This window comes from Alishewanella longhuensis (assembly GCF_014653435.1).
Lineage (GTDB): Bacteria > Pseudomonadota > Gammaproteobacteria > Enterobacterales > Alteromonadaceae > Alishewanella > Alishewanella longhuensis.
In genome coordinates, this window is record NZ_BNAO01000001.1 from 498,403 (window position 1) to 613,745 (window position 115,343).

The following is a 115,343-nucleotide window of genomic DNA, read 5'->3' on the forward strand; positions in this document are numbered from 1 at the left end:
TAACTGCTTAGCCCATGTCGACGGTCTAACTGGCGCAATGAACCGGCGGGCGTTAGACCGGGATCTAAACAACGCAAATGAACAAGTCAACAAGGGTGTTGATCAACTGTATCTGATTTTACTTGATGTTGATTTCTTCAAATTATACAACGACAACCAAGGTCACCTGGCAGGTGACCGTGTGCTAAAGCACATTGTCGCAACCATGCAGACAGTGACTGATGTCGATATATACCGTTATGGCGGTGAAGAGATTGCCGTATTATGCAACTCGCATGGTAACGATATTAGCTGTGCTGAACTTGCCGAGCATTTGAGAAGTAGCATTCAGGCGCTGGCGATTCCTCATCCAGATTCACCTTTTGGGGTTGTAACCGTTAGTGCTGGGGTTGCCTACCATAGTCGAGGTAAAGATAGCGACACTTTGATCTTCGACGCGGACAAGGCATTGTATCTGGCTAAAAGCCAAGGGCGCAACTGCGCACACCTAAACACTTAATAAGGCTTAGCGCTGCCCTTCACTCTTATGGCGCAGCCTAAAAAAATGCCAGTCAGCTTAACTGACTGGCCTATCGCCCCTGTTATAAGACTCTGCTCTGCCTATCAGAACGAAGCTCTTAAGCCCAGATAATAATAGCGGCCAGTCACATCATAAGCTTCTGACGCTGTATTGATACCGGTGCTACCATAGTTGGTGCCCTGCGCCAGGATAGGTGCTTTTTGATCAAACAAATTATTCACCCCCAGATACAGATTAATGTTGGCGTTGAGCTGATAACCCAGCTGCAGATCATGATACATTTTGGCGCTGATAGTATTCAGCTCATCTGGGATCCGACCACCAGTACCAAAATCTACATTACGCTGATCTTGCCCTGTCAGTGAATCTTCCACTTTGTGCCAATAGCGCATCCGCCAGTACAGGTTAAAGTCATCCAGTTTGTAACCAAGGTTAATATTAAAACGGTGTTTCGGATACAGCACTTCACCAGCATAACTATCCAGCTTGCCTGACTCGATACTGGTGATATCGAATTTATTCAAATGGCTGTAAATAAAGTCGGCCGTTAACAATCCGATTGGTAAATCGGTAGCGTAACGCAGTTCAACATCCACCCCCTGAATATCAATCTGGTTTTCGTTGCCAGCCCCAGAATCTACCCCACTTAAGGCACCGGTTTCTGGATCACGGCGTGCCTGGCCGGCACAAGTAGCATCAAAGCCCGAAGTCACAGTGTAACAACGACTAAGTACCAGTGAGCGTGAGGTGGTGGTAATGGCATCATCAATTGAGATGCTGTACCAATCCACCGTCATCGACAAGCCGTCCATCAGCTCTGCCACAGCCCCGATACTGTATGTCTTCGCCGTTTCTTCCCTTACATTAGGATTACCACCGATAAAGCCCCCTGTTTGCTGTTTTTCCAGCTGTGTCAGCAAAAAACCGGTAGCCGGATTCGCCGCAGCCCGGGCAAAAATGGCCGGTACAGACAGACAGTTTTGGGCAATTGTGCCGCTATCACCCACTTTGACGCCATCACAAACATCAGTCACTGTTGCAAATGTCTCTGTTTGGCCGCCGAACAAATCTGACACATTTGGCGCACGTACCGCCTGAGCCGCTGATGCCCGCAGTTTCAGACCACTGCTGGGCGAATATTCTGTGCCCAGGTTCCAGGTGAAGACATTGCCAACAGAGGAGTAATTGCCTGTGCGAATGGCGGTATCGATGACCCAGTTATCCAATACCGGGAAACGGGCCTCCAGAAAGGCATCACGCACACTAAATTTGCCATCGGTGGGTAGCTGACGGTTGGATGAGGTGGCACCAATTTGCGCCAGATCACTGGCTTCTTGTTTACCTGACTCTTCGCGAAACTCTAAGCCCGCCGCCAGACCGATAACCCCACCTGGTAACTCAAATGGCAGCTCGCCGGTAATGGCGGTACCTAGCACCAGTTGCTCCACCACGCCTATAGTTTTCGACGGTGCCCTTAAATAATCTACCGCTGCTGGTGAGACTGTATTTGCCCCAAAAATATTAAAGGGCACGCAGCCTTGCAGGCGGGCGGTTTCATCGCGGCACTGCACCTTGCCATCTAACTGTATTAAATCCATGGCCAGACGCGCCCGGTCCATGTTCAATTCACCGTAGCCAAATTGGTTTTGTGTGGTTTGGCCCCATGTTAAGTAACTATTTAGCGACCAGTTATCGTTGATGTACCAGTCCAGTCCTGTGGCTAAGCGGCTGGTGCTGCGGTTGGCTTCGTTGCCCCGATCACCAAACTCTGTCATACGCCGGCCAATGGTGTTGAGCTGATTTAAGTTGGTAATGTTGTTACTCAGCAATACCTGTTGCAGTGCATCCGGAATTACCAAAGACCCTTCCACCAGATGGCCGCCGGTACCGCCACGGGTTTTCAGCCAGATATCCAACAAATTCAGGGGCGTTGGCTCGTAAGCCGAAGATGACTCGACCTGCATCCAATTAAACTCAGAGAAGAAGTTCAGGCTTGGATTGATTTCATGGTTTAGCTGCCCTGCGATGTACTTACGTTTCAGCGGGATCAGCAACTGTCGACGTGACCCTCGGTCATAGCCATCGGTTGCTGCCACATAAGGGCTACCATCACCTTTAAAGTTACCTACGCCGGGGATTTGCACCAGACCTGCCGGGTTATAGCCAGAGAGAACCGGCACCCAGCTACCATTTACCGATGCCAGATCGGTGGTTTGCTCTGGCCGCTCTGGGCCGCCAATGCCGGCATCATCATGAAAACCAAATGACATCCAGGCATTACCGCCATTCCAGCTTTGGCCAACCGTCAAATCAATATCTTGCCGCCGGCGGTCATTTTGATCCGACACTGCCGATTGCAGCCGCAACTCAGCCCCATCGATATTTTTTTTGGTGATAATGTTAATCACCCCGGCCACAGCATCAGAGCCATAGACCGCCGAAGACGCGCTTTTTAATATTTCAATCCGGTCTACCACCGCAGCAGGAATAGCATTGAGATCGACGGCATAGCCAACCGATGGCGCAGTGCCCGATACAAAACGACGGCCGTTCACTAACACCAGGGTGCGGGCTGAGCCAGCATTGCGCAGTGAGGTGGTATTTAAGCCCGCTGAATTGAGACTAAAGGTCACATTAGATTGATCCGCCGCAGCAATGGCGACCGGGGATTTGTGTAGCACATCAGCCAGGTTGGTCGCACCGGTTAGCATAATTTCGTCGGCAGTTATCACCGTTACCGGCACTGAACTTTCAAATTCTGTGCGTTTAATACGTGAACCTGTAATTTCAATGCGCTCAACCTTGGCCGCGGCGTCTTCTTCTGCCAAGCCTGGTGCTGCCACCAGGCTCAGACTTGCCGCAACAGAGCTTAGCATTACCCGGCGAACAGCCAGCGTGACTTTATTATATTTTTTCATGTTGTTCTCCCATTTGTCCAAACATAGACTTGTCCATGCGGGGTGCTATTGTCGCACCTGGAGCTGACGCTAAACCCGAGGGGGAGCAGACACTAGTTCAATACCACCAGTGGATGCCAGAATGTGACCGGCGGCAGAAATTGCGTTATGAAAACAGACAGGCTTGCCCGCTTGCTGGGCAAAGAAAAAAGGCAGCCTTGCGGCTGCCTGGGGTCAAGATACTGACCACGTAGCAAAATATGACTTAAGGTTAAACCTTAAAACTGATTCATAGTATAGTGCTTACCACCGGCTTTTGTAGTGGTCTAATAAAACCGGACACCATTTTAGGTGGTAAGGTTACCACGTTAGAAGAGGTGTTAAATGGCAAAACAACGTCGTACGTTTTCAACAGAATTTAAACGTGATGCTGCGGGTCTGGTGCTTGACCAGGGCTACAGCATTGCAGAAGCAGTTAAGTCCCTTGGTGTTGGTGAGAGTGCACTCCGCCGCTGGGTAGAGCAGCTTGAGCAAGAGCGCGGTGGAGTCACACCGAAGTGCAAAGCCCTGACGCCGGAGCAGCAGCGAATTCAGGAACTGGAGGCCAGAGTGAACAGGTTGGAGCGGGAGAAGGCCATACTAAAAAAGGCTACCGCTCTCTTAATGTCAGACGAGTTCGAACGTACACGCTGATAGACCAGTTAAGAGAACATGAAGCGGTAGAAGTGGTCTGTGAGGTGTTTGATGTGCCAGCCAGCAGCTATTACGAACATAAGCAGCTCAGTAAGCAAATTAACGTCAAGCGGTTAGAGCAGCGCAGTAAAATCAAAGAGTTGTTTAAAGACAGCCGTTATTCAGCCGGTAGTAGAACTTTGCTTGGGATGATGCGGGAGCTGGGTTATGAGATCGGTCGCTTTAAAGTCATGAGCCTGATGCGGGAGGCAAAGCTCATCAGTAAGCAGCCGGGGCCACATCGTTACAAAACGGCTCAGGTTGAACGGCCTGATATTCCTAACCATCTGGACAGGGAGTTTGATGTCAGCGCCCTTGATAGCGTGTGGTGTGGTGATATTACCTACATCTGGGCAGAAGGCCGGTGGCACTATTTAGCTGTGGTTTTGGATTTGTACCGTCGTCGTGTTGTTAGCTGGGCGTTATCGGCCAGGCCTGATGCAGAGCTGGCGATTAAAGCACTGGATATGGTGTATGAGCAGCGTGGCAGGCCACAAGGTGTGATGTTCCATTCGGATCAGGGCAGCCAGTACGCCAGCCGCTTATTCCGCCAACGGCTGTGGCGTTATCGCATGACGCAAAGCATGAACCGCCGGGGTAATTGTTGGGATAATGCCCCAATGGAGCGACTGTTCAGAAGCTTAAAATCTGAGTGGGTGCCAGTAACGGGTTATATGAGCAAAGCAGAAGCACAGCGTGATATCAGTTTTTACCTGATGGATTATTACAACTGGCGCAGGCCACATCAGTTCAATAATGGTGTGCCACCGGCAAAAGCTGAGGATCTATCTAATTTACTGTCCGGAATTAGTTGACCACTACAGTTCAACTAATTGCTGAAGCAAGCGGATTTGTGGATTACTGGGTTCAATGGGCTTTATCTTTTCTGGATAGCGCAGCATCAACTCCAACGCCAGCTCGGCATCTTGTGGATCATCTTTGGCACCACTTGGCGAGAATGCTTGGCGATAGCGAGCCAGTGACAGAGCATGAACAGGAAAAACGGTGACAAATGGATACTTCTGAAGGGCGTACACCACAGGCCCTTTTTTTAACTCAAGCGCGACTGCTATCTTTCCTTTTACCTTTTTGTGCAAATCGTTGAGCCAGGTATCAAGTGCTTCCGGGGTATGTTCAATTACATGGAATGAGCGTTCACCATTTTTGAGCTGAACACACACATCGTGCTTTTTATCGGCCCAATCCAACCCTATATGGGCAGAAAATTGATTTATCGTAGTCATAACTAACTCTTTTTCATTGAGGACTGGTATGCATTCCACGCTCTTCGAAAGAAATATAACCAGCAGTATTTGTGTATGCCCTGAGTATTCGTTTGCGAGCAGTGGAGCACTTACTGACTCGAAAGAAAAGCGGCGATCGTCGAATGATACTCGCTCAATATTCGTAGTCAGTAAGCGCATACCCTGAACCACTTCTAAGTATAATATTCAGGGCGTGAAAGACTATATCTCACTCAAAGCGCCTTAACCTTGGGTTTTAGGCCCCAGTAACTTATAACAAAGCTGCCCCAGCGTTTGCAGGGCGCGCTCTAGTCTGGCATCGGGTGTGGCGGCGCAGTTTAAGCGAATAAAGTTGCTGTAATTGGCACTTCCGCTTTTGGCCGTTGGGGAGAAAATAACCCCGGGTGCTATGCTAATATGCTCAGCCAGCGCAAGCTGCGCCAACTGCGACCCGTCTAACCCCTTGGGGAGTTCTATCCAAAGTACAAAACCACCTTGAGGTTGACTCACCCGGGTGCCTGTTGGAAATAACCGGCCAATACTGCTGCTAATACGTTGTATCGCTGCTTGATATTGTGGCCTTACTTGTTTTAAGTGGCGCTCGTACTGCCCGCTTTGCAACAGTTTAGCGACCGCAAGTTGCGGCAAAGCAGCGGTACTGATATTGCTGATAAATTTCAGATATTCCAGTTTGGCAGTATGTTTGGGGGCTATTACCCAGCCGATACGTAAATCGGGCGATAGGGTTTTGGAAAACGTGCTGCAATAAAAAATATTCTCGGTTGGGCAAAGGGCTAAACAACTGCTGGGTCTTTGGCCCGCAAAACCCAGATCACCATAGGTATCGTCTTCGATAAGTGGGATACCTCTGCTGCTAAGTAAGTGCACAATACGCTTTTTATTGCTATCAGGCATTAAACAACCCAAAGGGTTACTGTAATTGGCAATAAGTACACAAGCTTTTATCGGCCATCGGTTAACTGCCTCTGCTAGTGCGGCAGGGTCCAGGCCGGTTTTTGCATCGGTAGGCAGAGCCAGCGCTTTTAAACCAGCGGCTTCAAGCGCCTGCAATAAGCCATAAAAAGCAGGAGACTCTATAACTACAATATCGCCAGGCTGCGTTATGGCTTTTAGGCTGAGCATCAGTGCCTCTTGGCAGCCATTAGTAATGATCACATCCTCTGGCGATACAACAGCCCCATGCAAAGCCATGCGTTTAGCAATTTCGTGGCGCAATTCGGGTGTGCCCCGGCTGGCCTCGTAGCGCATCAGGCGGGTAGGTTCGGTTTTAATAACCTGTTGCAATGCCTTTTGCAGCGCATGTTGCGGCAAATAGCTTGTTGCAGGTACAGCGGCACCAAGGCGAATATAAGCCGGATCAGCAGCGGCTTTAGATAACGACAAGGCGATCTGCTGGCTACAAACCGCGCTTGGTACGGCAGTTGGCAGCACAGGAGTACTACTTAATGGCGGTGGTAAAGAGCGGGCTTTTACAAAATAACCACGTCGATTATTTGCGTGTAAGTAACCGCATGCTTCTAAATGACGATAGCTTGCCACCACCGTAGAAATACTTAATGCCCGGCGTTGTGCTAATTCGCGTACACCGGGCAGGCGTTCTCCAGATGCGTATTGCCCTTGCTCTATTTGTTGTTGCAGTTCGGTAGCCAATTGTTGATAAAGAAAACGCACCTTAGCTCCTAGCCGTTTAGAGAGTTTGTATCGTTTGCCATAGCGGTGGCAATACCGACAGCGCCAGCAATAAGCCCATCAGTTGGTTAAACCGGCGTCGATGCTCTGCTGCTGTTAGCAGCCGCTTCAGTGCTGCGCCAAACAGTAACCAGCTACCGGTACAAGGTAAACCTACCAATAAAAATACTACAGCAATTAGAGCGATTTGTTGCCAGTATAATCCCTGCAAACTGGTAAAGGCGGCAATAGCGCCGGTAATCATTACCCAAGCCTTGGCATTTACCCACTGAAACAGTAATGCTTGCATAAAACTAAGGGGCTTACTATTACCCGTGGTAATTTGTGCAGGTTCGGCGCTGGCAATTTTCCAGGCCAGATACAATAAATAGAAAGAACCTAGTAGCTTAATGACCTGGTGGAGTAGCGGGTGTTGTTGCAGGATCAGGCCTGCACCTAAGCCCACCGCCAGTAACATCACTAAAAAGCCAAGTTGAATCCCTGCCAGATGCGGCAGGCTTTTTTGCACACCGTAATTTACGCCCGAAGACATAATCATAATATTGTTTGGCCCCGGGGTAATACTGGTGGCAAAAGCAAAAAACACTAAGGCCCAAAATAATTCCATGCTGCATGCTCCTCGCTATTACTGTTCTGCCTTCACAGTAACGGGCGTGAACCATAAAAAATATGCACAGTACAGCACGAAATAAGCAGTACAGATATGCTCAATAAAATTAAAAGCGATACAGCGGGAAGAATAGCTGCGCTATGGGTATGACGGGCTGCTGCTCAGAATGCGTTGCTGATAATCAGGTAGGCATTCTGAGTAGTGAGTTATCTGCAAACCGTGTAGCTTGCGATTAAAAGCAGAATGGGCTGCTTAAACCAAGCTGTGCACTACCTTGCTGCCATGGCTTAAATTATCGTGCAGTGGGCAGCGCTGGCAGACTTCATCCAAAAACTGGGCTTTTTGCTCGTCGCTTAGGTCGGCGTCTATTTTGGCGCTAATACGAATTTCGGTAAAACCTACCCGATCTTCGCTGGGTTTACCCATTAAGCCTGCTGGGTTGTAATCGCCTTCTACGGTTATTTGCATACTGTGCAGGGCAATTTTTTGCTGAAAAGCCACAATGCGACCAATGGTGCCAATACAGCCGCCTACAGCGAATAGCAACATTTGCAGTGGCGTGGGGCCAGTACCGGTGCCTTTGGCAGAAGTGGGTTGATCGATAGATACGGTATGGCCGTCAATATTGGCTTGAATAGCAAAGCCATCTGCCATAGTAGCGTTTACACTCACGGTTTTTAGGTTGCTCATGGTTTTGCACTCCTTTAATTAGGGTGCACTAATCTAACTTGAAGTTTGCTAGCTAGAAGTGCGTTAGATCAAAGCTAACGCAGTTTTAACGTTTATTACAGAGTATAAGCTAGTTTGCCAGTAGGCCGCGCTAAACCGTTGTTATTGGCAGCCTGCTGGCAAGGCTTCTGATGGCGTGGTTTAGAAGAATGTTGACCAGGAAATAAAGGCGGAAAAACCACGATCACGGTCGGTTAATGGGCTATCACTGATACTGTTATCATACCAATGATGTTCTACGCCTAGCCGCGTCATGCCGCCAAAGAGTGGGTTGCTTAATGAAAAACCGGCGTTGTAGTTAAATGCCGAGCCGGCCCGGTATGCCATGCGGTTGGCGCTGGCTTCGCTTTGGCGTACGCCATAGTAATAATCGACGAGCTTACTGTCGGAATAGCTAATGCCGACTTTGGGTTCTAGCTGCACTGGGCCAAAACGCCAGCCGTAGCCTACTGACAATTTAGACTCCTGACCTTTGGAATTACCGAGTAAATCAACCAACGTGTCCGCCTCAATAACCCAGTTCTGCTGGCGGAATTGCACACCTAAACCACCATCGAGTGAGTTTTTACGTTTTGCCATACCAATAAATACATCGCTGTCGGAATCGTCGAAGCCAGCAAAGCGCGGTGCCAGTTTGGCATTTAGCGTGAGGTTGTTGTGCTGCAGCAATTGATAGCTAACAAAGGGGCCATACACAGAGAGTTTTTCACCGCGATAGCCAATTAATGGCAGCGGGATAGTGCGGCGTTTGTAGCCACGGTAAATTTCCTGATTTACACCAACACCTACGCCATACAAATAGCCTTGCGGCGGCTGTTGTGCCTTTGCTAGGGGGCTGAACAACGCCGCAGAGCTGCACATTAGGGTGAGTGTAGCAGTAATAAAACCTTTTAAATTCAACATACGCTTTCCTTACAGTTACTGTTTTAGCGACTTGATATGGCTTCTAATACTGATTGTCGCCAAGCTAAGATCATAAGGCCGCGATGTTGTGAAACTGGTTATGCAGCCCAGAGCACCTTGTGCCAATGGGCATACTGTTTTGCTGGGTTTTGCTCACTGCTTATATAAATATTTACACTTAGGGGCACTTTTGGCCTGCCCGAAATCAGGTTATTAGATTATGCTGAAATTACAATAATAAAACGAAGGATTGAAGTATGCGCGAACTGATTGAAAAAGCAACAAACCTGCCGTCAGTACCTAAAGTATTACAAGAATTAATGGCAGGTTTTGAGAGTAATACAGTTAATGGCGAGCGCCTTGCTACCTTATTGGCCAATGATCAAGCTATTACCGCCAAGGTATTACGCTTGGCCAATTCTGCCAAATATGGTGGTAACCGTAAAGTGGGTTCGGTAAAAGATGCGGTGTTGGTATTGGGCACCGATACTTTACGCACTCTGGTGCTCTCGGTAAGTTTGTCGGGTACTTTTAAACCCCTTCCCAAGTTTGACTTAAATGCCTATTGGCGCTATTCGTTTAGAATGGCTAACCGCTGTAAGTATATGGCTAAAATGTTAAAAGTAGACGCTGAAGTGGCTTATACCTGTGGTTTGTTGCACGGTATTGGCGAGTACCTGATCCATATAGTTAAGCCAGAGCAAGCCATTTTGATTGATCAGGAAGTGGCAATGGGTAACCGCCGTCGCGAAACTGAGATTAAGCATTTAGGCTTTGATTTTACCCAAGCGGGTGCTGAACTAGCGCGCTTTTGGCGCTTTCCTGAACCCATTGCCTTGGCAATAGAGCACCAATATACGCCGGTTTATGGTGGCAAATTAGATCCCTATGCCTCTTTAATTATGTTTGGTCGTTATTTGCTAGAGCATGAAAACGATGTAAAAGCCGAGCGGTATGAGTTATTCCCTGCTAAGTTGGCACACGCTTTACATTTAAAACTGGAAGATACTTACAAACATATTACGCAAATGCCAGATTTGGATGCAGGGATCGACGACTTATTAAGTTAGTGTCCGGCTTTTCTGCTTTGATTATTTACAATCCCCGGCCCAAACCGGGGATTGTTTTTTTTAATGGCTAGCACCTAACATAAGTATATATCGCAATCTTGTGGAGAGTTTTATGGATAATCGTATGGTTTATTTTGACCAACAGCAACGCCTTAGCCTGCAAAGCGGCATAGCTTTACCGGCGGCGCAATCGCTTCTGCAGTTGGCGGGCCAGCAGGCAGTGGCTAGTACTTTAATTGCCATACCTAAGCCTGCTAGCCTGTTGGCCGAGCTTGAGCGAGCCTATAGCCAAGGCTATGAACAGCACGCCTCTACCGAGTTTGAACTGCAAGGTATTGCGGTTGCCGGTAGTGGTGATCCTTTATTGCATTTGGATTTGCTGGCCGAGGTAATACCGGCTTTTAAAGCCCAGCGGCATGGTGTGCCAGTAACGCTGGTCACTTATGGTTTAGTGGCACCGGCAGAGGCTGAGGTGCTTTGTCAGCAATTATTGGCGCTGGAAGTTGAAAAACTCGAAGTGTATTTGCCCGCCGCTAACCCGCCAGCGTATCAACAAGCGGTGCAGCCCAAGCAGTTGGGCTTTGCGGAAGTGTGCCAGTTTATTCATACAGCGGCAGAGGCGGGTTTACCAGTAAGTTGTTTTGCTTATGCGCCCGTGAAACAGGTCAGCGAGTTGCGGGGACTGGCGAAAGAGCTGGGCGCACGCGAGTTTCTGCTGATTGGTAGTTGAACAATGGTTTAGTTGCCAGTTAGCCTTAATCGGCAACTGGCAGCTAGTAACATAGTGTGTGGGTTAAATACCGCTAACCCAATCCGGTAAAAACTCGATAGCCCATAGCTCTAACACTTTATCAAAACCGCTAAAAATCATCAGTGCAATTAACAACAGGGCATAACCAAGTAGTTTGCGGCCAAATTTACCTGAGGTGCGCAACTTGGACAATTTTACTCCAGCAGCATAACCAACGGCTACTAGTGGCAGGGCAGTACCCAGGCCGAAAGCCAGCATCACACTAAACGACATAAGCATACTTTGCCCGGTAGATGCTAACGCAATAGCTGCACCTAAGGTTGGTCCTACGCAGGGTAACCATACTAGCCCTAGCGAGCCGCCCACCACAAACTGAAAAGCTGGGTGATCAGTGTTTTCGGTAACTTGCCCACCTGAGGGTAGGTGGCTGGTTAAGCGTGAAAGCAACATCGAAAACTGCTGATTTAGCCAATCGACACTTAGAACCAAACCCATAGCTAACATAAAGTACGCCGCAAAGGTGCGCATAATCTCTGGCCCTAAACTCGCACTAAGTAATAGGTACGTTAGCAGAGATCCGCCAAGAGCAAAGGTTAAGGCCAAACCTGCAGCTAAAAACCATACTCCGGTGCGCGACGCGCGCATTGCCGAAGCGGTAACGGCAGGGATCATCGGCAGCACACAGGGAGAAAGCAGGCTTAGTAAGCCTGCTAACAGTGCTAAAGGGATAGCAGTAAACTCCATAATTAATCAGCTTTCTTATCGTGTTCAGCTATTGCTGCGAAAACGTCTTTTTCTTTGGTTTGTGCTACCGTTAACCATAGTTGTTCTTCACCACGGTATAACACTAAGGTAGATTGCCGCGGTGCTTTAAAATAGGTTACCCACTCCTTTTGGTTATCAAAATCGACTTCTAGCACCAGTAGTTCACTTTGCGGATTTGCTGCTAAATAGTCGTTTAGTACTGCATGCTGTTTACGGCAAGTAGGGCACCACGGCGCAAACACATCAATCAGAATAAGTTTGCCGTCCGCTTGGGCCTGGCGAAACACATCTTCAGTAAAGGGTTGTTTATGCTTGGTTAAATGCTCAGCGGAAGCAGTTGCTGGATTGAAAAAGAAGATAGCACTAAGAATAGCCAAAACAGCCAGTGTTGTAGTTAGGATTGTTTTCATTTGAACCTCGTTAGTTAATAAAGCGAGGTCAGTGTAAGGTGAGGGGCTGAGCAGGGCATCAGCCAGAACAACGGTGTAATCAACCAAAACACCGGTTGGCACCTCAGAATAAACTTAGGTGTTTCGGTCGATTAGGCCGGTGTTTTAGTCAGGTTAGAAATACGCTCCGTCCGCTATATTGAAAGCGTACTATCAACCCAGAGGTCTAAAACATGAAGCAAACATCACTTACCAAAATGCTACTCGCAGGCATTGCAATAGCAAGCATCACTGGTGTCGTGCATGCTGCGCCCAACAGTCAGCTAACTCTTGCTGAGGGGGCGCCGGAGTCCGCGCGGCAAGATTTTAAAAAATGGACGGCTGGTGAGCGTGTCATAGGGCGTAGAGATAAATGTTATGGCATTGCACTTGCAGGTCAAAATGATTGTCGCGCTGGTGCGGGCACAAGTTGCGAGGGCTCCTCCACTATCGATTTTCAGGGTAATGCTTGGACTTTCACGCCACGTGGTCTGTGCGAGCATTTGATTACACCACATGGGCCGGGAGCTAAAACTGAACTGGCGCGGAATAATCCCTAATGACAGACTTTAATGCGTGTGCCATTACCTCTATGTCACTGGGTTGCGGCATTAGTCTGAAAATGCTGCATTACCCAGCAGTATTAGAGTTGATGGACGAGGCATTATGGTTTGAAGTTCATACCGAAAACTATTGTGGTATCGGCGGTACGAAAATCGCTGCGCTGCGCGATGTTGCTGAGCGTTACCCAGTTAGCTTTCACGGTGTTGGCGCCTCGCTTGGGGGGCCTTCTCCGCTTTGCCAAACTCATCTGTCTCAGGTTAAACGGCTGGTTAAACAATTTAATCCTGCTCTTGTATCAGAGCATGCGGTTTGGTCGCGTCTGGAACAAAGCTACTTTGCCGATTTGTTACCTCTACCTAGATGTAGTCAGATTTTTCGAAATCTGGCCTCAGGTATTCAACAATATCAGGAGTGTATTCAGCGCCCAATCCTGATTGAAAATCCGACACATTATCTGAGTATGCGGCATGAGATGACAGAACCTGATTGGTTAATCGAATTGTGCAGGTTTACAGGCTGCGGTGTGTTGCTGGATATTACCAATTTATTTCTAAGCGAAGTTAACTGCGGAATTAATGCCAGGGCTTACATTGATGCCATGCCCGCTTCGTTAATCGGCGAGCTGCACATCGCTGGTTACTCGGTTGATCCGATTGAGGGTAACGCTTTGCTGATTGATAGCCATGATCATGCCCCGCAGCCAGAAGTATTACAATTGCTGGCTTACGCATTGCGGCGCTTCGGTACTAGACCGGTGTTATTGGAGTGGGACGACAAAATCCCAACCTTAACTGAGCTGTTAGTACAGCGGAGAAAAATTGCAGCGCTTGTTAAGAGCGAAACACAAGAGAATCGTGCTGATGCGTGATTACTACACAGCCTTTGCGGATTTTTTGCAGCAGCAGAATGCTGCTGTATTGCAGCCCTGGTTGGCCTGTGCACCCGAGCAGGTTAGGCGGTTGCTGGTTTATCGTAACAGCAGCCTTAAGTCGTGTACGCAAGCACTGATAGCCAACTTCCCCATCAGCTGCACTTTACTCACGCAAGATGTCTTTCTGCCACTGGCAAGAGCCTTTGTGCTGCGGTGTCGACCAGTTAACACGGGTTTAGCCTGGTACGGGCAAGATTTCGCTGATTGGCTTGCTAGCAACCAAATAGTCCAATCTTATCCGTGGCTGCCTGATCTGGCAAAGCTGGAACGTGCCTGGCTAAATAGTTTACTGGCTGTCGATGCAGAGCCGATAACCCCGGAACAACTGATCTCAAAAGCAGATGCAGGAGTCTCGCTTGAAACCCTACACCTTGGTTTGCATCCCTCCGCCCAGCTACTTCAGGTTGAACACGATGTATGGCCTGTATTGTTGGCCGCGCGAGAACATCCACAACAAGTCCAACAAGTTGGAGTGTATGCAGCGAGGTTGAATTTACTGCTTTGGCGAGATCCTTCTTTTAACATCAGATGCCAGCTGGTTTATCCAGCTGAGTATGTCTTTTTGACAGCGCTGTTACAGCATGGCACTTCGCTAGATTTGGCATGCAGCGCAGCAACCCGCGTTGATAAAAACTTGGACATTAGCCATTGGTTTGCTTTTTTGCTTGGCTCTGATCTTTTAATTCCAGCTAATTCAGAGGAATAGTATATGAGTTGGTACATGAATGTGCAAAGCAGGTATCTAACAATCTCTGGCTTGATACAGCGTTGGTTGGAGCCGCTGGTATTACTCTCGGCTCGTCTATTGATTGCGAAAGTGTTTTTATACTCTGGGCTGTCGAAATGGCAAGGCTTTCTGCAGTTCGACAGTAATAAGTATGATCTTTTTTTATATGAGTTTTTTTGTCCGGAAACGATCCGGCCAGGAGCCTTGGTACTCTGTGATTCGGAAACTATGGAATATGCCCAGGGGGCTTTTGGCCAGCAGTTGGCGGAGCTATTGGCATTCTCTGCAGGGATCTTGGAGGTTTTTTTGCCGATATTGCTGGTTATCGGGCTACTCAGTCGTATTAGTGCGCTTGGTTTATTAACGATGACGTTGTTCATCCAATTAGCGGTATACCCCGATTGGGCGCATTTCTGGAATCCGGCTGCATGGTGGCTTGTCGTGCTAATGCTCCTAATGGTGCGTGGACCTGGATCATTATCTATAGACCGGCTTTTGAGATTGGAGCGTTAGTTAATCTTTAGGAGTGTATTAGTCGGAAGTCACCAGGTGAAGTGCCGTGTTGTTGTTTAAAGAAGCGGATAAAGGCGGTGGCGGATTGATAACCGACTTGTTCGGCGATGCGATCTAAGCTTTGTTCGGTATGAATCAGTAAGTAACAGCTTTTTTGCAGCCGCAATTGGTCTAACAACGATTTCGCCGTCATTCCCATGATTTTATTGCAGCGCTCGGCAAAAGCACTTTTTGATAAATAGGCCAGCTCAGCCATATTATCCACAGTCCAATTGGCTTCTGGTTTATCCATCACGGCCAATACTACGCGTCTTAATGCCGTATCTTGCAATGCTGCCAGCAGCCCTTGGCTGATGTGTTCATCGGTAAGTACCTGGCGGAGTAAGTGCAATACAACGACATCACTTAAACGACTGATCGCGGCTTGGTAGCCCGGCTGACGCAGAATGGTTTCTTCCTGGATAAGTGCGACAAGGGGCGCTAAACGGCTCGATTGTCGATCTGCAGGTAAGTGAATATAGTCGGGCATAATTTGTAATACGTTCGCGGTTAATGGGGACTGAATGGCAATGTCGTAGCACACTAAGCCGCGTTCAATATGTTCAGGAACGCAGAAGTTTTGCAATTTAACCGGCGTGCTTTGCGCAGTAACCGGTTGGTCGCTAAGCCAATGGCGAAGGCCATGGCTAAAAAAGATCGCATCACCGGCACGCAGTTGTATCTGCTCGGAAAGGCGTCCAGGGATTGCCATCCATAAACTGCCTTGCGTCACAATATGTAGAGCAGCCTTATCAGATTTATCACTTAGCAAATTCCAATTATCGCAAAAGCCTGATTCAAAGTGCAGCGCCGATCCAAATGCCAGCTGAGCCAACAGCTGATCTAATGCTTCCGGTGTTTCGGTTGATAAGGGCGTTGTTTTGGTCATTGTGCGTTGTTGCCTGTCTTCCTACACTGCATCAACTAGTTAGTCTAAGGTTTGTGCAAGGTTTTGCAAAGCTAAAATATCAAAGGTGTGTAATGACTCAAATTCTGCTGGCCCGCCCCCATCCTTTTATTGTGTCTGAAATGGTGCCATTTCTGCAGCAAAATAAAATACAAGCGCAAAAGCTGGAACAGCTCTCCGAGTTGGATACTAAGCTTAATCAAAGCAAAGCTGCAGTTATTTCGTTGGCCCTTTCATCGCCACTAGCTGCTACAGCAGAAGAGGTGTTAGCGGCAATAAAGCAGCGCGCACCCAGGATGCCACTTGTATTTGCCAGTATGCTTCCACTAGAGCGTGTGCAAAAGCAGCTGCTGCAAATACTACAGCCGTACTTTAACTCACCTGTGCTTTTAGCGGTGGATACCAGAGTAGGTGTTGCTGAGCCTACTTCAACTAATACAGTGCTTTACTTTAGTAAAGCTGATTTAGCTGATATGCAAAAGCGTAATACCTTTGCGAAGTTACTGCATGGGCATGCACGCTAGCTGATTAATACAAGCGAGGAACCATATTATGCTTAACTGGTTTCAACGGCAGAAGTATATTGTGCCAACTACAGTTGATGCTAACCAACTGAGTAAGGAGTTATTAGCAAGTTTAATGGTAATGGCCTGGTTTGTTGAAGCTAAAGACCCTTATACCGGCGGGCATTTATGGCGGGTGTCGCGATACGCTAACTTATTGGCGCTAGCAGGTGGCTTACCTGAAGTCGATGTAGCAAGAATTACCCTTGGCGCTTTCTTGCATGATTTAGGCAAGGTTGCGGTGCCAGACGCTATATTGGGGAAAACGACTAAATTGACTGAAGAGGAATTTGCGGTAATTAAAACCCATCCAGAGGCTGGAGGGCGTTTATTGGCTGGGCATCCGTTGGGCCACTTGGTGTTGCCTGCTGTTGAATTGCACCACGAGCGTCCTGACGGGAAAGGTTACCCCTATGGTTTAACCGCCGGCATGATTCCGATAGATGCGGCTATTGTTGGTATTTGTGATGCCTTTGATGCCATGACAAGTTTACGACCATATCGTAAACCGCTGCCCTTAGCTGAGGTTGTTGCTATTTTAGCGGAGGGCGCAGGAAGTCAGTTTAATCCATTTTGGGTTGGTCGCTTTATTGAGCTGGTAGAGCAAGATCACTTTGCGAATATTATGGGGCATACCGATGATGGTATTCCGCTGCATACCTGCCCGCATTGTGGTCCTACTGTGCAGCAACAACGGCATCAACATGCTGGTGATTTGCTGGCATGTGGTCTGTGCCATAGTGAGATGCAGTTAGTGGAAAAGCAGGAGCAGCTTACCGTAACCGTAACGGGTAAGAAAGCTGCGGCACATTTATTACAACCACAGGCTGACAATAGGTTAATTAAAGCGGTGATTGAAGCCTCGTTAGCGCAAATTCCTATTTCTCAACTCGTAAGGTTTACTGCTCATGCGTGATCTGTTCCGTGCTTTAGCTAGACTGCAAATTATTTTAGCTGCAATAAAGGTGTCGTTAGTAGTGGGCACACTACTGAATATCATTAACCAATATGAAGCCATATTTGCAGAGCAGCCATGGCGCTGGGGATTGGCATTAATGAATTATCTAGTGCCTTATGCGGTGTCGTCCTATAGCGGTGCACTACAACTAATCAAAAGGACTGATCGATGCTAAAGCCTATCCTCGCAGAAAACCGTCGGCAATTAGCCTTTATTGATACTATCTTGCGGCAGATAAATGCTGCGGATTACCAACGTGAGTTTACTTTTGCAGGTGCGCCAAGTATTGGTAAGCATATTCGGCATGTGCTTGGGCATTATGCGCAATTACAACAGGCTATAAGTACCGGGGAAGTGGATTATCGGCAGCGGGAGCGAGACAGGTTGGTTCAAGCTAATCCCTTGGCGGCACTGGGCTTGTTGCAGCAGCAGCTGGATTGGCTGGATAGCTTGGCGCAGCAAATTATTGATCCTAATTTGCGCTATCAATGTGCTGAAGGTGAAGGGACAACAAGTTTATTACGTGAGCTGGATTTTGTTGCCAGTCACGCAGTGCATCACCTGGCGTTATTGAAAATTTTGTTGCAGCAGCTTGGTTATAACTTGCCAGACACGGCAGGTGTTCATAGTTCTACCTTAGCGTATCTCAAGCCATGTGCACCTTAAGTTGGCAGTATCAAGCGGACGGCTTGCACTTATTGTTTAACCGTGACGAGCAATTAACTCGACCTATTGCGTTAATGCCAGAAGTTGTTACTGACAATGGGGTTACTGCAATTATGCCGATAGATCCGCAAGGCAGCGGTACGTGGCTGGCAGTCAATGAACGGGGGCAAGTGTGGTGTCTGTTAAATGATTATGCGGCGGCGACCAGCACAATAGCAGTTTCTGCTATTAGCCGTGGTTTACTGGTTAAGCAATTGGCACATTGTCGCAATCGCCAACAGCAAGATGCGTTACTGCAGCAGGATAAACTGCAGGGTTATGCTCCCTTTAACTTGTTGTTATTTACTAATTTGCAAGAACCAGAGCAATGGTATTGGGATGGTCAGCAGTTAAAACAGTATTTTGCAGTGCGTTCGCCAGTTTCCAGTTCTGGTCGTTGGCCCAAGCTAATACCTGCTTTAAGGCGCTGGTATTGGCGTATTAAGGTATCTGACTCAACCACTGCAGAGCAATTATTACATTTGCAGCGTACTGCTAAACCATTAAATAGCTTTATGGGCATTGCTATGCAGCGGGCAACCACGCAAACCGTTAGTACCAGCTATTTGCATTTGCATAGGCATGGTGTCACCTTTAAATACTGGGATGGGCATCCCCGCGAGCAGGGAAAACAAGCGAATAGCGAAACCGCTTTATCCTGGTCGCAACCATGTGAATCAAGCTACAGTGGTTTTCAACCGCTGCTTTTACCAGCTGTACTGGCAAAAACGTTACCCCAAGTGGCTGCCAAGCTGCCAAGATGGCAAATGCGATGTGTGCAGCATTGTTTGGCCGAGCGGCGACTCAACAGCGCATTGCAGCAGCTGAGCTTGCTGCCGGATCAGCATTTTTGTGACGGTGCTTTGCAATATCTAGGGATAACGCCGCAGGTTATTGCCTGTCGTTGGCCTGCTGCGCAAAGCCGCCCCGTGTTTATTTGTAATCACCCAACAGGGGGGCTAGATGGTTTGTTGCTGATCGCGTTGTTGCAAAAGCGTTATCCAGATCTGCAAGTAATTGCCAATAATGTGTTACTGGCTGTAGCACCCTTGGCACCTTTTCTGGTACCGGTGCCAGTTTTTGCGAAATCAGCAACGGCTATTCCACTGTTGGTTGAGGCTTTTGCCTCTGAGCAGCCACTATTAATTTTCCCAGCCGGTAGAACCGGGCGGTTAAATGCTCAGCAGCAAGTTGATGACGGGGTCTGGGCCAGATTAGCGGTAAGCCTTAGCCGCCGCTCTCAGCGTGCACTTACCTTGCTGCATATTGATAGCCGAAACTCTCGGCTTTTTTATGCTCTGGCTGCACTTAGAAAATGGCTGCGCATAGATGTAAACCTGGAAATGTTGTTACTTAGCCGTGAAATGCTTAATCCAGCAATAAAACAGCCGAAAATTTTTGTCGATATTCCTATGCATCAGATAGAGCTGGAAGCACTGGCCGATACTGATTGGCAACGTGCACAACGTTTAAAACAACGCGGCATGCAGTTGCCTGCCATTTATAAGGAGCAGCAAGATGCAGCAGGCTACACCTCTTGCGGTCGAAGTACCCGCTGAATTAATTCAGGCGGAGTTACAGCAGTTAAAGCCGCTGGCTAATTTCCGGGGACTACAAATTTTTAGCGCCGATGCACATGATATTCCACATACTATGCAGCAAATTGGTCTGATCCGTGAGGCAGTTTTTCGGCAAGCCGGTGCGGGGCGTAATTTGCCACGTGATCTAGACGAACTTGATTATGCTGAACCGGCTTATCAGCAACTGGTTGTATGGGACCCGCAGCGTTTGCAGCTAGTAGCATTGTATCGTTATCAATTAGGCTGGCTCGCTGCACGGTATGGCCAGCAAATTTTGCGTACTAGCCAACTATTTCGTTACAGCAAGGCTTTTACCGAGCAAGTATTGCCCTATGGCATAGAGCTGGGGCGCTCGGTGGTTAATCCTGCTGCTAAAGCCAGCAGCTTAGGATTTTTTGCGCTATGGCTTGGATTGGGTGCCTTGTTGGTGCGTCATCCACAGCTGCAATATTTTTTTGGCAACGTAACGCTTTACCCGCAACTTGGCCAGGCTGCCATGCAGTTGATTGTACAGTTTTGTCAGCAGCTTTATTCGCCCCCTTCGCCGATGTTGCAAGCCAAGCCTGAACTTAGCTATAAAGCAACGGTGTTAACGATTGATGAGACAGTTCGGCAAGCCAGTGCTGCACAACGCGTTAAACATTTACAGGAAAGGCTTAAACCTTTGGCATGCCGTATTCCACCTGTGCTGCAGTCTTATCTCAGTGTGGGCAATGCTATCTGGTTTGATGATGCTGCACTGGATCACGACTTTGGCGGTGCTTATGAACAAAGTATCATAGTGCCATTGGCAGCCTTAAGTATTAGCTTTCGACAACGTTTTCTTGATTGTCATCTTTAATGGAGATTTCTTTATGCAACACTTCCCAATACTTGAACTTTCATCCGCACCGGCTGATAGCCAACCTTTACTCGAAGCCTCACTAAAAAATAGTGGTCGTATTCCTAACTTATTTGCCGTAATGGCCGCAGCCCCCGGTTTATTAGCAGGGTATCAGGAGTTGCATCAGTTGGTGATGCAAAATAGTTTTAACGCCACCGAAAAAACGGTGGTTTGGCAAACCATTAATCAGGAGCATGGGTGCCATTACTGTGTGCCTGCGCACTCGGCTATAGCGGCTATGCTGAAAGTCGACCCTGCCATTGACCAGGCGCTACGACAACAGCAAGCATTACCTGAGCCACTGAATGCCCTGCGTCATTTCACATTATTAATGGTACGTCAGCGAGGTCAGGTAAGTGAAGATGATGTGGAAACTTTTCTGGCGGCTGGTTATCAACCCAGGCAGGTACTGGAGATTATCCAAATGCTGGCACAAAAGGTGATGAGCAATTATACCAATCATCTGGCGAAAACGCCGTTGGATGACATGTTTAAAGTATTTGTTTGATCGATATGGTCCAATGTTGAGATTTAAGCCGATACAGTTTAGCAGCCAGCTTTTGCTGTCTGCTAAACCCACAACTAACAGCTACAAGTCATAGCCATTTTATAGCTTGTATAAATTAGCCATCAGCTACCTACTTTGCACAACGTAAGAGTGCTGATTAATCAAAAGTAAAGTTTGATTTAGCGCAAGCGTTCTTCAAATAAAAACAGCGATTAAATTTATGTTGTTGTTTTTTATTTATTTTATTCTTTTTCTCTTGGTGGCAATTAACCCTTTTGGGTATTGACTGTGTTGGTTGCTCACTATATAACCATGTTTAAATTGTGGTTTATCCGCCAATTATACAAATACCATGCAGGGAGCCGCATGCAAAAAAATATGCCTGTTACCGGACAAGAACAAGCTGTGCCTGAGCAGGCTAATATCTTGTCTACTACCGATTTACAAGGCCGCATCAAATACGTGAATGATAGCTTTGTGCAGATTAGTGGTTTTAGCAAAGCAGAATTATTAGCGCAGAATCATAATATTGTGCGGCATCCTGATATGCCGCCGGAAGTGTTTCGGCAGTTCTGGCAGCGGCTAAAAAAGGGTAGCCCTTGGATGGGCATTGTGAAAAACCGCTGCAAAAATGGCGATCATTATTGGGTAAACGCCTACGTCACGCCGATTAGCCATCAGGGAAAAATAACAGAATACCAATCGGTGCGCCGCAAAGCTGAGCCGGTACAAGTTGCCAGAGCAGAGCAACTTTATCAGGCGATAGCGCAAAAAAAATCTTTGCGCCAATTAAAGCCAGGTTGGTCGTTTTCCTCTAAGTTGTTGCTGTTAACCATACTGCCAGTATTGAGTGGTGTGCTACTTGGACATTGGATAGCCTTACCTTATGCAAGCTTGTTATTGCCATTAATCGGATTACTGTTAGCCGTCATGTTAAGTAGGCAGTTGCTGAAACCATTGCAACAGCTTTGCCGACAAAGTCGCAGTATTAGCCAAGATGCGGTTGCGCGTTATGTTTATACCGGGCGTAATGATGATATCGGTCAGTTAATGTTGGCATTCCGCTGCCTGGAAGCCGAAACGGCTGGAGTGGTTGGGCGGGTGGCTGATTCGGCGAACTCATTGGCTGCTGGTATTGGCCAGTTAACCGGCTCGGTAAGTGCTTCAAGGCAGGAAATTCATGCCCAGTTTGCTGAAACCGAGCAGATAGCCGCGGCTATTAATCAGTTAGCTACTAGCGTTCAGGATGTAGCTGGCAGCGCCCGCTCTTCGTCAGAGGCTGCGGATAGTGCCTATAATCAGGCGCAAAGTGGCAAGGGGGTCGTTGATGTCAGTTTGCTGGCAGCTAAACAGTTGCAACAAGAGCTGACCGCGGCGCAACAAGACGTGCTTAAAGTTGCCGCGAGTAGCGAAGATATTCTGCAAATTTTAGATATTATTGGTGCCATCGCTGAGCAAACGAACTTACTGGCATTAAATGCTGCTATTGAAGCAGCTAGGGCCGGAGAAGCCGGGCGTGGTTTTGCTGTTGTTGCCGATGAAGTAAGGTCTTTGGCAACCCGCACGCAAGCCGCTACGGGCAATATTCAACAAAAAATTTCTCGTTTACAGCAAGATACCACTGCTGCTGTTGCTGCCTTAACACAAAGTAATGCGGGGGCCGAACGTTGTGCCACTACCAGTGCTCATACTGCACAGGTTCTGGAGCAAGTGTTAGCGGCAGTAAAGAGTATTACTGAACAAAATCAGCAAATTGCGGCGGCGGTTGAACAGCAAAGCCAGGTTGCGGAAGAGGTTAGTAAAAATATTACCAGTATTCGTGATTTAGCCGAGCGTAGCTTACTAAGCGCCGATATGACAGTGTCAGCAAGCGATGAGATGCATGGTATTACTCAGGGCTTTGATGCGCTAACCAGGCAGTTTTGGTCCAGGCAGCAGGTTAGGGTGTAGTTATGCTAGTTGAATGTCAGCACGATCTAAAACAACTGCTTAATTTGTTTTCGGCTAATGTACCGGGGTTCTTCTTTCAATTGCTTCGGGCAGCCTCAGGGCAATACAAGCTATTACTGGTTTCTGACAACGCCGAGCAGGCACTGGGTATACCGATTTGCTCTTTGTCTGAACAGGCTAAATTGGCGTTGTCGCGGGTGCATGCTGACGATCAGGCCGCGCTGCAGCAAAGCTTAGCGTACTCGGCTCAGCACATCTCTCCCTGGAGTCTGCAATTTCGGTACTTACACCCTGCTGGTGGCCAACGTTGGTTTGAAGGGCATGCTACGCCCACACAACATGAAGAGCACAGTTTGTTATGGCATGGCTATATCAATGATATTACGCCGATCAAATTGAATGAATTGGCCTTGGCCGAGTATGCCAGTCAGCATCGCGAGATTGTTGATAATATCCTTGATGCTATTATCACTATTGATGAGCATGGCATTATAGAAACCTTTAGTAAGGCCGCCAGTCGCATTTTTGGCTATCAAGCTGCAGAAGTTATTGGTGAGAATGTTGCGCTATTAATGCCAGAGCCATATAGCAGTACTCATAATCACTATATGCAAAACTATCGCCAAACGGGTGAAGCCAAAATTATTGGGAAAAGTCGGGAAACTCAGGGGCTACGCAAGGATGGGCGCCTGTTTAATATGGAGCTGCGGATTGCCCGCATCCAACAAGCTGATCGTTATAAATTTATTGGTATGGTGCGCGATTTATCAGAGCGTAAGCGTACCGAAGTATTAATTGAAAAGCTGGCCTTTTATGATCCCCTTACGCAATTACCCAACAGACGCTTGCTAAAACAACGTTTAACCGCCGCTTTGCAAGAGTGTAAGCTGCAAAAAGGGCTGGGGGCTTTGTTGTATATAGATTTAGATAATTTTAAGCACTTAAATGATTCTTTAGGGCATGGCATCGGCGATCAGTTGCTGCGCCAGGTTGCCAGCCGTTTGCAGCAAAGTGTGCGCCAGCAAGATACGGTGGCAAGGCTAGGTGGTGACGAGTTTATTATTTTACTACTCAACCTGTCATCTGAGCAGCAAACGGCGGTGCAACAAGCTGAAACCGTTGCTGAAAAGGTGCGGGTGGCGCTCAATACGCCTTTTACGCTGGAACAGCTGAGTTATGTAAGCAGCCCGAGTATCGGCATTACGCTGTTTTCTGATGATAATAATTCTATAGACGAGTTATTGCAGCAGGCAGATTTAGCCATGTATCAAGCCAAAGCTGCTGGTAAAAATCAAACGCATTTGTTTGACGTGGCCATGCAGATAAAGGCATCGGCTCGAACTCAATTAGAGAGTGAGTTGCGTCAGGCCATTACTAAACAACAATTGCAATTGTACTTTCAGGGGCTGCATGATCAACATGGTCATTTAGTTGGCGCCGAAGTCTTGCTACGCTGGTTTCATCCTGAGCTTGGCTCTGTAAGCCCTGCGGTCTTTATCCCTATCGCAGAAGAGAGTGGTCTTATTTTTGAGATCGGTAGTTGGGTAATAGAGCAAGCCTGCCAGCAATTAGCGCAGTGGCTTGAGCGAGCTCCTGACTTGCAGTTAAAATTGTCTATTAATATCAGTGCACGGCAATTCCATCAGGACGGTTTTTTACCGCAGGTGCTACGCACGCTAGAGCGTTTTAACAAAGTCCGTCAGGCACTGCAATTTGAATTAACCGAAAGCATCTTGGTCTCCCGGGTTGAGGAGGTGGTAACCAAGATGAATGTCCTAAGAAATTATGGCATTGCTTTTGCGCTAGATGATTTTGGTACGGGCTACTCGTCACTCAGTTATTTAAAGCGCTTGCCTTTAGCCTTGCTGAAAATAGATAGAAGTTTTATTGATGACATCTTGCATGATCCAAACGATGCCGCTATCGCCAGTACCGTTATAGCGCTGTCAAAAGCGCTGGGGTTAGATGTGATTGCCGAAGGAGTAGAAACCCTGGCCCAGCGCAATGCCCTGGCCGAGCTGGGTTGCTATTTCTACCAGGGTTATTACTTTAGCAAGCCATTACCTGCCAGCGAGTTTATGCAGCTACACTGTCCCGAGCTGGCGCATTAACCTAAGCGGTGCGTTAAATTACGCTTTTAATACTGCAATATTACGCCCGGCTTTTTTCGCGGCGTACAAGGCTTCATCGGCTCTTTTTAGGAGTTGCATAGGAGTTTCGCCTTTTTGTTTGATGCAGCAACCCAGGCTGATTGTAACGTTAACAGTTTTCTCAGCCGCACCGCTACCGCGCTGGGTTTTACCGGTATCGGCTTGGTTGGGGCGATCGGGTTTACGTATCACTAGCGGATATTCGGCCACGGCTAACCTGACTTCTTCGAGCTTTTCTTGCAGTAGCTCAGGATTATTATGGCTAAAAACCAACGTAAACTCTTCGCCACCGTAGCGGTAAGCCTTTAACCCCTTAATGCTATTCAATATACTACCTAATAGTTTTAGTACCTGATCACCCACATCATGGCCATAGGTATCGTTAAACTTTTTGAAGTGATCAACATCCAGCATACATACCGCACTCTTGCGTCCTAAACGATTTAAATGCGATAGCAAAGCCCGCCGCTGTGGTAGTTGCGTTAACTCATCAATATAAGCCAAATGCAGCATTTGAAAGGCGAGCGTGAGTAAGATAGCTAGAGTCGCCGCGACTATACTCCAGCCTGCAAATTCGGGTTTATAACTTACCTCCATGCCAATTATAGTGGCCAGCCATATTGCAAACTGCCCCCACTGTGCCGGATTGCGCATTTTGACATTAATAATAATGAGCCAGATCCCAGCGATAATTAGTAAAAACCATGCATGTAACCAGGTTAAACCTTGGCATCCTGGCAAGTGTTGCAATACTACTGAGGGTAATTGGGCTTTTGCTAACCAGACATTAAGCGGTAAAGCCACGCCCAAAAATAACAATGCCGGACCACTGAGTAACAGCAATATGCCGGCTGGCTTGCTCAGCAATGGTTTGGGGATTACTGCCAGCAGTAACATAGTGACGGCGGTTAACAGCGGAAGTACGGCAAGCTGAGTAATCTGTCCCTCTGCCATATTGCCCGTTACCGCACTATTAGCGGCACTGCTGAATTGCAGAGCCGCAAAATAGCTTGCTAAAAGCGCTAACCAATACAGCCAATCGGTTTGCCGCATTAATGCCGCTAATAAAGCTATGGTGGCCAATGCCAGATAGGCTGTTTCAGGAAAGGGGAGTATATAAAATACCGGTAGGTCGGGATAAAAGCACACTGCAATGAGAAGAAGTAACAGCGGAGATAGAATAATAAGTGGCACAATTACCTCGGTGTGGCTGCAAGTGAGTTTGAAATGGCTTGCCAGAGCGCAGAATAGTGTAACAGTAACGAGCAGGCAAGTGTTTGCCAATCCCCGCCGTTTATCGCCAACCACGTTAAACACCCTAATGCATTACTAAAGCAGGGCTGCTAAGATGCTCTGGTAATCTTACTAAGCCGGTTTGGTATGGACAGCAGTGAATCTAATACGTAAATACCTTTTAGATCGTAAACTCGCTTTGCGAATCATGCTTTCGCTAAGTTATCTATCAATGGCATTTGCCTTACTTACTGGCTGCGCCATGGTGTCGGTATCCAGTGTAGATAGCCGCGATTATGTAAAGCAGCGCCGTGGTGACGTATTAACTACCGGAGAGTTTAGTCAGTATAGTTTGGCAGTACTGCAAATCTTAGGGCAAGAACGCAGCGCTTGCGAAAAACGTGCAGCCGAGTGTGCCGAAATGCTGCATACCGCACTAGGGTTAACCATGCCACAGCGGTTGTCAGCTATGTCAGAGCTTTGGATGTATCAAGCGCTTTCTTTGGGTAAGCAACCGTTGCAAGGTGCTGAAGAAGAGGTAAATGCTTACCTAATGAGTGCGCGTTATGCTTATGCTTATTTATTTTTTTCCGGTGTAGCGCCGTCCCAACGAGTGTTCGAAGATCGGCAAACGCAGGTAAGAGATTACTATAATTTTGCAGTGCAGCAGGTAGCCGTTTTGTTATTTGAGCATCAAAACAAAGTAAAGCAACAAAGCGGTCGTTATCAAATTGGCCATTGGCAAATTGACACTGAGTTCCAGCATAGTCGTTATCATCCGCAGCGCTTACCAGAGCAGCTACTCCCTGCTGCAGCGCTCTCTTTTAAAGGGATCCGTAATCAGTTTCGCCGTGATGGCTTAGGTGCTGAGTTGGTTGCTGTAGCCGATACCTCAGTGAAGGCAGAAAACGTTTTTAGTATGTTACCGACGCCCATCGTCACGGCGTTATTGGCTTTTAATGGCAATACCCTGTCTCAGTTACTGAGCAGTGATAGTGTGACGCTGGCGCTATTAGATCCTTTGCAGCACGCGTCTTTTCAAACTAATGTTGCTCAGGTGCCACTGGCTGCCAATTTTACCGCCAGTTATGGTTTATGGTTGGCCCGTTCAGACTTTTCCCGTCAAGCGTTTCGTAATTTGATGGGGTCAGCCAGTGCTTTGCAAAGCCCACATATTTTTATGCTGCAGCCTTATGATCCTAATCGCAAAATTATTTTAATGTTGCACGGTATTGCCAGTAGCCCCGAGGCTTGGGTTAATACGGCCAATGAGGTATTGGGTGATGCGGCGCTGCGTGAGCGTTATCAACTTTGGCAACTTTACTATCCCACCAACTTACCCTTGATTATTAATTTACAAAGTATTCGGGAAACCGTATTAACAACCTTGCAAACGGTTGATCCAACAGGGGGTGCTGCGGCGTCGGATGATATGGTCATTATCGGTCATAGCATGGGGGGCTTATTAGCACGTTTGTTAGTATCGGAGGATGACGGGGCCTTTTTAGACAGACTTAGCGAGTTGTTGCAGTTGGATCCTCAGCGTAAAAGGCGTTTAGCAAGTCGCTTTAGTGCTGAGCTGACGATTACCCCTCTGCCAGGAGTCACCCGGGCGGTGTTTATTGCCGCACCGCATCGTGGTACCAGTGTGGCGGATTACCGGCTGGCACGCTGGTTAGCCGGTCTTATTACCTTACCGGTAAAAGTGATTGAAAAGGTGCAGCAGTTTGCTGAAGTGATACTAGAGCCTGAGCAGCAAATTGAAGCACCCAAAGTCAGGTTTACTAGTATTGATAACCTAAGTGAGCACGATAGCTTTATTCGGGCGGCAGTAGTTTTGCCGCTACACAGTAAGGTGCGCTACCACTCAATTATTGCAGTGGAAAAACCCGCCTTGCCAATAGAGCAGCAGTCTGATGGGGTTGTACCTTACTTGAGCGCACATTTAGCGGGTGCTGAGTCTGAAATGGTTATCCGATCTGGTCATAGCGTCCAGGAAACCTCGGCCGCTATTCTTGAAATCCGACGCATTCTTTATCAACACCTGACAGAGTTGCCTTAGCCTACGCTACTAAGCAACAACTTGCTTTTTATCACAAGTGGCGATATAAGTGCTGTAAATATAGAAAGTCCGTAGGCTAATGCCCGCGGGCTTTCTTTTTTTCAGCAGCAAACTTTTTAGGAGTAGCGTATGAGTTCGCAACCGGCAATTATCGTTTCGAGTCTGGATATGGATAGGATAGAGGCATTAATTGAAAAAATGCCGCGTCTCACCCCGGAGGTGGAACAGCTGGAAAACGAGCTGGATCGCGCCACGATAGTGGCGCCAGAAGCCATACCGGCAAATGTTGTCACGATGAACTCGACGGTACGCTTTAAGTTTATTGGCGATGATAAAGTGTTTGAGAAAACCTTGGTTTATCCACATGATCTAAAACATGACGAACAGGTCTCTATTTTTGCGCCAGTAGGTAGTGCGTTATTGGGGTTAGCTGTTGGCCAATCACTAAATTGGCCCATGCCTAATAGCCAAAGCCGCACTGTAGAAATTTTAGAGGTGCTGTATCAACCAGAGCGCGCTGGCGAGTATTTACGCTAAGCTCTGTAGCAGAAAAGTGGCCAGATGTACGCTACTGCTTGCGACAGATCAAGGCAGTAGCGGCTAGAGACTTTTATACTGGTAGCCTTAAGTGATGCAGTGCAGGCAAGGGTACCAGATGCAAAGATTTGAATGGGATGCGGCCTTAGTGGCTAAATACAATATTAATGGGCCGCGTTATACCTCTTACCCTACCGCGTTAGCTTTGCAGACTAACTTTGAACAGGCGGCTATTGCCAGCGCAATACGAGGCGCCGGGCCAGAGCTGAGCCTGTATTTACACATCCCGTTTTGCCATAAGCTTTGTTACTACTGTGGTTGCAATAAAATTGTGACCCGCCATCAGCATAAAGCCGATCAGTATTTAGAAGCATTAGCGCACGAAATGGCTTTTTACCAGCCACAGGTAAGCAATAAAGTGATTAATCTTCTGCACTTGGGTGGCGGTACTCCGACTTTTTTAACGGAAGCACAATTAAGTCATTTGATGGTGTTACTGCGGCAGCATTTTACTATTTTGCCGGATGCTGAGATTAGTATTGAAATTGATCCCCGTAGTTGCAGTGACAATAAACTTCGCCATTTAAAGCAACTAGGCTTTAACCGGGTTAGCTTTGGGGTGCAGGATCTGGATGAGAAAGTGCAGATTGCGATCAACCGGGTACAGGATACTGACTTAATCCGACATCAGGTAAAACTTTGTCGCGAGCTGGGTTTTAGCTCGGTCAATTTAGATTTAATTTATGGTTTGCCTTATCAACAACAGGACAGTTTTGCCGAAACGGTGGCTGAAATTATCCGGCTGGATCCTGATCGTATTTCGTTATTTAGCTATGCCCATTTACCTGAGCGGTTTGCAGCTCAGCGCAAAATCCCCGATAGCAGCTTGCCGCAGGGGCCGGAAAAACTTGCCTTAATGCAGTTGGCTATTAGCCAATTTGTGGCAGCGGGTTACCAGTTTATTGGTATGGACCATTTTGCCAAAGCTGATGATACCCTGGCCAAAGCGCAGCAAGCTGGCAAATTGCAACGTAATTTTCAGGGATATACCACCGCTGGACAGGACGCGCTGCTGGGCTTAGGGGTATCCAGTATTAGCCAGATTAATGGCGTCTTGTGGCAAAACAGCAAAGCACTACCGGCCTATTATGCTGCTTTGCTTGAGGGGAAATTGCCGGTAGAGCGGGGTGTTACTTTAACGCAGGATGATAGATTACGTGCGGCCCTGATAAGCCAACTTATTTGCCATTTCACTTTAGATATCACAACCTTTAGTGCGCAATGGCAGCTCCCCCATTTTTGGGATTATTTTGATACTGCCTTACAACAGCTACAGCCCTTTATGGAAGACGGCCTGGTGGAAGTGTATGCTGGGCGACTCCAAGTTACTGAACTGGGACGACTTTGGGTGCGCAGCATCTGTGCTTGCTTTGATGCCTACTTACTGCAAGGACAACAGCGTTACTCCAAGGTGGTGTAGTACTTTAGTACTATTCTCCGGTTGGCGGCTCTTCTTTATGCAAACGACAATCTGGCTTAAACCCAGAGGCCTTCTGACGCCTTCCTTTATCTTTGTAAAACACTTGTATTCTTCAAGCAAACTGAGGGGGCTGAGTATATACTATAATTTTTAATAGCGGTTTCAGCACGGCTTGTCTTTTACTGCCATAGTCATATGCTCTGAACAAGGATTGATAAGGCTATATGTTACTAAAAAACTTTAATGTTTTGGTATTAGATGACGTTATCCTAATGTGTGATTTCCTCTATGGTGTGGCCAATAAGGTTGCAGGATGTAAGGCATTTAAGGCGTTGGATGCCAAAACTGCCAGCGAAGTTTTGGAACACGAAAATATCGATTTATTAATAACTGATATCGAGTTGAAAGGCCCAAGCGGTTTGGAGTTGCTCTCAAAAGTCCGCTCTGGGCTTTTTGCTAATACAGCTCATGATATTCCCATCATCATTTTCTCAGGCAATGCTTATCGTGAGTTGATTCAACAATGTATTTTATTTGATGTGAATGATTTTTTGGCAAAGCCGTTAACCGCCGACCAATTAAGCAAGAAAATTCAGCATCATTTGCGACATGAAAAGCTTATCCAGCCCGCTGCGCACTATCTGGAAATGAAACAACGTATAGAGACACCTGCTGTTCAAGGTGATGAGGAAGAGGAGCGTCGCTTTCGAGTTGCGATAGTCAGAGAGCTGGCCCAAAAAGCAGAGCAGGAAGAAGCGGAGTTAGATGAGAATGGTCAACAGTTAGAGAAACGTGATTTTTTGTATTGGCCTGAAGATGCGACAACTGGCTACTATCAGCTAGATCGACGTTTGCGGAATTTGGCTTATAACTTGAGTTGTTTTCACAATGTATTTATCAACAATTGCAAACCGGTAGCTATTGAAGCTGAGCGTAAAAGAGCATGTGCCGCAGCAGATTATTTATTGCATATTGTAAAGTCGATGCGACAGCGCGAACAGCGGCCGGAATTTTGGAGCATGCTGCAGATACGCCTGGATAAACTGAGCGCGTTAATGGCAGAGCTCGCTGTGATTAATGTAAAACATCATAATAACATTTTGGCGCTTTTGAAGAAATTCGCTTATTGGTGGATGCAAACCTGCAATAAGCCCTTAATTCAGCGGACGGATGGCAGTGATGATAAATCTTCCAGATGATGCCACTATTCTTGACTTGGACGTGCTGACCGCGATGTATGGTGACAGTAGTGAAGAGACGATAGTGTTTGCGCTAACGGGGTTTTATCTGGCGGCTTCCGGCTACATGCAAGATATTCAACAGGCGATGAAAGCGAGTAATCTGACTGCTTTAGCGATTGCAGCGCATAGTTTAAAAGGTATCTGTGGTTTAGTGGGGGCGAAACCCATGGCGGGACTCAGTAATCAGTTAGAGCACGCGGCACGTAGCGGTGATACTGAACAATTACAGAAAGCATTGCTAATGCTGCCAGAGAGCTGGCAGCTACTACAACAGCAGTTAAAGTTAGTATTAAAGCAATAAGGAGAGTCCATGCCGGAAGTACTTTTTGTCGATGATGAGCCTTTTGTGTTGGATGCTTATCGGCGTATGCTAAGAAACAGTATTTTCCGATGTCATACGTTGGCAAAAAGTCAGGATGTGTTGGCGTATTTGCAGCAGCACAATATTGATATTGTGGTAGCTGATCAACAAATGCCACACCTTTCCGGCATTGCTCTGCTTGAAACGCTGCAAGATAAGTATCCAAATATTAAGCGAGTATTGATAAGCGGTAATCTTAACTTAGTTCAGCAAGCTCCTGGCACCTTGCTCGATACTGTATTAGAAAAGCCTTGTAGCCAAGCTACATTGATTGCCAATCTGGAGTTATTGGTCAACACTGCATGAGTGTCACTATGTTTAGTAAAGTACCAGGTAATTTTCGCTTAATGATTGGCTTTAGTTTATTTTATAGCAGCTTAGCTTTGTTGCTATTTGGTACTCTGTTGGTCATTTTTAACCAGTTGTTGTTTCGTGACCCAGGCCATTTACGGGTAATATTTCCTATTTCTGGTATTTTGTTATTTACCGCTGCGGTGTTTACGCTTATTGCCGCATTGAACAAGCGTGGCAGCTGGTTGTGGTGTTCTCTGGCAGTTTTATCGTTAACTCTATTCTTTTATTCGCCATTTATTACATGGTTTCTTCCAAACGCTAACATTGAATTCTTACCAGGCTTGCAGCTCTTTTGCTGGTGTTTGTTTATTGTGGGTCAGTTAACTGGCTTTAAAGTACGTAAACTTGGCATCCAACGTATAAGACGTATGCGAAGTATCAGTAATCTTTGTTTTGGGTTGCTGCTGGTGCTGGTTGTTTTTGTCATCTTGGAAGATACTGGAACCCTTTATGGCTATAAGTTAGGTGGGGCACCTTCCGTAGCGCTTAACACTGCAATTTTCCTTCTTTTCTGCGCTTTAGCGGGTTTAACCGCACCCTTTGCCTCTACTTTTCGCTTAGCTGAGCACAAAAGCAGCCCTGGCAGCTGGCTGGCCTTGTTCCTTAGTATTGCAACCATGATGCTTTGGCTTAATTTTATGCATCAATTATCGATTACGAATAAAAAGGTTGTGGCGGAGACGACGGAAAAGTTTCAGCAACAACTTGATCAGATCATTAATGAGCAGCGGGGCTTGATGTATCGTTTAGCAGATAGATTAGCGAGCTCACCGCAGTCTGATTTTGCTCATTCTTTAAAGTTAGAGTTTAGCAGTTATTTAAGAGACTTTACTTACCTGGACTATCTGGCAGTCGTGAATGCATCTGAGCAGATACAATACTCGATAAGCAAATCTGAACCTGAAAGCCACTGGTTTGATGATTATGCAATGGCTTTAACGCGCATAGACACACAAAACGACATCGTAATTGAACCCTATTTATCGTTTTTCTATGATAGTGAGGTTGATCATACTTTTATCCGAGCGTTGTTGCCTAGACCTAACGCGTCCAATCTTATAGAAATTATTGCGGGCATCGATTTTCAAAATATTATGAATGCGCTCGTTCCAGTTATTGTGCCACCAGGCTATGCGATAACCTTAGCGTATCAGGATAAATCCAGCTTTTTCATCGATCAGCGTCAATCAGACCTTGAATATTTTGGACTGGCAGAATTTACTGTGTCGTTGTTTGGTGAACAACATTGGCGCTTGCAATTGCATCGGGATCTAAAGAGTGCATTAAACTTAACTAGGCAGATCTCCGAAGTTTTGCTACTCGCAGGTTGGTTAGCCGCTATGTTGGCGTTACTGAGTCAGCAGTACCAACGACAGATATTACACCAGCAACGACGTTTACTTTCCTCGAACCAGCGTTTACGGCTTAATTTGGAGGCGAAGCGTAAACTACAGTCACAGCATCAACAAATTATGGATAATACGGGCGATATTATCTGCATGATTGACCGAAATTGCCGCTTTCTTGAGGTTAGCCAATCATGCGAGTGGGTGCTTGGATATAAAGCTGCCGAGTTACTTGGTGGTGCCTTTATGGATTTTGTGCATCCCGATGACAGATTGCTCACTGAGCAAGAAGCAGAGAATGTTTTCCAGGGACACTTTACCCAGTATTTTCGGAACAGATATGTACATAAGGATGGTCACATTGTTTATCTGATGTGGTCGTCACGCTATGACGCTGGGTTAGGTATCATGTATGCGATAGCAAGGGACATCACTGAGCTGGTGAAAGCAGAGCATTATCAACAGATGCAACAGCGTATTCTACTGTCGATTTCGAATGAGCGGCCATTGGCCGAAATTTTAGAGCAAGTTAGTTTTCTAGCAGAGCAGCAGCAACCTTTAGTGAAAGCAAGCGTAATGCTCAAGGTCGGTCAGCATTTAAACTTGATATCTGCTCCGTCATTTAGCCCTAGATACCATTCTGCTTTTGCAGCATTACCTATCGCTGATAATACTGGCTCCTGTGGGACTGCTGCCTTTCAAAAAAGTTTGGTCGTGGTGAATGACATTGCTACGGACTCTAAATGGCGGGCTGGTGCACCGATAGCCTTGGCGGAAGGGGTACAAGCTTGCTGGTCTATGCCGATGATTTCCTTAAAAGATGAAGTATTGGGCACCTTTGCCTTGTACTGTATTGAAGCTCGGGCACCCAACAAGGACGAATTAGAATTACTCGTGAGTTGTTGTCGTTTTGCTGCTTTAGCCATTGCCCGTGCGCAGCAAAAGCGCTTACTAACTGAAAGTGAACAGCGTTTTCGCTCGTTATATCAATTTAGTCCTGATCCAATTTATGTGCTGAGTGAAAGCGGTTATTTTACAGATATTAACGAGGCTGGTTGCCAACTGCTTCAACGGCAATTGGCAGAGTTACGTAATACGCATTTTAATCGGGTGATTTTGCCTGAACAGTTACCCGCAGTATCAGCCTATTTTACCAAAGCCCTGGCGGGTGAGGCCGTCAGCTTCGAAACCAGTATCCTCAACTATAGTGCTCAGCAGTTAGAGCTGCAGATCACCATAGTGCCTACCTGGATCGATGGTCGGATTGCCGGTGTTATTGGCATGGCGAAAAATATTACTCTGCGTTTGCAAATCGAAAAGCAATTGAGATTATTTAAACGAGCGGTTGATGCCAGTGCTAGTGGGGTAGTGATTGTTGACATTACCGGACCGGACATGCCTGTATGCTATGTAAACCATGCTTTTGAAAAGTTAACCGGATTCAGCAGCGACGAAGTGCTTGGGCTTAACTGTCGCTTCTTGCAAGGCGCAGAACGTGACGAACTTGCCATTCATCAAATTCGTTTGGCCATCAGTGCCCGCCAGGAATGCAGTGTGGTGCTAAGAAACTATCGCAAAGATAGTAGTGCTTTTTGGAATCATTTATTTTTAGCACCTGTGCCAGATGAGCTGGGAAACATTACCCACTATGTTGGCATTCAAACAGATATTACGGCCCAGCGAAATTACGAACAGGAATTGGCCAAAAATGCGTCTTATGATCTGCTTACCGGGTTGCCAAACCGCAGCTTGTTTCGGGATCGCCTGACACAAAGCTGCACCATCAGTGCCAGACACCACGAAAAAGTAGCTGTACTCTTTATCGACTTGGATGGCTTTAAGTTAATTAATGATAGCTTGGGGCATTTGGTTGGTGACGAAGTTCTGCGACAAATTAGTAACCGGGTAAAGCGACAGTTGCGCCCTGGTGATACTCTTGCCCGGATGGGGGGCGATGAATTTGTATTAATGGTACCGGATTTGTCAGATATTGGCCTGCTAGACAATATGGCAAAGCAAATTTTGCAGATAGTGTCCGAACCCATGCAGGTAGAAGAGCATGAGTTGCAGGTAACGGCGAGTATTGGCATTAGCCTGATGGACCAGGTTCTTAATGAGCCGATGCAGTTAGTGCAGCAAGCTGATTTAGCAATGTACCGAGCAAAACAGCTGGGTAGAAATAATTATCAGTGGTACCACGCTGAGATGGAAACGTCGTTAAATAAACGAATTAATTTACGCACCATGTTAAAAAAAGCCGTAGCAAAACAAGAGTTTGTATTGTACTACCAGCCACAGGTTGAGGCGGGTAGCGGGCGTTTAACCGGTTTGGAAGCGTTACTGCGCTGGCCACATCCCGAGCTTGGCATGATTGGCCCTGATGAATTTATTCCAGTGGCTGAGGAAACGGGGTTGATTATTGAAATTGGTCAATGGGTAATTGAACAGGCCGCGGCGTTTAACTACTCGTTGCAGCAACTTGGCTTACCCCCGCTGATTATGGCAGTCAACTTATCTTCCTTACAATTTCAACGTTCTGGCTTTGTTGCCCAGTTAGAACAAACGCTACAGCAAAGTCAGTTGGAGCCACGTTGGTTTGAACTAGAGTTAACCGAATCGCTGTTATTGGAAAATATCGACTTGGTAGTGAATAAATTGCAGAGACTTAAAAAGCTGGGGATCAGTATTGCCATAGATGATTTTGGTACTGGTTACTCAAGTTTAAATTACTTAAAACGCTTACCCATTGATAAACTAAAAATTGATCGCAGCTTTATTAAAGACTTAGTTACAGATCAGCGAGATGCTGCAATCAGCCGGGCCATTATTGCCATGGCGCACCAACTTGGCATCAAGGTGATCGCGGAAGGAGTCGAAACTGAAGCGCAGGCAAGCTTTTTGGCAAAGAGTTTATGTGATGAATTACAAGGGTATTATTTTGCTCAGCCGATGCCTGCTGAGCAGTTAAAAGTATTTTTAACCCGCTATGCACCACTAGCTAAACAACGGGCTTTGCTGGCACCACAAACGCTTTTGTTGGTTGATGACGAAGAAAACATCTTGCATTCATTAAAGCGATTGCTACGAAAAGAGCCTTATCAGATCTTATGCTGCGGCAGCGCCGCTGAGGCTTTTGAATTGCTGGCACTGCATCAGGTGCAGGTTATTATTTCTGACCAGCGGATGCCAGAAATGAATGGCACTGAATTTTTAAGCCGGGTAAAAGAAATGTACCCGGATACCATCCGGTTGGTGCTCTCAGGCTATACCGATTTACGCTCTGTGACTGACGCGATTAACCACGGTGCTATTTATAAGTTTCTCACCAAACCCTGGCAGGATGAAGAGTTAAAAGCAGAGATTAGCGCAGCTTTTCGGCGCTATCGTGAACAGCAGCATTTAGCCGTCAGCGAATAGGGTTATGTTATGTCAGGCGAAAAAAACGAGACAGAGAAACTGCAGCAGCAAGTTACGTTACTCACTGAGCAGTTACTGCGCTCTGAAAAGTTAGCATCTCTTGGTGAGCTCGCCGCTGGAGTGGCCCATGAAATTAACAATCCGATTGGTTATGTGGCATCTAACCTGGCAGTGTTAAGCGAGTATACCGATAGCCTTACTTTGCTGGTACGCAGGATGAGTGAACAATTACCGATAGCACAAAGCAACCTGCTTAAATCACAATTTGACTATGATTATATTTGTGAGGATTTGCCAAAACTATTGGCTCAGTCAGAGGAGGGGTTGTATCGGGTTATTGAAATAATCCGCGATCTGAAAGATTTCTCGCATCTTGATGAGGATGAATTTGTTGATGCAGACATTCACCTTGGTATTCAAAGTACGCTCAACATCGTTGCTAACGAACTGAAATATAAAGCCGAGATCGTCAAAAAGTTTGCCGATTTACCATTAGTGTATTGTATTCCGTCACAACTTAATCAAGTATTTCTTAATCTACTGATGAATGCCGCACAAGCTATTGAGTCGGCGGGAGTGATTACGATTACTACTGGCTTTGATGAACACTGGGTTTGGGTGAGTGTCGCTGACAATGGTTCCGGTATAGCGGCTGACAAACTGGAACAGATTTTTCAGCCGTTTTATACTACCAAACAAAAAGGACAGGGCACCGGGCTGGGGTTAGCGCTATCGCGAAGTATCCTGGAAAAACATCGTGGCCTGATTGAAGCCAAAAGCGAATTAGGGCTGGGTAGCTGTTTTATTGTAAAGATCCCAAGGCATTTAGCAACTGCCGCTGCTGCAGGCTAGCGTCAGGGTTGTGGAACTAGACCTACCCTAAATTATTGTACTGTTCAGTGACTCACCCATGATACAAAACAACCCGTTGCTATCCTTCAGCGGCTATTCAGCCACCTTTGCCAAAATGAGTAGGAGTCTAGCCAGAACGGGAGCCTGCTATGAAAACAGGTATTAATAAAACGCTGTTAATCGCTACTTTAATGACATTACCGGCCTGGCCGTTAGCGGCCCAAAGTCGTGCCTATGATCCGGCAGAGCGGGTAGTGCAAGATGTGGTGGCTTTTACCTTGCATCGGGCAGCAGAAGAGCTGTTACGCGTATCCAGAATTGACCCCGTGTACCAGGGTTATAGCCGTCACTATGTCTTGCGGCATGCGCCACCGCGTTTAGATGAGCGTAGCCGCAAGCAATTACGGCGTTTAGCCGCAGAGCATCACCGTAAGCTGGCCAGTTACGAGCGCGAATTAGACCGTGATCTGGAGCGGTTAGCGCGTGAATACCAACGTGATAGCCGCAAAGCCAAAGGCCAGCAGCAACATAAAGCTCGCCAGAAGTTTCAGCGTAGGGTTGATCAGGCCTATGATAAGTTTGCTTTTAAGATAGAGCGTGAGCATGATCGTTTTGATCATCAACGTGATCGGATCTTCCGTAATGCCAGAGTGTAAAGCTAAACTGTAAAACGCCAACGGCAATCGTCATGTAGAGCCGCTGGCGTTTTGTTTTGACCTTACTTTAATAAGTAAGTGTTGTTATAGGCCCGCAAAGCGGGTGTGCTCCCTGGATGTTTGCAACTCTAATTGCCCTGTAATATAAGCAGCTAGCATGCCATTTTGTAAAAGTCTTTAAATATAATTACTTAGTGTCGGCTTCGTCGCCTGAGTGGGTTGGTTGCGCCCAAATTGGGTGCAAATTGCACCAAAGAGGTACAACTGGCGCTGTCAGCCAACCAAGGTGTAATTTCTGTTGCCGGTAGTGCCGGTGAAACTAAAAACCCCTGGCCAGTATCACAACCAGCTTCTAGTAAAAACTGCCGCTGAGCTTCTAATTCTATTCCTTCCGCTATCACCTCTAGCCCAAGCGCTTTCGCCATAGCAATAATCGCCAGGGTAATTTGACCGTCGCTCTTGCTGGTGGGTAAATCTTTGATAAAACTACGGTCAATTTTTAGGGCGTCTAACGGCAACCGTCTTAAGTAAGATAATGAAGAATAACCAGTACCAAAATCATCAATAGATAAGCGCAAACCCAGGGCTTTTAGCTTGGTTAACACACTTAAAGTATAATCGGCTTGCTCGGGAATTAAACAACTTTCAGTCAGTTCTATCTCTAACAGACTGGGACTAATAGCACTTTGCTCTAAAATAGACACCAGTTTTGGTAAGAAATCGGGTTCGGTTAATTGCAAGGCTGAGATATTAATCGCCACTGGAACAGCAAGTTCTTGCCAGAAATGCAATTGATTGCAAACCTGCCGCATAACTTGTTCTCCCAACTGATGAATAAGTCCCAATTTTTCGGCCAGAGGTATAAATAGTGCAGGAGATACGATACCCAGCTCAGCATCGTGCCAACGTAATAGTGCTTCCAGGCCACAGAGTTTACCTGTATCCAAGGTAAACTTGGGTTGATAATAGACCTCTAGCTGTTGTTGACGTAACGCCTGTCGCAGCGCTTGCTCCAGCTTTAACTCCTCTTCGTTATGCTGGCTAGTGCTGGCTTGATAAAAGCTATACTGATTTCGGCCGGCACTTTTCGCTTGATACATAGCGACATCCGCATGCTTCACTAGCAGCTCTGCGTTATGACCATCTTTAGGGTATAAGCTAATGCCGATGCTGGTGGTTAAAAAGAACTCTTGTTGCAGTAATTGTACGGGTTTTTCGAGTTGGCTAATAATGCGTTGTGCCAGTATTTGTAACGAGTTGCAGTTACTCACTTCAGGGATCAGGATAGTAAATTCATCACCGCCGATTCTGGCAACGGATTCTCCCTCCCGTAGTGTGATTTGCAAGCGACGAGCCACCTCTTTCAGCGCCTGATCGCCAGCTTGATGGCCGAGAGTATCGTTGATGCGCTTAAACAGATCCAGGTCTAAAAATAATACTGCCAGGGTATGCTTATGCCGATGGGCATTGGCTAGTGATAATTGTAAACGATCAAAAAACATACGGCGGTTAGCCAAGCCGGTTAATTCATCCATATAGGCCAATTGATGGATTTTTTCTTCCTGGCGCTTACGTTCGGTGATATCACTGAAAATGGCGGCGTATTGAGTAATCTGCTGCTGTTCATCGCGAATAGCGGTAATGCTTAGCCATTGTGGGTAGTGTTCACCATTTTTACGCTTGTTCCAAATCTCACCCTGCCAGTGCCCTTTTTCCAGCAGCGTTTGCCACATGTTGCGATAAAAATCGGCTTCGTGTAGACCGGAGCTTAACAAACGAGGCGTTTGGCCAATCGCCTCTTCAGCACTATAGCCTGTCAGTTTACTAAAGCTGGGGTTTACCGATTGAATAAAACCATGCTTGTCGGTAATTAAAATACCATCCATAGAGGCATCAATAACTTTATGTGCCAAGCGCAAGTAATCTGCCGAAGTGCGAAGAGCATGATCACGGTCGCGTAATGCCGTTTTAAGTTGCTCTATATAAGCGTATTCCACATTGCGCAGGATATCGCTAAAAGACAGTAAACCATAAATTTGATCTTGAGATGCAACTGCCAGATGACGGATTTCTTGTTTCGTTAGCATGTCTACGGCATCAAGCAAGCTTAAATCGGGCGGTACACATAATAAGGGTTTATTCGCCAAATCCCCAATATGTTGGCAGTTAGTTCCTTCGGCGAGCAAGTGCACCAGATCGCGTTCTGTTACCAGGCCATAACTGGCATCCGGGAAGGTAATAATAGCGGCGTCTGCTCTGGCGTGGCGCATCTGCGCAACGGCTTCGTGCAATGGATAACTGGCAGCCAGATTTAAGGCGGCTTTATTAATGCAGCTACCGACTTCGCGAAAACGTAAATAAAACTCAATTTTTTGTTGGCGTACTATGTCACTTTGGGTGAGTAAACCTATCGGGCGTTGAGCATTGTCTACCACCAATAAACGCCGGATATTATGGTTAAGCATTAGACTGGCGGCACCACTTACCAGCGTTAAGCCACTGGCGCTAATAACCGGCGAGGACATGACGGTACCCACCTCTAAGGTGGCTGCATTGATCTGATCAAAGGCCAGCTTTCGGGTATCCGCTTCTGACCAAATACCAGTAATACTTTCACCTTCCCTAATTAGGATACAGCTAACCTTGTGTTCACGCATTAATCGTGCGGCGGTTTGCAGGCTATCGGTTGCTGCACAGGTAAGCAGCGGACGTTTAATTAACTCAGCAATAGTAGGCTCTGCTAATGTCTCTTCGCTGTTATCTAAAAAATCCGCCATAGTGGTCCCGTTTAAAACGCCTGTGAAAGGTTAGTATAAAAGGATTAGATAAGCGTGCTTTGATCTGAAACAAAGCTATTGGGCCCAGGCCAGTATAATTTCAGATAGGCAGACAAGCTGATGCGCAAGTGATGTGGCAAAAAGCGCAAATTATTCGCTTCATTTGCGTTGGATCAAAGGCTGGATCTGCTGCTTCCTTAAAATTACCCGCTTTGTTTTGTGGGGTTTTATATTTTAGCGGCCTGCAGTAAGGCCAATAAAACCACTCTGATATGAGTAATGACATGTTTAAACCTGAACTACTTTCTCCTGCTGGCAGTTTAAAGGCAATGCGTCTGGCTTTTGCTTACGGCGCTGATGCGGTATATGCCGGACAGCCTCGTTATAGTCTGCGAGTTCGTAATAATGAATTTGATTTAGCTACGCTCGCCACCGGAATTAATGAGGCCCACGCACAAGGGAAATGCTTTTATGTGGTGGTGAATATTGCGCCCCATAATAGCAAGTTGACCACCTTTGTGCGCGATATGGCGTCGGTAGTGGCGTTACAGCCGGATGCGTTGATTGTCTCTGATCCTGGTGTCATTTACTTGTTACGGGAGCATTTTCCGCAGATGCCGCTGCATTTATCGGTGCAGGCGAATACGGTGAATTGGGCGGCGGTAAAGTTTTGGCAAACGCAAGGCGTGGAGCGCGTTATTTTATCGCGTGAATTGTCGATAGAAGAAATTGCCGAGATTCGCCACGAAGTGCCGGATATGCAGCTGGAGGTTTTTGTACACGGTGCACTCTGTATGGCCTATTCTGGCCGTTGCTTGCTATCGGGCTACATTAATAAACGCGATCCTAATCAGGGCACCTGCACCAACTCTTGTCGCTGGCCTTATCAGGTTCATGCAGCAGTAGAAGATGAAGTAGGGCAGTTTAACCCTATTAGTACGCCAGCTTTATTGGAAGAGCAAGGTAGGCCAGGTGAGCTGATGACCATCGACGAAGATCTGCATGGCACCTATATTCTTAACTCAAAAGATTTGCGTGCGGTAGAGCATGTGCCAACGTTAACCGCGATGGGGGTGCACTCGCTGAAAATCGAGGGCCGTACTAAGTCGCCCTATTATGTGGCGCGCACGGCGCAGGTCTATCGGCAAGCGATAGATGATGCTCTGGCGGGTAAAATCTTTGATACCCGCTTAGTACAAGCGCTAAATGGCATGGCGAATCGCGGTTTTACTGAAGGGTTTTTACGCCGGCATAAACCGCAGGATACGCAAAACTATGATACTAGCCATAGTGTTGGTGAGCAGTTGTTAGTTGGCGAATTTATTGGCGAGCAAGATGATGTAGGCTTTGCTTTACTGGAAGTGAAAAACCAGTTTGCGGTAGGGGATACCCTTGTTTTAATGACGCCTGACGGCAATACAACTTTTCAACTTGAAGGGCTGCGAGATAAGCAAAACAATGAGCTGGTGCTAGCGCCTGGTGCTTGTTATCAGCTGAAAGTTAAGTTACCGGCGATAATAAGCTTGCAGTTTGCCATGCTGTTAAAGCAATTGGTTAAGCAGCCGGATGCGGCAGATCATTTAGCTAAAGAGGTGGGCTAGCATGCCAGCGGTCATTGAGGTCAGTTGCATCAATTGTGATATGTGTGTACCCGAGTGTCCAAATGAAGCCATCAGCATGGGGCCCTTGCATTATCAGGTTAACCCGCAGCTTTGTACGGAGTGTATTGGTTATTACGATAAGCCAACTTGCATTGAAGTGTGTCCAATTGACTGTGTGGCTTTAGTGACGGGCTAATTACAGATAGAGCAAGCCGGCTTAATGCCGGCTTTATTATCGAAAGTGTGCCAAAAGTCGCGCACACTTTATAATACCATTGGTGTTAAAAACGAAGTTGGGCGCCAGCCATAATACGGCGACCGAAGTTAAACTCGCCAATAGTGCGGTCTGGATCTTTAAAGTAACGTTCTTGATTGGCATTGCTCAGATTAATGACTTGCAGGCTTAAAGCCACATGCTCGTTGACGTTATAGCTTAGGTTTAAATCATATTGACCGTAACCGCGCAAGTACTGTGACATGCCAAGATAAGTGCCGTAGTAGTACTCTGAACGATAGTTATAAGATAAACGGGCAGAGTAAGCGCCGCGCTCATAATAACCGGTTAGGTTATACAGATTTTTGGAGTTATTTGGCAATATAGCTTTAACACCGGCAGCTTGCTGCGCGGGTGTTTCGTCCATATCGGCATCGGAAAAGGTATAGTTAGCTACCACACCAAAGCCGTTGCCAAAGTAATGGCTTAGGTTTAATTCTATGCCCTGATTTACGCCACCTAAACCATTAACCGGTAAGGTTATCTCATAGTCATTTAAGCTGCCATCCGGATCGGGTAACGACTCCACCACAACACTTTGGGTAATATAGCTTTTAATATCTTTATAAAAATACGCGGCGGACAGTATGGAGCGAGGCCCGAAGTACCATTCAGCCGAAAGATCATACTGCGTTGCCCGATAGGGGTTTAGTCCCGGATTACCACCACTACCAATACGTACGCCATTACTCATCGCGTAAGTACGTTGTGCGGTAAGGTGCTGATAGTCTGGACGCGCCATCACTTTAGCGGCAGCAAAGCGCAGTACCACATCATCCTGCAGTTCATAGTTTAGGTTTAAACTCGGCAGGACATCGGTGTAACTATTTTCCAGCGTGCGTAAGGTTTTAGTCGTGGGGTTGATCACTGAACCGGTATATTGCCAACCTTGTGTTTCCAGGTCGGTTTTAGCATAACGTACACCGACATTCCCCCGCAGTTTTTCATAGCGGAAATCGCCTTTAAGGTAAGCGTTACTGATCTTTTCAGCAATGTTGTAGTAATACAGCAAGTGCGTATAGGAGCTGTTTGTGGGTGTTTGTGCCAGATAGTTGTTCCACAAATCGGTGCGGAATTGATACAGCTGCGCCGGGCTGCTACCCGTGCCCATAAAGTCATCTACGGTACCTGTTGTGTAATCGCTTAGCCGGGTATTTACCGTTGATGGTCTAGTTTCTTTATATAAATCAGAACCTTTTTCGTGATCTTTATACTTTAAACCGACCTTTACCGAGCGGAAAATATCATGCTCTAAGCGGTAGGTGAGATCGGTTTGAATATATTTTTCCTGATCTTCGTTACTGATGGTATTAACATGGTTATAACCAAGCCAATAGGCAGCCGCAGAGCTAATATCGGGCAATGACATCTGTGGCGCTGTGTTGCTAACATCGAATTCAATTGCCGATTTGGCGTAAAACTCAGCATAGTTATCTTCTACCACACCATCAGCGTAGGTATAACCTAGTTGGGTAGTCCAAAGGTACTGATTGTTATCAAAACTGAGTTTTAGATCATGAGCCCGCGTTTGATAACCGCCAATGTAGCCAGCTGAGCCGTAAATGGCTTCAAAACCGCTAGCGGCAGCCGGAATATTGCCACTGACGACGGTGTTATTAGCTATCACCGCGTTAGTTAAGCCACCAATGGCCGACAGATTATAGGTACCTGAATAGCTGCCCTGGCCGTTGTTATCTACGTCAGAGAACAGATTGTTAAATACCAGGTTCCAGCGATCGCTTGGTTGGCTCTCCAGTGTAAGATGCAAGGTTTTCAGCTTGTTTTGTGATTCAAACCTGTTGTTGCCCACGGAACCTGGATACTTTACGTTTTGGCCATTTACTACGGTATCGCGATAACCAAAACGTACTTCGCGGCTATCGCGCTGTACTCTGTTATCTTTGTATGCGGCGGCTAACGCCATGCCAAAATTAGCGTCGGCATTTTTCCAGGAATAGGCTGCAGATAAATTAGGACTATGTTCGCCGTTGGCCTCTTGATAGGTATTTTTTATCGATAAGGCAGCAAAGTTGCTGTCCATAGCCAGTGGTGTACGGGTGCGAATAATAACAGTACCACCCACTGAACCTTCCTCTACGTCTGCTTCTGCAGATTTATGCACTTCAAGCCGCTCGATCATTTCCGCAGGTAATAACGAGTAATTAAAACCGCGAGACGGCCTTAGAATAGAAGCCTGTGCGGTGGCTGAGGCGACATTCTGACCGTTAAGTAAGGTCACGTTAAGATGAGGTGCCGTGCCACGAATACTAACCCTATCACTTTCACCAAAATCTTTCTCTACTGAAACACCTGGCACCCGCTGTAGAGCATCGGCAACGGTCTGATCCGGGAATTTACCCACGTCTTCTGCTGTAACGGCATCCACCACAGTATCTGAAAAACGTTTTATGTTGAGATTTTTCTCTTGCGAGGCGGCAAAACCTCTTACTGCAATTTTTTCAATTGCGGCTTTTTTTTCATCCTCGTTATCTTCTGCCATCGTGGGCACAGCATAACATGCCAGTAATATCGCGCTGCAAACTGCTGATAAAGCGAATTTTTTTTTCCTATTCATGGTGTTCCCCCCGGGAAATGCTATTTACCTGTCTATGTATAAATTATACGTATAATTATATTTATCATGAATAATTGATTAATTTCGCGGCAGTGTCAACCTGTTTTATGCTACAGAGCGGTTTTTCTTAACGATAAGTTGTGGTGATTTAACCTTGTGGCTTGTGCAGAATTAATACCGTAGGCCAGAGTTGCGCTTAATGCGCAGTTGCTAGCGCAACTTGGGTATTAAGTAAATATCAGCGGTTGCATTGAGATACGGCACTGTCTAATATGGATTCACCTTGTGCCCTTGCAGTTCATTTTTATGCAGTTAAGGTTAAACACCGAAGAAGTTTTCCGACAACTAGCCGATGTGTTAACACGTAGCGGTTATCCTGATTTTTTGCCTACCTTAGTGCAGCGCCTGGCCGAGATTCTTGGGGTGGATTACTGCCTGATTGCTAAAACCAGTGTAGATGCTGTTGAAGCACAGACGATTGCCATGTGGGGGAAGGGTCAGTTACAAGAAAATATCAGTTATTTACTAAAGGGTACGCCGTGTGAAACGGTACCTGAGCGAGAGCCCTGTGTATATGCGGAAGGTGTGTGTCAGGTATTCCCGGACGATCAGTTGTTAGTTGAGCTTGGTGTAGAAAGCTATCTGGGTATGCCAATCTTAACCACAAATGGGGAAAAGATAGGGATTCTCAGTGTGATGGCAACTTCGGTATTAAAAGTGCCGGAAATAGGCAGGGAAGTGCTACGCATTGCTGCTGCACAGGTCGGGGCTGAGCTTGAACGCTCGCAAAGCGAGCGCTTTATTCGCAAACTGACTTATCATGATGCTGTTACTCATCTACCAAACCGGGCTCATTTACTTGAGAAATTACAAAATTGGTTAAAAACTGACCCCAGTAAAGCGCTTGGGTTGGCGCTGATTGATATTAGTCGTTTTAAAGAATTGAATGACTTGTATGGTTTTAAAGTTGGTGATGAAGTCTTGGTCGCGGTAGCGCAGCGTATGCGGGATCATCTACCGGATAGTTGTTATCTCGCGCGTTACTCCGCCGATCAATTTGCTTTGCTTAGTGCTGTTTATTCGGTGCGTGAGTTGGAGCTGTTCTGTAAACGGCTACAGCAGCTTTTTGTGAGCCCTTACCACTGTGTTGGCAGAGAGTTTTTACTCAGTATTAATATAGGTTGTGCCTTAGGCACAATTGAAGAATTAAATGGGCCCGAATTGTTACGTTTCGCCAGTATTGCTCTAGCTTCTGCTAAAGCATCGGGTAGCAGTTTAAAGGTATTTGAGCCTGCTATGAGTCAGGCGCTGAGCCAGCGGCAGAATGTTTTAGAAAAATTTATTTTGGCTATGCGCACTGGAAAATTGAGTCTGCACTATCAGCCGCAATTTGAGCTTGCTAATGGCGCCTTATCTGGTGCTGAAGCGCTTTGCCGTTGGCATGATGCTGAGTGGGGCTGGATTAGCCCCGACACCTTTATTCCATTGGCTGAAGAGCGTGGTTTGATGCCCGAACTGGGTAACTGGGTGATGCAAACGGCGTGTCGGCAGTTAAATTTATGGCGACAGCAGGGCTATGTGTTACCTGGCCGCCTATCGGTCAATGTTTCTGCCAGGCAACTGGAGAATGAGCAATTGGTCAGTGATTTTGCGCAATGCAGCAGTGGTATAACCCCTACCCAAATTGAGCTGGAGTTTACTGAGTCGCTAATTATGCGTAATCCAGAGCAATCGCTTCGGCAAATGGCAGAGCTGGAGGCGATGGGCTTTAGTTGGGCCATTGATGACTTTGGTACAGGTTACTCTTCTTTAGCTTATTTAACCCGCTTTCGCGCCACAACCTTAAAAATAGATCGAGCTTTTATCAATAATATTCCGGGTGATCATCATCACAATATGGTGGTAAAAACCATTTTAGCGATGGCGAAGAGTTTGAATATGGTTACCATTGCCGAGGGTGTCGAAACGCAGGCGCAAGCAGATTACTTAAAGCTACTAGGTTGTGAGCGGGCGCAAGGTTACTTGTTTGGCCGGCCAGTAGATGCCACACAGTTTGCTAAGAATTGGTTGGCTAGTTAATACGTAATGCTGCCAGCGTTTGGGGTAACCTTTAGCTGCCGTCGCGGTCACGAGTTCTATACTGTCTTCTCTCTATAACTTGAACTGAATTTAGCTGAGGGGTGCTTGCCTTACAGCTTATCTATTCAATCTACAGCTGCTTTAGGGCGTGCCCTAGTCATACTCTGCTTGCATTTATTTAACTGATAAAAACCTTCACTAGTCGCAATGCAACGTAAAGCTACTTGATAACATACAGTCGTGTATGTATATTGATACTATCTTAATATAGGCTATCGCTATACTCGTTAATGCTGTCGGTTGCAGTGCGGTAATTTTAACGAGTATGCAGTTAGTAAAGTCTTCAATTCCTCAGGGGAAATTATGCGGCAAAGTAGGTTGTTTTTGCGTAACAGCAGTTTTTTAGTGATGGTGTTATGGGTATTAAGTGGCTGTAGCGAGCCCGCAGCAGAGGCCGCTGCGCCTATGGTACCAGAAGTCGGTGTCTATCAAATTCAAGCCAGCACTGTGGTTTATAATTCAGAACTGCCGGGTAGAACAACGGATTTTCGGCAAGCAGAAATCCGGCCACAGGTTAGCGGCATTTTGCAAAAACGCCTCTTTACCGAAGGCCAGCAAGTGCAAGCAGGGGAGGTGTTGTATCAAATTGATCCTGCTACTTACGAGGCGGTGTTAGCCACGGCCGAGGCGAATCTCAATCGGGCACAGGTCACCTTAACTAACGCTAAGTTACGGTTATCGCGCTTACAAGGTTTGCTCAACACTCAGGTAGTAAGCCAGCAAGATGTGGATGATGCCAATGTCACTGTATTACAGGCAGACGCAGATGTAAAAGCGGCCTTAGCACAACGGCAAACAGCGCAAATTAATCTTAATTACACCAAGATTAAAGCGCCTATTGCTGGGCAGATTGGTCGCTCCATGGTAACTGAAGGCGCATTGCTTACTGCAAACCAGAGTGAAGTGCTGGCAACGATCCGCCAGCTTGATCCTATCTATGTTGATTTAACGCAATCTAGCAATGAATTGTTGCAATTACGGCGGCAATTTCCAGACGCTCAACATCAGCCCGTCGCTGTTTCGTTGCAGTTGGAAGATGGGTCAGTCTATGCGGCGCAGGGCCAATTACAATTCTCCGAAGCCAGTGTTGATCCAAGCACCGGCATGATTACCTTGCGCGCAGTTTTTCCTAATCCGCAAGGTGAGTTATTACCAGGCATGTTTGTCCGCGCTACCCTGGCGCAAGCCGAGCAAGCAAACGCCTTGCTGATCCCACAGGCTGCGGTTATGCGCACCCCCAAAGGAGGAGCCAATGTGTTAGTGGTTAAGGCTGATGGCAAAGTCGAATCGCGCCCGGTCGCCCTGGGGCGCAGTCATCAGCAGTTTTGGGTAGCGGAGTCGGGTATTAGCGAAGGTGAGCAAGTGATTGTTGCCGGCATACAAAAAGTACAACCTGGTCTGCAGGTAAAAGCTGTGCCAGTGCAGGAGTAACAGATGGCAAATTTCTTTATAAACCGCCCTATTTTTGCCTGGGTTATTGCCATTGTTATAATGCTGGCGGGCTTGTTATCCATTAAGCAGCTACCTATTGAGCAGTATCCGCGTATTGCACCGCCGGCAGTCACTATTTCTGCCAGTTATCCTGGCGCTTCTGCCCAAACAGCAGAAGATGCGGTAACGCAGGTGATTGAGCAGGCGATGAATGGCCTGGATAACCTGATGTATATGTCGGCGCAGAGTGACTCGTCGGGCAATATTAGTTTAACCCTGACCTTTGAAACGGGCACTGATGCGGATATCGCGCAGGTACAGGTACAAAACAAATTACAGCAAGCTATTCCGCTATTGCCACAAGAAGTGCAACAACAAGGGGTCAGAGTCGCTAAATCTAATGGCTCTTTCCTGATGGTAGTCGCCTTTATCTCCAGTGATGGCAGCATGCAACGCGATGATATTGCCGATTTTGTGGTCACCAATATTCGCGATCCCTTAAGCCGTACCGCAGGCGTAGGCAATGTGACGGTGTTTGGAAGCCAGTATGCCATGCGTATTTGGTTGGATGCCGAGAAGCTTAATCAATTTGCCATGACGCCGGCAGATGTCACTGCGGCTATTCGGGTGCAAAATAATCAGGTAACCGCCGGTCAATTAGGGGGCGCGCCAGCCTTACCAGGCCAGCAATTTAATGCGCCTATCTTGGCGCAAACCCGCTTAACTAACGCTGATGAGTTTGCACAAATTCTATTACGGGTGAATAGTGATGGTTCTACCGTACGGTTAGCGGATGTGGCGCGGGTCGAGTTAGGGGGTGAAAACTATGGTGTTGATGCCCGTTATAACGGTAAAGACGCTACGGGGCTGGCCATTGAAATGGCGACCGGTGCCAATGCTCTGGATACCGCCGCGGCGGTAAAACAGCGGCTGGAAGAACTGGCCCCGTATTTTCCTGCGGGCTTACAGATGGAGATCCCATACGACACCACGCCCTTTGTGGAGTTGTCGATTAGCTCAGTAGTGCAAACCCTAATAGAAGCCATCATCTTGGTCTTCCTGGTGATGTATCTGTTTTTACAAAACTTTCGCGCCACCTTAATTCCTACCCTGGCGGTGCCGGTGGTGTTGTTAGGTACCTTTGGCGTAATGGCGGCGTTTGGCTTCACCATTAATACCTTAACCATGTTTGGTATGGTGCTGGCGATAGGCTTGCTGGTAGATGACGCCATTGTGGTGGTGGAAAACGTGGAACGGGTAATGACCGAAGAAGGGTTATCGCCTGTCGAAGCCACGCGTAAATCTATGGCACAAATTACCGGTGCTTTGATTGGTATTGGTTTAGTCCTGTCAGCGGTATTTGTGCCGATGGCGTTCTTTGGTGGTGCCACCGGCGCTATTTATAAACAGTTCTCTATTACTATTGTTACCGCTATGGCCTTATCCGTACTGGTGGCACTGATTTTTACCCCGGCGTTGTGCGCCACTATGCTAAAAGCTGGCCATGAGCATCAACCGAAAAAAGGTTTTTTTGGCTGGTTTAACCGCAGTTTTGATCGCACTAACAACAAATATCAGCGCGGCGTTGCCGGAATGTTAAAGCGGCCGGTACGCTCTATGCTGGTTTATGCTGCCATCGTGCTGGTAATGGCGCTCATGTTTATCCGTTTGCCCACCTCCTTCCTGCCGGAAGAAGATCAGGGTATTTTTCTAAGCATGGTGCAATTACCTACAGGTGCCAGCTTAGAGCGTACCGATGAGGTACTGGCGCGGGTATCGGCGCACTATCAGCAAGACGAGGCTGTGATCTCGGCCTTTACGGTCAGTGGTTTTAGTTTTGCCGGCCGTGGCCAAAATGTCGGCTTGGCTTTTGTGCGGTTAAAAGATTGGTCAGAGCGTGGCCCAGCAGACAGCGTACAAGCGGTAATAGGCCGGGCTTATGGTTTCTTTGCCACGATAAAAGAAGCACAGGTCTTTGCGTTTAATTTGCCGCCCATTGCCGAGCTAGGACGCGCCACCGGCTTTAACCTCTATTTGCAGGATCGGGCAGGTTTAGGTCACGACGCCTTATTAGCGGCCCGTAATCAATTATTAGGTATGGCCGCTCAGCAGCCCAATTTAATGCAGGTTCGGCCCAATGGTATGGAAGATGCTGCGCAGTTGCAAATTGTGGTGGATCAGTTAAAAGCGCAGGCATTGGGTGTACCGCTAAGTGAAATAAATCAAACCTTAGCCATTGGTTGGGGCTCGTCTTATGTCAATGACTTTGTAGATCGCGGCCGGGTAAAAAAAGTATTTGTGCAGGCTGAGCCGCAGTTTCGGATGACCCCGGAAGATTTAAACAAATGGTATGTGCGCAATAACCAGGGCGAAATGGTCAACTTCGCTACCTTTGCGACCAGCCATTGGGAGTTTGGTCCACAGCGCTTAGAGCGGTATAACGGTGTGGCCGCAATGGAAATTCAGGGTGAGCCTGCGCCGGGCATTAGCTCGGGTGATGCGATGGCGACGATGGAACAGCTCATTGCGCAGTTACCGGCCGGTATCGATTTTGAGTGGACGGGTACGTCTTACCAAGAAAAGCTTTCAGGCTCTCAGGCACCGGCCTTATATGCCTTGTCTATTTTGGTCGTATTTTTATGCTTAGCGGCCTTGTATGAAAGCTGGTCAGTGCCCTTTGCTGTGATCCTGGTGGTGCCGCTTGGTATCTTTGGGGCGCTTTGCGCCGCCTATATGCGTGGTTTAGGTAACGATGTGTATTTTCAGGTGGGCTTACTCACCACCATGGGCTTAGCCTCGAAGAATGCCATCTTGATTGTCGAGTTTGCCCGTGATCTACAGCAACAAGGTAAAGAACTGGTGGCGGCTATTTTGGAGGCCGTACGCTTGCGCTTAAGACCGATCATTATGACCTCAATGGCCTTTTCGCTGGGGGTGTTACCACTGGTGATTAGCACGGGTGCCGGTTCTGCCAGTCGCAATGCTATTGGTACCGGCGTGTTGGGCGGCATGATTTCCGCCACCGTATTAGCGGTATTTCTGGTGCCAATCTTTTACTTTGTGGTGATGAAAATCTTTGGCTCGAAAACAGTCAGCAAAGCAGAGCACTAATATTTCTGCCCAGCCTGCTGTGCAGGCTGGGAGCTGTACCCTTTTGTACCTTTGCCAGTCTGTATGCTAAAGCGTCAGGCTGGCTTTTTTATGCCTTGTAGCATCACATCAATATAGGCAGCGGCTTGGCTTAAATCGCAAAAGTCGGGTTGCAGTAAGTGTTTGCGAATAAGCCCACCTATATAAGCGTGAATAGCACAAGCCGTTAAATCCGGATCGACACTGTCTTGCAGCATACCAGCAGCCCTGGCACGTTGTAGTGCTCTGCTAATCACTGCTGTGGCAGCACGGTCTAACTCTTCTTGTTTGGATACCGCCGGGTTGAGTTCATCCATATATTCGCAGCGATGAAAGACGATAGAGAGTACGCGATGATAGCGCTCGCTATTGGCGATCATCAGCAAGGAGCGGACTAAGTGTTCTTTTAATTGCGCTAAAGGATCGCCTTGCGGTTGGGCATCCAGCTCACTTAGCATCTGCTGAAACGGCAAGCGGATCCGCTCTAACATGGCGCCAAATAGCGCAGATTTATTCTCAAAATGCCAGTATATCGCCCCGCGGGTAAGGCCTGCCGCGCAGGCAATTTTCTCTAGAGTGGTGCGGGATACGCCGTGCTGATAAAACATTTGCTCAGCGGCATCGAGTATTTGCTCGCGGGTTGCTTCTGCTTCAATTTTAGTTTTACGTGCCATAACTTCTAATTTTTATATAACAACTTCAATAGCTAGTTTAGCATGCTCTAAGCATGACGACTAATGCCATCATCTGTCATTAAAATACCAGATAAATTTACAATAAAGGCGTTATCTGGAATAGCAAGTTATCCTGTCTTAATCGGTTAGATCATAATCCAGCCAGTTAATACAAAAGCCATAAAGGCCAGGGCGCCACAAAATAGCGCGTAGGGTAACTGGGTTTTGACGTGTTCCAGTAAATCGCAACCAGCGGCAACGGAGCTGACTGCCGTACTATCTGAGATAGGCGAACAGTGGTCACCAAAGATACCGCCGCTAAGGATAGCCGCCAAAACCAGCTGAGGGGGTAAGCCTAACAGGGTGACCATAGGTATGCCGATAGGGATTAAAATGGCAAAGGTGCCCCAACTGGTACCAGTAGTGACAGACATTAAAGATCCCGCCAAAAATAACAGGGCTGGAATAAGGAAATACGGGATATTCTGATCGACCATACTGGCAATAACGGCACCGGTTCCTAATATTTTCAAGCTGGTGCCTAATGCCATCGACAGCAAAACAATAGTCACAACAGGCAGCAACTCGGATATTCCTTTAAAGCCGATATTAACCAGTTGCTGATGATTAAAACGGCGGCTTAACAACATCATGCTATAAGCGACCAGACAAGCCAGTACCGTGGCATAAAGCACTGATTTTGAACCTGAACCCTGTACCAGATTGCCATTGCCGGTCATTAACATAAAGGCGATCATAGAAAATACTAAGGTTAGTAGCGGGACTAGCATATAAGACGGGTGGGTAGCAGGTGTTTCAAGTTCGGTATGCTGCGATAGCGTTTGACGCTGCAATTCGGCCCGACGCAGCGGCCCGTAAACTTTGCCGCTGATAATGGTATAAAGCACTACTGCCAGGGTGAAGAGTGCATAAAAGTTTAACGGAATACTACCAAGCAATACCGACACCGCCGGCATTGGCAGCTCATAAGTGCTAAGCAAGCCAAGCACATAGGCACCCCAACCATTTAATAAAATAATGATGCAGATAGGCGAACTGGTACTGTCGATAATATAGGCCAGCCTGGCGCGACTCATATTAAATTTGTCGAATAATCCCCGGGTGCTAATACCTTTTGTCAGCGAGCTTAAATTTGATTCGATAAAGGTAAAAAAGCTAATACCAAAGGTAAGCAGCCCGGCTTGCCGTGCATTACGTGCTACGCCTTTTCGTACCAGTAAATCAACCATGGCAGTAACGCCGCCGGAGTAACGTAAGTAGGCTAATAAGCCTCCAACCAGTAACGAGAACATCAGGATCCGTGCATTGCCGGCATCGGCAGTCACTTCAACAATACGCTCCAGTGTTTGGATGCTGCCATCCAGTATTAAACCGGCACCTAAGCCTTGACCATTTTGGATAAAGATTAGTAACTCTGCGGTGCACAAGGACAGCAGTAACGCCAGTATGACTTCTTTGCGCCATAGCACAACGGCAATGGCAACTATTGCCGGTAATAAGGTAAGCCAGTTTGCCACGATTTTCTCCGTTCTTGGGCGCTGCAACTCACGGATACCCAGTTGTTATCTTTAGGCCAAAAACTGCCGGTAAAGCTGACGAGGGTATATACTAGGTCAAGCGCATATCTCTGTTAACATTTTATACAGGGTTACATTAGGTACTGCAAGCACGGCATTAGCAGAATTTATATTGTTGTCTTTACTTCGTTTTGTGTTTATGTATGAATAAGTGCTGCAGTTTCTGAGGTTAAAGTATGAATAAATATATAGCGTTCTTTTTATCAGTTTTACTCGCCGTTGTGGGCAACGTGAAGGCACAAAGCATGACGATTTCTGACTATTTGCAACAGCAACAACCCGGGTTAGATAAGGCCAGATTACAGCTGCAGGATATTGAACCCTTAATTAAACACTATCAGCAGTCGTCATTGGTTGAGGTAACAGAGCTTGGCCGCTCGGTAGAGCATAGGCCCATTTATATGTTAAGGCTGGGGCAGGGGAAAAAGCGGGTACTGGCCTGGTCGCAAATGCACGGTGATGAGCACACGGCAACGGCCGCCATCTTTGATTTATTAAAATACGCCACAGCCCCTGAGCAAGCGGCGTGGCTTAAGCACTGGCAGTCTGAGATTACGCTTTATCTTATTCCTATGCTTAACCCCGATGGTGCAGCGCGTAATACCAGGGTGAATGCACAGGGTATTGATATCAATAGAGACGCCTTGGCGTTACAAAGCCCGGAAGGGCAGCTCTTAATGGCCACCGCAACGAAATTAAAGCCGCATTATGGCTTTAATTTACATGATCAAAATCGTTTTCATGCTGCTGGTGATGCGCCTAACCCGGCGACCATTTCTTTACTGGCACCGGCCTATAACGAGGCGCGTGAAATTAATGCCAGCCGTAAAGCCGCGATGCAATTGATTGCCCTGGTTAAGCCATGGCTGGACCAACAAATTCCACAACATGTTGGGCGTTATAACGATACCTGGTCTCCACGCTCTTTCGGCGATACTTTTGCGCGGATGGGCATAAGTACGGTGTTGGTTGAGGCAGGTGGGCATCGGGCAGATGATCACAGACAAGTGGCCAGACGGTTAAATTTTCAGTTGTACGTACAATGGTTAGATGCGATAGCCAGTGGCAGTTACCAGCAGGCGTCGCTGGATGATTATGAAGCCATTCCTTTTAACCGCAGCGGTGGTATGAAAGATTTGATCTTACAGAACCTGCAACTGCGGGTAGAGCAAACCGAGGCAACGCTGGATCTGGCAGTCAATTTTCACACCGAAAGTGATCGGTATGCACGGATCCACGAGTTGGGTGATCTATCAGTGCATAGTGCTTACCATCAATTCGATGTCAGCGGTTTGGCATTTCGGCCAGGCAAAGCCTATCGCTTAGAGAAAGTGCTGCAATTAGATACTGCCGCACATCTCAAGCTACTGGCTGCCGGTTATACGCATTTTAGCGGCGAGGCGAAGTTGCTGCAAAGCAGCAGTAGTTTACCGGTGCTGTTAAACCCGCTTCGACCGCCGCAGCAAACGCCACAGCTGCGGCAGGGCGCTACGTTTTTATTAGTGAACGCCGAGGGAGAGGTTGTTCAGGCGCTGTTAAACGGCCAATTGCTAGAGTTAGCAACAGGAAAAGTACGAAATCCACTGGGGACCTAACCCGTTAATTAGCAGGAGCTAGCTATGTTTTTAAAAAATACCCAAAAGGCAGCATTTAAACGCCAGTTTGCGGCTAACACTTCTTACCTTAAAGCCGCCCCTGTAGCCTTATTCTGTAGCCTGTTAATGCTGCAAGCCTGCTCACCTGCTACTGAGCCGACAGCGGCTGCGCCTCAATCTGTTGTCCCGGTAGGCGACACCAGTCAGAATGCGTTGGACTGGGATGGCGTATATCAGGGCGTATTGCCCTGTGCCAGCTGTGAAGGCATAGAAACGCAGTTGGAACTGAAAAAAGACGGTAGCTACCATCTTATTTCTGTTTATTTGGGTGAAGGACCAGACAACCGGTTTGAACAGACTGGTCAATTTCAGTGGGATGAACAAGGACGTACCATTCAGCTGGATGTGGCAGAGGGAGACCCTATCTATTTTCGGGTAGAGGAAAATGGCGTACGTCAACTGGATATAGCTCGGGAGCTGATCACCGGACCTTTGGCAGATCATTATCGCTTAAATAAACTGCCGGCAGCGTCAGGGATAATGGCGATGGAGATTGAAGGTGTAACAGGTATTGATTGGCAGCTGACCGAGTTATTGGGTGAAATGCTGAGCACAGAGACTGAAGCTTATGTGCATTTCTCCGCTGATGGTAGAGTTTATGGTAATTCAGGATGTAATCAGTTTTCAGGCAGTTGGGGCTTAGAGCAGCAACGTTTGCGTTTAGGGCAAATGGCCTCAACTATGCGCGCTTGCCCTGAACCACAGATGCAAGTAGAGCAGTTGTTTTTAGCGCAGCTAGCTTTGGCAGATAACTATACGATGGCAGAGCAAACCTTAAGTTTGAATAAAGCACGCATGGCACCCCTTGCGCGCTTTAAAGTGAAGCAATAATCTTTATCTTGACCACCCTAAACGGGGTTATTGTTTAGGGTAGGTCGTGACACTACTTGGCACCATAGTCAGGATACAGCAAATAAGGCTGCCGCTGCTGCCGAAAACGCTGCAGATCGGTTTGCCAGCTTTCTCTGATTGCTGCTTCACTTAATCCTTGAGTAATTTGTAAGCGTAATTGGTCTGTACCAGCCAATTTATCCATAAAGGCCGGCGCAGTAAACATTTCGCTGGCATTGGCACTAAACAGCTGATTCCAGCGCATCAGATAGGCCAGTGATAACCCCTCTGCCGCGACCTGGCGTAAATCTTCACCGTAAACCTGTTTGTCCATTAAGGGAGGCGTTAAGGCAGCACCCGGTGTACTTACCGGCATAAAATTAAAACCATCTATCGCAAATTTATCATAACCAATAACTTGAAACGGAAAGGGCGTACCACGGCCGATACTTAACGGCGTCGCTTCAAAAAAGCCCAGTGACGGGTATAACTTAATAGCTTGTTGGTTGGGTAAATTAGGGCTGGGAGCTACCGGCAATTCGTAAGGCTGTTCCCGCCGATAATTAGCTACCGGGATCACGGTTAACGCTAATTTTGCTGCCTGCTCAATCCAACCTTCGCCTTTAATCATTAATGCCAGCTCACCCACCGTCATACCATGTAATAGGGGGATAGGGTGCATACCAACAAAAGATTGAAATGCCAGATCTAACACCGGGCCATCAACATAGGCGCCATTAGGATTGGGGCGGTCCAGTACCAGCATCGGAATGTTAAATTCTGCCGCGGCAGCCATCATATAGTGCATAGAGCTGATATAGGTATAGTAACGTACACCAACATCCTGAATATCGAAAATAATCATATCCAGTTGTTGCAGTTGCTCGGCAGTTGGCTTTTTGCTCTCGCCATACATAGACCAAACCGGAATACCGGTACGTTCATCTACGCCGCTATCTATTTTGGCACCTGCATCATGGTTGCCACGAAAGCCATGTTCTGGCGCAAAAATGGCCTTAATCTGGATATTTTTCTCCAGTAACGCGTCGACTAAATGTTGCTCACCCACCAGCGACGTTTGGTTAACCAGCAGGCCAACACGCTTTTCTGTTAATAGCGGCAGATATTTATCCATTTGCTCGGCCCCCGTCAATACCAAGCTTTGTGGTTCGGTGGTCGCTGCCGAAAGCGAAAAAACCAAACTGCAAATAACCAGCCAATAGCGTTTCATCGTAAAGCCTCCAGAGCATGACTTACAAAGCCGTTTTGTTGTTGCAATTGCTGCTGACAGCGCTCTAACGGTTGCCCACTGAGTAAATGCAGTATGGCAAGTTTTGCGCTCATCTGGCTGCGTTCCAGAGCGGCTTGTGCTGTAGCCAGATCACATTCTGTGGCTTGCATCACTATGCGAACGGCCCGGGCAACCAGTTTTTGGTTGCTGGCATGCAGGTCAACCATCAGGTTTTGATACACTTTACCGCTTCGTACCATGGCGGCGGTACTTAGCATATTTAGCACCATCTTTTGCGCCGTACCGGCTTTCATTCGGGTTGAACCGGTTAATACTTCGGGGCCGACTTCGGCGCAAATGGCGATATCAGCGGCAGCAAGTACGGGGGCATCGGCATTACAGCTGACGGCTACAGTGGTAGCGCCTAACGATTTTGCATAAGCCAAAGCACCCAGCACATAAGGGGTACGGCCGCTCGCAGCGATGCCTACCAAGATATCTTTTTGCTCAAAATTTATCCGTTTTAAGTCGGCTACGCCTAAATCCGGATCATCCTCAGCCCCTTCAACGGCTTTATAGATGGCGCTGTCACCTCCGGCAATTAAGCCAACCACCTGCGTGGTAGGTACGCTAAAGGTCGGGGGGCATTCAACGGCATCCAGTATTCCCAGGCGGCCACTGGTACCGGCGCCCAGATAGATTAAACGGCCACCGGCGGCAAAAGCGGTAACAATCTGCTCTACTGCCTTGGCTACATTGGGCAGCGCAGCGGTCAGTTTACTGGCAATTTGCTGATCAGCCTGATTAATCAATTCTACTAATTGAAGGCTGCTTAGCTGATCCAGATTTTGGCTCGCCGGGCTGCGCGCCTCGGTGCTCATGGTGGCTAATTGCTGTATTAGATGTTCTGTACTCATAGTTCCGCTCATATTAAGAAGACGCTGCTAATTTGGCAGCCAGCACCAGGCCACCAGCTAAGGCGTCACCTTTGGCTGGTTGTAACTGATGGCGTAGGGTGTCGCTTAAAAACTGCTGACATTGCTTGGCTAAACCGCCCAATAATACTAATGGCAGGGCTTGATTATTCAGACTACATAATGCCAACTCACTGATGGCACTGGCCTGGCTGGCTTGTAGCTGCAACGCTAAGGGATCGTCGAATTGATATACCAACGGTGCCAATGCTGCAAAATCAGTGGGCTTTGCTTGTTTTAACCAAGGTAAAATACTGGCCATATCTGCGCCACAGTGTGTTGTTACTGCTTGTAACAAAGGGCCCAGAGGTCGCTGCCAATCTATTTGCCACAACAACTGACGCACTAACTGCTTGCCAAGCCAGGCTCCGCCACCTTCATCGCCAATATTAAAGCCCCAACCACCGACTTGTAGTTCACTGCCATCATGTTGCAGTCGCATCGCGACTGATCCTGTACCGATAGCAACGACCGCGACGGGTTCACCTAAGTTTGCGCCATACAATGAAATACGCGCATCCGTGGTAAGTTGCCAGTTGGCAAAAGGCAAAGCGAGCTGCTGGCAAAAATAACCATGCAGTTCCGGGTTGCCAGCACCGGCCAAACCAATAATCGCAGTAATCTGGTGTTCGGTTATCTTAGCTTGCAGGCAAAGTTGTTGGCATAGTTCGCGTACATTTTTCAGGGCACCGGCAAAATCGTTAGTTAGTTGTGCCGGGCCTGAGCGAGCGTGCCAGCGCTGCCCGCTTGCCTGGCATTGCAATACGCCCAGCGTTTTAGTTCCACCGCCGTCTATGGCTAATAAATACTGCATTAAGCCTCCTGTTGCTTTGAGCTTGATGTAATGCTCGGTTTGCCGCTGTAGCACACCAAGAAAGCGATAGCCGTGCCGATACAGAGCTGCCAGGTAAAGCCCAAATCTATCGCTGCCAATTGCGGACTGATTTTTTGCAATAGATAAGGCTGCATCAATAAGGTAACCGCAAAACCGGTGAGTAGGGCGGCAGTAACACTTAAACTATTGCCTCTTTTAGTAAAGAGCGCGGTAAAAAATACTCCGAGTAAACCACTATAAGAAAACACCATAACACTCAGCGCAAACGCCAGCAGGGGCATGTCGGAGTATTGTTGCCAGTAATAACAAAGTACTGCCATCAGCGACAAAGCCACAGCGGTTAGCAGCATCGCCAATTGACCGGCGCGCACGAAATGCCTGGCTGCTGTGCCAGGTTGACGCCGCAGACGCCAGGGTTGATATAAATCTGCGACTAGTACTGATGCCATGGAGTTAAGTCCGGAGGTAATAGTAGACAATGCTGCCGCTATCACCCCAACCACCACTAACCCCCGTAAGCCTGACGGGAGCTCATTCAGCACGTAATACATAAACACAGTGATTTTTTCACCCTGAAAGCTATCACCTAAAATAGCACTGCTTTGGTATAGGTCTGCCCGCTGGTAAAAGATATAGAGTAAAAAGCCAATGACAATAAACAGTAACATGACTGGGATTACCAATAACACGGATGACAGCAGAGCCTGCGCCCCTTTGGCCGGTGTTTTACAGGTTAGCACCCGTTGCGTCATATCCTGATCTAAACCAAAGGCAGCGATATTCAGCAGCACAAAGCCCGTTAGTGCAGACCAAATAGTGAAAACGCCGCTACTGCTAAAATTGGTACTGGTATCAAACAGCAACAGTTTAGAACCGGCTTGATCTGGTGGATTACGCAGGGCATCCAGCAAAACATGCCAGGGCAAATCCAAACTGGTATAAAGAAAGAATAACACCAGTAAGGCGGCACTTACATACACCAGACACTGCAGTGCATCAGTGTAAATAACGGAGCGAATGCCCCCTGCCATAGTACACAGTAAGCCTACTACGGCAAGGAGTGCGACTGAAGCAATGATGCCCGAGGCGTCAATGTTATTAAACAGCAGCATTGAAACGGCTAGCGCCGCCATATATAAACGGGCTCCACTGGCAAATACCCGACCAAACAAATACATTTGGCCTGCATGGTTTTTGGCGCTGGCACTAAAGCGTTGCTCCAGTAATTCGTATACGGTAGTCACTTTTAAGGCGTAGTAGCGCGGAATTAGCCACTTAATCACAAAAAATGCAGCTAAAATGGCGCCAATATTGGTTGCAAGGTAAGTTAAGTTGCCACGAAAGCCCATATCTGGACCACCCAGAAAGGTGGCAGCCGACTGTGAAGTAGCAAGTACAGAAATAGCCACTAACCAGGCCGGCATCGAGTTTGCTGCCAGGAAATAGTCGCTACTGTTACTGGCTTTGCGTTGATTGACCCACCACGCCAAAAGCGTCAGGATCAAAAAGTAGCTGCAAAATACCAGCCAATCTAATAAGGTGAGCTGCATAACGGCTTTGCCTGTTAATAGTTGTGCGTAATAGTACGCTAAATCTGGCCCATAGGCTGAAGGTTGTGTTTTAGTATCCTGTAGCAGTAAAACATAAGTTCAGGCACATGAAAAGAGTAAAATATACATGTTTTAAATTTTTTTATGAATAATTTATGTTTGCTTGTCTTGGGTAAGCACTGTTAAAGTGTTTAACAGAGTTTAAACTAACTTGCTATAGGATCACTCAGTGGCGACTTTCCAACTAACCTGTTTTCGTAAAGCCTTACTGGCGGTATTTTCTATTACAACCTTATGGAGTGCTATGGACACACAAGCTGCTGCTCGTAAGCCAACTGTTGATGTACCACAGATGCTAGGACAAAAGCTGATGCTTGATCTGCGCTATTACTGTGAGGAGCCGGTGGCACCGGGTAAGTGCCGCACCCCTATGACCAGCTTACCGCCTGCGTTAGCCAAATTACTGACTGACTATCAGATAGGTGGGGTGATTTTATTTGCTGAAAATGTGCAGCAACCTGAGCAAATTATTCAACTTACGGCACAATTACAAGCGGTAGCGGCGGCGCAGAGTAATGGCTTACCCATGTTTATTGGTATCGATCAAGAAGGTGGCCGGGTCGCCCGTTTACCCAGGCAGCAATCGACCTCCTTTAGCGGCAATATGGCAGTTGGTGCCACCTATGCCGAGCATGGCAATTACTTTGCCAGCACAGTGGGTGAGGTATTAGCGAAGGAGCTGTTAAGTTTGGGGATTAATGTCAATTTTGCCCCTACAGTAGATGTTAATGTTAACCCATTAAACCCGGTGATTAACGTGCGCTCATTTGGCGAAGATGCCCGGATCGTCTCGCAGTTGGGCGGGGCTATGACGGCGGCGATGCAACAACAGGGTATGTTAGTATCGTTAAAGCATTTCCCAGGACATGGCGATACCCATGTCGATAGCCATCACGGTTTACCACGGGTCGATCATAGTGCTGAACAAATTGCCCAAAGTGATCTACTGCCCTTTGCTGAGATTATTAAAAGCGCTAATCCGGCGATGATCATGACGGCGCATATTCAGTTTCCTGCCCTAGATAGCTCCGTATTTGTGAGTAAAGATGGTGAGGAAATGTTAAAGCCTGCCACCTTATCTCGTCGCATTCTACATGGCGTGTTACGCGAGCAAATGGGCTATCAGGGTTTAATTGTCACCGATGCACTGGATATGGCGGGCATAAGCCAGTTTTTTACGGTGCCACAAGCCGTGATTGAAACCTTTGCTGCCGGTGCGGATATTGCCCTGATGCCGGTGAAGCTGCAAAGCCCGACTGAGCTAAAGAACTTGGGCTTGCTGCTCGATGAACTAACCGGCGCGGTAGCCAGCGGTAAGCTGGAGCTACCAGAGTTGCAGGCATCTTACCAGCGCATTGTGAAAGCGAAACAACAGTTAAAAACCATAGCCGAGCCGAAACTGGCTAGTGCTTTGCAAGTTTTAGCGAATAAAGAACACCGTGCCGCGGAGTTAGCTCTAGCACGGGCAGCCGTTACCGTCGTTGCCGGAGAGCAAAGCTTACCTCTGCAGCTAGCTGGGAAGAAAACGGTGTTACTGATGCCGGATACCAGCAAAGGCGTGGTATTGCGCCAGTATTTGCAGCAATTGGCCCCCGATAGCGGGGAGCTTACTGTGATTAGCTTACAGCAGCTTAATTTGGATTTAGCCAAACAGCAGATCGCGGCTGCTGACCAGGTTATTGCGGCCTTTATTTCACCTATGCAATCTTTAGCCGAAATTGGTGGTATGGACGATCTGGCCAGCATGACCAATCTGGGTGAGGCTTATAAAAAGCAACAACAGTATTTTTATCAATTACTGCAATATGGTGCGGCACTGAATAAAGAGCAAACTTTTATCAGTTTACGCTCACCTTACGAAATCAGTCTGTATGCACCTTTAGTACAGCGCAGTCTGGCAACCTATGCGTATCACAGCTGGCAGCAAGCTGATGGCAGTCTGGTTAGTCCCATTTATCTGGCCTTAGCCGAGGTTTTACTGGGTAAACGCCAGGCTACGGGTAAACTACCCGTTACCTTGGTGCCGCTCGCCGGTGACCAGAGTAAACCATGATGCGAGCGTTACAGCGGCATTGCCGTGATATTTTGGCATTGCAACCTGGCGGTCGTTTATTAGCCCTGGATGTGTTGCGAGGCTTGGCCATTATGGCCATGGTATTGGTCAATAATCCCGGCAGTTGGAGTTATGTTTATGGGCCGCTACGCCATGCCGAGTGGCATGGCTGGACTATCACCGATTTAATTTTCCCCGCTTTTATTGTTATGGTTGGCATATCAATACATCTTAGTTTGGGTGGTAAACAGCAATTAAATAAAGCGGATCTCATTAAAAAAGGTGCGGTGCGGGCGTTGAAACTCTACGTGCTGGGGCTGTTTTTGGTGCTGTTTTATTATAATTTTCGAGATCCCGCCTACAGTTATCTAGAGCAAAAATTGCTGACATTACGCTGGTTTGGTGTATTACAGCGTATAGGCTTGGTCTATTTTTGTACTTTGCTTATTGTGTTATACAGTGGTACCCGCGGCCGGGTATGTTGGTTAATCGGTTTGTGTGTGCTGTACTTTGCCTTAATGCAATTTATGCCTTATAGCGATGCCCAGGGTAACAATTTTGTTGGTTTGTGGGATTTTGGCAATAGTTTTGCCGCTTGGTTAGATCATCAGCTGTTGGGTGCTAGTCACGTTTATTTCCGTGAGGCAACGCCCTTTGCTTTTGACCCGGAAGGTTTACTCAGTACTTTACCGGCGATTGCCAGTTGTCTCAGCGGCGTATTGATAGCGCAATTGTTGCAAAGTGAGCGACCACTGACGTTTAAAATCCGGATCTTAATGCTGGTAGGTGTGGTTTCGGTATGGATTGCAGAACTAGTGCATCCGGCGCTCCCTATCAACAAAATACTGTGGACACCAACTTTCGTCTTATTAAGTTCAGGTTATACCGCACTGCTACTTGGCGGCACCCTCTGGTTAACTGAAATTAAGGGTTATCGGTTATGGAGTGCGCCACTGGTGGTGTTTGGCGTCAATGCGATTTTGTTTTTTATGCTAGCCGGTGTGGCAGCGCGGATCTTGTCAATGGTGCCTGTCGCCGGTACGACCTTGGGTAACTGGCTATTTGCAAACCTGTTTCAACCTTTGCTGGGTAACTACAATGGTTCATTGGGTTTTGCTGTGGTATTTTTGCTCTTGTCTTATCTGGCGATGCTGTGGTGTTACCGGCGGGGCTTTATTTTTAAAGTGTAAATAAGGCCAGGCGGCTTAAGAATTGCTGACCATGTTGGGATAACAGCCAAGAGAGCAAAATGCAGTTTGCCAGCACCACCAACCAGAATTCACGTTGAAATAAGGGCTTACTGCTTTTGTGGGCCAGTTTCTTCTGCGCAAATAAGGCGCCTGGCCAGCCACCAATTAAACTGAACATTTGTAAGCTTTCTTCGGGTAAACGCTGCGGTTGTCTGGCGATAGCTGCGTTTTTGTCGGCCTGATAGAGCCAATAGGTAAACAAGCTGGCTTCTATATAGAGGATCGGGAGTACGTAAGGTAAAGAGCCAAATAGCAGCGCAATAATCACTAACATCAGAAAGGCGGCCCGAAAATAGAGCGCGACATCTTGCGCATAAACCAAATCAACCGCATTTTTACGCTTGGTCGTTGCAACAGGGGGAGTTTGCGAGCTTTGTATCATAAGCTCAGTGGCGATAGCACGGCCTTGTTTGTCAGTGCCACGCACAAAAGACAGGGTGTCCCCTTCGGCTGGCCGCACTTTTGCTTGCGTGTCAGAGTTGGGCATCAGATCACGAATATGGAAAAACAGTTTTTCCTGGCTTTGTTCACAAAATAAGAAACCAAAGCCTTTCTGATCTTGCCAAAATACCACCTTGCCTGTCAGCCGCATCTACCATACCTCATCGATCTCGCTAACAACCGCTGTAGTAGTATAGAAGATGCCACGAACATGATCTTAAGCCTGGTTGCTAAGGCGCATCGATAAATCTATCGCTTGCACATGCTTGGTTAAGGCGCCGCTGGAAATAAAATTAACACCGGTAGCGGCTAATTCGGTTAGGCGTTCACTGGTGATATTACCAGAAACTTCCAGTTTAGCTCGGCCAGCGTTGATGGTTACGGCTTGTTGGATATCGCTTAGGCTAAAGTTGTCCAACATAATGATATCTGCTTGTGCGCTTAGCGCTTGTGCTAATTCAGCTAGATTTTCTACTTCCACTTCAATCGGCTTACCGGGGAAGTTCAGGCGGGCATTTTGCACGGCCGCCTCAATAGAGCCCGCTGCGGCTATATGGTTTTCTTTAATTAAAAACGCATCAAACAACCCAAAACGATGATTTAAACCGCCGCCACAACTTACTGCGTATTTTTGCGCAAATCTAAGGCCAGGCAGGGTTTTACGGGTGTCTAATAGCCGGGTTTGGCTACCTTGTAAAAAACTAACGTAGTGCGCGGTAGTGGTGGCCGTACCGCTTAATAACTGCAGAAAATTAAGGGCGCTGCGCTCACCGGTCAGCAGCGTTCTTGCTGGCCCGCTTAAGGAACACAATAAGCTGTTAGCTGTAACATGGTCACCGTCCGCTACCTGCCAGGTAACGATGACATTATCGCCTAGTTGCTTAAACACCTCATCGACAAAACCAGTACCACAAACCACGCAATCTTCGCGGGTAATGATGGTGGCTGTGGCCATTTGCTCAGCCGGAATTAACGAAGCAGTAATATCCCCAAGTGCAATGGTTTGCATGCCAAGATCTTCTGCTAACGCAGCGGAAACAGCACGACGCATTTCGTCTGCTAATAATGGGTGGTGAAAGGGTACTGTTGCAATAGTCATAGGTTAGATACGTTGAATTAATGTAAGTTGATTACCTTGTTGGCGGAATTCTAACTGCTTTAGGGCGCTCATACCTAGTAAAATCTCGGTGCCAGCTAAATTTGGCACTATGCTGGCAGGTACCTGATTCAACGTAATAAGGCCCAGCTTTAATTCAGCAATCTCGCTACGCCAGGCGGTAGTGATGCCATTTGCGGTAGAGACGCGAATGGGTTGACCTTTGATCAAACCAAGTTTAGCAGCTGCCGTTTCTGATAAGGCGACAGTGGTCGCCCCGGTATCTAATAGAAACTCGACAGGCTGACCATTAATAAAAGCAACACCCAGATAATGACCAGCCCTATTACGTGTGAGCTCAGTGGTAATTTCACTGCCGCTAATGCTGCTTTGCAGTTGCTGGTTAGGATTTTGTTGCTTACCTAAGTAGTCGGAAAAAAACCAAAACAAGCCACCACCTAACAACAACCAGGTGATTAATGTGAATATTTTGCCAAACGAAGAACTGACTTCAGGCGCTTGCATAAATTTCATCCTGCATTGACAATAGGGGCACAGCTTAATGAGGCCGCCATAAAAAGGCAAAAATCTGCATGAGTCTCCCAACTAACCTACTAGGTACGGTAACGCAGCGCGCATCAGCTCACTATGATGATAGACCCAGTGGCGAGCAAATTAGTTTACTGGTTATTCACAATATTAGCTTACCAGCGGGGCAGTTTGCTGCAGATCCGCTGACCAGTTACGTAGATGCGTTGTTTTGCGGTACTCTGGATCTGACTGCACATCCAAGTTTTGCTGACTTGTCCGGATTACGGGTGGCAGCACATTGTGTTATTTGGCGTAATGGGCAGATCTTTCAATACGTCCCTTTTGCTAAGCGAGCCTGGCATGCCGGTGTCAGTTGTTTTGCCGGGCGGGAACGCTGTAACGACTTTTCAATAGGCATTGAGTTAGAAGGGACTGACAATATACCCTATACTGAACAGCAGTATACCAGTTTGCTTGCACTTACCCGGTATTTGCTGCAACAGTATCCAGCCATTACCTTAGAAAGGATAGTGGGACACTGTGATATTGCTCCCGGGCGGAAAACCGACCCCGGAGCTGTTTTTGATTGGCAGCGTTTTAAACAAGCGCTAAAGGAGAACAAGGCATGACCTTAATCAGTATGTTACTGGCATTAATTATTGAACGACTTGCTGTACGCAGTGACGCCTGGCAAGCACGTCCATATTGCCAGGCATATCTTAAACTCACTGCTGGCTCAGGCATGAGCAAACTGGCGGAGCATCCGATTGGCCGTTATTTATGGATTTTGCTGCCAGGCTTGCTGGTCGCGTTATTACTTTTATTGGTAGACAACCGTTTATTAACGCTAGTGGTTAATACCTTGGTACTATTAATTGGTATCGGCTGCTGGCATTACCGGCAACTTTATAAACAGTATTTAAATGCATTGGAGCGCGGTGATGAAGAAGCGGCTTTTTTGGCTATGCAGCAAATTCGGCAAGACAGCCGCAGCACTATAGACGACTCCAACGGTTTGCTGCTGGTTTGGCTAAACTTCCGCTACTATGCTGCAGTGGTATTTTGGTTCTTATTACTGGGTGCTTTTGGTGTTATTACTTACGCTTTGCTACGCTATTTAAATGAGCAAACAGAGCAGGTTGCCGCGACAACGACCGCAACGAATCATGTAGATCCGTTAGCAGATACAGAGACTGCCGATACCGCTGTAGCTGATGAGACAGTGTTAACTGAGCATCTTGAGCCAGACTCTGACAGCACGCCAGAACCAAGTGAAGATGCGGTCTTTAATGACAGCAAAGCTGTCATAGCCAACAAAGATGCAGTGCATTATTTATTGCATTGGGCAGACTTTTTCCCAGCCAGGTTATTCGGTTTGGGGTTTGCATTAGTAGGGTATTTTTCGCGGGCATCTAACGCCTTATTGGGTTATTTTCTCGATTTTACCGCCAATAACCAACAAGTGGTAACGGACGTTGCCAAGGCAGCAGAACCTATTATCGACTCCCCTTTGCAAGCTGCAGACGATACCAGTGCAATGGTACAGCTTGCCAAGCGTAACATGTTGTTCTTCTTAGCCTTTACCGCTATTCTGACGTTGAGTGGTTGGTTAAGCTAAGGCTTAAAATACTGAAAAAGGCGCCATTTAGGCGCCTTTTTTGTGGGAGAAACAGCGTATTTTAAGCGATGTCGAATAACTTTTGCTCTAAGGTTTGCCCTTTAGTCAGGCTACGATAATGACAGCCGTGGCTTGCCAAACATTGCAACAACAAGATATCAAAGCTTGTTGCCTGCGCGCTGTGCAGGCTAAATACCAGTTGTTTCTTTTGCGGTTGAGTAAGCGTTTGCACGCCGGGTAATTGTTGGAGCTGTTGCAGCAACTGTTGATCGGCTTCCTGCTCAAGTTGTAATGTCAGGTACTGAGCATTATCTAGCGCGAGGTTGCTATGTACATTGCTGTGCAGCACGCCTTTGTCTAAAAACAGCACCTTATTACACAGCTGCTCCAGTTCAAAAATATTATGCGAGCTGATTAAGAAGCTCATCTCGCCGCTTAATGAGCTAATCAGTTTACGAATGGCCAATGCGTTGGCTGGATCTAAACCTGCCGTGGGCTCATCTAGTAACACCAGCTGTGGTTTACCGATAAAGGCTTGAGCGATGGCCGCTCGCTTACGCATACCGTGGCTTAAGGCTGCCGCTTTTTGTTTGGCCTCGCCTGCCAGATCAACCAAAGAGAGTACTCTGGCCATTTCCGAAGCCGCAGCTTTAGCCGTTAACCCCTGTAAACGACCATAAAACTGTAATTGCTCAGCAATAGTAAAACTGGGATCAAATTGCGCATCTTGTGGCAAAGCACTTAGCTTACCAAATAACGCTTTGCTCCCTGCTGGTTGCCCTAGGACGTTGACTATGCCACTGTCGGCCCGCAGATAGCCGCATAAAATACTAAAGAGTGTTGTTTTACCGGCGCCATTGGGGCCAATTAAGGCCGCGGTGTCTCCTGGCATTAATTCGAAGCTAAGCTGGTGTAATACGACTTTACGCCCGAATTTTTTGTTAAGGTTAGTGCAACGAATAAGGGCGCTCATAATGCTCTCCGCCTGACAATTGCATAAGCTAACAACAAGAGAACCAGGCTTTGCAGCAATGGTAGTGTGGCAAATTGTAAGGTTTGCCAACCTTGTACTGTGGCAATTTTTCCGACCTGAGCACCAAGTAGGTAGTGATGTAAAAATGCCCATCCCGGATAAGTGCTGGTGAACCAACTGAGCAACCCATAACCGACACCGATACTGACGATCGCCAGAGTAACGGCCAGTTTAGCTGTAGGCGCCAGCGCAGAGAAAACACTCATTAATGCAGTAAACGGCAATAAAATGAGCAGCAAGTTAACCCAGATCACCGCTGCACCGTTTAGCATCGGTAGCGTAAAACTGCCGGCATTCCAAGCGGAGATTGCCAGGGTCGCGGTAAGGGTTAGCAGAATGAGACTGCCCTGTACTAGCATCTGGCCAGCAAAGCGGCCTAACAAAATAGCCGTGCGGCTGCTACGTAGGCTTAGAAAGCGTAAAGTACCGCGCTCAAGATCACTACAGAGTTGATTGGCGGTAAAGAATAGGCAGAAAATGGGTAGTAAAAATAAACTGAGTAGCCAATAAAGTGTCAGTTCTGAGGAAGGCCAGTTGCCCAGGTGCTGCAAAATATTGCTGCCCATAACGCGAATGTTGGTATTCATGCTTGCCAGCGAGCTAACCAGCTCTGTAGCCGGCAATACAAGATAATAAAGTAGCAACCCCCAAATAACAGCGGTGGCCGCGAGCGTCATCAAGCCGCTGCGGGTTAGCCATAGCCGGCGTAGCTCAAAAATGGCATATAGCCCAGTATGTTGTAGCGTTAACAAGGCGTTAGACATAGGCGCGTCCTATCGATGGTCAGGTTCTCCAGTATGTTAACTCAGTACCTGACATTTAACCAGACTGTAGCAAACTGCTTACAAGGCAAGGGAGTGCACTTCGCTGTCGGCCTAATCAGCGACTTTGATCCGCTAAGGCACTTTAATCGTCTATAGTATAGTTATGCATTCGCTTAGGGCGTGCCCTAGACAAAGAAAAGTTTAGATATCGCTGTTTATCTTTGGTTTATATGGCTATCTCTCAAGGTTTTTTATGAAGCAGCACGCCGAACAACATGATCTTTTCGCCGCTGATACCCAGTTGCTATTCTCAGAGGATCAGGAACTGGCTGCCAGCAATGCGCAGCATTGGACCGTTCTGATCGTGGATGATGAACCGGAAATTCACCAGGTAACCCTAATGGCCCTGCGCGACTTTAGCTATCAAGGGGCTAACTTGCAATTTATCAGTGCCTATAGCGCTGCTGAAGCGAAAAGCATCCTGGCAACCCATAACGAAATCGCTTTGATCTTACTTGATGTGGTGATGGAAACGGATGATGCCGGTTTAACGCTGGTGCAATATATCCGTGATACGCTGCAAAATCATTTGGTTCGCATAGTGCTGCGTACCGGGCAACCGGGACAGGCGCCTGAACAGCGTGTTATGCATGATTATGATATTAATGATTATCGGGCAAAAACAGAGCTAACAGTACAGCGTTTGGCAACAACAGTGATGTCGGCTTTACGTGCTTTTACGGCCATTAAACAACTTGCTCAGGCTAAGGAAACACTGGAGGCACAGGTGCAGGCCAGGACTGAGCAATTAGAGTTAAGCAATTTACAATTGCAGCAGTCGTTAGCAGAGTTACAAGCCGGTGAGCGGGCGGGTAAACAATTGCAGTTTGCCATGTTACCCCCAGCGCTTTTTTGCTGTGGTGAATATCAACTGAGCCATGCGCTTTATCCGTCTGAATATATGAGCGGTGATTTTGTTGACTACTTTAGCGCCGATGAGCATCACGTTATATTTTATATTGCAGATGTGTCTGGCCATGGTGTGGCCTCTGCCTTTGTGACGGTGTATTTAAAACGTTTTATCAGCACCTATGTTGAACATTATCAAAGGGGCAGCTCTAGGTTATTGCTCGAGCCTGCTGCGCTGCTTAGCGCCTTAAATACCGAGTTACTGCGGGAGAATATCAGTAAATATATTGCGTTGTTTTATGCAGTACTAGATACCCGAACCGCGGAGCTAACCTATGCTAATGCGGGTGCTTTTCCCTGGCCTTTGTTGCTACAGCAGCAACAGGCTAACTATCTGGAGCTAAAAAGTACCCCAGTTGGGATGTTTGATTTTGCGGTTTACCAACAGCAGTCGTTAACGCTGCCGCAGCATAGTGCGCTGATACTCTGCTCTGATGGTATTTTAGATTTATTGACGCCAGCAGCCACAGAGCAAAAATTAGAGAGCTTGTTGCAGCATTGTAACCTTGAGCAGGATATCGCGCTTTTGCTGGAACGATTGGCAATTAATCCGGCACTGGGTTTACCCGATGACTTAACGATACTGATGTTAAAGCGCAATCTAATACGCTAGGTTTGCTTTAATTATGTCGGAGAATACTATGACGATACCTCATCAGATCTTTTTTGCCTGCGTTGAGCAAAGTTGCTACATCAAACTATGTGGCGAACTACGCTATACCCATGCCACCGGCATGGATGACTTGCTCGCACGTTTGGTAAGTAAAGAAATTGCCTGTGATCGGTTGGTCATTGATTTAAATCAGGCGTCTTTTATTGATAGTACTCATATTGGCATGTTGGCCAGTTTGGCGCGTTTTTGCCAGCAGCAACAGCTGCCCAAACCCACGTTGTTTTCTACCCAGGCTGAAGTAAACACCTTGCTGTATGGCCTTTGTTTAGATCAAGCTTTTGATATTATTGAGCAGCCAACAATGCAGCAGTTTAGCATGGACCCGGTTGCCGAAAAAAATTACAGCGAACAGCAACAAGGTTTGATGATCTTGCGGGCACATCAGGCTTTGGTGGCATTAAATGATAAAAATAAAAGCGCCTTTCAACCGGTAGTGGATTTATTAAAACAGCAACTTGGTGAGTAACTTAAAGGAAGGCTACTCTGCCAGTCAATAAATTGGTAAGACCAATTTATTTCAATACTGAAACAATCCCGTCATTTTGAGTAATAACTCTAATTATTTGTGGGTTGCCAGCTGCCGAAAAATCTGCTTTATTTACATCTTGCGCAGAAAATGATAGCCTGCTGCCCACTTTTCGTAAATTGGTAAGACCAATTTACCTTAATAGCAAAGCAAGGACTTTACTTACCCGCTATGGCCGATTTAAAAATAAAGCCCGCCAAGCTCTCTGATCAGATAGTGGCACAGCTGGAGCATATGCTGCTGGAAGGCAGTTTTAAGCCTGGTCAAAAGCTACCGTCGGAACGTGAGCTGGCCGAGCGCTTTGCGGTATCAAGGCCTTCTTTGCGTGAAGCCATTCAAAAATTAGAAGCCAAGGGGCTACTAAGTCGACGCCAGGGTGGCGGTACCTATGTGTGTGATAATTTGGTCAAGGATCTGACCGATCCCTTATTTGCATTGATGGCACAGTACCCTGATTCACAATTCGATTTTTTAGAGTTTCGCCATGCTTTAGAGGGCATTTGTGCCTACTACGCTGCACTGCGTGGCACCGAGGCGGATCATAAAAAGATTAAAACCTTATATGAAGAGATTTGTCTGAACCAGCAATTGCAGGATTCAGAAGCCGAAGCCAGAGCCGTTAGCCAGTTTTATCTGGCGGTGGCCGAAGCTTCACACAATGTAGTGTTGTTACATCTGGTCAGAAGCTTAACGCCGTTGACTGAACAAAATATCCGCTTAAATTTAGCAGCGTTGCAGGAACGCGACGGGATCGCCGAGAAATTGAATGAGCACCGGCGGCGGCTAATGCAGGCGGTAATTAGCCGAGAGCCGGAACTGGCGCGCCAAGTTAGTAATGGTCACTTAGCCTTTATAGAAGAAGCCTTGCTGGAAGTAAGCAAAGAGCGCTCGCGCATTGAGCGCTCGCTACGCCGCTCACAGCAGGCATAATATTTTTGCAGCACGCCGGGGGCGTGATTAACCAAAGGAAACCTCGATATGTCTGAAGTCAGTAAGGTTGACATCGACGCTTTAGAAACCAAAGAGTGGCTGGAAGCGTTGGAGTCAGTGGTGCGTGCCGAAGGGGTAGAGCGGGCGCAGTTTTTGCTTGAGCAAGTGCTGGAGCAAGCCCGGTTGGAAGGCGTTGATATGCCTACCGGTGTTACCACCAACTACATTAACACCATTCCGCCACAACAAGAGCCGGCTTACCCAGGTGATGTTAACCTGGAGCGACGTATCCGCTCGGTGATCCGTTGGAATGCCATTATGATCGTGCTGCGTGGCTCGAAAAAAGATTTGGAGCTGGGTGGCCATATGGCGTCGTTCCAATCTTCAGCCGCCTTTTATGAAACCTGTTTTAACCACTTCTTTCGCGCACCGAACGAAAAAGACGGCGGCGACTTAGTGTATTATCAAGGCCATATTTCACCGGGTATTTATGCCCGCGCCTTTGTTGAAGGCCGCTTAACGGCTGCGCAGTTAGATAATTTCCGTCAAGAAGTGGACGGTACTGGTTTATCCAGCTACCCACACCCGAAATTAATGCCTGAATTCTGGCAATTCCCTACCGTTTCTATGGGCTTGGGCCCAATCACGGCGATTTATCAGGCGCGTTTCTTAAAATACTTAAATGGCCGTGGTTTAAGAGATACTACAGAGCAGCGCGTCTATGCCTTTTTAGGTGACGGCGAGATGGACGAGCCAGAATCACGCGGTGCGATTAGCTTTGCAGCCCGTGAAAAATTGGGCAACCTGTGTTTCTTAGTTAACTGTAACTTACAGCGCTTAGATGGCCCTGTAATGGGTAACGGCAAAATCATCCAGGAGCTGGAAGGGTTATTCCGTGGCGCCGGTTGGAACGTGATCAAAGTAGTATGGGGTCGCGGCTGGGACAAGTTGTTAGCCAAAGACACTACTGGCAAGCTATTACAGCTGATGAACGAAACCCTGGATGGTGATTACCAAACTTACAAAGCCAATGATGGCGCTTATGTGCGTAAGCATTTCTTCGGTCGTTACCCAGAAACCGCTGCTTTAGTCGCGGATATGACTGATGAAGAAATTTTCGCTTTAAAACGCGGCGGTCATGAGCCATCGAAGCTGTTTGCTGCCTTTAAAGCGGCGCAAAACTGCACCGACAAGCCAACGGTTATCTTAGCCAAAACCGTTAAAGGTTATGGCATGGGCGATGCCGCAGAAGGTAAAAACATTGCGCACCAGGTGAAGAAAATGGACCTGACGCATGTGAAGCAACTGCGCACCCGTTTAGGCTTAGAAGACTACATTAGCGAAGAGCAAGTAGCCGACTTACCGTACATCACTCTGCCAGAAGGCTCACCAGAGCTGAAGTATTTACACGATCGTCGTAAAGCCTTACATGGTTATACGCCGGTACGGTTACCGAAGTTTAGCGAAACCCTGACGCTGCCTGAGCTATCTGCTTTCGATTCCCTGTTAGATGAGCAGAAACGCGAAATTTCTACTACGCTAGCCTATGTGCGAGCCTTAAATATTCTGTTAAAAGACAGCCATATTGGTCAGCGTATCGTACCGATTATTGCTGATGAGGCCCGTACCTTTGGTATGGAGGGCTTGTTCCGCCAGATTGGTATTTATAACCCAAGTGGCCAGAATTATACGCCAGAAGATCGCTCTGTGGTGTCGTACTACAAGGAAGATATCGGCGGTCAGGTGCTGCAAGAAGGGATTAACGAGTTAGGTGCTATGTCATCTTGGGTAGCTGCGGCCACCTCTTACAGCACTAACGATTTACCCATGATCCCGTTCTATATCTACTACTCGATGTTTGGTTTCCAACGCGTCGGTGATATGGCGTGGTTGGCCGGTGATCAGCAAGCGCGAGGTTTCTTATTAGGTGCTACTGCAGGTCGTACTACCCTAAATGGCGAAGGTTTACAGCACGAAGATGGTCACAGCCATATTCTGGCCGGTACCGTACCTAACTGTATTTCTTACGATCCTACTTATGCCTATGAGCTGGCCGTGATTCTGCAAGACGGTATCCGCCGTATGTATGGTCCAGAGCAGGAAAATATTTACTACTACATTACGGTAATGAACGAGAGCTACCATCATCCGGCGATGCCAAAAGGCGCTGAAGAAGGGATCCGTAAAGGGATTTACAAGCTGGAGTCATTTAATGGTGGTCGCGGTAAAGTGCAGCTACTGGGTTCAGGCACCATTTTAAATGAAGTGCGTAAAGCCGCTGACATTCTAAGCAAAGACTACGATGTCGCCTCTGATGTGTATTCAGTTACCTCGTTTAACGAGCTGGCGCGCGACGGTCAGGATTGCGAGCGTTTCAATATGCTGCACCCAGAAGCTGCCGAGAAGGTGCCTTTTGTGGCTACTGTGCTTAACAAAGCGCCGGCCATTGCTGCCACCGACTATATGAAAAACTACGCCGAGCAGATCCGCGCCTTTGTGCCGGGTGCTTCTTACAAGGTGTTGGGTACTGATGGTTTTGGTCGCTCAGACAGCCGTGAAAACCTGCGCCGTCACTTTGAAGTGAATGCCGGTTATATCGTAGTGGCTGCGCTAAATGAACTGGCGAAGCAGGGCGAGTTGAAGAAAGCGGTAGTGGCCGATGCTATTAAGAAATTTGGCATTGACGCTGACAAAATCAACCCGCTGTACGCATAAGAGGATTTGTCATGACGATTGAAATTCAAGTACCAGATATTGGTGCAGATGAGGTAGAGGTTACCGAAATTCTGGTTAAGGTGGGCGACAAAGTTGCTGCCGACCAGTCGCTGTTAAGCGTTGAAGGTGACAAAGCCTCGATGGAAGTTCCGGCTGCCGAAGCGGGCACCGTAAAGGAAATTAAAGTTAGCGTAGGCGACAAGGTAAAAACCGGTAGCATTATTATGGTATTCGCCGCTGATGAGGCAAAAGCTGCTGAAAAAGAGGCCCCTGCGGCAGAAAAAGCGGCAGCGCCTGCTGCTGAAAAGAATGCTGCTGAAAAACCAGCCGCTGCCGAGCTAAAAGAAGTCGCAGTGCCAGATATTGGTGGCGACGAAGTTGAAGTGACTGACATTATGGTGAAAGTTGGCGATAGCGTTACTGCCGACCAGTCACTGCTTAGCGTTGAAGGCGATAAAGCTTCAATGGAAGTGCCAGCACCCTTTGCCGGTGTAGTCAAAGAAATCAAAGTACAAAGCGGCAGCAAAGTAAAAACCGGCAGCCTGATTATGGTGTTTGAAGTTGCAGGTAGTGCCAAGGCAGCAGCACCTGCCGCTCCAGCCAAAGCACCTGAAGCAGCGCCAGCGGCTGAGCAAGCTACCAGTACTGAGCAAAAAGACGTTGCAGTACCGGATATCGGCGGTGATGAAGTGGAAGTGACCGAAATTATGGTCAAGGTTGGCGACAAGGTTACTGCCGATCAATCACTTTTGAGTGTTGAAGGTGATAAAGCCTCAATGGAAGTGCCAGCGCCGTTCGCCGGTGTGGTAAAAGAAATCAAAGTACAAACCGGTAGCAAGGTAAAAACCGGTAGCTTGATTATGGTATTTGAAGTGGCAGGCAAAGCACCGGCAGCAGCTAGTAAGCCCGCCGCCGAATCAGCTAAAACCGACACGCCAAAAGCCGAATCAGCAAAAGAGGCGGCCCCCAGTGCACCGGCAAGCAGCAATGATGGCTTTGTTGAAAACAGCGCCTATGCTCACGCTTCGCCGGTCATTCGCCGCTTAGCGCGCGAATTTGGTATTAACCTGGCAAAGGTGAAAGGTACCGGTCGTAAAGGCCGCGTAGTTAAAGAAGATGTACAAAACTACGTGAAGCAGCTGGTTAAGCAGGTAGAAAGCGGGGCCGCTCCGGCTGCAGGCGCCACTACTGGCGGCAACAATATGGGCTTCGACTTACTGGCCTGGCCAAAGGTCGACTTTGCTAAGTTTGGCGAAGTAGAAACCAAAGCCTTATCGCGGATTCAAAAGCTGTCGGGTGCTAACTTACACCGTAACTGGGTACGTATTCCGCATGTTACCCAGTTTGATGAAGCCGATATCACCGGTTTAGAAGACTTCCGCAAAGAGCAAAATGCACTGGCTGATAAAAAGAAAATGGGCGTGAAGTACACCCCATTGGTCTTTATTATGAAGGCCGTGGCTAAAGCGTTGGAAGAATTCCCAACCTTTAACAGCTCCTTATCCGAAGATGGTGCCAGCTTAATTCTGAAAAAGTACGTGCATTTAGGTATTGCAGTTGATACGCCAAACGGCTTAGTGGTACCGGTAGTTAAGGATGTCAACAAAAAAGGCATTATCGAGCTGTCGCGTGAGCTGCAGGAGATTTCGGTAAAAGCGCGTGAGGGTAAACTGACTGCCAGCGATATGCAGGGCGGCTGCTTTACTATCTCTAGCCTGGGTGGCATTGGCGGTACTGCCTTTACGCCTATTGTTAACGCGCCAGAAGTGGCCATTTTGGGTGTCTCAAAATCGGAGATTAAACCAAAGTGGAACGGCAAAGACTTTGAACCTAAGTTAATGCTGCCATTATCGGTATCGTACGACCATAGGGTAATTGACGGCGCACTGGCGGCACGCTTTACTGCCACCTTAGCCAGTTACCTGGCCGATATCCGGCAAATTATTATGTAAAACCGGCTTACGCCACGATAAAAGCGGCTTAGGCCGTGCAAGTGGCGTAATTTTGCATGATTAATTTTATATTATTAGTGCAATCTTAGGTTACAGAGCGGCGGCTCTGATGTTAAAATTCCGCCACTTTTTTCGCCTGATAGCTGTACCCTACAACGATACGCTGTCAGATAACCGACTTAATGAAAAGGTAAAACCATGAGCAACGATATTAAAACCCAAGTAGTAGTAGTGGGCGCTGGCCCTGGTGGTTACTCTGCAGCTTTTCGCGCCGCAGATTTAGGTTTAGAAGTAACCTTAGTGGAAGCGCGCAGCACCTTAGGTGGCGTATGCTTAAACGTAGGCTGTATCCCATCAAAAGCGCTATTACACGTTGCAAAAGTGATTGACGATGCCCGCGATATGGCCTCACACGGTGTGACCTTTGGTGCACCAGAAATCGATTTAGATAAAATCCGTGCCTGGAAAGACAAAGTCGTTGGTCAGTTAACCAACGGCCTGGCCGGTATGTCGAAAATGCGTAAAGTGAAAGTAGTGAACGGTTTCGGTAAATTTACCGGCGCCAACACCTTACAGGTTGGCGATACTACTATCACCTTTGAACACGCTATTATTGCTGCCGGTTCAGAGCCAGTAGCCCTGCCATTTATTCCAAAAGATGATCCACGGGTTATCGACTCTACCGGCGCACTGGAATTAAAAGATATTCCAGGCGAAATGCTGGTATTAGGTGGCGGTATTATCGGCCTGGAAATGGGTACTGTTTACCGTGCACTGGGTTCTAAAGTATCCGTAGTAGAATTTGCTGATCAGTTAGTACCAGCAGCCGATGCCGACATCGTGAAAGCCTACACCAAGTACAACAGCAAAAACTTTAACATTATGCTGTCTACTAAAGTAACTGCCGTAGAAGCCAAAGAAGATGGTTTATACGTGACCTTTGAAGGCAAAAACGCCCCAGAGAAAGCCGTTCGTTACGACAAGATCTTAGTGGCTGTTGGCCGTAAGCCAAATGGTGCCCTGTTAGATGCCGCTAAAGCTGGCGTAAACGTAGACGAGCGCGGCTTTATCAATGTTGATAAGCAACTGCGCACCAACGTTGGCCATATCTATGCTATCGGTGACGTTATTGGCCAGCCAATGTTAGCGCACAAAGCGGTACATGAAGGCCACGTAGCAGCTGAAGTGATCTCAGGTATGAAGCACTTCTTCGATCCACGCTGCATTCCATCAGTTGCCTATACCGATCCAGAAATGGCTTGGACCGGTGTAACCGAGAAAGAAGCCAAAGAGCAAGGCTTAAAGTACGAAACTGCCACCTTCCCATGGGCAGCGTCTGGCCGTGCCATCGCCTCAGCCCGTACTGAAGGCTTCACCAAGTTAATCTTCGACAAAGACACGCACCGCATCATTGGTGGCGCCATTGTCGGTATTAACGCCGGTGAAATGCTGGGCGAAATCTGCTTAGCCGTTGAAATGGGTGCCGACGCCGAAGATATCGCGTTAACCATCCACGCACACCCAACGCTAAACGAGTCTATCGGCTTAGCCGCAGAGATCTACGAAGGTTCTATCACCGACCTGCCAAATCCGAAAGCGAAGAAGAAGTAATTTTTCTTAGTTTGAGCGTTTAAAACAAAGGCCGCAAATGCGGCCTTTGTTGTTAATGACACTAATCTAATTACATCTGACTCCGAGATCCAATAGCTACGGCGCTACTCGAATAGATGGCGTGTCGCTTCCATTTGCTGGTGGAGTATTCGCAGGACAAAGAGATTACCATCGGTACTCCGGTAGAAAATAGCATGGTATTGATGATCGTGGCGCCGGATATCCTTTCCAATCTCTTCACTGGTAATGCCAATAAATGGGTGGTCACTCAGTAACGCTAATACCTTTTCTAAATCTTGCGTATAAGCATCGGCCTGACGCACACCAAAATTGAGTAGGGTGTACTCGTAAATAATGGCAAAGTCTTCAGCGGCAAGCCGCGAAAGTCTATACATTGTGTTTTTGTTTCACCTGAGCGGCGATTTGGCTTAGTGTTAAATCACTTATTCCGCTTTGCTCACCTGCCGCCACAGCCTGTCGTAACGCGACCAGTTGTTTTTCCTGACGTTCCAGTAATCTTAGTGCTGAGCGCACTACTTCACTGGTGGAACCATACCGGCCTGTGGCAATTAATTCGCTAATAAAGTCGTCCAATTGTGCGCCAATTGTCACACTGGTTGTTCTAGCCATTAGTAGCTCCTGTATGATTAATTAACACAAATTGTAGCACGCTTGCGATAGCGGTCAAATTTACGTTTGTTGCGTCACGCAGCTTTGACCTTCGGAGCCAGATACCGAGAAATTTAAGATACCGAGGCGCTTAAGCTGGGTGCCAGTGGTTCGGATCATACATTCAAGAAACCTAAGGCAAAACGTTGGAACAGCTGTCACCCAGGGTGACTTGTCCAATTAGGCGAAAAGTGCTCCGAAAGTCGTTAGCTTGCGCAGTAAAATTCGGCAGAAGTTGTTACCATAGCCACAGGTAACAACTGCATTTAATGCTGGAGCTTGAAGATGGATTTAGACGACGCGCAAGACTGGGCTTGGTGTGACAGCCAGTTTGCGGCCATTGAAACTTACGTGAAAACCCAGCAAATCCCGCATGGCGTGATTTGCGACTGGCCGGAATGGTATACCGCGCCTTATGTTGGGTTATGGGCGGTAGAAAACCCAGAGGACCCGGGGTTTGTCGGGCACTGGATCCTGGCTGGCGATAGCACCGGCACACAGCCCCAACCCGTGCCGTTTGACCATCTTAGCGCCACCGATTTACCCGAACCCCGTGATGCGATGGCCGCCTTTGCGCATAAATGGACCACGCTTGCCGCTGACGCCAATAAAGGTACCGCTTGGCAAGGCAGCCCGGAGCTTAGCGGCGATTTGGCCGCGAAGGCGAAACAACTTAGCCGTCAGGCGCAGTTGCTGGCGCTGTGGGCGGCTGATGATGAGTTGTGGGATTGGGATTAATCCGATGAAATCCTGGATCCTTTCGATACTGCTGGCAGTAAGCCTATTTCTGGGGATTAGCTGGTATAAAGAACGCGGGTTGTTAGCGCAAGCGAGTGCAGCGCCGGCCTTTATCGCGGTAACGCTAGAAGGCGAATTATTTCGTTCTGCCCAGTTATTAGAGAGGGGAATACCAGAGCAGCAATTATCAGAGCAGCAAATACAAGGGCAAAAAACCTTACTGTATTTTTTTGCGCCCTGGTGCGGCATTTGCCGCCTTAGTATGCCAAACCTGAAGTACCTGCAAGCCGATAACGAGGGGCTTGCGGTATATGCTATTGCGCTGCAATATGATTCTGCCGAGCAGGTAAGCGAGTTTATCGCGGATTTAGACTTACAGGTGCCGGTATTGCTGGGTAATCAGCAAATGGCAACGGATTACCAGATTCAGGCCTTTCCCACCTATTATGTAATTGATGAAAATGGCCATATTAGCGCTAAGTCGCTGGGGTATAGCACGGCGCTGGGGCTTTGGCTGCGCAGCCGTTAGACGCTGATGATACAGCGGTGATTTGTTCACGTGTTTCATATTATTCAAAAGGCTAGTACGGCCTTACGCTAAAAGTAAAATAATTAATCAGGGATGAAAGATGCGGTTTTTATTAAGTGTGGTTGCGTTGCTTTTTGTGGTTTGGTCGAACTCTGTTGCTGGTCAGCAGCAGTATACCGAGGCAACCTGTTTACTGTTGCAGCAGCAAATTGACCGTTTTGCGGCGCAGCCAGAACATCGTCATTATCGGCAAGCTAAGCGGGATTTTAACCAGCATTGCCAAAACCCAATAGCGGCACCCGCTAAGCCGCTGGTGTTAAGCAATGTGCCGCCTAAAAAGATTGTGCCGACTTCGGCCGCTAGCCAAGTCACCGAGCCTGCAGTATTAACTGCCATGCCTGAACGCACTGCAGCGGCACCACTTAAGTTCGATATGGGCACTATGCTGTTTAGCCTGTTCCAGCCGTATATTCCCTATATCCTTATTTTTCTGTTGTTGTTACTGCTGCCCAACATCCTGTTATTGGTGTTGTTTGGTAGTAAAGCGCGGTTTTTAGGCATTATGGCCGAGCGGCAGTTACATCGCTTATTGTTGCGGCAGTTGCCTGCAGGTTATCAGCACTATCGTAATCTGATCTTGCAGACCGCGCAGGGCGATTTAACTGAGATTGATCAGCTGGTGCTGAGCCGTTTTGGTATTTTTGTGGTGGAGGTAAAAAACTACCGGGGCTGGATCTTCGGCAGTGAGCTGCAGTCCTTGTGGACAGTACAGCATTTTCGTCGTAAACACAGTTTTCAAAATCCTTTACGGCAGAATCATAAGCATACTGAGGCAGTAAAGTTCGCCCTAGGCTTAACTTTGCAAGATAGCAGACAAGTGCATTCGGTGGTGGCTTTTAGTGAGCGCGCTCAGCTTAAAACGCCACTGCCTGCGCATGTGTGTTATATCCGGCAAGTAGCAGATTATATACAACAATTTACCCAACCTTGTTTTAGTGATGAGCAGTTGCGCCAGTTTGCTGCCAAGCTCAATCTTACTGCTTCGTCACAACCAGCGTTACGCAAAGCCCATAAACAACAGGTTAGCGGGCCGCAGCGCTAGCGGGGGTTGATACTATTGTAAAGGTACTGCATCTCTGTAATGATTGGCTGGTACTAACTTAAAAAAGGATTTTTATGAAAAAGTTTCTATTGCTGCTGCTGGTCGTAGCGGGCATTTACCATTTTCAGGGAAACAATATAAGCAATGCCTTGGATGAAGGCTTTCAAAATGTTGTAGCCGAGCAAAGCGAGAGCCTGCAACCGGGCCTATCTGCTCAGCAGCGTGAGTTACAAAAAACGCTAGTTCGGATCCGCAATAACGGCCCCTTTCCATACGATCGTGATGGCATTACCTTTCATAACCGAGAACGTTTGTTACCCATTAAGTACAGTGGCTATTACCGGGAATATACGGTAGATACACCAGGTCTCTCGCATCGTGGGCCAAGGCGCGTGGTGACAGGGGGCAATCCGCCTGATGTGTATTATTATACTGAAGATCATTACAAATCTTTTCGGCAAATTAGCGGAGCACCATGAGTTTACTTGATCTCAATAGTAGTATTACTCTGCTGCATGCTGTTGCGCCTGCAAATGCTATGAGTTTAGCGGATAACAACAGTGTGAACCGCGACAGCATTTTACATTGCTTGCAAACTTCATTTCAGTTTCCTGACTATTTTGGTGGCAACTTTGATGCGGCCTATGATCTGTTGCTGGACAAAGTGGATACGTTAAAACAGGCAACGGTTTGGCGTTTTGCCATTGATAGCAAGGCAGCTGTTGATGAGCAGGCGTTGGCTTGTTGGCAGCAACTTATGCAAGATATTCTGCACTATGCCACAACCAAAGGTATCGCGCTTAGTGTTGAGTTGTATATTGAACCTGGTTAGGTGTTAGGTAAGACTTAACATCTGCTAGGCGTTACTATGCAACTTTTCGCAATACTTTTATTTTCGCCAAGAGTTAGCCCCAGTTAAGCATAAATAGCTATGCTAGGGTTGCTTCTCAATAGCCCCAATATCTGGCGATGCCTCGCCATTACCATCTCCGTCTGTTGGTCTGCTATTCCCAAAAAAGTCATCTGTGATAGTGCTTGTTGCTGCGGCATCAATCACAGCTGAACCCGCCATGGGTATACCGAAGCTGTTCAGGCCAGCCGCAGTAAAGAGGTTGTCTGCCATCGTATATGGCAAAGCTGCACCATACACCGGGTACCTTGTCTCATCGTACAAATTATTAATGATGTCTATTTTGAGCAGTGGTGGCATGGTGAACTGCTCAAGGGTGAACTGCAGACTTAAAGCAGTATTTACCTGGCTAAACACGTTGTTGCGCATAAGTAGTTCAATATGGCTGGCTCCGTCATAAGCCCGTAATTCAAGAAACTCATAAATACCCATTATGGTGTTGTGCTCAATTTTACTGATATAGCCACCGGCGAGATAAATAGGGTGGCAATAATTTGGTATGTTGTTGTCTTTTAACATTAAATTATTGGTATAGATAAAATCACGCGGTGCAGTGAAATCGTTTTTCAGTAAACGCACCCCTGTACAGTATGAGCCATTAAAAAAGTTAGCAAAGGGCGTGTCATAGTAATTAGTTATAAACTGGTTTTTTTGCAGGGTAATGCTGCCATTGGCATTAATCTCATTACCGGGGAGCAATAACTCGGTGGCACCCATGCGGTTAGAGGTAAGGATAGCACCATTTTCACCCGTTTCAATTTGTAAGCTGGATAAGGTGAAATCACTAATTTCACTATTGTGATCGATCAACAACATCCGCTGTTCATAGCTGTTTGGCAATGCTTTACCAAGCAAATAAGTTTGCTTGGTAGTACCCCGCAGCGTGATATTTTTATCGGTTAAATGCAGGCTACCAATATAAATGCCTGCGGGGACATTCATTATTGCGCCTGCTGCTGCGGCATCAATTTGCTGTTGCAGCACCGCTGTGTCTTGACCAGCAATTATTGGGAATGACCAATTGGCAAGCACTTCAGTATTGTCAGGCGCAAATAGTTGAAATGTTGCTTGCCCAATACCTGTTGCGGTTGCGGTAACGTTCAATGCTATCTCAGTATTGTAATCTGGATAACGGATATTGAAATTGTCACAGGGTTGCCAATCATCAAATTGTTTACATTGCGCCTCAGCATTAGCAAAGTCGGGCAACTCAAGTTTAAGCGTTATACCAGAGATACGATCGCTGGCTGAGGAAAGAGCCAACCTTAGGGTAGTACTTGTTGGCTCATTCAGCACGGCTATTATTGGTGCAGATTCTTGCGCCGCCGAGTATAGCGTAAAGTCTAGTATTGCTGCAGCGCGGGATAACTCGGTGGTTGCCGTTTGTTGATTTGAAGTGTTTAAACCCGTTGTAACCAGCTCTACGCTCAGTGGCGCTGTAATTGCTGTTAGCTGCGAGCTTGGAGCGTCTAACACGATAATATGGCTGGCGATTTGCCCGGCATTGATATCACGAATAGCGCAGCGCGCTTGTAATCTATTGTCTGAAAGCACACAATCATGATTGCTTTCGCTAAAGCGCATAGGCTCTGCGGTGTAGTAGACAAGTTCACTATTATACGCTGCAGCACCCTGTTGATGCGTTAAAAGCGTTTCTGCATAGATAAGTGCTGTTTGACGCCCTGGCTCATGTTGTAATTTAACGTCTATCTTATAAATAAAAGGCATGATATCGGCATTTTGTGGATTGCCTAGATAGCGAAATTCTTCAAGGTTGGTATACCCGTCTCCATCAGCGTCTTGTATCGCATCATTAGGATCTGCAGGGTTCAACCCAAAGTAGCTCTCCCAGGCATCGGGCATGCCATCGCCATCTGAATCACGGAAATTGGTGAGCAGTTGATTATTTAGCGTTGTAGCGCGGTAGACATAGTGAAATTCGTTAGGGCCATTTAGGGTAAAGTGATAAGTAAACAAGGCGTTATACGGAGAGCCATCATTTTTAATTTGCCAATTGAAAACGTGCCCATCAGCACCTGCCAAGGCTAAATGACCTTGCTGAGGTTGCGTTACAATCATTGTAGGTAACTTTAATAATGTTGGCGTGGTTACATTTACATAGCCTATATCACTAATATAAACGCGACCTTGCAAAGCCATACCACCGTTTTCACAGTAAATACCGTAGCTACCGAACCGCTGATCGTAGAGGTTTTCAAAGTACCATTGTTCGCTGCTGCCTTGTACTGTCAGAAGCAGGTTATTTAGATTTAAAGTACTGTCACAACTCCCGGTAAGTTCACGCTGTCTGCTGGTACCTCTGATGATAAATATATTGTTGTCAGTACGAAGTTGTGTATCTTGGTAAACGGTTATTGCTTCAGTAATATCACCCGAAGCATTGGTGCTGACTACTCTCAGAGTCGCGTTACCAGTAAAAATATTTCCGCCTTCATTACATTGATTAAATGTTATGGCTATTTCCGTGTTTGCCTTATTTGGGGTAAGCGTGGCGCTGCCACCATTAATGCAAAGTCGTTCACTGCTGCCGGCTTCGTCATCATAAGTAGGCAGTAACTCTGGGTGCAGAGTGGTGATGGTTTGCATAAAACGGGAAGCCCCCGTCTTATCTAATGCTGCTGCCGTTTTAAGGCCAGTGTATTGAGATTGTACATTGATGAATTGGGCTAAAGGGTCAGAGCCGTTACCCGAATTGCCACCAGTACCTGTGCCGGGCGTAGATGAGCTATCGCTACCGCCTCCACCACAACCGGTTACAGCAAGTAGTAACGAAAACGCTAGTGCATTCCGTAGCATGATAATCCTGTTAATATTCTTGCTTAAAATATAAACATGATTCTGCAGTATTTTAACAGCGGCGACAATTGTCCTAACGAAAAATAGTCTGCTATCGCCATTTAAGCTGTGATGATGTACCTCATGATCACCACGGTAACTAGGGCGGCAGTCCACTCAGGTTTAAAAATATGTCGCTCGGTTGTGTTCATCTTCATGTCTGAATAGCAAAATTGCCGGAGCTAAAAAAGTGAGCTATTTAATGATTTTTAGCTGTGGTGCTATCTTTAACCCGCCAATTCCCCCATGCCGGATTACCCTGCACCTGCAAGCCAAGCGCGCGCAGCCAATCGGCGGCTTGATGGTTTGAGTTATAACTATAGCTATAAGGCCGGCTATGCGGCACAAAGCTAAGGTGGCGCTCGGCACTATAAAAAGGGACGCTTTGGCTGGCAGTAAACTGCTGCTCTAGCGACTTTATTAGCGCATCAACCTGTGCGGCTTCTACCTGAAATAGATAAGCCTGACCAATACCTACACCCACTTTGGCAGCGAGATTTTCACCGGCTGTTGTCGGGGCTACGATCTGGCGGCCCAGAGCACCTTTACTGTCTTTAAATAAGGCGCGGCTGCCGCTAGCCAGACTCTGATCGCTCTCCACATACCAGGCCCAGTCGCCAAAGGAATAGCGTAGCCGGGATTGATCCGCTGCAGTGAGTAACAGCGAGCTATGACGGCCATGTTGCAGTAACTGAACCTCACGTGGCTGGTACACCGTTTCTGGTGCGCTAATGATAGCGCTGCAGCCGCTAATTAGCGGTAGTAAAAGCAGTACAATAAATACCGTGCTGATTTTCATCTTTACCCCTTAGACTGTTATATTCAAGAAAAGCGCTTATACACTGCGGTGTAAAATTGCTGGACCTAAACTGTAGTGACGTTAAGGTCAGGTTCATCGCTATTGTAAAGATAATAAACACTCTGCTTTGATTTACTAGCAGCAGAGCTTTAGCAGCCAGTTGCTTTTGGCATGAAAGCATAGACCCATGTTGCTGAGTATAAAATACCGCAATAAAGTAGCATTTTAGCAGCGTCGTTAGTTATAACCTTCAAGGAAGCCTGGGCATGGCAGTGAACAGCCGTTTGTATTTAAGTTTTGCGCTGATAAGTTTGCTAATGATTGAAACATTGTTTTTAGGAAACAGTTTTTCGCTGCAGTGGCATAGCCCGAAATTGATGTATCAGGTGAGTGCCTATCTGGTACCGGTGAAACTTGCGCTAACTGGCCTGGCGCTTTGGTGGTTAAGCGGGATGCTGCTAACCGGTTGGCGTAAATATGCGCGTGTTGTGTTTGCCAGCGTGGCCGTGATGCATATGGCGCTGCTTAGTTTGGTGTGTGCGAGTTACATATTTCTCGATTTTGCGCCGCAAGCTAAACAATATCGGTTACAGGGTAATATCGCTGTTTATACGGCAGATCCTGGCGCTATGGGCCGTGCCTATCATTATTTTAGCTATGTTTGCCGCAATGATTATGGTTTCTATCAATTAACGCCAATCAGCAGGCTAAATTGGCTAGGCGAGTTTGAATTTACCGAACAGCACGGCGAACTGGTGATCACGGGGTCGGCAGCAGGAACCGAACCGATTCGCCTGGCAATCGCTCAGTATCAGTGTAGCTAGTGTTTTCTTTCGTTCTAGCGAAGTGTTAGGCTGCCTCTATGGTGTTAATAAGGTGAGCCACACGCATGCGCATTTGGACGTACATTATTGTTAGCTGTATTATTAACTGTCTTTCCGGGGGCTTTAGTGCGCCCCTTTTCGCGACTGAGCCTGAGCCTATCGCGCAGCCATGGCAAGTACAGCCAGTATCTGTAAAGCACCCTGCTATGCTTGAGGTTGTTGCTGCAGATGCCCGGTTGGAGCTATTGGCCAAAGGTTTTCGATGGTCAGAAGGCCCTGTTGTTGAGCCTGCAAGTGGCGATGTTTTATTCTCTGATGTGCCAGAGAATATTGTCTATCGCTGGAGTGCGTCGCAGGGGTTAAGTGTCTATTTAAAGCCATCGGGTTATACCGGCATCTACCCTGAAGATAACTTACAGCAAGGCGCTAATGGTCTGATTTTTAATAGCGATAATCAGTTGGTTTTGGCGCAGCATGGCGACAGACGCTTAGCAATTTTACAAGATGCAGCAACGTCGGTACCGCAATATCTTACTTTGGCGGGCGAGTATCAGAATAAGCTTTTTAACAGCCCGAACGATTTAGTGCAGCACAGCAGCGGTGCCTATTATTTTACCGATCCGCCCTATGGTTTAAAAGGCGCAGATAACGCCGCGCAAAAGCAACAACAGGCTAACGGTATCTATCGGGTAAGCGTGGATGGCAGCGTTAGCCTGCTGGCTGCCAATTTAACCCGGCCTAATGGTTTAGCCTTTTCGCCGGATGAGCAGTGGCTTTATGTTGCAAATTCAGACCCGGCTGCGGCACAGTGGTGGCGTTATCCTGTGCAAGCCGATGGCCAGTTAGGCGCAGCTGAATTGTTTTTTGATGCTACGGCTGTCGCACAAAGCACCCATGGCTTACCCGATGGCTTAAAGATATTGCCTTCTGGCATCTTACTTGCCACCGGGCCTGGCGGGGTTTGGGTTATTTCGCCAACGGCTGAACACTTAGGCACCATCCTAACCGGTGTTGCAGCTGCTAATGTCGCATTAAGTTTGGATAACGACTGGCTTTATATTACCGCAAGTCAGTATTTGTTAAGGATTAAGCTGGCGCCTTGATTGCTACTGCACCCATTTTTAATCTGGCCGCCAGGAGTTATTTGGGTTAGGGTGAATAGCCCGGCTAGCATTTTCTGCCCTTAGAGTGAGCTAAAATTAATGAATTACCTTACTGTGTTAACTGCCTTAGGCTTTGCTGTCGCGATACCGGGTGTTGCTAAAACACCGGCGTTAACGTCTTCGTCTGCTGCTTTTGAGCAGTTTTTTCAGCAATTGAGCCTGCAATGCGGTAAGGCGTATCCGGGTAAGCTGACCCTGGAGCCGGAAGGTGACGATATGCTAACCGGTACTGAGTTATTGATTGTGCATTTTCGCGAATGCACTGATTCGCAATTAAAGGTGCCTTTTCATATTGAGCTGGAAGCCACTGCAGACTGGAACCGTTCCCGTACCTGGATCTTTACGAAACACGCCGATAAGCTGGAGCTGCGCCATGATCATCGTACGAAAGAAGGTGATGACGACAAGGTCACCATGTACGGTGGGTTTTCTTATGGAGAGGGTACGGTTATCCGGCATGAGTTTCAGTCAGTAGAGAGAACGGCGGAGTCAGGTTATTTTCGCGGCTGGCGCATCGAAATTGAACCAGGGGTACGTTATACCTATGGCACGGTGCGCGGCAGTGAATGGAGCTGGCGTATCGATTTTGACTTAAGCCAGCCGCTTGCTGAGTTACCACCCGCGCCCTGGGGCCATAGCGAATAGCTGGGTCGGCTACTACGAGGCGGCAGTTTGCCTGGTAGCGTGGTTGCAGTGGCTAATATTGCGTGTCGTAGTCGTTATGATCGAAATCGTCACCATCACTGTCATCTGCCGTCATTAGCGTCAGAATTTCAGTAATTTTTGTTTCGTAACGTTTTAAGGCGGCTTGGTCGGCGTTCGTTAAACACGAGCGAATAACTTTATTTAGCTGCTGCATTTGTAGCATGCTTTTACCAATAGCTGAGTTTGCATCCGGTGTAATATCGTATTGTTGTAAATGCGCTGCCATTGCAGTTAAAGCTTGCGACGTCACTTTCATACTCAGCTCATAGTATTCGGCGCCCGAGCGGAAGCCATACTGTTTAATTAGCTCTTCAAACTGACGCACCTGCGCCTGGGTGACATTGTCTTGGTTAAACGACTGATAGTGTTTTTGCCAATCACAATGTGGCGCTAATACTAAATTCGGCTCAACTTGGTTGTCATCTTGAAATTGCTGATCCAAAGCACGCACTGCCGCATGGCTGGCTTGCAATCGATCAAGGTTTTCTGCGGTAATCAGGGTACTGGCCTGGCAGCTAAAGGCCAGTAAGCTAGTTAATATTAACGAAAACGGTATCAGCTTGCGCATGTTAAATCCTTTATACCTTCGAGAAGTTGTAAATATGTTAGGTGTTTTTCGCTAAAAATTAAAGGCTGATGACAAAGGTAGACTGCTGCAGAGTTACAAAAAGCCATGCGAAGCAATGCTTGGCGTACATAAAGCAAATCGCTCGGTCATCGCACGGCTTTGGGGCTTTGGTTAGCAGCCGCAACTGTAGTGGAGCCTTTTAACACACTTCCATTTACTTATTGCGGCTATCCGGTGTCTTAGCGATAAAAAGCTTCAACAGTGCCTTTGGCGGTCATCAGCAGTGGCTGGCCACGGCGATCTAACGCCTTAGCCGAGGCAATTTTTACCCAACCTTCGCTAATGCAATATTCTTCTACATCAAAGCGTTCTTTGCCATTTAGCTTAATACCCACTTCATGCTCAAATACTGCAGCATTGTAGAACTTGCTACGCGGGTTTACTGATAAACGGTCTGGTAAAGCTGGGCGGGTAGTGGTGTCGTTCATGGTGGTTTTTCTTAAGTAAAATAAAAGTGTGGCCATTGTAGGCAAAGCCAGCATTTTGCTCAAGCGTAAAGCATAATCGCCGGCCAGCTTTGAGTGTTAATGCTACTTTTTTGCGGTTTTCTGGGGTTTTATGTTGCTTTTTTTGGGTGTTCGGTAAACATTGAATTGGCCTTGGTTAATTTCTTTCGTAAGCTCTATTTACTTTATTTTGACCCGTTGTTACTCTCATCATGGTCATGTACCTATTATCACAAGCACAAGGATTGTCGCTGTCAGCTAAAACTTGGCTAATAGCTTGTCCTTCATTACTCACCTAATGTGGAAATTATTAAGATGCGCAAAACCTTTTTGGCGGGCCTGCTGCTAAGTCTGTTTTCGGTGTCAGCTCAACCGCTAGTATCACCAAGCTCCAATACTAATGCGTTACATCCAGCACAAGATTACTTTAGCCAAGCCATTACTTTTGAGGTGGACCAGGTCTTAGATGAAGGCATTTTGGCCTATGCCAATCTTGTCGCTCAAGGCGATAAGGTTACGGTAGTAAGTAGTAGCAAGGGACTAGCTATTCTCGAAACGGGCGAAGAAGGATATCAATTAGTTCAGCAGTTATTATTTAGTGACTTAGGTTATCCCGAGAATACGCATGTTAATCAGCTTATGGTGGCAGCAAGCGATAAATGGCTGATGCTAGTTGTAAACGACACCATAGTGAGTATGCCTCTTGATATCAACTATCAGGTTGATGTGACACAGTTAAGTTCTATACCGAGCCAGTATGGTACTTTGTATTTAGCCGGTGAGCTTGCCGTTTTAGACTTGGGTTCTGTGATAGAAACTTATGGCATTGCCGCTACAACAGGCAGGTTAACCAAGCTTAGCGACTTTGCAAAGACAGATCCTGTTAGCAATCTAGCGGTGAGCGACGGGCTATTGCTACTGGGTTATTCTAGTTGGGCCAATACGGAAGATAATTTAGTTATTTATCGGTTTGATGATAATAATTGGCAACGCGTTGCCAGTCATAAAATGGACCCCGATCAGTGGGGTAATTATTACGTGGATCACCTGACAATAAGCCCCAGTGGTCGTAGTATTATTTATGGTGGCAATAGCACCAGTTATGTTTTCCAATTTGATCCAGCTACGGCTCAGCTTACAGAAATTAACCATGGTTTTAACCTATTTGATTTTTATACCAACGACATTAGATATTTAACTGATAACAGTGTTCTGCTTAGAACCTATGATGGTTTGCGCTTAATTAACCCACAAAATAGGCAAGTGATTGCTACGGCTGATCTTTCTAATTTCCAGTCGTCTAACTTTTTACGTCATTTAGATGTGCAGCCCACAGCCATTACCTTATTAAGCAATGCTGGTTTACTGCAGCTTGATGCCACTACTTTGATACAAAAAAGGGTACTTAAGCCAGGTGAGCAGGATATAGTACTTAATTTTGGTATGTCTCCTAAGCTTTATAAATTAAACGAACAGTCGTTTTTACAACGTGACGAGCAGACCTTAAGACTGTTTAAATTCAATGAGCTCGGTTTGCCGGAGCAAATTCAATCTAGCTCGATGTTAGAGCTGCTGGTCCACAATAATTTTTACTTTAATTTTGAAATGCGAGCTCTGGGTGAGGGGCTTTTTGTATTTCTTTCAGGTCCTCAATACACCTTAGTGCGGCAAGATCCACAAACTGCGTTATTACAAAATGTCAGCCATGGTATTTTAACAGGGCGAGATGGTAACCCGCTGTACTACACTAATAATGCTATCGCTGTACTAGGTAATCATCTGGTTATGGGTAGTGGTGATACTCTGAGTTTGTATAGTTTAACGCCTAGCAATCAGCTGCAATTTGTTGACGCACTGGTAAATGGTGCCTCTGGCGTTAGCGGGATCGCACACATTGATATGTTGCTGCAAATGGGTAATAACCTTTACACGGTTGATAATCGACAGCAGAAAATTAGCCACTTTTTCCTTAATAACAATCGTTTACAGCAAAAGAAAGTTTATAGCGGTTTGTCTTTCCCTGGTTTTACCAATTTTTACCAAAGAAACGATCTTATCACTTTGCTAAGTAACCAGTACTTGCAAGTGCTAAAAGTTGCAGAGAATGGCGATTTAACCTTTCTGGGAAACCAGTTTTTGCAAACGGATAATCAAACGTGGTTGCCAATTGGTGAGCGTTTTGTTGCCGTAAGGAATTGGGATGGTTTTCATATTTTAGAGCAAGACGATACTAATGGTGCTTGGGCCAATAGTTTACAGCTCAGTAACGAACAGCTTTGGCAAGATCACCAATTTAATCAAAGTAGCCTGGTGTCCTTAGCCGGTAGTTTGGGTATTTATGGCCCGAATGCGCAGCGTTTATTAAAATTTAAGCATAATAGCGCACCTTTTGTTCCAGATAGCACTAAACTGAACCTGACCCTGAATCAGGGCCAGCGTTTTGAGCTGGCGTTGCCTACAGTGATTCGTGATGAAGAAGATGCGGAGTTAACCTTTACGCTTGAACAGGGTGCAGCGGCTTTTAGTATCAATACTAATAATCAGTTGGTATTTACTGGTCAAAGCAGCCAGTCAGGTCGTATCGCCGTCGTTGCCGCAGATCCTGCTGAGTTAAGCTCGGGGATTGTATTTACCTATCAACTGAATTTGGCACCCACCCTTTCAGGTACTTTACCGGCGTTCAGTGTCGAAGAAGGCGCACCGCTACAAATAGAGTTAGCACAATATTTTACCGATCCTGAAGGCAAAGCAGTTCAATTTGCACTGGCTACCGGACAAGCTGACTTAACACTGTCTAGCACGGGGTTGCTAACTGGACGATTAAATAGTGCGGGCACGGCAACAGTAAACTTCAATGTGTCAGATGCCGCAGGGGCCATTTCTGCGCAATCGTTACAAATTAATGTTACCGCTAAACCTAAAAAGAGTTCTGGCGGTAGTGTTAGCGGCTGGTTGCTAGGCCTACTCATGGCGACAGCACTGGTAAGAGTAAGCCGCAGACGCTAAAAAATTAGAAGCCATTAAGCTACTTTAAGCCCCGCTGTTTGGGGCTTTTTTATTACTTTGCTGTGATAATAGCCGCTATTTATTAATCAACCTGCGGCAGCGGCGGGTTGGCGAATAATGTGACTCTGGATATCACAATTTGCTGCCAAAGCTGCTCGCGGCTTGGTTCATCGAGTTTGCTGCTACGTTTGCTTATGGCCAAAAACAGATCTTGTCGTAAAAAGGCGGGCTCAATTTTGCGAATTTTGTGTGCTTGCGGGTGCTCTGCTAACTGTGCTTCGGCTACGCTCCCTGGTAAAACATAGCCATCGAGGCGGTTGTTTAATACCAGCGCCAAACCAGAACCTATCGATGAATCGAGCGGTTGTAATACGCCCAGCTGTTTTAATTTGTGTTCAGCTACATAACCTTTTGGCGCTGCCAGGCCATAATGCACACCGGTAATTTGCTCACCATCCCAGTGCAAGGCGCTATCGGCTAAAGCATAGATATAGTAGTTCACAAAGGTTAGGCGCTTTTCTGTATCAGGTAGCTGTTGCTGTAGCGGAAAGTAAAAGTTTTCAGCTCGTTCAGCTGTCCAACCCACACCTATAGCAGCATCCATTTGCCCTCTGCTCGCTTCTGCTAAACAGCGCCGCCAGGGTAGGCGATGTAACTGATACGGCAGCTGTTGTTGTTGCAACGCATGCGCAACTACTGCAGCGTGAAAGCCGGCAATACGTTCGTTGCCAATTTGCAATTGCGGTAGGTTCGGTGTCTCGTCAAAAGACTCATAACAAAGTTGTAAAGGGCGTTGCGCGTGCGCCATATTGCTGCACAGTAACAGTAGTGTGGCCCTAAGTAGGTGTTTTAGCATATTGCGCCAATAACTTTGGGTGAATGCACTTATCTTAGCGCAGTTATGTCATTAATTGTGGTGAAATAAGGTGAGACTTAGCAAAGATTGTTAAAAACAGCATCGTCAGTTGCACAGGTTTTAGCTTGCCAGTATGCAGCTCGATAAATAGGCACTGAAATTCGGTTAGCTCGTTACTCTGGGGCTTTGGTTGGAATAAAAAAGGCAGTGGTTTAAGCCACTGCCTGAGGAGCATAAAGTCTATGGCAGTTACGGATTATAACTTACCGTTAAAGTCACTCCAGTAAAGCTGCTATATGCACGGATACTTACATGCCACACGTCAGCTGCTGGGTTATTGAAGTTGCAGCTTTCGTTATTACCCTGCAGGTAAGGACGGCAATCAAAGGTCGTGGTGGTTGGTCTGCTACCACGACGTACATACAGATCAGCATCCCCTGTGCCACCGGCAATGGTTGCCGTTAAGGTTTGCATACCTGCCGGTACGGTAACGGTATAGTGCAGCCAGTTATTGGTGGTGGCAGATAAATTACTGACACTGCCGCCGCCACCGGTACCACCAGTGCCTTGTGCCGCTAGCACTGCGGCATTGGCATCAACAATCCCTACACCACAGCCACTGCAACTTGCTGGGAAGCTACGTGCGGTATTTTTCAGAATCGTTTCAATTTCATCGGGTGTTGCGTTAGGTTTAGCTTGTTTGATCAGTGCAGCGACACCGGCAACATGGGGTGCTGCCATTGAGGTGCCCTGACTATAACCATAGTTATCGTTACCCGGTGTAGTGGTACCGCTATTGTAAGTTGATAGTACGCCGTTTGGATCGTTAGCCGAGCTCATTTGGCCACCTGGTGCGGCGACATCTACGCTACTGCCAAAGTTAGAATAACTGGCACGGCCACCCTGGCGGTTAGTAGCGGCAACGTTAATTACGCCATTACAATTGCCTGGGTTAAAGTTGTTGGCGTTGGCATTGCTATTACCTGCGGCAACCACTACGGCTGCACCACGGCTACGCGCTTGATTGATTGCATTTTGGGTGGTGGTGGAACAGCTACCTGAGCCACCAAGACTCATATTAATCACACTGGCCGGATTAGGGTTAGCAGGCACGCCACTTACGGTACCGCCCGCGGCCCAGATAATGCCGTCAGCGATATCTGAGGTGTAACCGCCACATTTTCCTAATACCCGTACTGGAACGATCTTTGCGTTAAAGGCAACACCCGCAACGCCAGTGTTATTGTTACTTACCGCAGCAATAGTGCCGGCAACATGAGTACCATGCCAGCTGGAAGCTCTAAATGATGTGGGTTGCCCATTACCGCATTCCCCGGCGTTAGTCCAATCACCAGGATCGCGGGCGTCGTTATCGCGGCCGTTACCATCGTTACCAATAAAGGCATCGGAAATCATATCGTAACCCGGCAGCAAGTTAGCGTTTAAGTCCGGATGTGGCCGATAACCGGTATCCAATACTGCGACGACCACACCTTGGCCAGTGGCTTTATCCCAAGCGGCCGGTGCCCGGATGCCACCGACATTTTCATAGTAATGCCATTGATTGGTATAAAGCGTATCGTTAGGCGTTAGCGTAGGTTGTAGTAATTGATCTTCTTCCACAAATTCTACTTCATCATCCATTGCCAGTTGGCGCAGCAGTTCGGCGGTTTCATTTACTGATAAACGACGCTCAGCGCCAAACACTGCATGGCGCTCTAGTGCCGCTTCCCGTATAAACTTTACCGGCTTACCAGCACGTTGGCTAAAGCGCTCGGCTTTTGCGTTCATCCGTTCAGCCTTGCGTTGTTTTGCCATACTGGCAGGCAAGCTTTGGGCTACTCTGGCCGTGGGGCTTTCTTTATATTTTACGATCACCCGGGTAACAGGCCCATCTTGATAATCGTTAGTGTCATCGGCAAATGCCGGTTGTACCAGCAGCGTTGCTGGTATGCACAGCAGTGCCAGTGTTTTGATTTTAAAAATGTTATTTGGCATGTAAGTACCTTATTTATTGTTATGGGATCCCTGGTAAATGATGACAACTTGCTATAACACCACAGCAACATCAGTTGAATGTTTTATGACAAAGCTGTAGGTGCTGTAAATCAACAAAAGATGGACAGCCAAAAATGGCTATACCCAATTCGGGGGATTTTTTTCTGAAAAAGGTCTTTTTTGTCTATATGCAAAGCGGTTGATATTGCGCAAACGGAGTAAAAACGGCTGGTGTTATATTTTGTTTACATGCTTTTTTATAACCTGTAGTTATATTGTATAACAAATTAGTTGGATATTTGTGGTGGAAGCTCAAGGTAAGTTTATTATTAATATAGTATTTTTTTATTATAGCTAATTAGTGCCGTTGCGTCGGGCTTTGGCGATTGAGTTATCTAATAAATTTGTCACCGAGTAAACCTGCACCTAAATGCCCGGTTTTTACATATATTAAAGCTCCGTCAGCTTGGGTATAAGGTTGATGTTTACTATAGCGGGGGCTACGCAACCAACTGCCCGCAGGGTACTGGCCGTGTTCATCAAAAAAACAGCCTTCCAGCACCAATATCTCCTCGCCGCCAGGGTGGATATGAGGTTTAAACTGGGTATTAGGTGCCCAGCGTACCAAGGCGGTATTAATACCATTATGTTCATGCAGCGGTAGTACGGTTAGACCAGGTACTAAGCCTTGATGCCAGCGAGCCTTATTAGTATCAAGAGTTAGCTGTGTGGTATCGTCGGCATTAAATTGCCAGAGCTTAACCAGCAAGGTGCAGCCTGTTAGGGAGAATGGCTGGTGCGAGCTTCCCGGAGGGTTACGTAAATAGGTGCCCGCAGGGTAACTACCATGCTCGTCATTAAATACGCCTGCAAGCACGAAGATTTCTTCTCCGCCATCATGCTGATGGCTGCTGTAACCCGCGCCAGCAGCATAGCGCACTATACTGGTAGCGCGTGCAACCTCGGCTCCGGCGCGATCAAGCATCATTCTGGTTACCCCTGCCAGGGGCGAAGGTACAAAGCAGTAATCATCTGGCAAGATGACTACTCGCTGGCTAAGGTCATGATTTAATTGCATGGCGTGTAACGATTAGCCGAAATGGCAGAAACACAATTTATTGCCATCAGCATCACGCACATAAGCGCCGTAAAACTGGTTGGGGATACGCTGACCCGGTGCACCATCGCAACTGGCGCCTAATTCAACTGCTTTGTGGTAGAGCTTATCAACGGCTTCTTTTGAACCCGGTGCCAATGACACCATATTACCGTTACCTGGGTGAGCAGGCTCTTTATTAAAAGGCACGCATACCGCTAACATAGGTTGGGCCATGCTTTTACCAAAAAAGGTAATACGGTCCATATCCAGTAATTTTTTAGCACCTAGCTCGCCGAGCAGAGCACTATAGAAATTTTTGGCAGCAGCAAAATCACTAACACCAAGGGTAACGTAGCTAAGCATAATAACTCCTGAATTTACTCGTTGTTTAGCGAGTATAACGTTAAAAAGATAGTAAAAATATCTATGTTGATGGCTAGAGTATGCCTTAATACGTGTAGTATTTGGCTTTAGAGCACTGATCTTAAATAAAGAAACTGAACGGGTTAAATGTTGTGCTGCTAAGAATAACACTTTGACTCTGGTGAAGTCTCTGGCAGACTTCTAGAAGTCTTTTGATGAATTTATGTTAGGAACTGTACTATGAAACAAAATACTCGATTAATTCATGCGGGGCGGAGTAAAAAATGGACCGGAACAGCGGTTAACCCTCCAGTAGTGCGAGCTTCTACCATTGTGTTTGATACCATGAGCGAGCTCAAAGAAGCAACCAGACAACGAGGTAACAGGGTACCTTTTTATGGGCGGCGTGGTACCCAAACGCATTTTGCTTTTCAGGAAGCGATGTGTGAGCTGGAGGGCGGCGCCGGTTGCGCACTTTATCCTTGCGGAGCTGCTGCGGTAAGTGGTGCTTTGCTTTCTTTTTTAAAGCAAGGTGATCACTTGTTGATGGTAGATAATGCCTATGAACCGACCCGAGGGTTATGCGATAAGTTGTTGGCCGGTTTAGGTATTGAAACAACCTACTATGATCCTTTGGTGGGGGCAGGCATCGTCGATCTGATCAAACCCAATACCCGGGTGATTTTTTTAGAATCACCGGGCTCGTTAACGATGGAAGTGCAAGATATTCCGGCCATTTGTCAGGTCGCGCAAGCGCACAACATCATCACTATTTTAGATAATACCTGGGCATCACCCATTTTATGTCAGCCTTTTGCGCTTGGCGTGGATATCTCGATTCAAGCGGCCACCAAATATATAGTTGGCCACTCTGATGTGATGCTGGGCACGGCCTCTGCCACCGCCAAACACTGGCCACAGCTGCGTGAGCATAGTTACTTAATGGGGTATTGCGCCTCGGCAGATGATGTATATGCCGCCAGCAGAGGCTTACGTACTTTAGGCGTGCGCTTAACGCAGCACGAACAAAGTGCCCTAAAGGTGGCGCATTGGTTAGCGGCAAGGCCGGAGGTTGCGACGATTCGTCATCCTGCTTTTAGCGACAACCCCGGCCAGCAATTTTTTAAACGGGATTTTACCGGTAGTAATGGCTTATTCTCATTTGTATTAACGCAAGGTACCGCAGAGCAGGTGCAAGCCTTTATTGAGGGTATGCAGCACTTTAAAATGGGTTTTTCCTGGGGCGGCTATGAAAGCTTAATCACGGCAACCATGAATGTGCAGGCGCTACGCACCGCAACAAGCTGGCCTTATAGTGGCCCGTTAATTCGATTGCATATCGGTTTAGAAGATCCAGATGATCTGATTGCTGATTTGGAGCAGGCGTTTTTGCGTTTCGCTACTGCCTAATTATTATTCATCATTATGCATGTTTGAGCTGCCTGCTGGCAGCTTAAAATCTCACCAGTGCGCTGTTTGTTTAGTGAACTACTTGCTCGTACCATAAACAACTACTGAATATTTATTCATCGAACGAAGTGTTTTAAGCAACTTCTGCTGGTAGTTCTGCCGAAAATCCATACAATGCCGCCCCTCTGAAGGTTTATCAATTTACCATCGCAACGTTGGTGAAGTTGTCTTGGCCGGTTTTCGGCTGTTTTTATCAGGAGTTACTATGTCTGTACGTTCTTCCTCTGTGGCTTTAGGCCGCCTGAGTATGGTTGCTGTTGCCGTAGCCGCGGTCAGCCCGGTAGCGGTATTGGCACAAACAACGGAAGCTGCGCCAGAGCGAATTCAGGTTACCGGTTCGCGTATTTTACGTGAAGGCGCTATTGCTCCTTCACCTGTTACCGTCATTTCAGGGCGTGATCTGGTAGAAACCGGTGCCATGAATATCGGTGAAGTATTAAAAGAACTACCATCACTGGCTGCAACTTACACCCTAGCCAATGCGGGCCGTTCAATTGGCACTGCAGGTTTAAGCTTACTTGATCTACGTGGTATGGGCGCCTCTCGTACTCTGGTATTAGTGGATGGTCGTCGTCACGTTTCTAGCAGCGCAGGTTCAGCATCGGTAGATACCAACAGTATTCCAACCGCTTGGTTAGACTCGGTAGAAATTATCACCGGTGGTGCCTCAGCAGTTTATGGTGCAGATGCGGTAACGGGTGTTGTTAATTTTAGATTGAAAAAAGACATTCAGGGTTTTGAGATGGTACTTAGCAAAGGCTTTGCTGATGACAACCCGTATGAAAACCACAAAGCCTTATTATCTTTTGGTACTGATTTTGCCGGTGGGCGGGGTAATTTTGCGGTGGCTGCGGAGTTCTCTGGTCAGGATGGTATGAATGCAACAGAGCGTAGCAAAACCCGCACACCCTATATGTCAGTAGCTAACCCACTGGATGGTGACTACCGTGATAGCAATGGTGTATTTATTCATGATGGTATTCCAGACAGAATTACGGTAGCGAATGCTGGTTGGTATGACAGCTCAACTGCAGGTAACTTTTTCTTAAATGGCGATTGGTACATCTTCAACCAAGACGGTAGCGTACGTTTACAAGATTTAGGCACCACCTACGGTAATATCGAACATTGTAGTAATTGTGAATTTTTAAATCTGCGCGAGTATCAGGATTTACAGCCGGGCTTTAACCGCCAAAACCTGAATATGAAAGCTAATTTTGACCTGACCGATAGCATTAATTTGTTTGCTGAAGGCAAATATGTGCGTAGTAAAGGCAGCAGTGAAGGCCAGCCATCATTTTTTGAATATGGCTCTGCCATCCAAATCAAACGGGACAATGCCTTCCTGGATGAGAGCACTGCAGCCTTAATGGACGCCAATAATTTACAAACATTACGCATTCACCGCTTCCAAAAAGATGCTGGCCGTCGTTTTGAACAAAATACCCGTACTACATCACGTTTTGTAGTAGGTGCTCAGGGCGAGCTGTCTGCCGACTGGGGCTTTGAAGCCTATGTCACCCACGGTGAAACCAAGTTAGAACAAGTTAACCACAACAACCTGATGCGCACGAACTTTGCACAATCTGTTGATGCCATTGTTGACGCAAACGGTAACATTGTTTGTCGTGATGTGGTAGCACGCGCCAACGGCTGTGTACCCACCAGTTTATTTGGTGACAATGCTATTAATCAGGGCGCTCGTGACTGGTTCAATACCACCTCATACAGCCATAGCACTATCCGTCAGCAAGTGGCTAACGCCAGTGTAAACAACAGCGCGATCTTTGAATTACCTGCAGGTAACGTTGGTTTTTCTGCCGGTGTTGAATATCGCAATGAAGAAAGTGAATCTGTGCCTGATCGTTTTGCGGCTACAGGTGCGACTTTCTTAAATTCATTACAATATATGCGCGGTGAGTTTGATGTAAAAGAGGCCTTTACAGAAATATCAATTCCCTTGTTAGCCGACTTACCTTTAGTGCAGGACTTAACCTTTGATGCCGCAGTACGTTATGCGGACTACAGCACTATTGGCGATGCGACCAGCTGGAAGACGGGCTTAGATTGGAATATCAATGGTGAATTCCGTATCCGTGCTACTTATTCAGAAGCCTTACGTGCCCCTAATATTGGCGAACTGTTTGGCCCGCAAAACCAAACGTTCTTCCGGGTAACGGATCCTTGTGCGACGACTGAGCGTCAGAGCCAAATCCGTGTTAATAACTGTGCAGCAATTGGTATTGCTCCTGATCTGCAGTTAAACAACCCGGCGGCAACGGTAGAGGGACTAAGTGGCGGCAACCCAGACTTACTAGCTGAAAAATCTAACAGCTACACTGTGGGTTTTGTGCTCCAGCCAGAGGCTATTCGTGGTTTTAGTTTAACGGTTGACTACTGGTCAATTGAAATCGATGATGCTATTGCCGCTATTTCAGCACAAAATATTTTGAACCGTTGTGTAGATTCAGCCAGTGGTCCAAATATGCAGTTCTGTAATTTAGTACAACGTAACCCAGAGACAAAAGGCTTACAGTTAATTACGTCTGTGGTGCAAAACGTGGCGTCACAAACTGCCAGTGGTGTCGATTTTGAGTTTGGTTATGACTTTGATGCACTGAATGGTCGTTTCAATACAAAGCTAATTGGTACTTGGTTAGAATCACGTAAAACTTATTCGTTCCAGGATTTCCCTAGCGAGTACATTGAAAATGCAGGAGTAGCGGGTGACGCAACCTGGCAAGCCAACTTAAGCGTGAACTACCGTTATGATGCCTGGACTGCAGGTGTGAAAACACGTTATATCGATGCGGTATCACTTTATACCTCACAATCTTTAGCGTTAAACCCGGATCCAAGTGACATTATGAGTTACGGTAGCTACTTTGTAACAGACATTCGTGTCGGTTACGACTTTGCCAGCGGTGTAAAATTAGCCGTAGGTATGGATAACGTCTTTAACCGCAATTTACCAGGTGTTAGCACTGGTACTACAGTAGAAACGGGTCTTTATAACAATATTGGTCGCTTCTACTACACCAGCTTGTCTTACGCCTTCTAATTGCTTAGTTTATACTGAGTTTAAAGCCAAGCCCGATCTTTGTATCGGGCTTTTTTATATCTGTATGAAATGTCATTGTTGACAGTACTTCCGCTAAGGGCATAGCGGCTAATTTAGGCTGCTTGCCTACTTTAATTGTAGCTTTGCACGCAGTTACGACCAAGATGTTTTGCCTGATAAAGGGCTTCGTCGGCGTGTTGTAGCAGGTCCTGCCAATCTATAGCATGCTTGCTACTTGCCACCCCGATACTAACGGTTAACGACAATGGCGCCGGCGTTAGTAAAGGATGCTGTTCAATAGTTTGCCTTATTCTGTTGGCAATTTGCTTCGCGGTTTCCGGTTCTGTATTGGGCAAACAGATTAAAAATTCTTCGCCACCAAAACGGAAGATTACATCATAGTCTCGTGACAGTTCAGTAGTAAGATCAGCAATATGCTTAATTGCTAAGTCACCCGCAGCGTGGCCAAGCGTATCGTTTACCTGTTTAAAATGGTCTATATCCATAAGCAGTAAACTTACTGGCGTTTGGGTGCGGGCGGCGCGGTTTAATTCACCGGCTAATCGCAGTTCAAGCGAGCGGCGGTTTAATAAACCCGTTAACGGGTCTCGCTCTGAGAGTTTAAGCAAGGCCTGTTGTTGTTGGCTGTGGCTTAGCATAATAATGCAGCCAAAGATCAGAATGGCAAAAGCAGTGAGGCTAAAAAAGCCAATACTATAAATAACAGCACTGTGTTGGGTTTGTAGCAACTGGTAGTGTTCCAGCGCCATATAGGCAGAACGTAAACTGAATTGCATAATGTTGAAGGCAAAGGTCGCGATAAATGCCAGATACACTTTACCATGCTCATTGCGGCGATGTTGCCAGAGCATCTGCATGCACCAAAAGTTGAGTAAAATCACAGTTGGGATGGCAATTAACATACGATTAGCGACATGACTAAGGGCAAAGTCAGTGAAATGCAGTATATAGATAGCTAAAAATACCAATAATAACCAAATACGTTTACCTGATAATTGTAGGTGCCGATGAATACCGGCTGCTAAAGCAATATGGGCACCAACGCTTAAGGTATTAGTCAGCGCAGGGGATAACCAGTATGGTAGTGGTTCTCCGACGTAATGAATCATACTAAAGATGGCGTTTAATAAGGTACAGAGGGCGGCCAGCATAAAATAACGTTGATAGCGGAACTGTCGCTCCGCTTTATTTTGAAATGCTAGAACAGCGGTCACCACTACGGCAATAAAGGCATTAACGACCGTGAGGGTAAAAACATCCATAGTGAATTATGTAGCCCTAAAAAAGAAGGCGCAGAATCTAGCACAAAAAAACAGCAACTGGCAATTGGTCTGAAGGGTAGTGGCTAACTTTTTATATTGGTATAGCGCAGCTTGTATTTTGACAGTATTGACAACAAGAGCCGTACCCGGAGGTAATAATGAAGTTCTTTAATCAACTAACGACAACGCAACGCCGCGGGGGGCTTGTGCTGGCGATCTTGGTGCTGAGTTTAATATTATATAACGGCGTGTTACAGCAACGGCTGGTCAATCCTTTATTGGCTCCGCTGGATCAGCAAGCGCAGCAAGTGTTACAGCGCAGTTTATTGCTTAGCAGTGCGTCTTTCGCAACCGCCAGGCTAATTGACCGCGGTATAGCCTTTGTTTCTGAGGCACAATTTAGCGTGGGGGTCGCCAGCATTAAACCTGGTCAGATGCTTAAACCACTGCAAGATATGGCTGTACGCTATTCCGATATGATGGTGCTGGCAATGGCATCGGTAGGTTTGCAGTTATTTTTACTGGAGTTTGGCAAGGTGGCAGCTTTACCGCTATTTGGTAGCGGTGCCGTCGTTGCAGCTTTGCTCTGGTTAGTCGGGCCTGCAGGTTGGCGACCCTTGTTAACTTATATATTTCGTAGTTTTATGGTGCTGCTTATCTTGGTGCGAATTGGCATTCCGTTAGCGGCAGTAGCGGTGGGGCAGTTATCAGGATGGGTGTTAGAACCACAAAGGCTGGCAGCGGAGGCGGCACTTAGTGTAGAAACGGCACAGCTACAGCAAGTGGAGCAACCGTTGGGATCACCCGATGACGGTGCCTTGGCCTGGCTAAAACAGCTTGCCGCGAATGCCAACGAGTTGTTTGCAGCGGTGAGAGCTTTCTCTGATAGCATGGTAGAAAAGTTTATTCAATTGATAGTGGTATACAGCCTGCAAACACTGATCTTTCCATTGTTGTCATTATACTTGCTCTGGCAACTGGGATGCTGGTTGGTGCGCCGCCCCTTACCTGTAGCGTTGCAGCCTGTGTCCTAATACTTGCTTCGTGTTCCCTCTGCAAAAAAGGCCTGCACTTGCAGGCCTTGTTTTAACTACTGCGTTTAAAGATTAAAAACCTGGCTGATAACGGATAGCGATACCAAAGGTACGCCCCTGTACTGGATAATCGCTTACGGTATTAAAGTGGTTAGCGCCTGATAGTGGCAACGGTGGCGCCTTATCGGTCAGGTTATCAATACCGGCATTAAGCGTAACGTCGTCCGTCACACGCCAGGATGCTGCTAAATCCAGATAGTTTTGGGCGCCGATACCGACATTGCGATTCGCGGCATTCTCTACAGCACCGATGCGTCGCCAGCCTAATTGTACGCCGAGTGTATCCAGGTTCCAATCCAGCGTTACCCGATGTTTATAATCAGATTGCAGCAAACTGGCGAAGTCTCCTGAGCAAGCCCCGCCATAAGTCCCCTTACAATCAATTGCCGCAACAGTGGCATTGTTTTGCCGGCTTTGTTTAGTAATAAAGGTACCTTGGAAGCTGGCTTTAAAACTACCGCCCATAGCTTTTGGTGCCGCGAAACGATAATTGATGGCTAAATCTACGCCCGCTTGTTCAATAGCTGCCAAGTTAAAATCGTTAACAATGGCGGTACTTATTAAACCGGTAGTGGGGTTACGCAATACGGCATCACACAAGGGGTTACCCGCCACAGGGTTGTCGATATAGCAGTTCTTTAATGCTGCAGCAGGCTGAATTTGACTTACGGCATCGGTGATTTCGATATTGTAATAGTCGATAGTGGTATCAAAACCGCTTAAGAAGCTGGGAGTTAATACTAAACCCAGCGTAGTAGATTTAGCTTGCTCGGGTTTAATATTGGGGTTACCCCCGAAAGTATAGGCGGCAGTTGAGGCATCAAAAGGCGTGCCAACCGGCGCTGCGCCATAGCGCGCGCACTGTTCCGCATTACCGGTACCTAGCAAACATGGATCGCCATCATAACGACCGGCAAAACGCGGTACAAACTGCTCACTGGTTTGGTCAAACAAGGCGAGAGACAAACCGGTGATAGGACTGGCGAATTCGCCAAGATTAGGGGCACGAAATGCGGTTTGATAACTACCGCGAACCCGCACCTGGCGGTTGATAGCCCAGTTTAGCCCCAGTTTGTAGGTATTCTCAGCATCGGTATTGGAATATTCAGAAATCCGGTAGGCAGCTTCAAAATCCAGTTGGTCGGCAAAGGGTTTGTCGAGCAGCAACGGCACTAATATTTCGGCATAGGTTTCTTTACTGTCAAAACCAGCATTCATATCAAATACGCTTACTGCGGCAAAGCTGGTGCCATTGCGAAAGGCGTCGCCTGGCGTTTGTAAACCGGTTTCTTTGCGATACTCATATCCTAAGGCGAAATTAACCGGGCCTGCAGGTAATTCAAATAACGGCGAGGAATCGCCAGACAAGGTGACTGCAGTAACGCTTTGGGTTCTTTCGCGGTTTGAATAGAGCAAAGGGACACTAAAATCCGTTAAATCCAAATTAGGATTAAACAAATCAACACTATTGGCCAAGGCAGCAAAACGGCTACCACCGCTGTTATTCAGGCGATAGGCATTATTATATATAGTGGATGTTTCATCGGTACGACCATATTGGGCATAAGCATCATAACGTAGAGTGTCGGTGATAAAACCACGCAGGCCCAACTGGAACTGGCTTGCTTCGCGAACCGCCTTAGTATTTTGTACTCCAAGTCCTAAATTACGTTCAACATTAACCCGGGCATTACCTGCGGCGTCAAAGGTTAAACGATCGCGAATAGCGGGAGAGAGAAAAGGGTTGCTGCTGTTTAGTGTTACCGTTTCATTCACTGATATTGGTGTTTGACCACTGGCGCCAGCACCGGTGACTTTCACTTTGGCATACATACCACGGCCATATAGTTCGACATGCTCGCTCAAATCTACGCCAAAAAACAAGCCGGCCGATAGCCGATCCATCGGTTGTGTTAAATAGCGATCACCTGTTACGTTGACGGTATTTCGCCCGCTGGTGATAGCGCCGCTATCATTAATACCAAAGCTATTGCCAGTGGCAACATCGGTATAAAAACCGCCGGTATTGATCATGCTACCGCTATTTTGGATAGCCCAGCTGCGCTCTTTGGCCAACAATGGCTTGCGTTCAGAATAACCGATATAGCCAGTAAGATGACCTCTGCCGCCAGCAATATCGCCGCCAAAAATAGCCTCAGTGTTAAGCTTCTCACCACCGCCGTCAGCAACTTCATAACTACTGGATAGCTCTACACCATCAAAAGTATCGTTCATAATAAAGTTAACCACCCCCGCCACGGCATCCGCACCGTATACGGCTGCCGCACCGCCGGTTAATACATCTACTCGTTTAATTAGGCCTGCAGGGATAATATTCACGTCTACTGCGTTGCGAAAGCTAAAAGGAACAGCGCGAGTACCGTTAATTAATACCAAAGTGCGGTTTTGCCCTAAACCACGTAAATCAATAGTGGAAGAACCAAGCGAATCGCCTACTGTTGCGCCTGTGGCGTTGGCTCCGGCAGCCGCTTGCGGTAACTTGGCCGAAATATCTTCCACGTTAACTGCGCGATCCAACTGAATTTGTACTTCATCAACTGATGTGACTGGGCTAGAGCTCACCAGTTCAGTGCGGGCTATACGGGAGCCGGTGATAGTGATAACTTCAGTTTTTGCCGCCTGTTCGCTACTTGCTGTCGTATCGTCAGTTTGCTGGGCAAGAGCGATATGGCTGCACAGTGCCAATTGCACCGCAGCAGTTACTAAGGATAGGCGACGCCATTGCGAACGCGGGTTGCTGGATACAGGGAGTGACTGCATTTTTAGGTTCCTTTTTTAACCGGAATGTTTTGGGTAAGTTTTGAATTATTTATACGTTATTAACTTTGCGTTGTTGAATATATATACCAGAATGCCCTATTATTCAAATTAATATTTCAGAATTCTGCCAGGTTTCATGTATAAAATATACGAGCTCGGCTAGCAGAATCGACTTCAGAGCAAGCAGTGTTTCAGCATTTAAGTGAGAGGGCTTATGCATCACCATATCGAAAAACTGTATCAAAGCGCTGCTAAGCCGCAGCGCAAAATTATTGGCCTAATGAGCGGCACCTCGTTAGATGGTCTGGATATCGCATTATGTTCTATCAGCGGTGATGGACTAGATACTCAGGTTACGCTAGAACGTTTTACTACGGTGAGTTATCAGAATGACTACCGGCAGCGGGTACGTTCGGTGTTTTCAAAGCGTGATGTTGATTTGCAAACGGTGACCTTGTTAAACCCCTGGATAGGGATAGAGCATGGCCGGATGATTAACCAGTGCTTAGCCGACTGGCAAATACCAGCCGCACAGATAGATGTTATTGCCAGCCATGGCCAAACTGTTTTTCATTGTCCGTTACGTCAGCATAATGATCAGCGCTGGGGCAATGCGACGTTGCAACTCGGTGATGGTGATCATTTAGCGGTGACCACCGGTATCACCACCATCAGTGATTTTCGGCAAAAGCATATAGCCGCAGGTGGTGAGGGTGCGCCGTTGGCGGTGTACGGTGATTACTTGTTGTTTAGCTCAGCAAGCGAAAACCGCATTATGCTGAATATCGGCGGTATTGCTAACCTAACCTGGTTGCCGAAAAGTCGCGATGCAAATTCGGTGTTTAGCACTGATATTGGCCCAGGCAATACTATGATGGATGCGTATATCCAGCAGTTAATGCCAGGGCAATTGTTCGATGAAGGCGCTAAGCTCGCCTTGCAGGGGCAGGTCTCCGCGAAGTTGTTGGCAGCGTTAAAACAAGATCCGTTTTTTGCCTTAGGCTTTCCGAAAACGACCGGCCCAGAAGTGTTTAACCTTAACTATTTAGCCCGGGCGCAGCAAATTAGCGGTACAAGCGCTTTGGCTCCGGCGGACGTAATGGCCACATTGAACCAGTTTAGCGCGCAAATGATTATTGGCGCTATTCAGCAGAGCTGCGCCGCAGAAAATTGTGTAATTTATGCCAGTGGTGGTGGTATTCACAATCCGATGCTAATGAGCCAATTGCAACAGGCCTTGCCACAATATCGCATTACCACAACGGCCGAGTTGGCCATTAATCCGGATGCTAAAGAGGCGGTATTGTTTGCTATTTTGGCTAACGAGTGCCTAGTTGGCGGCAAACAGCGCTTTAGCAATGCCCGTGAAGGGATCCCCGGTGTAACGATGGGAAAAATTAGTTTTGCCGATTAAGCTGTTTTTGCCTGGCGAAATTTATTAAACTTATTGTAACAATAGGTTTATAGCAGTTAAATGGCCAGGAGCATGGATGAGATTTCAATATAGCGTATTAGGATTTGCCACATTTTTGGGATTAACCAGTGTGGCGTTGCCTGCTCAGGCCAATTCGAGCCAGGTATTAGGTTTTTTTGCCGAGAGTAGCGGTGATTTATATGCTAAAGGTGTGGCAATAGCCTGGCGGCAAAGTGATAACTCGCCTTACTATGCCGATGTCGGGTTGAGCTATCAGCAGCTACGGCTGCGGGATACGCCAGCGGAATATCGGCGAGACCAAATTTCACCTTTTTTTGTAACGGGGAGGGTTGGCATTAAGGCACCGGTGAGTCCATATTTTCAAGTGGGTGTTGATGTGGCGCATCTGGTCAAGTCGCTCTTTGAAGAGTATGGCGAGTCCTGCTGCAATGTCAGTGCGCAGTTAGGCGTGACCTTGTTAGCGGATTCGCCAGTGCAGATAGACTTATATGGTACCTGGTACAGCGTTAAGTACAGCACGGGTTATTCGCAGGATCGCTATCAAAATGATCGCTGGCAGTCTCGTGAGGAGTACAAGCGTTTCTCTCCCCTTGGGGTTGGCATGCGGCTTAGTCTGCTTTTTTAGTCTGGCAGGGGATAGCGGTTGAATTTAAAGCCAGCCGTACAACATAAAGAAACTATAGTGCTGCTCTTCGTGGTCTTTACTCAGAAAGGTTGCTTGAATTTGTTCTGAGGTAGCAAACTTCGACAGCATTGGCATAGCTGCCTTACGTAATTGCGGATTATCATACTGCAACATGGCGATACAAAGGGTGTCAGAACAATTTAACTGCAACAGCGTACCCAATGCATAATGGTTAAACTGTTGCTGTAATTGCTGTTGTCTTTGATAAGTACTGGTGTTAGTAGCCTGCTGCTCCAACTGCCACATGGCTTGCTGTAATTGTTCAGGATTTAGCTTAAGCACGCTTTCGGTTAAATTTAACGTCGCTGTATTTTCTTCCATCTGTATCAGCTCTGCTAAATCATAAATTGCTGACTGAGAGCTTGCCTCAGCAGGGACATCAATAGTGTCTGTTGGCAATGTTGCTGCCGCAGCAACAACATTGCCAGCGGGCACCAGGCTGCCAGCAGTCATTAAAGTGGCTTGGGCAGGAATAACGGTGTCTGTTTGTTGAGCGGCTTGGCTTGCTGCGGCAGGGGCCGCAAGCTGTTTACCCGACCACTTGCCTGCTTGATATACCAGGGTGGCCGTAATAATAAGCGCTAATATGATGAAGATGGTTTTTTGCATATTGCTTCCTGCTCTTTTTTTGCCCTTTTAATGAACAGTCAGGATTAAGTAAAACGTGACATTAGTCAATATTATTGATGGAGGGCGTTGGTTTAATGGCGAGTGGTAAGGTAGGGGGAACCGCAGGCGGCGCTGGCTTGCTCAGGATCACTCTGAGAAGACCTGCTTTACCTGCGGTGACTTAGCTCGCAACTTAACAACGGGGTTAGTCTTTCTTCAATTCCAATCGGCCACTTACTGTGTTGATATCAATATTGCCGCTACCGTTCCCAGCACTAAATTGCAGGTTTGAGGCTGGACCATACTTAGCGCGGGTGGGTTGATCAGCAGTTAAGGTATTCTTTATACTGCCACCGGCAGAGGTTTTCATACTGACTCTGGCATCCAGGTTAGCCGGCAGTTTTACCTCGAATTTACCGCTGACTGAGCTACCTTTTATTCTTGGTGCAGTTTGGTTTTTCAATTCAATTTCCACACTACCATTAACACTGGAAACTTCTATTTGCTGTGTACCGTCCAGCTCTATATCCACTTCGCCATTCACTACTGTTACCATCAACTCTTGCGGGCGACTATCCAGCTCAATTTTGCCATTTACTGATTCTACCGACATCCGACCGCTGCCAGCTTTATCTGCGATTTTGCCATTGACGGTTTTTAACCGCAGCTGGCCTTGTAAGGCTTCGCTTTCGATCTTGCCATTTACAGTAGTTAGTTCAACCGTATTGGTAAGCTGCCGGGCTTTAATATCACCATTGACGGTGGTGATTTGGCTGCCACCCTGGATGCCAGTAGCAGAAACATCAACGTTAACGCCTTTAAATTCAACATTACTGCCAGCGGGTACTTCAATCACCAACGCCGAGCCCGCGGTTTTGTTGTTATTGCGCTCATGCAACTGCCTGGGCATCTTTACAATAAAGCGGGTAAAACCGCCGGCAGACTCCAGTTCAAAACCTTCGGCTTTTTCATCCAGTTTTCCCGACACCTTAAATTGGTTACCGCTGGCTGGACGAATTTCTACGTTGCCACGCTGTACATCCAGAGTGATGTTTTCATTACTGCTCACCTGGCGTTCTTCATTAATGCTCTGTTGGCTACTGGCAAATGCCAGTGTGCTAAGCAGTAACAAGGTTAAAGCGGTACTTATAATTTTGCTTTTCATAACGATTTCCTTTGGGTTAGTAATATACCGGCGTAACATCAGTAAGCATGCTGACGTAATCCAGTTGTTGTTGATATAAGCTCAGTAATTGTTGTTGGAGCTTGGGATCCTCAGGGTAAAACCCCAACGCTTGCTGTACCTGACTGATGGCGTGTTGCCACAATGCTAGTTGCCACTGCCAATCGCCATAGGCTTCATCTATCTGTTCGATGGATGCTAGTTGCAAGCTAAGCCGTTGCTGATATTGCTGTTCCAATTGTGCCACCGTGAGTGCAGGGTTCTCACCAGCGGGCTGCCACCAAATCAGCGCAAACAAAGCGAGTGCTGCCGCGAGGCCACCGCTAAGCCATAGCCAGTTGTGTTTGTGTGAGCGAGCTGGCAATCTATTTGCCAATGCCGGCCAGAGATCCTGTTCAGGAAAGCGCTCTGCTGGTAAGGAGGCCAGTAAAGTGTCTAATTCATTGTTTTGCATTTAACCACTCCTGCAACAATTGTCTGGCGCGATGATATTGTGCTTTGCTACTGCCTTCGGCGATGTTAAGTAAGCTGGCAATTTCCTGATGCTGATATCCTTCCACGGCAAATAAAACAAAGACAGCTCGTGCTTGACTCGGTAGACGCAAGATCAATTTGTCTAGTTGATGTTGCTCCTGTTCCTGAGCCACTTCAGGGATATCTGTGTATGTTTCATCAATCAATCGGGCTACCTTGTCGTGCCGCCACATATCTATGGCGGTGCGCACCGCGATACGATGCAGCCAAGTCGCAAACTGGCTATCGCCGCGAAAGTCCGGTAGCTGCTGCCAGACTTTAATAAAGGTTTCCTGTACAGCCTCTTCTGCTTTGGCTTGGTTCGCCAGCAAACGCAAGCTTATGGCATACACCCGGCCTAAGTAGTTTTTATACAGTTGTTCATAGGCGGCTTTGTCACCGGCAATGACAAGGTGTAACATAGTGCGTTCGTCTTGTAGCATGTAATAGCCTGTTGTGTTGTATGGCAGGTTAGTCGTTGCCAGGTTGGAAAAGGTTTAAATGACCTGAAAACATTTTTGATTAAGGATAAACGTTGATTAGACTTTTAGGTTGTTTAGTATGTTTTAGCGCCATGGTGCAGGCGGGCTCGCCATCCACGCCGGAACGAACTTTTTGGCAGGCACTTGCTCAGCACTGCGGCAACGCTTATGCGGGGGTTTTAGCGGTAAAGCGCACTGATCGGCCGGATATTTTAGCTGGCGATGAGCAACTGGTGGTGCATTTTCGAGAGTGTGAGGACAACTTGTTGGCGCTACCTTTTCATATTGGTAAGGCAGATGGCAGCTGGGATCGATCCCGCACCTGGCGCTATACTTGGCAGGGCTCGCAACTAGAGCTACGACATGATCATCGCTTAGCCAATGGTGAGCCTGATCTGGAAAACACCTTATATGGTGGTGTAAGCATTGAGGGTAATGCTGAGGTGCAGCGTTTTTTATTTGCTGAGCGCACCGCAGAAAATGGCGATGCCCTGGGCTGGCAAATTGAAATTGTGCCAGGGGAGCGCTACAGCTACGGAACCTTTAGCGGCGCCAACTGGACTTGGCGCCTGGATTTTGATTTACGTAAATCACTTAGTGAATTGCCCCCTGCTCCCTGGGGGTTTTAAGCAGGAGCGAGCGACTTAGGTAAATTTCGGCTGGCGGCTTGTACGCAACAAATCCGTTATGATAAACCTAAGTTGCCGGTGCCCAAGCTGCAATTGCACTTTGTCGCCAGCGCACTTACCTAAGATTGCTCTGCCAAGAGGCGAGATCACGGCTAATTCTCCTTTGTGTAAATTCGTCGTTGTTTTGGTGAGATTAAGCCAGCACTTACTCCCATCTTCAAGCGCAACCAGCTGCACAGAACAGCCTAGTGTTGCTCTTAAGCGCTTCCCTGCAAGTGCTCTTTTTTTCGGGCACTCAGTAAGGTAGCTAAATGCTGTTGATAGTTGACGCAAGTTCAATGGCACCCAGCTGGTAGTAATAAGCCAACGTTGAATATCGCACTTTGACAGGTGTGTTTCCTTGTCAGGTGACAAAAATGACATAGCTGCTCCGTTTTTATCAGCATTTGCAATTAACAAACTCGTGTTTAGGTTATGCTTTTCAAGCATAAAAGGGCTGCCATAGCGCAGCCCGGTGTGTTCAGCGCTATTCTTGTTGCTGACGCTTATCCTTTTTTAGCCTGCGTTTTGCTTTAATATCGTGCTGTGGCTTTTTCTTCGCTTTTTCTTTACTCATTGCTAATCTCCAAACCGATGGCACCTCGGGTCTGAGGTCGCAGCAGGCTGCAGAGGGTAGATGCCGTTATAAAAGGTGTAAGTTGCTGCGACCAATGATGGCTGCATGGCGTGATCCTCCTCTTTTATGCAATCAGCTATGCAATCAGCGATGTTGGTAAGAAGTTAATATGTCACCAACAATAAACCGCAGGGTGCGCCGAAACAGTTGCACCTGCACTAAATCGCCACAGGTTTTACCCAGTAAGGCTTGCCCCAAAGGCGACCATATCGACAGTTCTCCGCGGCAAATCCCGGTCTTATGACGATGACTAAGCGTGAGCCAACAGCTTGTTTCTGTCGGAACGGCGATCAATTGCACTGAAGTACCAGGCAAAACCTGTTGCACAGTATCGTTAGCTTGCTTAAATCGGGGGCTGATCGTTTGCGTTAAGGTTGCG

Annotated in this window: 98 protein-coding genes and 1 pseudogene (1 of these 99 running past the window's edge); 58 read left to right on the top strand and 41 right to left on the bottom strand. The window is 47.1% G+C overall.

What is annotated here, in order from left to right; genetic code table 11:
- Positions 1-499 (top strand): GGDEF domain-containing protein (locus IE163_RS02090; RefSeq protein WP_189429641.1); only part of this gene is annotated, 499 nt, incomplete at its 5' end.
- A 104-nt stretch (positions 500-603) separates the two neighbouring features.
- Here the strand turns inward: IE163_RS02090 and IE163_RS02095 are convergent.
- Positions 604-3,438, bottom strand: coding sequence for a TonB-dependent receptor (locus IE163_RS02095; protein ID WP_189429643.1), 2,835 nt, complete (start codon positions 3,436-3,438; stop codon positions 604-606).
- A 363-nt stretch (positions 3,439-3,801) separates the two neighbouring features.
- On the opposite strand from IE163_RS02095, the gene IE163_RS02100 reads away from it, so the two are divergent.
- A protein-coding gene (locus tag IE163_RS02100; RefSeq protein WP_189429645.1) for an IS3 family transposase occupies positions 3,802-4,964 on the top strand; the annotation gives its coding sequence in 2 pieces (ribosomal slippage) (positions 3,802-4,057 and positions 4,057-4,964; 1,164 coding nt in all).
- A gap of 9 nt (positions 4,965-4,973) precedes the next feature.
- Here IE163_RS02100 and IE163_RS02105 read toward each other — a convergent pair.
- The 5 genes and pseudogenes from IE163_RS02105 to IE163_RS02125 all read right to left on the bottom strand — a co-directional run.
- A pseudogene (locus tag IE163_RS02105) lies at positions 4,974-5,393 on the bottom strand (IS110 family transposase); the annotation flags it as partial.
- A 243-nt stretch (positions 5,394-5,636) separates the two neighbouring features.
- On the bottom strand, positions 5,637-7,085 hold the full coding sequence (locus tag IE163_RS02110; RefSeq protein ID WP_189429647.1) for an aminotransferase-like domain-containing protein: 1,449 nt from the start codon (positions 7,083-7,085) through the stop codon (positions 5,637-5,639).
- Between the two features lie 16 nt (positions 7,086-7,101).
- Complete coding sequence (locus tag IE163_RS02115) at positions 7,102-7,710, bottom strand: LysE family translocator (RefSeq protein WP_189429649.1); 609 nt, start codon at positions 7,708-7,710, stop codon at positions 7,102-7,104.
- 255 nt (positions 7,711-7,965) lie between these two features.
- A complete protein-coding gene (locus tag IE163_RS02120) occupies positions 7,966-8,403 on the bottom strand; it encodes an OsmC family protein (RefSeq protein WP_189429651.1) in 438 nt (145 codons plus the stop codon).
- A gap of 180 nt (positions 8,404-8,583) precedes the next feature.
- Positions 8,584-9,345, bottom strand: coding sequence for a MipA/OmpV family protein (locus IE163_RS02125; protein ID WP_189429653.1), 762 nt, complete (start codon positions 9,343-9,345; stop codon positions 8,584-8,586).
- A 257-nt stretch (positions 9,346-9,602) separates the two neighbouring features.
- Between IE163_RS02125 and IE163_RS02130 the strand changes: the two genes are divergently transcribed.
- Positions 9,603-10,415, top strand: a complete 813-nt coding sequence (locus IE163_RS02130) for an HDOD domain-containing protein (RefSeq protein ID WP_189429655.1) — start codon at positions 9,603-9,605, stop codon at positions 10,413-10,415.
- A 112-nt stretch (positions 10,416-10,527) separates the two neighbouring features.
- A complete protein-coding gene (locus IE163_RS02135) occupies positions 10,528-11,145 on the top strand; it encodes a radical SAM protein (protein WP_229833401.1) in 618 nt (205 codons plus the stop codon).
- 63 nt (positions 11,146-11,208) lie between these two features.
- Here the strand turns inward: IE163_RS02135 and IE163_RS02140 are convergent, their stop codons facing one another.
- On the bottom strand, positions 11,209-11,910 hold the full coding sequence (locus IE163_RS02140; protein ID WP_189429657.1) for a cytochrome c biogenesis CcdA family protein: 702 nt from the start codon (positions 11,908-11,910) through the stop codon (positions 11,209-11,211).
- Between the two features lie 2 nt (positions 11,911-11,912).
- On the bottom strand, positions 11,913-12,341 hold the full coding sequence (locus IE163_RS02145; protein WP_189429659.1) for a thioredoxin family protein: 429 nt from the start codon (positions 12,339-12,341) through the stop codon (positions 11,913-11,915).
- Between the two features lie 212 nt (positions 12,342-12,553).
- On the opposite strand from IE163_RS02145, the gene IE163_RS02150 reads away from it, so the two are divergent.
- The 4 genes from IE163_RS02150 to IE163_RS02165 are packed head-to-tail and all read left to right on the top strand — an operon-like array spanning position 12,554 to position 15,094.
- Positions 12,554-12,919: a BufA1 family periplasmic bufferin-type metallophore gene (locus IE163_RS02150; protein ID WP_189429661.1), complete on the top strand. Its 366-nt coding sequence runs from the start codon at positions 12,554-12,556 to the stop codon at positions 12,917-12,919.
- Complete coding sequence (locus IE163_RS02155; RefSeq protein WP_189429663.1) at positions 12,919-13,791, top strand: MbnB/TglH/ChrH family RiPP precursor modification enzyme; 873 nt, start codon at positions 12,919-12,921, stop codon at positions 13,789-13,791. The genes IE163_RS02150 and IE163_RS02155 overlap by 1 nt, the downstream gene beginning before the upstream one ends.
- Positions 13,784-14,560, top strand: coding sequence for an HvfC/BufC N-terminal domain-containing protein (locus IE163_RS02160; protein WP_189429665.1), 777 nt, complete (start codon positions 13,784-13,786; stop codon positions 14,558-14,560). Before IE163_RS02155 ends, IE163_RS02160 begins: the two co-directional genes overlap by 8 nt.
- A gap of 3 nt (positions 14,561-14,563) precedes the next feature.
- On the top strand, positions 14,564-15,094 hold the full coding sequence (locus tag IE163_RS02165; protein ID WP_189429667.1) for a DoxX family protein: 531 nt from the start codon (positions 14,564-14,566) through the stop codon (positions 15,092-15,094).
- 7 nt (positions 15,095-15,101) lie between these two features.
- On the opposite strand, the gene IE163_RS02170 is transcribed toward IE163_RS02165, so the two are convergent.
- Positions 15,102-16,022, bottom strand: a complete 921-nt coding sequence (locus IE163_RS02170; RefSeq protein ID WP_189429669.1) for an AraC family transcriptional regulator — start codon at positions 16,020-16,022, stop codon at positions 15,102-15,104.
- Between the two features lie 92 nt (positions 16,023-16,114).
- On the opposite strand from IE163_RS02170, the gene IE163_RS02175 reads away from it, so the two are divergent.
- The 9 genes from IE163_RS02175 (at position 16,115) to IE163_RS02215 (ending at position 25,298) form a co-directional block, all read left to right on the top strand.
- Entirely contained in the window at positions 16,115-16,564 is a 450-nt protein-coding gene (locus tag IE163_RS02175; RefSeq protein ID WP_189429672.1) for a hypothetical protein, read from the top strand.
- 28 nt (positions 16,565-16,592) lie between these two features.
- Positions 16,593-17,519 carry an HD-GYP domain-containing protein gene (locus IE163_RS02180; protein ID WP_189429674.1) on the top strand — a complete coding sequence of 309 codons (927 nt, stop codon included), beginning with the start codon at positions 16,593-16,595 and terminating at the stop codon, positions 17,517-17,519.
- Positions 17,512-17,736 carry a nitrate/nitrite transporter NrtS gene (gene nrtS / locus IE163_RS02185; RefSeq protein ID WP_189429675.1) on the top strand — a complete coding sequence of 75 codons (225 nt, stop codon included), beginning with the start codon at positions 17,512-17,514 and terminating at the stop codon, positions 17,734-17,736. The genes IE163_RS02180 and nrtS overlap by 8 nt, the downstream gene beginning before the upstream one ends.
- Positions 17,730-18,227 carry a DinB family protein gene (locus IE163_RS02190; RefSeq protein ID WP_189429677.1) on the top strand — a complete coding sequence of 166 codons (498 nt, stop codon included), beginning with the start codon at positions 17,730-17,732 and terminating at the stop codon, positions 18,225-18,227. Before nrtS ends, IE163_RS02190 begins: the two co-directional genes overlap by 7 nt.
- The gene (locus IE163_RS02195) at positions 18,215-19,825 is read left to right on the top strand and encodes an NRDE family protein (RefSeq protein ID WP_189429686.1); all 1,611 of its coding nucleotides are present in this window, start codon (positions 18,215-18,217) and stop codon (positions 19,823-19,825) included. Before IE163_RS02190 ends, IE163_RS02195 begins: the two co-directional genes overlap by 13 nt.
- On the top strand, positions 19,785-20,687 hold the full coding sequence (locus IE163_RS02200) for a GNAT family N-acyltransferase (protein ID WP_189429688.1): 903 nt from the start codon (positions 19,785-19,787) through the stop codon (positions 20,685-20,687). The genes IE163_RS02195 and IE163_RS02200 overlap by 41 nt, the downstream gene beginning before the upstream one ends.
- 13 nt (positions 20,688-20,700) lie before the next feature.
- Positions 20,701-21,237: a carboxymuconolactone decarboxylase family protein gene (locus IE163_RS02205; protein WP_189429691.1), complete on the top strand. Its 537-nt coding sequence runs from the start codon at positions 20,701-20,703 to the stop codon at positions 21,235-21,237.
- Between the two features lie 366 nt (positions 21,238-21,603).
- Complete coding sequence (locus IE163_RS02210) at positions 21,604-23,187, top strand: methyl-accepting chemotaxis protein (protein WP_189429693.1); 1,584 nt, start codon at positions 21,604-21,606, stop codon at positions 23,185-23,187.
- 2 nt (positions 23,188-23,189) lie between these two features.
- Positions 23,190-25,298 (top strand): putative bifunctional diguanylate cyclase/phosphodiesterase, encoded by a 2,109-nt coding sequence (locus tag IE163_RS02215; protein ID WP_189429694.1) that lies wholly within the window; start codon positions 23,190-23,192, stop codon positions 25,296-25,298.
- Between the two features lie 18 nt (positions 25,299-25,316).
- On the opposite strand, the gene IE163_RS02220 is transcribed toward IE163_RS02215, so the two are convergent.
- The gene (locus IE163_RS02220) at positions 25,317-26,531 is read right to left on the bottom strand and encodes a GGDEF domain-containing protein (protein WP_189429696.1); all 1,215 of its coding nucleotides are present in this window, start codon (positions 26,529-26,531) and stop codon (positions 25,317-25,319) included.
- Between the two features lie 271 nt (positions 26,532-26,802).
- On the opposite strand from IE163_RS02220, the gene IE163_RS02225 reads away from it, so the two are divergent.
- The 9 genes from IE163_RS02225 to IE163_RS02265 all read left to right on the top strand — a co-directional run bounded on the left by IE163_RS02225 (position 26,803) and on the right by IE163_RS02265 (position 38,876).
- Positions 26,803-28,632 carry an esterase/lipase family protein gene (locus IE163_RS02225; RefSeq protein WP_229833402.1) on the top strand — a complete coding sequence of 610 codons (1,830 nt, stop codon included), beginning with the start codon at positions 26,803-26,805 and terminating at the stop codon, positions 28,630-28,632.
- Between the two features lie 129 nt (positions 28,633-28,761).
- The gene (gene rnk, locus IE163_RS02230; protein WP_189429698.1) at positions 28,762-29,169 is read left to right on the top strand and encodes a nucleoside diphosphate kinase regulator; all 408 of its coding nucleotides are present in this window, start codon (positions 28,762-28,764) and stop codon (positions 29,167-29,169) included.
- 118 nt (positions 29,170-29,287) lie between these two features.
- Positions 29,288-30,649, top strand: coding sequence for an oxygen-independent coproporphyrinogen III oxidase (gene hemN, locus IE163_RS02235; RefSeq protein WP_189429700.1), 1,362 nt, complete (start codon positions 29,288-29,290; stop codon positions 30,647-30,649).
- 224 nt (positions 30,650-30,873) lie between these two features.
- Positions 30,874-31,848 (top strand): response regulator, encoded by a 975-nt coding sequence (locus tag IE163_RS02240; protein ID WP_189429702.1) that lies wholly within the window; start codon positions 30,874-30,876, stop codon positions 31,846-31,848.
- A complete protein-coding gene (locus tag IE163_RS02245; protein WP_189429704.1) occupies positions 31,829-32,191 on the top strand; it encodes an Hpt domain-containing protein in 363 nt (120 codons plus the stop codon). The genes IE163_RS02240 and IE163_RS02245 overlap by 20 nt, the downstream gene beginning before the upstream one ends.
- A 9-nt stretch (positions 32,192-32,200) precedes the next feature.
- Positions 32,201-32,557: a response regulator gene (locus IE163_RS02250; protein ID WP_189429706.1), complete on the top strand. Its 357-nt coding sequence runs from the start codon at positions 32,201-32,203 to the stop codon at positions 32,555-32,557.
- Positions 32,558-32,565: 8 nt separating this feature from the next.
- Positions 32,566-37,368, top strand: a complete 4,803-nt coding sequence (locus tag IE163_RS02255; protein WP_189429709.1) for an EAL domain-containing protein — start codon at positions 32,566-32,568, stop codon at positions 37,366-37,368.
- Positions 37,369-37,377: 9 nt separating this feature from the next.
- A complete protein-coding gene (locus tag IE163_RS02260) occupies positions 37,378-38,220 on the top strand; it encodes a sensor histidine kinase (RefSeq protein ID WP_189429711.1) in 843 nt (280 codons plus the stop codon).
- 149 nt (positions 38,221-38,369) lie between these two features.
- Entirely contained in the window at positions 38,370-38,876 is a 507-nt protein-coding gene (locus IE163_RS02265; RefSeq protein ID WP_189429713.1) for a hypothetical protein, read from the top strand.
- A gap of 191 nt (positions 38,877-39,067) precedes the next feature.
- Here the strand turns inward: IE163_RS02265 and IE163_RS02270 are convergent, their stop codons facing one another.
- Positions 39,068-41,653 carry an EAL domain-containing protein gene (locus IE163_RS02270; protein ID WP_189429715.1) on the bottom strand — a complete coding sequence of 862 codons (2,586 nt, stop codon included), beginning with the start codon at positions 41,651-41,653 and terminating at the stop codon, positions 39,068-39,070.
- 284 nt (positions 41,654-41,937) lie between these two features.
- Here IE163_RS02270 and trhP point away from each other — a divergent pair, with 284 nt between their 5' ends.
- Positions 41,938-43,254 carry a prephenate-dependent tRNA uridine(34) hydroxylase TrhP gene (gene trhP, locus IE163_RS02275; protein ID WP_189429718.1) on the top strand — a complete coding sequence of 439 codons (1,317 nt, stop codon included), beginning with the start codon at positions 41,938-41,940 and terminating at the stop codon, positions 43,252-43,254.
- A 1-nt stretch (position 43,255) separates the two neighbouring features.
- On the top strand, positions 43,256-43,450 hold the full coding sequence (locus IE163_RS02280) for a YfhL family 4Fe-4S dicluster ferredoxin (protein ID WP_189429726.1): 195 nt from the start codon (positions 43,256-43,258) through the stop codon (positions 43,448-43,450).
- An 85-nt stretch (positions 43,451-43,535) separates the two neighbouring features.
- Here the strand turns inward: IE163_RS02280 and IE163_RS02285 are convergent, their stop codons facing one another.
- Positions 43,536-46,103, bottom strand: coding sequence for a TonB-dependent receptor (locus tag IE163_RS02285; protein WP_189429728.1), 2,568 nt, complete (start codon positions 46,101-46,103; stop codon positions 43,536-43,538).
- Between the two features lie 306 nt (positions 46,104-46,409).
- Here IE163_RS02285 and IE163_RS02290 point away from each other — a divergent pair, with 306 nt between their 5' ends.
- The 3 genes from IE163_RS02290 to IE163_RS02300 all read left to right on the top strand — a co-directional run bounded on the left by IE163_RS02290 (position 46,410) and on the right by IE163_RS02300 (position 52,784).
- Complete coding sequence (locus IE163_RS02290) at positions 46,410-48,182, top strand: sensor domain-containing phosphodiesterase (protein WP_189429730.1); 1,773 nt, start codon at positions 46,410-46,412, stop codon at positions 48,180-48,182.
- A gap of 363 nt (positions 48,183-48,545) precedes the next feature.
- Positions 48,546-49,673: an efflux RND transporter periplasmic adaptor subunit gene (locus IE163_RS02295; protein ID WP_189429732.1), complete on the top strand. Its 1,128-nt coding sequence runs from the start codon at positions 48,546-48,548 to the stop codon at positions 49,671-49,673.
- 3 nt (positions 49,674-49,676) lie between these two features.
- Entirely contained in the window at positions 49,677-52,784 is a 3,108-nt protein-coding gene (locus IE163_RS02300) for an efflux RND transporter permease subunit (protein WP_189429734.1), read from the top strand.
- A 74-nt stretch (positions 52,785-52,858) separates the two neighbouring features.
- Here IE163_RS02300 and IE163_RS02305 read toward each other — a convergent pair whose 3' ends face one another.
- Complete coding sequence (locus IE163_RS02305) at positions 52,859-53,476, bottom strand: TetR family transcriptional regulator (protein WP_189429736.1); 618 nt, start codon at positions 53,474-53,476, stop codon at positions 52,859-52,861.
- Positions 53,477-53,622: 146 nt separating this feature from the next.
- Positions 53,623-55,014 carry a Na+/H+ antiporter NhaC family protein gene (locus IE163_RS02310; RefSeq protein ID WP_189429738.1) on the bottom strand — a complete coding sequence of 464 codons (1,392 nt, stop codon included), beginning with the start codon at positions 55,012-55,014 and terminating at the stop codon, positions 53,623-53,625.
- A 236-nt stretch (positions 55,015-55,250) separates the two neighbouring features.
- Between IE163_RS02310 and IE163_RS02315 the strand changes: the two genes are divergently transcribed.
- Both IE163_RS02315 and IE163_RS02320 read left to right on the top strand, forming a co-directional pair.
- Positions 55,251-56,669 (top strand): M14 family zinc carboxypeptidase, encoded by a 1,419-nt coding sequence (locus IE163_RS02315; RefSeq protein WP_189429740.1) that lies wholly within the window; start codon positions 55,251-55,253, stop codon positions 56,667-56,669.
- Positions 56,670-56,693: 24 nt separating this feature from the next.
- Positions 56,694-57,560 (top strand): META domain-containing protein, encoded by an 867-nt coding sequence (locus IE163_RS02320; RefSeq protein ID WP_189429742.1) that lies wholly within the window; start codon positions 56,694-56,696, stop codon positions 57,558-57,560.
- Between the two features lie 52 nt (positions 57,561-57,612).
- Here IE163_RS02320 and IE163_RS02325 read toward each other — a convergent pair whose 3' ends face one another.
- Genes IE163_RS02325 through IE163_RS02340 form a run of 4 tightly spaced genes read right to left on the bottom strand, consistent with a single transcriptional unit; the run spans position 57,613 to position 62,150 of the window.
- A complete protein-coding gene (locus IE163_RS02325) occupies positions 57,613-58,791 on the bottom strand; it encodes an exo-beta-N-acetylmuramidase NamZ family protein (protein WP_189429744.1) in 1,179 nt (392 codons plus the stop codon).
- Complete coding sequence (gene murQ, locus IE163_RS02330; RefSeq protein WP_189429746.1) at positions 58,788-59,708, bottom strand: N-acetylmuramic acid 6-phosphate etherase; 921 nt, start codon at positions 59,706-59,708, stop codon at positions 58,788-58,790. Before murQ ends, IE163_RS02325 begins: the two co-directional genes overlap by 4 nt.
- A gap of 13 nt (positions 59,709-59,721) precedes the next feature.
- Positions 59,722-60,579, bottom strand: coding sequence for a glucosamine kinase nucleotide-binding domain-containing protein (locus IE163_RS02335; RefSeq protein WP_189429748.1), 858 nt, complete (start codon positions 60,577-60,579; stop codon positions 59,722-59,724).
- The gene (locus IE163_RS02340) at positions 60,579-62,150 is read right to left on the bottom strand and encodes a sodium:solute symporter (RefSeq protein WP_189429750.1); all 1,572 of its coding nucleotides are present in this window, start codon (positions 62,148-62,150) and stop codon (positions 60,579-60,581) included. The genes IE163_RS02335 and IE163_RS02340 overlap by 1 nt, the downstream gene beginning before the upstream one ends.
- Before the next feature lie 304 nt (positions 62,151-62,454).
- Between IE163_RS02340 and IE163_RS02345 the strand changes: the two genes are divergently transcribed.
- Positions 62,455-64,263: a glycoside hydrolase family 3 protein gene (locus IE163_RS02345; protein WP_189430463.1), complete on the top strand. Its 1,809-nt coding sequence runs from the start codon at positions 62,455-62,457 to the stop codon at positions 64,261-64,263.
- Complete coding sequence (locus IE163_RS02350) at positions 64,260-65,453, top strand: acyltransferase family protein (protein ID WP_189429752.1); 1,194 nt, start codon at positions 64,260-64,262, stop codon at positions 65,451-65,453. The genes IE163_RS02345 and IE163_RS02350 overlap by 4 nt, the downstream gene beginning before the upstream one ends.
- Here the strand turns inward: IE163_RS02350 and IE163_RS02355 are convergent.
- The 3 genes from IE163_RS02355 to IE163_RS02365 all read right to left on the bottom strand — a co-directional run bounded on the left by IE163_RS02355 (position 65,443) and on the right by IE163_RS02365 (position 67,575).
- Complete coding sequence (locus IE163_RS02355) at positions 65,443-66,105, bottom strand: DUF1294 domain-containing protein (protein ID WP_189429754.1); 663 nt, start codon at positions 66,103-66,105, stop codon at positions 65,443-65,445. The genes IE163_RS02350 and IE163_RS02355 overlap by 11 nt on opposite strands.
- Before the next feature lie 66 nt (positions 66,106-66,171).
- Entirely contained in the window at positions 66,172-67,053 is an 882-nt protein-coding gene (gene nadC / locus IE163_RS02360) for a carboxylating nicotinate-nucleotide diphosphorylase (RefSeq protein ID WP_189429756.1), read from the bottom strand.
- 3 nt (positions 67,054-67,056) lie between these two features.
- Positions 67,057-67,575 (bottom strand): retropepsin-like aspartic protease family protein, encoded by a 519-nt coding sequence (locus IE163_RS02365; protein ID WP_189429758.1) that lies wholly within the window; start codon positions 67,573-67,575, stop codon positions 67,057-67,059.
- A gap of 68 nt (positions 67,576-67,643) precedes the next feature.
- On the opposite strand from IE163_RS02365, the gene ampD reads away from it, so the two are divergent.
- Both ampD and ampE read left to right on the top strand, forming a co-directional pair.
- Positions 67,644-68,210 carry a 1,6-anhydro-N-acetylmuramyl-L-alanine amidase AmpD gene (gene ampD / locus IE163_RS02370; RefSeq protein WP_189429760.1) on the top strand — a complete coding sequence of 189 codons (567 nt, stop codon included), beginning with the start codon at positions 67,644-67,646 and terminating at the stop codon, positions 68,208-68,210.
- Positions 68,207-69,199, top strand: a complete 993-nt coding sequence (gene ampE / locus IE163_RS02375; protein WP_189429761.1) for a regulatory signaling modulator protein AmpE — start codon at positions 68,207-68,209, stop codon at positions 69,197-69,199. Before ampD ends, ampE begins: the two co-directional genes overlap by 4 nt.
- Before the next feature lie 61 nt (positions 69,200-69,260).
- Here the strand turns inward: ampE and IE163_RS02380 are convergent, their stop codons facing one another.
- Positions 69,261-70,172 (bottom strand): ABC transporter ATP-binding protein, encoded by a 912-nt coding sequence (locus IE163_RS02380; RefSeq protein ID WP_189429764.1) that lies wholly within the window; start codon positions 70,170-70,172, stop codon positions 69,261-69,263.
- Complete coding sequence (locus IE163_RS02385; protein ID WP_189429766.1) at positions 70,169-70,996, bottom strand: ABC transporter permease subunit; 828 nt, start codon at positions 70,994-70,996, stop codon at positions 70,169-70,171. The genes IE163_RS02380 and IE163_RS02385 overlap by 4 nt, the downstream gene beginning before the upstream one ends.
- Before the next feature lie 253 nt (positions 70,997-71,249).
- Here IE163_RS02385 and IE163_RS02390 point away from each other — a divergent pair, with 253 nt between their 5' ends.
- The 6 genes from IE163_RS02390 (at position 71,250) to lpdA (ending at position 80,372) form a co-directional block, all read left to right on the top strand.
- Positions 71,250-72,578: a PP2C family protein-serine/threonine phosphatase gene (locus tag IE163_RS02390; RefSeq protein WP_189429768.1), complete on the top strand. Its 1,329-nt coding sequence runs from the start codon at positions 71,250-71,252 to the stop codon at positions 72,576-72,578.
- A 28-nt stretch (positions 72,579-72,606) separates the two neighbouring features.
- On the top strand, positions 72,607-73,104 hold the full coding sequence (locus IE163_RS02395) for an STAS domain-containing protein (protein WP_189429769.1): 498 nt from the start codon (positions 72,607-72,609) through the stop codon (positions 73,102-73,104).
- Positions 73,105-73,335: 231 nt separating this feature from the next.
- A complete protein-coding gene (pdhR, locus tag IE163_RS02400; RefSeq protein WP_189429771.1) occupies positions 73,336-74,094 on the top strand; it encodes a pyruvate dehydrogenase complex transcriptional repressor PdhR in 759 nt (252 codons plus the stop codon).
- A 48-nt stretch (positions 74,095-74,142) separates the two neighbouring features.
- Positions 74,143-76,809: a pyruvate dehydrogenase (acetyl-transferring), homodimeric type gene (gene aceE / locus IE163_RS02405; protein WP_189429773.1), complete on the top strand. Its 2,667-nt coding sequence runs from the start codon at positions 74,143-74,145 to the stop codon at positions 76,807-76,809.
- Positions 76,810-76,820: 11 nt separating this feature from the next.
- Positions 76,821-78,761 (top strand): pyruvate dehydrogenase complex dihydrolipoyllysine-residue acetyltransferase, encoded by a 1,941-nt coding sequence (aceF, locus tag IE163_RS02410; RefSeq protein WP_189429775.1) that lies wholly within the window; start codon positions 76,821-76,823, stop codon positions 78,759-78,761.
- Positions 78,762-78,959: 198 nt separating this feature from the next.
- On the top strand, positions 78,960-80,372 hold the full coding sequence (gene lpdA, locus IE163_RS02415) for a dihydrolipoyl dehydrogenase (RefSeq protein WP_189429778.1): 1,413 nt from the start codon (positions 78,960-78,962) through the stop codon (positions 80,370-80,372).
- A gap of 104 nt (positions 80,373-80,476) precedes the next feature.
- On the opposite strand, the gene IE163_RS02420 is transcribed toward lpdA, so the two are convergent.
- Positions 80,477-80,767: a type II toxin-antitoxin system RelE/ParE family toxin gene (locus IE163_RS02420; RefSeq protein WP_189429782.1), complete on the bottom strand. Its 291-nt coding sequence runs from the start codon at positions 80,765-80,767 to the stop codon at positions 80,477-80,479.
- On the bottom strand, positions 80,760-81,002 hold the full coding sequence (locus IE163_RS02425; protein WP_189429784.1) for a type II toxin-antitoxin system ParD family antitoxin: 243 nt from the start codon (positions 81,000-81,002) through the stop codon (positions 80,760-80,762). The genes IE163_RS02420 and IE163_RS02425 overlap by 8 nt, the downstream gene beginning before the upstream one ends.
- Positions 81,003-81,326: 324 nt before the next feature.
- Between IE163_RS02425 and IE163_RS02430 the strand changes: the two genes are divergently transcribed.
- The 5 genes from IE163_RS02430 (at position 81,327) to IE163_RS02450 (ending at position 84,242) form a co-directional block, all read left to right on the top strand.
- Positions 81,327-81,779: a DUF4826 family protein gene (locus tag IE163_RS02430; protein ID WP_189429786.1), complete on the top strand. Its 453-nt coding sequence runs from the start codon at positions 81,327-81,329 to the stop codon at positions 81,777-81,779.
- Between the two features lie 4 nt (positions 81,780-81,783).
- Positions 81,784-82,308 (top strand): TlpA family protein disulfide reductase, encoded by a 525-nt coding sequence (locus tag IE163_RS02435; RefSeq protein ID WP_189429788.1) that lies wholly within the window; start codon positions 81,784-81,786, stop codon positions 82,306-82,308.
- 100 nt (positions 82,309-82,408) lie between these two features.
- Positions 82,409-83,410: a nuclease-related domain-containing protein gene (locus IE163_RS02440; protein WP_189429789.1), complete on the top strand. Its 1,002-nt coding sequence runs from the start codon at positions 82,409-82,411 to the stop codon at positions 83,408-83,410.
- A 74-nt stretch (positions 83,411-83,484) separates the two neighbouring features.
- Positions 83,485-83,889: a guanyl-specific ribonuclease gene (locus IE163_RS02445; protein WP_189429791.1), complete on the top strand. Its 405-nt coding sequence runs from the start codon at positions 83,485-83,487 to the stop codon at positions 83,887-83,889.
- Positions 83,886-84,242: a barstar family protein gene (locus tag IE163_RS02450; RefSeq protein ID WP_189429793.1), complete on the top strand. Its 357-nt coding sequence runs from the start codon at positions 83,886-83,888 to the stop codon at positions 84,240-84,242. Before IE163_RS02445 ends, IE163_RS02450 begins: the two co-directional genes overlap by 4 nt.
- A 102-nt stretch (positions 84,243-84,344) precedes the next feature.
- Here the strand turns inward: IE163_RS02450 and IE163_RS02455 are convergent, their stop codons facing one another.
- On the bottom strand, positions 84,345-87,137 hold the full coding sequence (locus IE163_RS02455) for a hypothetical protein (protein ID WP_189429794.1): 2,793 nt from the start codon (positions 87,135-87,137) through the stop codon (positions 84,345-84,347).
- Positions 87,138-87,375: 238 nt separating this feature from the next.
- Positions 87,376-87,975 (bottom strand): DUF2459 domain-containing protein, encoded by a 600-nt coding sequence (locus IE163_RS02460; RefSeq protein WP_189429796.1) that lies wholly within the window; start codon positions 87,973-87,975, stop codon positions 87,376-87,378.
- Positions 87,976-88,241: 266 nt separating this feature from the next.
- Between IE163_RS02460 and IE163_RS02465 the strand changes: the two genes are divergently transcribed.
- The 3 genes from IE163_RS02465 (at position 88,242) to IE163_RS02475 (ending at position 90,607) form a co-directional block, all read left to right on the top strand.
- Complete coding sequence (locus tag IE163_RS02465) at positions 88,242-88,799, top strand: hypothetical protein (protein WP_189429798.1); 558 nt, start codon at positions 88,242-88,244, stop codon at positions 88,797-88,799.
- A 65-nt stretch (positions 88,800-88,864) separates the two neighbouring features.
- Positions 88,865-89,902 carry an SMP-30/gluconolactonase/LRE family protein gene (locus tag IE163_RS02470; protein WP_189429800.1) on the top strand — a complete coding sequence of 346 codons (1,038 nt, stop codon included), beginning with the start codon at positions 88,865-88,867 and terminating at the stop codon, positions 89,900-89,902.
- Positions 89,903-90,001: 99 nt separating this feature from the next.
- Positions 90,002-90,607 (top strand): hypothetical protein, encoded by a 606-nt coding sequence (locus tag IE163_RS02475; RefSeq protein WP_189429802.1) that lies wholly within the window; start codon positions 90,002-90,004, stop codon positions 90,605-90,607.
- Positions 90,608-90,659: 52 nt separating this feature from the next.
- Here the strand turns inward: IE163_RS02475 and IE163_RS02480 are convergent, their stop codons facing one another.
- On the bottom strand, positions 90,660-91,235 hold the full coding sequence (locus tag IE163_RS02480; RefSeq protein ID WP_189429804.1) for a hypothetical protein: 576 nt from the start codon (positions 91,233-91,235) through the stop codon (positions 90,660-90,662).
- Between the two features lie 239 nt (positions 91,236-91,474).
- Positions 91,475-91,723, bottom strand: a complete 249-nt coding sequence (locus tag IE163_RS02485; RefSeq protein ID WP_189430465.1) for a DUF3297 family protein — start codon at positions 91,721-91,723, stop codon at positions 91,475-91,477.
- A 333-nt stretch (positions 91,724-92,056) separates the two neighbouring features.
- Between IE163_RS02485 and IE163_RS02490 the strand changes: the two genes are divergently transcribed.
- The gene (locus IE163_RS02490) at positions 92,057-94,747 is read left to right on the top strand and encodes an Ig-like domain-containing protein (protein ID WP_189429805.1); all 2,691 of its coding nucleotides are present in this window, start codon (positions 92,057-92,059) and stop codon (positions 94,745-94,747) included.
- An 82-nt stretch (positions 94,748-94,829) separates the two neighbouring features.
- Here the strand turns inward: IE163_RS02490 and IE163_RS02495 are convergent, their stop codons facing one another.
- The 4 genes from IE163_RS02495 to IE163_RS02510 form a co-directional block, all read right to left on the bottom strand.
- On the bottom strand, positions 94,830-95,555 hold the full coding sequence (locus tag IE163_RS02495) for a transporter substrate-binding domain-containing protein (RefSeq protein WP_229833403.1): 726 nt from the start codon (positions 95,553-95,555) through the stop codon (positions 94,830-94,832).
- A 297-nt stretch (positions 95,556-95,852) separates the two neighbouring features.
- A complete protein-coding gene (locus tag IE163_RS02500; RefSeq protein ID WP_189429809.1) occupies positions 95,853-97,601 on the bottom strand; it encodes a S8 family peptidase in 1,749 nt (582 codons plus the stop codon).
- A gap of 391 nt (positions 97,602-97,992) precedes the next feature.
- Positions 97,993-98,679 carry a cupin domain-containing protein gene (locus IE163_RS02505; protein ID WP_189429811.1) on the bottom strand — a complete coding sequence of 229 codons (687 nt, stop codon included), beginning with the start codon at positions 98,677-98,679 and terminating at the stop codon, positions 97,993-97,995.
- Between the two features lie 12 nt (positions 98,680-98,691).
- Positions 98,692-99,063: a VOC family protein gene (locus tag IE163_RS02510; protein ID WP_189429813.1), complete on the bottom strand. Its 372-nt coding sequence runs from the start codon at positions 99,061-99,063 to the stop codon at positions 98,692-98,694.
- Positions 99,064-99,303: 240 nt separating this feature from the next.
- On the opposite strand from IE163_RS02510, the gene IE163_RS02515 reads away from it, so the two are divergent.
- Together IE163_RS02515 and IE163_RS02520 are read left to right on the top strand one after the other, a co-directional pair.
- Positions 99,304-100,473, top strand: coding sequence for a cystathionine beta-lyase (locus tag IE163_RS02515; RefSeq protein WP_189429815.1), 1,170 nt, complete (start codon positions 99,304-99,306; stop codon positions 100,471-100,473).
- A 265-nt stretch (positions 100,474-100,738) separates the two neighbouring features.
- A complete protein-coding gene (locus tag IE163_RS02520) occupies positions 100,739-103,594 on the top strand; it encodes a TonB-dependent receptor domain-containing protein (protein ID WP_189429817.1) in 2,856 nt (951 codons plus the stop codon).
- A 131-nt stretch (positions 103,595-103,725) separates the two neighbouring features.
- Here IE163_RS02520 and IE163_RS02525 read toward each other — a convergent pair whose 3' ends face one another.
- Positions 103,726-104,877, bottom strand: a complete 1,152-nt coding sequence (locus tag IE163_RS02525) for a GGDEF domain-containing protein (RefSeq protein ID WP_189429825.1) — start codon at positions 104,875-104,877, stop codon at positions 103,726-103,728.
- Between the two features lie 158 nt (positions 104,878-105,035).
- On the opposite strand from IE163_RS02525, the gene IE163_RS02530 reads away from it, so the two are divergent.
- Positions 105,036-105,911, top strand: a complete 876-nt coding sequence (locus IE163_RS02530) for a hypothetical protein (RefSeq protein WP_189429827.1) — start codon at positions 105,036-105,038, stop codon at positions 105,909-105,911.
- A gap of 72 nt (positions 105,912-105,983) precedes the next feature.
- On the opposite strand, the gene IE163_RS02535 is transcribed toward IE163_RS02530, so the two are convergent.
- Positions 105,984-108,752, bottom strand: a complete 2,769-nt coding sequence (locus IE163_RS02535; RefSeq protein WP_189429829.1) for a TonB-dependent receptor domain-containing protein — start codon at positions 108,750-108,752, stop codon at positions 105,984-105,986.
- A gap of 214 nt (positions 108,753-108,966) precedes the next feature.
- Here IE163_RS02535 and IE163_RS02540 point away from each other — a divergent pair, with 214 nt between their 5' ends.
- Together IE163_RS02540 and IE163_RS02545 are read left to right on the top strand one after the other, a co-directional pair.
- Positions 108,967-110,166: an anhydro-N-acetylmuramic acid kinase gene (locus tag IE163_RS02540; protein ID WP_189429831.1), complete on the top strand. Its 1,200-nt coding sequence runs from the start codon at positions 108,967-108,969 to the stop codon at positions 110,164-110,166.
- Between the two features lie 76 nt (positions 110,167-110,242).
- Entirely contained in the window at positions 110,243-110,812 is a 570-nt protein-coding gene (locus IE163_RS02545) for a hypothetical protein (RefSeq protein WP_189429833.1), read from the top strand.
- A gap of 24 nt (positions 110,813-110,836) precedes the next feature.
- Here IE163_RS02545 and IE163_RS02550 read toward each other — a convergent pair whose 3' ends face one another.
- The 4 genes from IE163_RS02550 to IE163_RS02565 all read right to left on the bottom strand — a co-directional run bounded on the left by IE163_RS02550 (position 110,837) and on the right by IE163_RS02565 (position 113,620).
- A complete protein-coding gene (locus IE163_RS02550; protein ID WP_189429836.1) occupies positions 110,837-111,481 on the bottom strand; it encodes a hypothetical protein in 645 nt (214 codons plus the stop codon).
- A 205-nt stretch (positions 111,482-111,686) separates the two neighbouring features.
- A complete protein-coding gene (locus tag IE163_RS02555) occupies positions 111,687-112,646 on the bottom strand; it encodes a DUF4097 family beta strand repeat-containing protein (RefSeq protein WP_189429838.1) in 960 nt (319 codons plus the stop codon).
- Between the two features lie 16 nt (positions 112,647-112,662).
- Entirely contained in the window at positions 112,663-113,118 is a 456-nt protein-coding gene (locus IE163_RS02560) for a hypothetical protein (RefSeq protein WP_189429840.1), read from the bottom strand.
- A complete protein-coding gene (locus IE163_RS02565) occupies positions 113,105-113,620 on the bottom strand; it encodes an RNA polymerase sigma factor (protein ID WP_189429842.1) in 516 nt (171 codons plus the stop codon). The genes IE163_RS02560 and IE163_RS02565 overlap by 14 nt, the downstream gene beginning before the upstream one ends.
- A gap of 92 nt (positions 113,621-113,712) precedes the next feature.
- Between IE163_RS02565 and IE163_RS02570 the strand changes: the two genes are divergently transcribed.
- Complete coding sequence (locus IE163_RS02570; protein ID WP_189429844.1) at positions 113,713-114,288, top strand: hypothetical protein; 576 nt, start codon at positions 113,713-113,715, stop codon at positions 114,286-114,288.
- A 15-nt stretch (positions 114,289-114,303) separates the two neighbouring features.
- Here IE163_RS02570 and IE163_RS17960 read toward each other — a convergent pair whose 3' ends face one another.
- Both IE163_RS17960 and IE163_RS02580 read right to left on the bottom strand, forming a co-directional pair.
- The gene (locus IE163_RS17960) at positions 114,304-114,777 is read right to left on the bottom strand and encodes a GreA/GreB family elongation factor (RefSeq protein ID WP_373297848.1); all 474 of its coding nucleotides are present in this window, start codon (positions 114,775-114,777) and stop codon (positions 114,304-114,306) included.
- Positions 114,778-115,048: 271 nt separating this feature from the next.
- Positions 115,049-115,343, bottom strand: the 3' portion of a protein-coding gene (locus IE163_RS02580) for a GreA/GreB family elongation factor (RefSeq protein WP_189429847.1). The gene runs 98 nt beyond the window's last position; only the last 295 of its 393 coding nucleotides appear in the window; the start codon falls outside the window, past its right edge; the stop codon is at positions 115,049-115,051.

What these genes read in the sequence shown, in the direction of transcription:
- IE163_RS02445 (WP_189429791.1), top strand. Translation starts at nt 83,485, where the DNA reads ATGAAAAAGTTTCTATTGCTGCTGCTGGTCGTAGCGGGCATTTACCAT.
- IE163_RS02525 (WP_189429825.1), bottom strand. Translation starts at nt 104,877, where the DNA reads ATGGATGTTTTTACCCTCACGGTCGTTAATGCCTTTATTGCCGTAGTG.
- IE163_RS02540 (WP_189429831.1), top strand. Translation starts at nt 108,967, where the DNA reads ATGCATCACCATATCGAAAAACTGTATCAAAGCGCTGCTAAGCCGCAG.
- rnk (WP_189429698.1), top strand. Translation starts at nt 28,762, where the DNA reads ATGAGTTCGCAACCGGCAATTATCGTTTCGAGTCTGGATATGGATAGG.
- IE163_RS02350 (WP_189429752.1), top strand. Translation starts at nt 64,260, where the DNA reads ATGATGCGAGCGTTACAGCGGCATTGCCGTGATATTTTGGCATTGCAA.
- IE163_RS02155 (WP_189429663.1), top strand. Translation starts at nt 12,919, where the DNA reads ATGACAGACTTTAATGCGTGTGCCATTACCTCTATGTCACTGGGTTGC.
- IE163_RS02240 (WP_189429702.1), top strand. Translation starts at nt 30,874, where the DNA reads ATGTTACTAAAAAACTTTAATGTTTTGGTATTAGATGACGTTATCCTA.
- IE163_RS02545 (WP_189429833.1), top strand. Translation starts at nt 110,243, where the DNA reads ATGAGATTTCAATATAGCGTATTAGGATTTGCCACATTTTTGGGATTA.
- trhP (WP_189429718.1), top strand. Translation starts at nt 41,938, where the DNA reads ATGTTTAAACCTGAACTACTTTCTCCTGCTGGCAGTTTAAAGGCAATG.
- IE163_RS02550 (WP_189429836.1), bottom strand. Translation starts at nt 111,481, where the DNA reads ATGCAAAAAACCATCTTCATCATATTAGCGCTTATTATTACGGCCACC.
- IE163_RS02465 (WP_189429798.1), top strand. Translation starts at nt 88,242, where the DNA reads ATGGCAGTGAACAGCCGTTTGTATTTAAGTTTTGCGCTGATAAGTTTG.
- IE163_RS02210 (WP_189429693.1), top strand. Translation starts at nt 21,604, where the DNA reads ATGCAAAAAAATATGCCTGTTACCGGACAAGAACAAGCTGTGCCTGAG.
- IE163_RS02130 (WP_189429655.1), top strand. Translation starts at nt 9,603, where the DNA reads ATGCGCGAACTGATTGAAAAAGCAACAAACCTGCCGTCAGTACCTAAA.
- IE163_RS02530 (WP_189429827.1), top strand. Translation starts at nt 105,036, where the DNA reads ATGAAGTTCTTTAATCAACTAACGACAACGCAACGCCGCGGGGGGCTT.
- IE163_RS02460 (WP_189429796.1), bottom strand. Translation starts at nt 87,975, where the DNA reads ATGAAAATCAGCACGGTATTTATTGTACTGCTTTTACTACCGCTAATT.
- IE163_RS02430 (WP_189429786.1), top strand. Translation starts at nt 81,327, where the DNA reads ATGGATTTAGACGACGCGCAAGACTGGGCTTGGTGTGACAGCCAGTTT.
- IE163_RS02245 (WP_189429704.1), top strand. Translation starts at nt 31,829, where the DNA reads ATGATAAATCTTCCAGATGATGCCACTATTCTTGACTTGGACGTGCTG.
- IE163_RS17960 (WP_373297848.1), bottom strand. Translation starts at nt 114,777, where the DNA reads ATGCTTGAAAAGCATAACCTAAACACGAGTTTGTTAATTGCAAATGCT.
- IE163_RS02305 (WP_189429736.1), bottom strand. Translation starts at nt 53,476, where the DNA reads ATGGCACGTAAAACTAAAATTGAAGCAGAAGCAACCCGCGAGCAAATA.
- IE163_RS02285 (WP_189429728.1), bottom strand. Translation starts at nt 46,103, where the DNA reads ATGAATAGGAAAAAAAAATTCGCTTTATCAGCAGTTTGCAGCGCGATA.
- lpdA (WP_189429778.1), top strand. Translation starts at nt 78,960, where the DNA reads ATGAGCAACGATATTAAAACCCAAGTAGTAGTAGTGGGCGCTGGCCCT.
- IE163_RS02145 (WP_189429659.1), bottom strand. Translation starts at nt 12,341, where the DNA reads ATGAAAACAATCCTAACTACAACACTGGCTGTTTTGGCTATTCTTAGT.
- IE163_RS02295 (WP_189429732.1), top strand. Translation starts at nt 48,546, where the DNA reads ATGCGGCAAAGTAGGTTGTTTTTGCGTAACAGCAGTTTTTTAGTGATG.
- IE163_RS02440 (WP_189429789.1), top strand. Translation starts at nt 82,409, where the DNA reads ATGCGGTTTTTATTAAGTGTGGTTGCGTTGCTTTTTGTGGTTTGGTCG.
- IE163_RS02135 (WP_229833401.1), top strand. Translation starts at nt 10,528, where the DNA reads ATGGATAATCGTATGGTTTATTTTGACCAACAGCAACGCCTTAGCCTG.
- IE163_RS02365 (WP_189429758.1), bottom strand. Translation starts at nt 67,575, where the DNA reads ATGCAAGCGCCTGAAGTCAGTTCTTCGTTTGGCAAAATATTCACATTA.
- IE163_RS02115 (WP_189429649.1), bottom strand. Translation starts at nt 7,710, where the DNA reads ATGGAATTATTTTGGGCCTTAGTGTTTTTTGCTTTTGCCACCAGTATT.
- nadC (WP_189429756.1), bottom strand. Translation starts at nt 67,053, where the DNA reads ATGACTATTGCAACAGTACCCTTTCACCACCCATTATTAGCAGACGAA.
- IE163_RS02475 (WP_189429802.1), top strand. Translation starts at nt 90,002, where the DNA reads ATGAATTACCTTACTGTGTTAACTGCCTTAGGCTTTGCTGTCGCGATA.
- IE163_RS02165 (WP_189429667.1), top strand. Translation starts at nt 14,564, where the DNA reads ATGAGTTGGTACATGAATGTGCAAAGCAGGTATCTAACAATCTCTGGC.
- IE163_RS02455 (WP_189429794.1), bottom strand. Translation starts at nt 87,137, where the DNA reads ATGCTACGGAATGCACTAGCGTTTTCGTTACTACTTGCTGTAACCGGT.
- IE163_RS02510 (WP_189429813.1), bottom strand. Translation starts at nt 99,063, where the DNA reads ATGCTTAGCTACGTTACCCTTGGTGTTAGTGATTTTGCTGCTGCCAAA.
- nrtS (WP_189429675.1), top strand. Translation starts at nt 17,512, where the DNA reads ATGCGTGATCTGTTCCGTGCTTTAGCTAGACTGCAAATTATTTTAGCT.
- ampD (WP_189429760.1), top strand. Translation starts at nt 67,644, where the DNA reads ATGAGTCTCCCAACTAACCTACTAGGTACGGTAACGCAGCGCGCATCA.
- IE163_RS02260 (WP_189429711.1), top strand. Translation starts at nt 37,378, where the DNA reads ATGTCAGGCGAAAAAAACGAGACAGAGAAACTGCAGCAGCAAGTTACG.
- IE163_RS02485 (WP_189430465.1), bottom strand. Translation starts at nt 91,723, where the DNA reads ATGAACGACACCACTACCCGCCCAGCTTTACCAGACCGTTTATCAGTA.
- IE163_RS02300 (WP_189429734.1), top strand. Translation starts at nt 49,677, where the DNA reads ATGGCAAATTTCTTTATAAACCGCCCTATTTTTGCCTGGGTTATTGCC.
- IE163_RS02505 (WP_189429811.1), bottom strand. Translation starts at nt 98,679, where the DNA reads ATGCAATTAAATCATGACCTTAGCCAGCGAGTAGTCATCTTGCCAGAT.
- IE163_RS02195 (WP_189429686.1), top strand. Translation starts at nt 18,215, where the DNA reads ATGTGCACCTTAAGTTGGCAGTATCAAGCGGACGGCTTGCACTTATTG.
- IE163_RS02095 (WP_189429643.1), bottom strand. Translation starts at nt 3,438, where the DNA reads ATGAAAAAATATAATAAAGTCACGCTGGCTGTTCGCCGGGTAATGCTA.
- IE163_RS02420 (WP_189429782.1), bottom strand. Translation starts at nt 80,767, where the DNA reads ATGTATAGACTTTCGCGGCTTGCCGCTGAAGACTTTGCCATTATTTAC.
- IE163_RS02255 (WP_189429709.1), top strand. Translation starts at nt 32,566, where the DNA reads ATGTTTAGTAAAGTACCAGGTAATTTTCGCTTAATGATTGGCTTTAGT.
- IE163_RS02270 (WP_189429715.1), bottom strand. Translation starts at nt 41,653, where the DNA reads ATGGCGGATTTTTTAGATAACAGCGAAGAGACATTAGCAGAGCCTACT.
- IE163_RS02315 (WP_189429740.1), top strand. Translation starts at nt 55,251, where the DNA reads ATGAATAAATATATAGCGTTCTTTTTATCAGTTTTACTCGCCGTTGTG.
- IE163_RS02355 (WP_189429754.1), bottom strand. Translation starts at nt 66,105, where the DNA reads ATGCGGCTGACAGGCAAGGTGGTATTTTGGCAAGATCAGAAAGGCTTT.
- IE163_RS02345 (WP_189430463.1), top strand. Translation starts at nt 62,455, where the DNA reads ATGGACACACAAGCTGCTGCTCGTAAGCCAACTGTTGATGTACCACAG.
- IE163_RS02380 (WP_189429764.1), bottom strand. Translation starts at nt 70,172, where the DNA reads ATGAGCGCCCTTATTCGTTGCACTAACCTTAACAAAAAATTCGGGCGT.
- IE163_RS02340 (WP_189429750.1), bottom strand. Translation starts at nt 62,150, where the DNA reads ATGCAGCTCACCTTATTAGATTGGCTGGTATTTTGCAGCTACTTTTTG.
- IE163_RS02120 (WP_189429651.1), bottom strand. Translation starts at nt 8,403, where the DNA reads ATGAGCAACCTAAAAACCGTGAGTGTAAACGCTACTATGGCAGATGGC.
- IE163_RS02500 (WP_189429809.1), bottom strand. Translation starts at nt 97,601, where the DNA reads ATGCCAAATAACATTTTTAAAATCAAAACACTGGCACTGCTGTGCATA.
- IE163_RS02265 (WP_189429713.1), top strand. Translation starts at nt 38,370, where the DNA reads ATGAAAACAGGTATTAATAAAACGCTGTTAATCGCTACTTTAATGACA.
- ampE (WP_189429761.1), top strand. Translation starts at nt 68,207, where the DNA reads ATGACCTTAATCAGTATGTTACTGGCATTAATTATTGAACGACTTGCT.
- IE163_RS02495 (WP_229833403.1), bottom strand. Translation starts at nt 95,555, where the DNA reads ATGGCGCACGCGCAACGCCCTTTACAACTTTGTTATGAGTCTTTTGAC.
- IE163_RS02470 (WP_189429800.1), top strand. Translation starts at nt 88,865, where the DNA reads ATGCGCATTTGGACGTACATTATTGTTAGCTGTATTATTAACTGTCTT.
- IE163_RS02535 (WP_189429829.1), bottom strand. Translation starts at nt 108,752, where the DNA reads ATGCAGTCACTCCCTGTATCCAGCAACCCGCGTTCGCAATGGCGTCGC.
- IE163_RS02325 (WP_189429744.1), bottom strand. Translation starts at nt 58,791, where the DNA reads ATGAAACGCTATTGGCTGGTTATTTGCAGTTTGGTTTTTTCGCTTTCG.
- IE163_RS02425 (WP_189429784.1), bottom strand. Translation starts at nt 81,002, where the DNA reads ATGGCTAGAACAACCAGTGTGACAATTGGCGCACAATTGGACGACTTT.
- IE163_RS02160 (WP_189429665.1), top strand. Translation starts at nt 13,784, where the DNA reads ATGCGTGATTACTACACAGCCTTTGCGGATTTTTTGCAGCAGCAGAAT.
- IE163_RS02520 (WP_189429817.1), top strand. Translation starts at nt 100,739, where the DNA reads ATGTCTGTACGTTCTTCCTCTGTGGCTTTAGGCCGCCTGAGTATGGTT.
- IE163_RS02565 (WP_189429842.1), bottom strand. Translation starts at nt 113,620, where the DNA reads ATGCTACAAGACGAACGCACTATGTTACACCTTGTCATTGCCGGTGAC.
- IE163_RS02450 (WP_189429793.1), top strand. Translation starts at nt 83,886, where the DNA reads ATGAGTTTACTTGATCTCAATAGTAGTATTACTCTGCTGCATGCTGTT.
- IE163_RS02170 (WP_189429669.1), bottom strand. Translation starts at nt 16,022, where the DNA reads ATGACCAAAACAACGCCCTTATCAACCGAAACACCGGAAGCATTAGAT.
- IE163_RS02515 (WP_189429815.1), top strand. Translation starts at nt 99,304, where the DNA reads ATGAAACAAAATACTCGATTAATTCATGCGGGGCGGAGTAAAAAATGG.
- IE163_RS02385 (WP_189429766.1), bottom strand. Translation starts at nt 70,996, where the DNA reads ATGTCTAACGCCTTGTTAACGCTACAACATACTGGGCTATATGCCATT.
- IE163_RS02200 (WP_189429688.1), top strand. Translation starts at nt 19,785, where the DNA reads ATGCAGCAGGCTACACCTCTTGCGGTCGAAGTACCCGCTGAATTAATT.
- IE163_RS02180 (WP_189429674.1), top strand. Translation starts at nt 16,593, where the DNA reads ATGCTTAACTGGTTTCAACGGCAGAAGTATATTGTGCCAACTACAGTT.
- IE163_RS02335 (WP_189429748.1), bottom strand. Translation starts at nt 60,579, where the DNA reads ATGCAGTATTTATTAGCCATAGACGGCGGTGGAACTAAAACGCTGGGC.
- IE163_RS02280 (WP_189429726.1), top strand. Translation starts at nt 43,256, where the DNA reads ATGCCAGCGGTCATTGAGGTCAGTTGCATCAATTGTGATATGTGTGTA.
- IE163_RS02190 (WP_189429677.1), top strand. Translation starts at nt 17,730, where the DNA reads ATGCTAAAGCCTATCCTCGCAGAAAACCGTCGGCAATTAGCCTTTATT.
- IE163_RS02490 (WP_189429805.1), top strand. Translation starts at nt 92,057, where the DNA reads ATGCGCAAAACCTTTTTGGCGGGCCTGCTGCTAAGTCTGTTTTCGGTG.
- aceE (WP_189429773.1), top strand. Translation starts at nt 74,143, where the DNA reads ATGTCTGAAGTCAGTAAGGTTGACATCGACGCTTTAGAAACCAAAGAG.
- IE163_RS02390 (WP_189429768.1), top strand. Translation starts at nt 71,250, where the DNA reads ATGAAGCAGCACGCCGAACAACATGATCTTTTCGCCGCTGATACCCAG.
- IE163_RS02480 (WP_189429804.1), bottom strand. Translation starts at nt 91,235, where the DNA reads ATGCGCAAGCTGATACCGTTTTCGTTAATATTAACTAGCTTACTGGCC.
- murQ (WP_189429746.1), bottom strand. Translation starts at nt 59,708, where the DNA reads ATGAGTACAGAACATCTAATACAGCAATTAGCCACCATGAGCACCGAG.
- IE163_RS02140 (WP_189429657.1), bottom strand. Translation starts at nt 11,910, where the DNA reads ATGGAGTTTACTGCTATCCCTTTAGCACTGTTAGCAGGCTTACTAAGC.
- IE163_RS02250 (WP_189429706.1), top strand. Translation starts at nt 32,201, where the DNA reads ATGCCGGAAGTACTTTTTGTCGATGATGAGCCTTTTGTGTTGGATGCT.
- IE163_RS02215 (WP_189429694.1), top strand. Translation starts at nt 23,190, where the DNA reads ATGCTAGTTGAATGTCAGCACGATCTAAAACAACTGCTTAATTTGTTT.
- IE163_RS02125 (WP_189429653.1), bottom strand. Translation starts at nt 9,345, where the DNA reads ATGTTGAATTTAAAAGGTTTTATTACTGCTACACTCACCCTAATGTGC.
- IE163_RS02225 (WP_229833402.1), top strand. Translation starts at nt 26,803, where the DNA reads ATGGCATTTGCCTTACTTACTGGCTGCGCCATGGTGTCGGTATCCAGT.
- aceF (WP_189429775.1), top strand. Translation starts at nt 76,821, where the DNA reads ATGACGATTGAAATTCAAGTACCAGATATTGGTGCAGATGAGGTAGAG.
- IE163_RS02555 (WP_189429838.1), bottom strand. Translation starts at nt 112,646, where the DNA reads ATGAAAAGCAAAATTATAAGTACCGCTTTAACCTTGTTACTGCTTAGC.
- IE163_RS02290 (WP_189429730.1), top strand. Translation starts at nt 46,410, where the DNA reads ATGCAGTTAAGGTTAAACACCGAAGAAGTTTTCCGACAACTAGCCGAT.
- IE163_RS02175 (WP_189429672.1), top strand. Translation starts at nt 16,115, where the DNA reads ATGACTCAAATTCTGCTGGCCCGCCCCCATCCTTTTATTGTGTCTGAA.
- IE163_RS02560 (WP_189429840.1), bottom strand. Translation starts at nt 113,118, where the DNA reads ATGCAAAACAATGAATTAGACACTTTACTGGCCTCCTTACCAGCAGAG.
- hemN (WP_189429700.1), top strand. Translation starts at nt 29,288, where the DNA reads ATGCAAAGATTTGAATGGGATGCGGCCTTAGTGGCTAAATACAATATT.
- IE163_RS02320 (WP_189429742.1), top strand. Translation starts at nt 56,694, where the DNA reads ATGTTTTTAAAAAATACCCAAAAGGCAGCATTTAAACGCCAGTTTGCG.
- IE163_RS02395 (WP_189429769.1), top strand. Translation starts at nt 72,607, where the DNA reads ATGACGATACCTCATCAGATCTTTTTTGCCTGCGTTGAGCAAAGTTGC.
- IE163_RS02150 (WP_189429661.1), top strand. Translation starts at nt 12,554, where the DNA reads ATGAAGCAAACATCACTTACCAAAATGCTACTCGCAGGCATTGCAATA.
- IE163_RS02205 (WP_189429691.1), top strand. Translation starts at nt 20,701, where the DNA reads ATGCAACACTTCCCAATACTTGAACTTTCATCCGCACCGGCTGATAGC.
- IE163_RS02435 (WP_189429788.1), top strand. Translation starts at nt 81,784, where the DNA reads ATGAAATCCTGGATCCTTTCGATACTGCTGGCAGTAAGCCTATTTCTG.
- pdhR (WP_189429771.1), top strand. Translation starts at nt 73,336, where the DNA reads ATGGCCGATTTAAAAATAAAGCCCGCCAAGCTCTCTGATCAGATAGTG.